Genomic DNA, 107,214 nt, shown 5'->3' on the forward strand with positions numbered 1-107,214 from the left:
TCAAGCGGAGACTCAGCCCTGGTAGGGGCCGTAGTCGTAGTCCTCCAGCGGGACGGCCTGGCCGGAGCCGCTGCCGAAGGGGGAGTAGTCGATGTCGTCGTAGCCGACAGCCGAGTACATCGCCGCCTTCGCCTCCTCGGTGGGCTCCACCCGGATGTTCCGGTAGCGGGACAGGCCCGTGCCGGCCGGGATCAGCTTGCCGATGATCACGTTCTCCTTGAGGCCGATCAGGGAGTCCGACTTGGCGTTGATCGCCGCGTCGGTCAGCACCCGGGTCGTCTCCTGGAAGGAGGCCGCCGACAGCCACGACTCGGTGGCCAGCGACGCCTTGGTGATGCCCATGAGCTGCGGACGGCCGGAGGCCGGGTGGCCGCCCTCCGCCACGACGCGCCGGTTCTCGGACTCGAACTTCGAGCGCTCGACCAGCTCGCCCGGCAGCAGCTCCGCGTCGCCGGACTCGATGATCGTCACCCGGCGCAGCATCTGCCGGACGATGATCTCGATGTGCTTGTCGTGGATGGCCACACCCTGTGAGTTGTAGACCTTCTGGACCTCGCCCACCAGGTAGACCTGCACGGCCCGCTGCCCGAGGATGCGCAGCACGTCGTGCGGGTTGGCCGCGCCGACCGTCAGCGGCTGGCCGACGGTGACGTGGTCGCCCTCGCCCACCAGGAGCCTGGCGCGCTTGGAGACCGCGTAGGAGGTCTCGTCCGAGCCGTCGTCCGGAGTGACGATGACCTTCTTGGTCTTCTCGGTCTCCTCGATCCGCGCCCGGCCGGCCGACTCGGAGATCGGCGCGACGCCCTTCGGGGTGCGGGCCTCGAACAGCTCGACCACACGCGGCAGACCCTGCGTGATGTCCTCACCCGCGACACCGCCGGTGTGGAACGTCCGCATGGTCAGCTGGGTGCCGGGCTCACCGATCGACTGGGCGGCGATGATGCCGACCGCCTCGCCGATGTCCACCAGCTTGCCGGTCGCCAGCGAACGCCCGTAGCACATGGCGCAGGTGCCGACGGCGGACTCGCAGGTGAGGACCGAACGGGTCTTGACCGTCCCCACGCCGTGCCGGACCAGCTCGTCGATGAGCACGTCGCCCAGGTCGGTACCGGCCGGGGCCAGCACCTTGCCCTCGGCGACGATGTCCTCGGCGAGGCAGCGGGCGTACACGCTGGACTCGACGTTCTCCGCCTTGCGCAGCACGCCGTCCGCGCCCTTGGCGGCGATCTCCAGCTTGAGGCCGCGGTCGGTGCCGCAGTCCTCCTCACGGATGATCACGTCCTGCGAGACGTCCACCAGACGCCGGGTGAGGTACCCGGAGTCGGCGGTCCGCAGGGCGGTGTCGGCCAGACCCTTGCGGGCGCCGTGCGTGGAGATGAAGTACTCCAGCACGGACAGACCCTCGCGGAACGACGCCTTGATCGGCCGCGGGATCGTCTCGTTCTTCGCGTTGGACACCAGGCCGCGCATACCCGCGATCTGACGCATCTGCATCATGTTTCCACGGGCACCCGAGTCGACCATCATGAAGATCGGGTTGGTCTTCGGGAAGTTGTCGCTCATGGTCTCGGCGACCTCGGTGGTCGCCTTCGTCCAGATCGCGATGAGCTCCTGGGTCCGCTCGTCCTTGGTGATCAGACCGCGCTCGTACTGCTTCTGGACCTTCTCGTCCTGCGCCTCGTAGTTGGCGAGGATGTCCTTCTTCGCGTCGGGGACGACGATGTCGGACACGGCGACGGTGACGCCGGACCTGGTGGCCCAGTAGTAACCGGCGGCCTTGAGGTTGTCCAGGGCGGCGGCGACGACGACCTTGGGGTAGCGCTCCGCCAGGTCGTTGACGATGCCGGAGAGCTGCTTCTTGCCCACGGACTGGTCGACGAACGGGTAGTCCTCGGGCAGCAGCTCGTTGAACAGCGCCCGGCCGAGCGTCGTGCGCAGGCGGAAGCTGTCGCCCGGCTGCCACTCGGGCTCGCCCTCGACCGGCTCCGGCGGAGTCCAGCCGCGGGGCGGCACCGAGCCGACGGGGAAGCGGATGTCGATCTTCGCCTGGAGCGACAGCTCACCGGCGTCGAACGCCATGATGCCCTCGGCGCTCGACGCGAACGACCGGCCCTCGCCCCTGACCTCGCGCTCCTCCTCGTCGGTGGTGAGGAAGAACAGGCCGAGCACCATGTCCTGGGTGGGCATGGTGACCGGGCGGCCGTCCGCCGGCTTCAGGATGTTGTTCGAGGACAGCATCAGGATGCGGGCCTCGGCCTGGGCCTCCGCGGAAAGCGGCAGGTGAACGGCCATCTGGTCGCCGTCGAAGTCCGCGTTGAACGCGGTGCACACCAGCGGGTGGATCTGGATGGCCTTGCCCTCGACGAGCTGCGGCTCGAACGCCTGGATGCCGAGCCGGTGCAGCGTGGGCGCGCGGTTCAGCAGGACCGGGTGCTCGGCGATGACCTCTTCGAGGACGTCGTACACCACGGTGCGCTGGCGCTCGACCATGCGCTTGGCCGACTTGATGTTCTGCGCGTGATTCAGGTCGACCAGGCGCTTCATCACGAACGGCTTGAACAGCTCGAGCGCCATCGCCTTCGGCAGACCGCACTGGTGGAGCTTCAGCTGCGGGCCGACGACGATCACGGAACGGGCCGAGTAGTCGACGCGCTTGCCCAGCAGGTTCTGCCGGAAGCGGCCCTGCTTGCCCTTGAGCATGTCGGACAGCGACTTCAGCGGCCGGTTGCCGGGCCCGGTCACCGGGCGGCCCCGGCGGCCGTTGTCGAACAGCGCGTCCACGGCCTCCTGGAGCATGCGCTTCTCGTTGTTCACGATGATCTCGGGCGCGCCGAGGTCGAGAAGCCGCTTCAGGCGGTTGTTGCGGTTGATGACGCGGCGGTACAGGTCGTTCAGGTCGGAGGTCGCGAAGCGGCCACCGTCCAGCTGCACCATCGGGCGCAGGTCCGGCGGGATCACCGGGACGCAGTCGAGCACCATGCCCTTGGGGCTGTTGGACGTCTGGAGGAACGCGGAGACGACCTTCAGCCGCTTCAGGGCGCGGGTCTTCTTCTGGCCCTTGCCGGTGCGGATGATCTCCCGCAGCCGCTCGGCCTCTTCGTTCAGGTCGAAGGTCTCCAGGCGCTTCTGCAGCGCCGCGGCCCCCATCGACCCGTCGAAGTACGTGCCGAAGCGGTCGCGCAGCTCGCGGTAGAGCAGCTCGTCGCCCTCCAGGTCCTGGACCTTGAGGTTCTTGAAGCGGTTCCACACCTCGTCCAGGCGGTCCAGCTCGCGCTGGGCCCGGTCGCGGAGCTGCTTCATCTCCCGCTCGGCGCCCTCGCGCACCTTGCGGCGCGCGTCGGCCTTGGCGCCCTCGGCCTCCAGCTCGGCCAGGTCGGACTCCTGCTTCTTGGCCCTGGCCTCCAGGTCCGCGTCGCGGCGCTGCTCGATCTGCTGGCGCTCGACGGAGATGTGCGCCTCCAGCGAGGGCAGGTCGCGCGTGCGGCGCTCCTCGTCCACGAACGTGATCATGTACGCGGCGAAGTAAATGACCTTTTCCAGGTCCTTCGGGGCCAGGTCGAGCAGGTAGCCCAGGCGTGAGGGCACGCCCTTGAAGTACCAGATGTGGGTCACGGGCGCGGCCAGCTCGATGTGGCCCATCCGCTCGCGGCGCACCTTGGCGCGGGTCACCTCGACACCGCAGCGCTCACAGATGATGCCCTTGAAGCGGACGCGCTTGTACTTGCCGCAGTAGCACTCCCAGTCCCGGGTCGGACCGAAGATCTTCTCGCAGAAGAGTCCGTCCTTCTCGGGCTTGAGGGTGCGGTAGTTGATGGTCTCCGGCTTCTTGACCTCGCCGTGTGACCACTGACGGATGTCGTCAGCGGTGGCCAGGCCGATCCGCAGTTCGTCGAAGAAGTTGACGTCGAGCACTCTCGTCAATCCCTCTCAGGGTCGTGAGTCAATGGTCTGTCGGGGTCCGGGTGGGGAGGCCCGGCGGGACGCGCGTCCCGCCGGGCCCGGCCCGTCAGACCTCTTCGACGCTGCTCGGCTCGCGCCGGGACAGGTCGATGCCGAGCTCCTCCGCGGCGCGGAAGACGTCCTCGTCGGTGTCACGCATCTCGATGGACATGCCGTCGGACGACAGCACCTCCACGTTGAGGCAGAGCGATTGCATCTCCTTGATGAGCACCTTGAAGGACTCCGGAATACCGGGCTCCGGGATGTTTTCGCCCTTGACGATCGCCTCGTAGACCTTCACCCGGCCGGTGACGTCGTCGGACTTGATCGTCAGCAGCTCCTGGAGGGCGTAGGCGGCGCCGTACGCCTCCAGCGCCCACACCTCCATCTCGCCGAAACGCTGACCGCCGAACTGCGCCTTACCACCGAGCGGCTGCTGAGTGATCATCGAGTACGGGCCGGTCGAACGGGCGTGCAGCTTGTCGTCGACCAGGTGGTGGAGCTTGAGGATGTACATGTACCCGATGGAGATCGGGTCGGGGAACGGCTCACCGGACCGGCCGTCGAACAGCCGGGCCTTGCCGGAGGACTGCACGAGCCGGTCGCCGTCGCGGTTGGGGATGGTGGACTCGAAGAGGCCGGCCATCTCGTCCTCGCGGGCGCCGTCGAAGACGGGGGTGGCGACATTGGTGCCGGGGGCGACCTCGTCGGCGCCGATGGACGCCAGCCGCTCCTTCCACTCCGCGTCGACGCCCTCGACGTGCCAGCCCTGGGAGGCCAGCCAGCCGAGGTGGATCTCCAGCACCTGCCCCGGGTTCATCCGGGAGGGGACGCCCAGGGGGTTGAGGATGATGTCGACCGGGGTGCCGTCCTCCATGAACGGCATGTCCTCGACCGGCAGGATCTTCGAGATCACGCCCTTGTTGCCGTGCCGGCCTGCGAGCTTGTCGCCGTCGGTGATCTTGCGCTTCTGGGCCACGTACACGCGGACCAGCTGGTTGACGCCGGGGGGCAGCTCGTCGCCCTCCTCGCGGTCGAAGACGCGCACGCCGATGACCTTGCCGGTCTCGCCGTGCGGCACCTTCAGCGAGGTGTCGCGGACCTCGCGCGCCTTCTCGCCGAAGATCGCGCGCAGCAGCCGCTCCTCCGGTGTCAGCTCGGTCTCACCCTTCGGGGTGACCTTGCCGACCAGGATGTCCCCGGCCTCGACCTCGGCGCCGATGCGGATGATGCCGCGGTCGTCGAGGTCGGCGAGGACCTCCTCCGACACGTTGGGGATGTCCCGAGTGATCTCCTCGGGCCCCAGCTTGGTGTCGCGGGCGTCGACCTCGTGCTCCTCGATGTGGATCGAGGAGAGGACGTCGTCCTGCACCAGGCGCTGGGAGAGGATGATCGCGTCCTCGTAGTTGTAGCCCTCCCAGGGCATGAACGCGACCAGCAGGTTTTTCCCGAGGGCCATCTCACCGCGCTGGGTGGAGGGGCCGTCGGCGATGACCTGCCCCGCGACCACGCGGTCGCCCTCCTCGACCATGACCTTCTGGTTGTAGGAGGTGCCCTGGTTGGAGCGGTGGAACTTGGCCAGCCGGTGGGTGACGTGCGTGCCGTCGTCGTTGGCGATGGAGATGTAGTCGGCGGAGACGTCGGTGATGGCGCCGTCCTGCTCGGCCTTGATCACGTCGCCCGCGTCGACCGCGGAACGGTACTCCATACCGGTGCCGACCAGCGGCGACTCGGCCTGGATCAGGGGCACGGCCTGCCGCATCATGTTGGAACCCATGAGGGCGCGGTTGGCGTCGTCGTGCTCCAGGAACGGGATCATGGCGGTCGCGACCGACACCATCTGGCGCGGCGAGACGTCCATGTAGTGGACCTCGGTGCCGGTCACGTAGTCGATCTCACCGCCGCGGCGGCGGACCAGCACCCGGGTCTCGGCGAAGTGGTAGTCATCGGTCAGGCGCGCGTTGGCCTGCGCGATGACGTACCGGTCCTCCTCGTCGGCGGTCAGGTAGTGCACCTCGTCCGTCACGACGCCGTCGGTGACCTTGCGGTACGGGGTCTCCACGAAGCCGAACGCGTTGACCCGGCCGAACGCCGCGAGCGAGCCGATGAGGCCGATGTTCGGCCCTTCCGGGGTCTCGATCGGACACATCCGGCCGTAGTGCGAGGGGTGCACGTCCCGGACTTCGAGGCCGGCCCGCTCACGGCTCAGACCGCCAGGGCCGAGCGCGGAGAGCCGGCGCTTGTGGGTCAGACCGGACAGCGGGTTGGTCTGGTCCATGAACTGCGACAGCTGGCTGGTGCCGAAGAACTCCTTGATGGAGGCGACGACCGGCCGGATGTTGATGAGCGTCTGCGGCGTGATCGCCTCGACGTCCTGCGTGGTCATGCGCTCGCGGACGACGCGTTCCATGCGGGCGAGGCCGGTGCGCACCTGATTCTGGATCAGCTCGCCGACGTTGCGCAGGCGGCGGTTGCCGAAGTGGTCGATGTCGTCGGTCTCGACGACGATCGTCCGCCCGCCCTCGACGGCGCTCTCGGTCTCGCCGGCGTGCAGCCTGACCAGGTACTTGATCGTGGCGACGATGTCCTCGACGGTCAGCACGCCCGCGTCGAGCGGCTCGTCCCCGCCGAGCTTCTTGTTGATCTTGTAGCGGCCGACCTTGGCCAGGTCGTAGCGCTTGGAGTTGAAGTACAGGTTCTCCAGCAGGGTCTGCGCGGCCTCACGGGTCGGCGGCTCGCCCGGGCGGAGCTTGCGGTAGATGTCGAGCAGCGCGTCGTCCTGCCCCTGGGTGTGGTCCTTCTCCAGGGTGGCGCGCATGGACTCGTAGTCGCCGAACTCCTCCAGGATCTGCTCGGAGGACCAGCCCAGCGCCTTCAGCAGCACGGTGACCGACTGCTTGCGCTTGCGGTCGATGCGCACACCGACCATGTCGCGCTTGTCGATCTCCATTTCCAGCCAGGCGCCCCGGGACGGGATGATCTTGGCGGAGAACAGGTCCTTGTCGGAGGTCTTGTCGATGCTGCTGTCGAAGTAGACGCCCGGCGAGCGGACCAGCTGCGAGACCACGACACGCTCGGTGCCGTTGATCACGAAGGTGCCCTTGTTGGTCATCAGGGGGAAGTCGCCCATGAAGACCGTCTGGGACTTGATCTCACCGGTCTCGTTGTTGGTGAACTCCGCGGTGACGAAGAGCGGGGCGGCGTACGTGAAGTCGCGCTCCTTGCACTCGTCGATCGAGTTCTTGGGGGGCTCGAAGCGGTGATCGCGGAAGGTCAGCGACATGGAGCCGGAGAAGTCCTCGATCGGGGAGATCTCCTCGAAGATCTCCTCCAGACCCGACTTCCTCGGGACGTCCTGTCCACTCTCCAACGCGGCCTCGACGCGGGCTTTCCAGGCGTCATTACCGAGGAGCCAGTCGAAGCTCTCGGTCTGCAGCGCAAGGAGATTCGGAACCTCCAGCGGCTCCTTGATCTTCGCAAAAGAGACACGCAGCGGTGCAGTGCTGGTGCCGTTATTCGTACTGACGGTCGAGGCGTTGCGCGAGGCGGCCAAGAGGGGGTCCTTCCGAGGGCTCGGACTCTCTGCGCGCGTACCGGCCCTCCTGGTGACGGGCAGGGAGCAGCCAGGCAGCGCAAAGGGTCAGTGTAGCCACAAGACCCACTGATGTCCAATGTGCGGACCACCCCCGCGTACCCGCGGGGACAGCGCTTCGTCACGCAACGAGGAGCCACCCTCGGTGTTCTTCACGTACTGCCCATCCAACGCCCTCCGGACCTGCTCCCGACCGCCTCGAATGCCGGGTGCGGACCCGTCTGCCGCATCACTTCCCGCCCCGCCGTGGGTTCATGCCTCGAATCGTGGATCGATCTGGCGGCGCGAGAAGGAGAATCGCGCGCCCGGTGCGGTTCGTCAAGGCCCCTGCTCCCTCGCCGCCCGCCCGGAGCGGGCCGGTGGGCAACCGATGATCACCATACCCCGCCCCGTGACGGAGGCAAGGAGACAGCCGCCACAACGCCCGGGGGCGACCACCCGACTGGGTGATCGCCCCTGGTAGGAGTCATACGCGACCGCTTGGGGTCACTTGACCTCGACGCCGGCGCCGGCCGCCTCGAGGGACTCGCGCGCCTTGTCGGCGGCCTCCTTGTTGACCTTCTCGAGAACCGCCTTCGGCGTGTTGTCGACCAGCTCCTTGGCCTCCTTCAGGCCGAGGGAGGTCAGCTCACGCACGACCTTGATCACCTGGATCTTCTTCTCGCCGGCACCGGTCAGGACGACGTCGAACTCGTCCTTCTCCGGCTCGGCCTCGGCGGCGGCGGCACCCGCGCCACCCGCGGCGGCGGCGATGGCGACCGGGGCGGCGGCCTCGACGTCGAACTTCTCCTCGAACTTCTTCAGGAAGTCCGACAGCTCGATGAGGGTCATTTCAGCGAACTGCTCGAGCAGCTCGTCCTGGCTCAGCTTCGCCATGATGGCGTCCTTCCACTTCAGTCGGCTGGTGCCGGTTGGGTATGTCGGGCGGGCGATTGCCTACTCGGCCGGAGCCGGCTCGCCGGCACCGCCCTGCTCCACCTTGCTGCGCAGCGCGTCCGCGGTGCGGGCGAACTTCACCAGCGGCGCCTGGAAGGTCGCCGCGGCCTTCGCCATGGACGCCTTCATGCCGCCGGCCAGCTTGGCGAGCAGTACCTCGCGGGACTCGAGGTCCGCAAGCTTGTTGATCTCGTCGGCGCTGAGCGCCTTGCCGTCAAGGACACCGCCCTTGATGACGAGCGCGGGGTTGTCCTTCGCGAAGTCGCGCAGACCCTTCGCCGCCTCGACCGGGTCACCGGTCACGAAGGCGACGGCCGTCGAGCCCTTGAAGAACTCGTCGAGCCCGGTAACCCCGGCCTCGTTGGCCGCGATCTTGGTCAGCGTGTTCTTCGCCACGCGGTACTGGGCGCTCCCACCGAGCGAGCGGCGCAGCTCCTTCAGCTGCGCCACGGTGAGACCGGTGTACGCGGTGACGACTGCCGCGTGGGAGTTCTCGAACTTCTCCTTGATCTCCGCGACAGCCTCGCCCTTGTCGTGACTCGCCATAACCTCGGCCCTCCTTCCGGGTCAATCGGGACCGCACGGAAGGGGCCGGACATAACGAAACGCCCCGGCGCAGGCGCTCAGGGCGGACGAATACGTCACTCACTGATCACCTGCGCGGGCCGTCCGCATCAGCGGAACCTTCGGCCTCCCCGGGCTCCTCACAGAGCCCGAGGCGACAACCAGCGGTCTTTGGCTACCGGGCGAGATTACGCGAGCGACGCCGGGTCAGGCAAATCAGCCCAGGTCCATACCCGCCTGCAATTCGTCGAGCAGCTCCATGAAGTCGACGGTGGCGTCCGCGGGCGGCGTCTCGACGGTCACGTCGGTGCCGAAGTCGCTGTACTGCACCTCGTACTCCACCGGCCCGGCCCCGGTGTCGTAGGACTGATGGATCTGCACCGGCAGGTCGTCCTCGCCGACCCAGACGTCCAGGTGGTAGCTGTCGATGCCCTGCTCCCCCATGGCGTCGACCAGCTGCCTGCGCTCCTCCTCGGTGAGGAAGTCGGCGCCGCCGTTACTCTCCAGGGCGTCCTCGGTGGAGATCCTCCCCCGGTAGTGGCTCACCTCGGCCCCGTCCAAGGTCTCCTCGCCGACCAGCTCGATCTCCGGCGATTCCAGGAGCAGCGCGAGCTGCTGGGCAGGGTCCTGGTTGGCCGAGTCGAGGCCGAACGACATGGTGTCGGCGATCGCCTCGTCCCCGGTCTCCTCGGCCAGGGCCATCAGGTCCATCGCCATCCAGGACCGGCCGTCGAACTCGGCCGCGAACTCCTCGCCCAGCTCTATGTACATCACGTCGTCGGCCCACACCACGGGCATCTCCTCGGGGGCGCCCGGCTCCGCCGCCAGCGCCGATCCGCTGACCGTGAGGTCCATGGCCAGCTCGGACTCCCAGGTCATGGCGCCCGTCATCGCGACGTCCCCGCCCATGGCCTCCGGGGAGCGCATCTCCGCCGTGAACTCGGCCGAGGTCACCTCGCGGGTGGTCTCGGCCGCCGCGGCGACCGCGTCGAACGCGGCTTCCCCGGAATCATCGCCGCGGCCGTCCGCCGGTTCCCCGGAACCGGAGCTGCCGCATGCGGCCGTGCCGGCGAGCAGCGCGGCAGCCGCCACACCCAGCGCAACCTTGCCTGTGGAAGGCATGTTCCCTCCATGTTCTCCGTGAGGTACCGACGTTTTCTTCCTACCAGCGTCACGCTAACTCAGGCCCCGGGCAACAAAAATGCCCGTCCCCGCTCTGTGACGAAACGGGGACGGGCCTGAACCACAGGTCAGACGGCTGCTTCCTCCGCCAGGAGGTCGCGGGTGCGGTTGGTGTCCACCGGCACGCCAGGACCCATCGTGGTGGTGATGACCGCCTTCTTGAGGTAACGCCCCTTGGCCGCGGACGGCTTGAGCCGGAGGATCTCCTCGAGCGCGGCGGCGTAGTTCTCCACGAGCTGCCCCTCGGCGAACGACACCTTGCCGATCACGAAGTGCAGGTTCGCGTGCTTGTCCACGCGGAACTCGATCTTGCCGCCCTTGATGTCGGTGACGGCCTTGGCGACATCCGGGGTGACGGTGCCGGTCTTGGGGTTCGGCATGAGACCGCGCGGGCCGAGGACCCGGCCCAGGCGGCCGACCTTGCCCATGAGGTCGGGCGTGGCCACGACGGCGTCGAAGTCGAGACGGCCGCCGGCCACCTCCTCGATCAGCTCGTCGGAGCCGACGATGTCGGCCCCCGCGGCCTCCGCGGCCTCCGCACGCTCACCGGTGGCGAAGACCAGGACCCGGGCGGTCTTGCCGGTGCCGTGCGGCAGGTTGACGGTGCCGCGGACCATCTGGTCCGCCTTGCGCGGGTCGACGCCCAGGCGCATGGCGACCTCGACGGTCGCGTCGAACTTGGCGGTTGAGGTGTCCTTGGCGAGCCGGACGGCCTCGAGCGGCGCGTAGACGCGAGTCCTGTCGAACTTGGCGTCCGCGCCGCGGAGGTTCTTGCTGCGCTTCACTGCTGCTCCTGCAAGCTGTCTGTTGTTGACGGGGAGTCGTGGTACGGGCCAGCGCGTGGCCCTGCCACGGGGACGGGACGGCGGGGGCTCAGCCCTCGACGGTCACGCCCATGGAACGCGCGGTGCCGGCGATGATCTTCTCGGCGGCGTCCAGGTCGTTGGCGTTGAGGTCGGGCATCTTGGTGGTGGCGATCTCCCGGACCTGGTCACGCGTGATCTTCGCGACCTTGGTCTTGTGGGGCTCGCCCGAGCCCTTCTCCACGCCCGCGGCCTTGAGGATCATCTTCGCGGCCGGCGGGGTCTTGGTAATGAAGGTGAAGGAACGGTCCTCGTAGACCGTGATCTCCACCGGGATGACCCAGCCCCGCTGCGACTCGGTCGCGGCGTTGTAGGCCTTGCAGAACTCCATGATGTTGACACCGTGCTGACCCAGCGCCGGACCCACGGGCGGCGCCGGGTTGGCCGCACCGGCCTGGATCTGGAGCTTGATCAGCCCTGTGACTTTCTTCCTCGGCGGCATGCGCTCGCCCTCCGGGTCTTGAGGTTTGTCGGGTGCCCTCGCGGACCGGACTTCCCCACGGCCGCACGGAGGCATACCGCACCACGGTAGCCGCTGGCGGCACCCGGCCCAAATCGGCGCCGGGCCCGGACGGCATCCGGTGGCCCCGGTTCCGGAAGCGACGGCGGCTCCACACCTGTCGACGGGACGTCCGCACGAGGCGACGACACCTTCACAAAAATGTGGCCCGGGCACCTCCAATTTCCCACAGCGTAAAGATGCGGACGCCCGCCAATCTCCTTTTGGGCACCCGCAAGTACATGCCTTGACAGCAGCCGACGCCTTTTGCCTATGCTCCGTCCGTGAGCGACAGCGGGAATGTTTCCGTGCTGCTAAATGCCACATTTCCTGTCCGGCCGCATGGCCATATGACGGACACCGCGGTCCGCACCCTGCCCACGAAAAATTCAGAGCAAGCTGAAAACAGGCACGTGAAGTTCACCGACATACACGACCTCGACGTCCGCCCCGGGTGGCTCACCGTGTGGCGGCCGACCCCGAGAACGCCGGGTGCGACCGCGCCCTGGAGCCCCGACACCCGACCGCCGTCCTACGTCCAGGAGGCCCACCTCGCCGGCGCGCTCGCCTCCCGCTCAGGCGCGGGCGGCTCCCCGGCCTGGCTCGCCGCCGTCTTCGAACTCCCGGGCAGACTCGATCCGGTGGCCCTGGAAGCGGCCCTGCTCGGCTGGATCGACCGGCACGAGTCGCTGCGCAGCCGCCTCACCCCCCTCCTGCCGGACGGGCCCGAGGAGCCCGACGGGCCGGAGGAGCCGAGCGAGGCGCCCGGGGCCGGAAAAGCCGCGAAAGCGGAGAAGGAGCCAGAAAAAGCGAAGGAGTGCGCTCCTCCCGTCAGACGGGCCACGCTCCGCGCAGGCGCGGTGTCCTTCGCACGGAACGTCGTCGGCCATTTCCTCGACGGCAATGAGCTGACCCACCGAATAGAGCGACTGTTCGATACGGAAACCGATCCGCTCGCCTGGCCCTCCTACGTCTTCGCCACGGTCGGGCACGCCGATTCCACCACGCTGTATCTCGGCTTCGACCACTCGAATGTGGACGGCTATTCCATACTGTTGGTCGCGCACGAAATACACGAGCTGTACGCCGCCGCGCGCGGCGGGGTCCCGGCACGGCTCGACGAGGCCGGCAGCTATCTGGACTTCGCCGCCCTCGAACGCCGGGCCGCCGCCTCGGTCGACATCCAGCACGCCACCGTGGCCAGGTGGCGCGAGTACCTCACCGAGTGCGGCGGGCAACTCCCCGCCTTCCCCTCGCCCGTGGGCCCGGCCGACGAGGCCGAGGCCCGCCGCGTCGACGCGGGCGGCGCGCAGCGGGGCGGGTGCGGCCGGCTGCTCGACGCAGCCGGGACCCGCGCCTTCGACGCCGCCTGCCGCGCGGGCGGGGGCCACGTCCCCGCGGGGGTGCTCGCCGTTCTCGCCCTCGCGGGCCGCACGGCCGCGGGCCTTGCGGACTTCCGGGTGCTCACCCCGTTCCACACCCGCAACCGGCCGCAGTGGACGCAGTCCGTCGGCTGGTACGTCGGCCTGGCGCCGATCGGCTTCCCCCTGGCGGAGTCCGACGCCTTCCCCGAGGCACTGACCCGGGCGGCAGGCGCCCTGCGGCACGCGCGGCCCGCGGCGGAGGTCCCGTTCGCCCGCGTGACCGAGCTGCTCGGCGTCTCGGTACAGCCGCGCTTCGTCGTCTCCTACGTCGACATGCGGCAGGTGCCGGGCGCCCGCCAGTGGCCCGAGTGGAAGGCCGCGGCGGTGCGCAGCCGCCGCAACCACGCGCACGAGGTCTACCTGTGGATCAACCGCACGTTCGACGGCCTGTACGTGAGCTTCCGCTACCCCGACACCGCGCGCGGCCGGAGCGCCGTTCCCGCCTACATCGACTGCGCCGCCCGACAGATGCACGAGGTTGCCGCCACCGGCAGCCGGGAAGAGGTCCTGACCCCATGCTGATGACGCCGATCACCGAGTACTCCCCCGCGCCGGGCGAGCTCACGGAGTTCCTGATACCCGAGGGGGCACTGCGCGCCGCTGCCGCCGCCCCCGAACATCCCGCGCCGCCGTCCTACGTGCAGGAGAACCACCTGTGGCGCCAGCTGGCGAACCGCGCCGCGGGCCGGGAGCAGTCGCCCTGGCTCGGCGTGGTCTTCGACCTCCCCGGCCGGCTGGACACCCGGGCCATGGCGGCGGCCCTGGCCACGTGGGTGCGGCGCCATCCGACGCTGCTGACCTGGTTCTCCGCCGACCCGGCCACCCGGACGATCCGGCGGCACGCCGTCCCCCCCGAGGTGCTGGCCGTCGAACCGGTGTCGCGGGGCCACCACACCTCGTCCGCGCTGCGGGAATGGATGCAGGAACGATTCGACAGCGCGACGGACCCGCTGGCCTGGCCGCCGTTCGTGGCCGGGGCCGTGCTGGGCGAAGGGCCCGAGGCCCGGTCCACCGTCCACCTGGCCATCGACCACTGCCACACCGACGGCTACTCCGTGCTGCTGGTCTTCCAGGAGCTGCGTGCCCTGTACGAGGCGGAGCTGAGCGGCACCCCCGCCAAGCTGCCGGAAACCGGCAGCTACGTCGACTACTGCACGCTTGACCGCGAACGCGCCGCCCTGCTCGACACGGACGCCCCCGAAGTCGCCCGCTGGCGCTCCTTCTTCCTCGCCGGGCCGCCCCGCACGTTCCCGCTGGAGCTGGGCATCGAGCCGGGCCGCACCTACCCGAGCGTGCCGGTCGAGATGGACCTGTTCGACGCGACCGAGGCCGAGGCGTTCGCGCAGGCGTGCAAGGAGCACGGGGCCGGTTTCATCGGGGGCCTGCACGCGGCGATCGGGCTCGCCGGCCACGAGCTGGGCGGGCGCGCCTCCTACCGCGGGCTGACGGTCGTCCACACCAGGAACGAGCGGCGCTGGCTGCGCTCCCAGGGCTGGTTCATCAACCTGGCACCCGTCGAGTTCCCCGTCGCGGAGGACGGCGAGTCCGCCGCCAGCTTCTCGCAGGTCGTGGGCCATGCCCAGGCGGCCTTCGGCGAGGCGCAGGGCCTCGCCGGGGTCTCGCCGGTGCGCGTCGTCGAGCTCACCCCCGGCCTGACCGTGCAGGCCGACGACTCCGCCGTGCTGCCCATGGTGTCCTACATGGACTTCCGGCACATCCCCGGCTCGAAGGACTGGGCGGAGGCGGACTGCAACGCCCTGGTCGGCCCCAACAGAAGCGCCGACGTGTCGCTGTGGATCAACCGCCTCTGGGACCGGGTGTACCTCAAGACCCACTACCCGGACACCCCGATCGCCCGCACCACGGTGCCCCGCTTCCTCACACACCTGCGGGCCACGCTGCGCGAGATCGCCCGCACCGGCGACTACCGGTCCGGCGGGCCGCCGGCCGGAACGGCCTGAGCCTGCGCGTCACCACGATCCCCCGCTGCCTCCCCCGACGGCCCGGCCGGGCCGTCGGGCGTCAGCCGTCCGCCACGACCCCGGCCGGGGCGGGAGCGTGACGCGGGGCCTCCGCCGGGCCCGCCCCCCGGCGACCGGAACGGCCACCCGGGCCCGTGGGCGCCTTCGCGGACGCGATGAGCCGGGCCCTGGCCTGACGAGCGGCCCGCTCACCCGGCGGTGCCGCTCCGGGGACGGTCCTCGTCGAGCACGAACATGATGTGCTCGTGCTCGCCGTACGCAACCGTCCCGGTGCGCCGGAAGCCGTGCTTCTCCAGCAGCCGCACCGAGCCGGTGTTCCCCGCGGAGGGATCGGCGTACAGCGGGCGGGCCTGCTCCCGCTCCAGGAAGAGCGTCAGGGCCCGCGTGCCTATGCCACGGCCCCAGTACGGCCGCCCGAGCCAGTAGCCGATGAACCGCCGGCCCTCGTCCCACCACGCCACCAGATTGCCCGCCAACTCACCGTCGACGGTGACGGCCTGCACGAAGACGGTGGGGTCCCCCAAAACCCTCGCCTTCCAGTGGGCCATGAAGGCCCCCCGCTCCCTGGGCGGAAAATTGGCCCGCCGCGCGGCCTCCTGGTCCTGCTCCTGCGCGAAGAAGACCTCCAGATCGGCCGGCTCCACGTCCCTCAAACACACGTCGTCACTCACGCTTACGGAGTCTGCCACCCCCCACTGACAACCGCGGCTCCGCCAGCCCACAGCACGCCGAAGGGGCCCACGCCCGGCAGGAAACCTGCTGGTCGGGGGCCCCTTCGGCGTGCTTCCGCGCCTAGTTCTTCTGGATCTGGTCGAAGCTCAGCTCGACCGGTGTCTCGCGGCCGAAGATCTCCACCAGGCCCTTGACCTTCTTGGAGTCCGGGTTGATCTCATTGATCGTGGCCTGGAGCGTGGCGAACGGGCCGTCGGTGACCGTGACCGAGTCGCCCACCTCGAAGTCCAGGACCTGGACCTCGACCTTGCGCCCGCCCGAGGGGGCGCCGCCCTCGGCCGCGGCCTGGTCGGCCGCCTTCTGCTCGGCCTCGGGGGCCAGCATCTTCACGATCTCGTCCAGCGTCAGCGGGTACGGGTCGTAGGCATTGCCCACGAAGCCGGTGACGCCCGGGGTGTTGCGCACGACGCCCCAGGACTCGTTCGTCAGGTCCATGCGCACGAGCACGTAACTGGGCAGCTTGTTCTGCTTGATGGTGCGCCGGTCGCCGTTCTTGATCTGGACGACCTCTTCCTGCGGCACCTCGACCTGGAAGATGTAGTCCTCGACGTTGAGCGAGACGGAGCGCTGCTCCAGGTTGGTCTTCACACGGTTCTCGTAGCCCGCGTAGGTGTGCACGACATACCACTCGCCCGGCAGGACCCGAAGCTCCTCGCGGAGCTGGGCGACGGGGTCGACCGGCTCCGGCTGCTCCGGCTGCTCCTGCTGCTCCGGCTCCTCCGTAACGGACTCCGCAGCGGCCTCGGCCTCGGCCTCTTCGGCCTCGGGACGGTCGACGGCGGTGGCCGTCCCGTCGGTGTCGCGCGCGGTGTCCTCGCCCTCGGCGTCGGGCGCGGCGTCGTACGGATTCGGGTCAGACACGGTAGCTGCTTCTTCCTGGCTTTCGGACGAGGGTGGTGAGATCAGCCGAAGACATACTCGACGACGCGGCTGAAACCCCAGTCAAGCATGCTCAGGATGCAGATGACGACGACCACAAAAACGATCACCGCCGTGGTGTAGGTCGTGAGCTGGCGGCGCGAAGGCCACACGACCTTGCGCAGCTCCGCGATCACCTGCCGGTAGAAGAGGGCGAGGCGGCCCAGGGGCCCCCTCTTGGCGCGCCGGCCACGGCGGCCGGTGCCCTCGCCCCGGGGCTCTCGGGGCTCTGGCGTCTCCACGGAGTCCGTGATCCCAGCCACTCGTCCTCACCTGATCCCGGTCATGGTCATAAGCCGCCCGGCCACCCGGACGGCTGTCATTTTGTGTAGCAGGGCCGGAGGGACTTGAACCCCCAACCGCTGGTTTTGGAGACCAGTGCTCTACCAATTGAGCTACGACCCTTTGCCGCGTGGTGCCCGACAACGTACCGCATCAAGCACCATCGGTGAGGAGTGTACGTGCTGAAACGCCAGTCGTCGAACGGTTGGTGGCCAGGAAGGGGCCGCGGGGGGTGGGACGAGTGGGGCGGGAGGGGACAAGCGGCGCGGCGGCCCGGCGGCAACCCGCGTGCCGCGTCCGGGTGCCGTCTGCGACGATGCCCCTATGACTGCCGCATCATCCTCCCCCGTCGGCCGCCGGGTCTCGGCCCGGATCGGCGCCATTTCCGAGTCCGCGACGTTGGCGGTCGACGCCAAGGCCAAGGCGCTGAAGGCCGCCGGACGACCGGTGATCGGCTTCGGCGCGGGCGAGCCCGACTTCCCCACTCCCGAGTACATCGTCGAGGCGGCCGTCGCGGCCTGCCGCACCCCGCGCTTCCACCGCTACACCCCGCCCGGCGGCCTGCCGGAGCTGAAGGAGGCGCTGGCGGCCAAGACGCTGCGCGACTCCGGGTACGCGGCGGACCCGGCGCAGATCCTGGTGACCAACGGCGGGAAGCAGGCGATCTACGAGGCGTTCGCCGCGCTCCTCGACCCGGGCGACGAGGTCATCGTGCCCGCTCCGTACTGGACCACTTACCCGGAGTCGATCCGGCTGGCCGGCGGCGTTCCCGTCGAGGTGGTCACGGACGAGACGACCGGCTACCGCGCCTCCGTGGCCCAGTTGGAGGCCGCCAGGACCGAGCGCACGAAGGTGCTCCTCTTCGTCTCGCCGTCCAACCCGACGGGCGCGGTGTACTCGCGGGAGCAGACGGAGGAGATCGGCCGGTGGGCCGCGGAGCACGGTCTGTGGGTGCTGACCGACGAGATCTACGAGCACCTGGTCTACGGCGGGGCGAGCGCGACGTCGCTGCCGGTGGCGGTGCCGGAGCTGGCCGACCGGTGCGTGGTCGTGAACGGCGTCGCGAAGACGTACGCGATGACCGGCTGGCGGGTGGGCTGGCTGATCGGCCCCAAGGACGTGATCAAGGCGGCGACCAACCTCCAGTCGCACGCCACTTCCAACGTGAGCAACGTGGCGCAGGCCGCGGCGCTCGCCGCGGTTTCGGGGGACCTGACGGCCGTGGAGCGGATGCGCGAGGCGTTCGACCGGCGGCGTCGCACGATCGTGCGCATGCTGAACGACATCGAGGGCGTCGAGTGCCCGGAGCCGGAGGGCGCGTTCTACGCCTACCCGTCGGTGAAGGGTCTGCTGGGCAAGGAGATCCGCGGCCGGCGGCCGGCCAACAGCCTGGAGCTGGCCGGGGTGCTGCTGGAGGAGGCCGAGGTCGCGGTCGTGCCGGGCGAGGCGTTCGGCACGCCGGGCTACCTGCGGCTGTCCTACGCGCTGGGGGACGACGACCTGGTGGAGGGCGTCTCGCGGCTACAGAAGCTGCTGGGCGAGGCGGCGGACTGACCGGGGCGCGGGGGCCGGCCCGGCGGCCGGCCCCCGCGCCGGTTGTTCGGGCGGGCGCACGTCCGGGGTACACGACTACCGGCCGCGCGCCGGTTTGCGGCAAGATCTTGGAATGGATCGTGTTGCCCCTGTCCGTGACGTCCGCGCGCTGCCGAAAGCCCATCTCCACCTGCACTTCACCGGCTCGATGCGGCCGTCGACGCTGCTCGAACTCGCGGACCGGCACGGCGTCCGCCTGCCGGAGGCGCTGAGCAGCGGGCTCCCGCCGCAGCTGCGGGCGACGGACGAGCGCGGATGGTTCCGCTTCCAGCGGCTGTACGACATCGCCCGCTCCTGCCTGCGCACGCCTGAGGACATTCAGCGGCTGGTGCGCGAGGCCGCCGAGGAGGATGTGCGGGACGGCTCGCGCTGGTTGGAGATCCAGGTGGACCCGACCTCCTACGCGCCGCGGCTCGGCGGGCTGACGCCCGCGCTCGAAATCATCCTGGACGCCGTGGAGACGACCTCGCGCGAGACCGGCCTCGGCATGCGGCTGCTGGTCGCGGCGAGCCGGATCAGGCACCCGCTCGATGCCAGGACGCTGGCCCGCCTCGCCGTCCGGCACCGGGACCGCGGCATCGTGGGCTTCGGCCTGTCCAATGACGAACGCCGCGGATTCGCGCGGGACTTCGACCGGGCGTTCGCGATCGCCCGGGAGGGCGGGCTGCTGGCGGTGCCGCACGGCGGGGAGTTGTCGGGTCCTTCGAGCGTGCGGGACTGCCTGGACGATCTGCGGGCGGCCAGGATCGGCCACGGCGTGCGGGCCGCCGAGGACCCGCGGCTGCTGGCGCAGCTGGCCGAGGCGCAGGTGACGTGCGAGGTGTGCCCGGCGTCGAACGTGGCGCTCGGCGTCTACGACTCGTTCGCGGATGTGCCGCTGCGCACGCTGTGGTCGGCCGGGGTGCCGATGGCGCTCGGCGCGGACGACCCGCTGCTGTTCGGCTCGCGGCTGGCGGCGCAGTACGAGATCGCCCGCGAGCACCACGGGTTCACCGACGCGGAGCTGGCCGGGCTCGCGCGCCAGTCGGTGCTGGCCTCGGCGGCGCCGCGGGACGTGCGGGAGAAGATCCTGGCGGACATCGACGCGTGGCTGGCGCTGTGACCGCGGACAGTCCCGCTAGAGAGTGACGTTCACGGTGACCGGCTCGTTGACGAGAGTCACGCCGAACGCCTCGCGCACGCCGTCGCGCACCTCGCGGGCCAGGGCCAGCAGATCGGCGGTGCGGGCGTGGCCGCGGTTGGTGAGGGCCAGGGTGTGCTTGCCGGAGATGCGCGCCGGCCCGCTGCCGTAGCCCTTGGTGAATCCGGCGCGGTCGATGAGCCAGGCGGCGGAGGTCTTGGTGCGGCCCTCGCCCGCGGGGTAGGAGGGCGGCACGATCCCGGGGCCGAGCCGGCGGGCGACGGCGGCCAGGAAGGCGGCGAACTCGGCGTCGTCGAGCACGGGGTTGGTGAAGAACGATCCGGCGGACCAGGTGTCGTGGTCCTCCGGGTCGAGGACCATGCCCTTGCCGGTGCGCAGCTTCAGAACGGCGTCGCGGGCGGCTGCGACGGGGACGCGGCCGCCCGGCTCGGCGCCGAGCAGCCGGGCGACCTCGGCGTATCCGAGGGGGGCGGAGAGGCCGGCGGCGTCCTGGAGGCGGAAGCGGACGCGCAGTACGACGAAGCGGCCGGGGTCGGCCTTGAACCGGCTGTGCCGGTAGGCGAAACCGCACTCCCCGGCCGGGATGGTGCGGACGGTGCGGTCGGCGCGGTCCCAGGCGACGACCTCGGTGAGGACCGAGGAGACCTCCTGGCCGTAGGCGCCGACGTTCTGGATGGGGGTGGCGCCCGCGGAGCCGGGGATACCGGCCAGGCACTCGATGCCGGCGAGCCCGGCGTCGACGGTGCGGGTGACGGCGTCCGACCAGGTCTCGCCCGCGGCCAGTTCGAGCAGGGGGCCGTCCAGGCGGAAGCCGGTGGTGGCGATGCGCAGCGCGGTGCCGGGGAACCCGTCGTCGGCAACGACCAGATTGCTGCCGCCGCCGACGATCAGCAGCGGGGTGCCCGCGTCGTCCGCCTCGCGGACGGCCGCGATCACCTCTTCGTCGGTGGCCGCGGTGACCAGCCGCTCCGCGGGGCCGCCGAGCCGCAGCGTGGTCAACGGGGCGAGCGGGGCCTTCTCGATCACGTGCACCTCGCCAGGATAGGCCGGGGCGCGGCCGGGGCACGAACGTTCCCGGGCGGGCGCGGGTGGCGTCCGCCCGGGAACGTTCCGCGTGGCGTCCGGCTCACCGCCCGGCCGGCACCGCCTCGGGCGCGCGGTCCTGCGGCGCGGCGGGCGGCGCGGCCGGAGCGGCGGGCCTGGCTCGGGTGGGGACGAACAGCACGGCGGCGGTCGCGGCGAGCAGGGCGGCGACGCCCACCCACAGCGCGGGGACGAGCCCGTCGGTGAACGCCTGCGGGGAGGCGTAGCCGCCCCTGGCGGCGAAGACGGAGGCGAGCAGGGCGATACCGAGGGCGCCGCCGACCTCGCGCAGCGCGTTGTTGACGCCGGAGGCGATGCCCTGTTCGGTGGGCGGCACCGCGCCCATGACCATGGCACCGGTCGGCGCGAAGAACATGGCCATGCCGATACCGCACAGGATGAACGCGGGGATCTGGCTGGTGTAGTTGACGCCGGGATCGGCGAGGAGCGCGAGCCAGGCGATGCCCGCGGCCATGAGCGCGAGTCCTGAGGCGACGATGGAACGGCCGCCTATGCGGTCGGTCAGGGCGCCCGCGATCGGCGCGACGAGCATGGGCATGGCGGTCCAGGGCAGCATCCGCAGGCCCGCGTCCAGCGGCGAGTAGCCCTGGATGAGCTGGAAGAACTGGGTGAGCAGGAAGATCGACCCGAACATGCCCGCGTACATCAGCAGGCTCGCCGCGTTGACGGCGGCGAACGTGCGGGAGCGGAAGAAGCGCATGGGCAGCATGGGGTGGTCCGTGTGCATTTCCCACCGGACGAACGCGATGAGCAGCAGGCCGCCGAGGACGAATCCGGCGAGGACCGGGCCCGAGGTCCAGCCGTGCTCGTGGCCGCGGACGATCGACAGGACGACGCCGAAGAGACCGGCGCTGGCGAGCACGGTGCCGACGAGATCGAGGCGGTCGTTGGCCCCGCGGCTCTCGGCGAGGCGGTAGCGGACCAGCGGCAGCAGCGCGAGGCCGATCGGTACGTTCAGCCAGAAGATCCATTGCCAGGAGATGTGTTCGGTGATGGCGCCGCCGACGAGCGGGCCGCTGGCGACGGCGAGGCCGTTGACGGCGCCCCAGATGCCGAACGCGGTGCCGCGCCGTTCCGGCGGGACGGCGGCGGAGATCAGGGTGAGGCTGAGCGGCAGCAGGATGGCGGCGCCCGCGCCCTGGGCGGCCCGGGCGGCGATCAGCGCGCCGGTGCTGCCGGCCACGGCGGCGGCGGCCGAGGCGAGGGTGAACAGCAGCACGCCCCAGGCGAAGACGCGGCGGCGGCCGAAGCGGTCGCCGAGTGCGGCGCCGAGGAGCAGCAGGCAGGCGAACGGCAGGGTGTAGCCGTTGACGATCCATTCCAGGTCGGCGAGGCCGCCGCCGAGATCGTCGCGGATGACGGGCAGTGCGGTGGTGACGACGAGGTTGTCCAGGGCCGCCATGAAGGTGGCGAGGCTGGTGACGAGCAGCGTCCAGACGACGGGCCCGCGCCCGGCCGTGGTGGACGGTGATGCGGTGTCCTGCATGGCCCCTCCCGAGTAGATAGTGATTGATCAATAACTTTTAGGGTCACACGGATGCCCCGAAGAGCACGGAGAACGGACGCGGCGGCGCTCAGCCGCCCTCGGCGGAGACGCCGCCCTTGGCGTGGAGGTCGTCCTTGGCGAAGATGTCGCAGGCCGCCCAGACCCGGTGCCCCGAGGGGAATCCCATGGCCAGCAGGACGTTGATGAGCATGCCGGTACCGATGAACTCCCCGGCGTCATCGTCGTCCGCGCCCAGGAGCAGGCGCACGGAATCCCACAGGTCGACCCAGGCCGCGCGGATGCGCTCGCCGAACTCGGCGTCCCCCTCGGCCTCCGCGTTCTCCACGGCGACGTACATCTGGAGCTGGAAGAGCAGCTTGTCGCGGTCGGCGATCAGCTCCGTGTAGGCGGTGCTCATCGCGTGCCGCGCGGCCGCGGGGTCGAGGCCCTCGGCCACCCGCTCGAAGGTCCGGCGGATCTCGTCGGTGCCACGGCGGGCCGCGGTCAGGAAGATCTCCCGCTTGTCGGGGAACAGCCGGAAGAGATACGGCTGCGACACCCCGACCCGGCGGGCGATAGCGGCCGTCGAGGTGCCCGCGTACCCGCCGCGGGCGAACTCGGTGATGGCCGCACGAATGACGCTCTCGCGCCGCTCGTCGGCGGACATCCGGCTGCTTTCCCTGGCCACGCGTAAAAGTTAGTGGTCAATCACTAACAACGTCAAGCCCCGGTCTCAGGCCAGCCGGACCACGGCGCGCGCCATGCCCAGAACCTTCTGCCCGGCGCTGCGCGCCGTGAGGTCGACGCGGACCGTGCGGGCCTCGTCGTCGAGTCTGGCGGCCACCTTGCCGGTGACCTCGATCAGCGCGCCGGTGTCGTCGTCCGGCACGACGACCGGCTTGGTGAACCTGACCCCGTACTCCACCACCGCGGCCGGGTCCCCCGCCCAGTCGGTCACCACCCGGACCGCCTCGGCCATCGTGAACATGCCGTGCGCGATGACGTCCGGCAGGCCGACCTCCCTGGCGAACCGCTCGTTCCAGTGGATCGGGTTGAAGTCGCCCGAGGCGCCCGCGTACCGCACCAGCGTCGCGCGGGTGACCGGGAAGGAGGCGGCGGGCAGCTCGGTGCCCACCTCGACGTCCGCATAGGCGATTCCCGCGGTCACCGTGCGTCCCCCTCGCTGCCCGTGGCGGGCTCCTGCTTGCGTGCGACCAGCTTGGTGAACGCCGTCACCACGTGCTCGCCCTTCTCGTCGTGCACGTCGCCGCGCACGTCGACGATCTCGTTCCCCGCCATCGACCGCACCGACTCGATGGTGGAGGTCACCGCCAGACGGTCACCGGCGTGCACCGGCCGCGTGTAGGCGAAACGCTGGTCGCCGTGCACCACCCGGCTGTAGTCGAGGCCGAGGCCGGGATCACGGATGACCTGCTCGGCCGCCCGGTAGGTGATCGCGAAGACGAACGTGGGCGGCGCGATCACGTCCGGGTGGCCGAGCCGCCGGGCCGCCGCCGGGTCGGTGTACGCGGGATTGGCGTCGCCGATCGCCTCGGCGAACTCGCGGATCTTCTCCCGCCCCACCTCGTAGGGCTCGGTCGGCGGGTAGCTCCGCCCGGCGAACGACTGGTCGAGTGCCATCGTCAGACTTCCTCGGGTACGGCGGTGGGAGGGCCGGCACGACGCGAGAAGGCCGCCCCCGGCACGGGAGCGGCCTCACTCGGCAATCAGGATGGTCCCTCGCGGTCAGCGGGTCTCGCGGTGTGCGGTGTGCGCATTGCAGCGCGGGCAGTGCTTCTTCATCTCCAGGCGGTCCGGGTCGTTCCGCCGGTTCTTCCTGGTGATGTAGTTCCGCTCCTTGCACTCCACGCAGGCCAGCGTGATCTTCGGGCGGACGTCGGTGGCAGCCACGTGAGTGCTCCTTGACGGATGGACGGGTCAAACATGGTCGAACACAGAGAGAGTAGCCGATCGGAGGACCGACCCCGCAATCGGCTACTGTGCGTAGCGGCGACCGGACTTGAACCGGTGACACAACGATTATGAGCCGTTTGCTCTACCGACTGAGCTACGCCGCCATGAGATGCGCGCCCCCCTGTCACAGCAGGGGACCACACACCTCAGAGCCCCAAAACGGAATCGAACCGTTGACCTTCTCCTTACCATGGAGACGCTCTGCCGACTGAGCTATTGGGGCGAGCGCTCAAGAGATTACACGCTCAGGCCCGCAAGGCGAAATCCGAATAGGCAGGGACAACCGGCCAGGGCGCCCCGAGCGGGGCCACGGCGGTACGACTATTCCACCCTTCCCCTCCCCCGCCCCACCCGCCCCTTACGCTCGCTTCCGATGCCAGAGCGCCTCGTACTCAGCGGACCGCGGCTCGCGGACGGGCGGACCGTCGACGTCCGGCTCCGCCATGGCCGCATCGAGGCCGTCGGCACCCCCGGCAGCCTTTCCGCCGCCGCCTCCGACTCCGCCCCCGGGGCCGCGGCCGGCGGCCACGTCGACCTGTCCGGCCACCTGCTGCTCCCCGCGCCCGCCGAACCGCACGCCCACCACGACACCGCACTCACCGGCGATGCCACCGCCCCGCCCGAGCAGGACCTGCACCCGCTGCGCCGCCGCATCACCGAGGCCGCGCTGATCCAGCTCGGGCACGGCGCGACGGCGCAGCGCACGCACGTCCGCGTCGACGGCGCGGGCGGCCTGACGGCGCTCGACGCGGCGCTCGGCACGCGCCGGGCGCTGCGCGGCCTGGTGGACCTCACCACCGTGGCCGTGCCCCAGGTGCTCACCGGGCGTGCGGGGGCTGACAACCGCGCGCGGTTGCGCGAGGCCGCCGAGATGGGCGCGCACGCCCTGGGCGGCTGCCCCGACCTCGACCCCGACCCGGCCGGCCATCTCGACACGGTGCTCGGTCTCGCGGACACCTTCGGGCGCCCGGTGGACCTGCACACCGAGGGCGAGGACCCGGCGCGTCTCGCGCGGCTGGCCTCCGCGGCCGCGGCCTGCCGGTCCGCCGTGGCCATCGGCCCCTGCACGGGCCTGTCCCGCCTGCCCGGCCCGCTCGCAGCGCGGGCCGCCGAGCGGCTGGCCGCCGCGGGGGTCGCCGTCATCTGCGTCCCGCAGGGCGCCTGTGCCCATACCGCGCGCCCCGCCGGGGCGGCGGCGACGCCGGTGGCGCTGCTCGCCGCGGCCGGGGTGCCCGTCGCGGCGGGCGGCGGGGCGCTGCGGGACACGGCCAACCCGGTGGGCCGCGGCGATCCGCTGGAGGCCGCGTTCCTGCTGGCCGCGCGCCGCGAGTGCGGTGCGGACGACGCCTACGGCGCGGTCAGCCGCCGGGCCAGGGCGGCGCTCGGGCTGCCCGAGGTGCGCGTCGAGGCCGGGTTCCCCGCCGAACTGCTCGCGGTGCGCGGGGATTCGGTGGCCGGTGTGCTGTCGCAGGGGTACACGCGGCTGGTGATCCACCGCGGCCGGATCGTGGCACGCACCAGCGCGGTGCGCGAGTTCTGCGGGGCGCCGGCCGGCGGGCTCGAACTGCCGCGCCAGGCAACGGGCTGACGCCGCGGCGGCCGACGGCGCGTCACCGGCGCGCCGGGCCGCGCGCGTTCTTGTCATGTAATGCGCATCTCCGGGACACTGCCGAGGATATGGGACGTACGATGTCCCACCCCCACCGAAAGGCGTGCCGACGATGGCCCCACCGCCATGCCAGCAACGGACCCGACGACGGCGCAGCATCCGGGGCCGAACGTGGCGCCACCGCGCGGCCGGTGCCGCCGCGGCCTGTGCGCTGTTCCTGCTCGTGCCCCTGCTCCCGCACGGCGCCGCCGCCGCGGACGAGCCCGCCGCGGCGGCCGGACCGCCGCAGGGGGCCGCCGCGTTCGAGGAGGAGGTGATCTTCCGGGCCGACCTGGAGGAGGGCTACGCCTGCTTCCGCATCCCCGCCGTGGTCAGCACCACGGAGGGCACGCTGCTCGCCTTCGCCGAGGGCCGCAGGGACAACTGCGACGACGCCGGCGACATCGACGTCGTGCTCAAGCGCTCCTTCGACAACGGCCGTTCCTGGGAGCCGCTCCGGCTCGTCGCCGAGGGCGGTGGCGACACCCACGGCAACCCGGCGCCCGTCGTCGACGCCACGACCGGCCGCATCCTCCTCGTCACCACCCGCAACCCGGGCCAGGGCGGCGGCAACTGCCCGGCACCGTGCGAACGCATCCCCCACCTCCAGTACAGCGACGACGACGGCGCCACCTGGTCCGAGCCGCGGGACATCCGTGAGCAGCTGCGCCCCGACGACTGGAACTCCTGGTACGCGACGGGGCCGCTGCACGGCATTCAACTGGCTTCAGGTACGCATCGCGGGCGGCTGGTGGTCTCGGTCAACGCGGAGACCTACGCGGGCGGCCGCGTCACCCACAACCACGGGGCCCTCGCCTACAGCGACGACGGCGGCGAGAACTGGCAGCTGGGCGCCGTGGACACCTGGCCGATCGCGGCGGACGGCACGTTCCGCCAGAAGCCGTCCGAGATGGCCGTGGCGGAACTGCCCGGCGGCAGGGTGTACGTCAACAGCCGCGAGCAGGACGGCACGGACCTCGGCCACCGCAACTACGCGGTCAGCCACGACGGCGGCGAGAGCTTCGCCGCGCCGTTCGTGACCCAGCCCGACCTCTACACACCGCAGGTGCAGGGGTCGCTGCTGCGCCTCGGTGACGACCGGCTGCTGCTGGCCGCGCCCGCCGATCCCGACCGGCGGCGCACCATGATGATCCGCTCATCCTGGGACGGCGGCGTCACGTTCGACGCCGCCGACCGCGGCGCCGTGGTGACCACCGACTGGTCCGGCTACTCCGACATGGTCCTGATCCCGGGCGGCACCGGCACGGTGGGCCTGATGTACGAGGCGGGGCCCGTGGACGCGCGCGACGAGATCAGGTTCGCCCGCTTCACCGAGGACTGGCTCGGCCCGCGCGCCGGTCCCGGCCCCTCGACGCCCGATCTGGCCCCGGGCGCCGGGCCCGCGGCGGTGACCGGCTCGGTGGGCACGGCGGCGGGCAGGTTCGGGGCGGGCGCGGCGTTCGACGGCGGGGGCGACGGGGTGCGGCTGCCGTTCCGCGATGAACTTCCGCTCGGCGCGGGCGACTTCACCGTCAGCCTGTGGTTCCGGTACTCCGTCGGGACGGGCGAGCACCCGTTCCTGTGGATGGGCGGTGTCGGAGGCCGGGCCCCGCAGGTGTGGGTACGCGGGGAGCCGGGGAACGGCCGGGTCCGGGCCCTGATGACCGCGGTCGAGGGCGGTGCCGCGCCGGCCAGCGCGGAGGTGGTGACGGACGGCGCGTTCAACGACGGGGAGTGGCACCATCTGGCGCTGACGCGCGCGGGCGGGCGGCTGTCCCTGTCCGTCGACGGCGGCGCCGCGGTGTCCGTGCCCGAGGCGCCCGGCACCGTGAGCCGGACCTCGACGTTCGGCGTGCACCTCGGGCAGCGCCCCGACGACCGGCTGCGGCTGGTCGGTGCGCTGGACGAGGTGCGGGTGTACGACCGGGCGCTGACCGCCGCGGAACTGGCCGCGCTCCGGGAGTCGAACGCGGAGCCCGGGGGCGGGAACGCCGTCACCCGGCTCCCCCTCGACGAGATCGGCGCGGGCGGCTCCTGAGCCCCTCGCCCCGGCCCCGCCGCACACGTCCGCGGTGGGGCGGGGGCGTACGGTCGGGGCATGCGTACTGTCATTGCAGGAGGACACGGCAAGATCGCCCGCCGGCTCGAACGGCTCCTCGCGGGCCGCGGGGACCAGGTGGCCGGGCTGATCAGAAATCCGGCGCAGGCCGGGGCGTTGCTCGCCGCGGGGGCCGAGCCGGTCGTGTGCGATCTGGAGTCGGCGAGTGCCGAGGAGGTCGGCCGGCACCTCGCGGGCGCGGACGCGGCCGTCTTCGCGGCGGGCGCGGGCCCGGGCAGCGGGGCCGCCCGCAAGGAGACGGTCGACCGGGCCGCGGCCGCGCTGTTCGCGGACGCGGCCCAGCGGGTCGGGGTGCGCCGCTTCCTCGTCGTCTCCTCGATCGGCGCGGACGAGGAGCCGCCGCCCGGCACCGACCCGGTGTTCGCGGCCTACCTGCGGGCCAAGGCCGCGGCGGACGCCGACATCAGGGCCCGCACGGGCCTGTTCTGGACGATCCTGCGGCCGGGGAGCCTCACCGACGATCCGGGGACCGGTCTGGTGCACCTGGCCGAACGGACGCCGCGCGGGCAGATCAGCCGGGACGACGTGGCTGCCGTGCTGGCCGCGCTGCTCGACCGGCCGGGCACGGCCGGGCTGACGCTGGACCTGATCGGCGGGGACACCCCGGTGGGCACGGCGGTCGACCGCGTCGCGGCCTGACGCCGGTGCGCCACCGCGGGGGCAAGGCCGCTCGTATGAGTTGCTGGTGCCCCATCAGCCGAGGTTTGCCCCGTCGCACTTCCCAGCCCTCTTTCGGGGCTGGGAGGTGCCCCCGCGCAACCCGGTAATCCCCCGGCCGGGCATCGGCGGACGGGACGCTCGGCGCCGGGCCGCGTGCCGGCTCACGTCGTCTCCTCCCTGTGCCGAGTCCTCGGCGTCCGGGGAATCGGCGGAGCCGGAGGAATCCGAGGCGTCCGCCGCCGTGCCGCCCGGAGAGTCGTCGCACGGGTCGGATGCGCAGACCGGTACCGCGCCCGATGCTCCTGGGCTCCCAGAAGGGCACCGGACCACCGGCCGTTCCGAACCGACCAGCTGCCGACCGTCGCCGAGGAGTCCGGCTCGTACACGCCGAACCCGGCCCGTTCGGCGGGCTGCCGCCCGAGCAGCCCGCGCGACCGGACACGCGGGACGCCTCGCACGCTCGCATGCTTCGGTCCGCTCTCTCCTTCGGCGGGCCGGCGACGCTGGCACCGCCGGCCCGTCTCCCCCGACGAGTGCACCCATCGGTTTGCGGCCGACGGAGATGCCCCGTTACCCGGCAAGAATGGCGGCGACGCTTTCGTCTCGCTTTCATGGCGCGCGGCACCCGTGGTCAGCCAGGTGTATGGGGCCGCACTGTGGGTGAACGGCGGACGGTGAGTCCGTGCCGAGCCGTCGTTCCAGGTGCCCACGCGGCAGCTGACAGCCCGGAGCCGACGCACAGCATTGCGCGTGGTGGGCGTTCGCAGTACCTTCCCGGCGGCATTGTCGGCCCGGGGAGGAACCATGCGTCCGTCACACTTTCGTTCGCTCCGCTCGCCGTTACGCGTGGTGGGAGCTTGCCTGGCCGTGCTGCTGCTGCCGTGGGCGCCCGCCGCCGCGGCCGAACCCCGTCCGGCCGCGGCCGAGCCGGTGATGAACGGGGCGGTATTCAACGACCCGGCTGCGGGCCCCGCGTCCGGCACACCGACCGCGGCCCAGCGGGCCGTCTTCGATCAGCTGATCGGCCTGATCCGGGCGACTCCGGCCAACGAGCGGATCGAGTTCGCCATGTTCGAGTTCACCGACGGGGCGAGCGGCGTCCCGCAGCAGGTGGTGGACAGCCTGCTCGCCGCGCACGACCGAGGCGTCGACGTACGGATCATCCTGGACAGCACGGACAAGAACGACCCGGTGCACGAGCGACTGGACAGCGCCCTCGGGCACGGCGACTCCGCCGGTTCCTGGGTCGTGCAGTGCGGCACCGACCGCGGCTGCATCGGGCGGAACTACTCGCATGAGAAATTCGCTCTCTTCTCCCGGGTGGTCCTCGCCAACGGTGCGACCCACCAGGACGTCGTCTTCCAGAGCTCGTCCAACCTGACGGACTGGTACCTCTTCAACTCCTACAACGAAGCCTTCACACTGAGCGACGCCACCGTCTACGACGGCTACCGAAGGCACTTCGCCGATCTGAACGCCGGCCGGAAGCGGGACGTTGCCCCCGACTACTTCTGGACCACCCCGACCGGCTCGACGTACCGGGCGCACTTCTACCCGCGTGCCCAGGGCACGGGCGACCCGATGGTGAACGTCCTGCGGAACGTCGAGTGCTCCTACCAGGACGAGGCGGGCGTCGCCCGGCAGACCGACATCCGGCTGGTCGTCTCCGCCTTCACCCAGCACCGCAGGGCCATCGCCGAGGAGCTGATCCGGCTGCGCGGCGAGAACTGCTGGATCGATGTCGTCTACGCGACGAACGGCATCGAACCCACCGTGATGAGCACGCTGGACAACACCGCGGCCAACGGCAAAACGCTCCAGCTCACCCCGTGCACCCACGACGTGGCCGCCGGACACCAGGTGCGTCCGCACGCGAAGGTGATGATGACCGACGGCCACTACGACGACGACATCGTCCCGCGGGTCTACACCGGCAGCGCCAACTTCACGCACCTGGAAAACTCCGACGACTCGCAACTGCGCATCATGGGACGAGAGGTTCACGACGCCTATCTGTCCTGGTTCTACGATCTGCGAGCCGCCTGCCGCGCCTGAGCGCCGGGGAGCGGCACCCCGCGTGCGGGGACGGAACGGCCCCGGCCGCGCCGTACCCGGCGCGGGCGCGAGAAGTACCCGGCCGCCCGCGTGTGTCCCGCTCGTCGACGTTTCTCCGCCCGGGCGAGCGGCCCCCGGCGGAACAGCGCCCCTTCTTGTCGGGGCCCGTTCATCGCCGTATGGTCCTTGCGGGAGGTCGGACGTCCCACCTCCGGTCGGCGTCCCCGAGCGAAGGAGCCCATGAAGCGATGCATTCCTCGACTCCTGCCCTGCGCGTGCTGTTCCTGACGACGACGGCGGCTCTCGGCGTCCTCGCCACCGCCGCCGGCGCCCTCGCCGATCCTGGTCCTGGCGCGGGCGCGGACGCCGGCCCGGCCGGCGCCCCGGCCGCCGGGTGCACCTCGTCCGTGCCGTACGCCTCGGGCGAGGGCGGCTACGACACCTACCGCATCCCGGCCGTGGTCACCACGGCCGAGGGTGCCCTCCTCGCCTTCGCCGAAGGCCGGGTGGGCGGCGCGGGCGACACCGGCAACATCGACGTGGTGGTGCGCCGTTCGACCGACGGCGGCTGCACCTGGGGGCCGCTGTCCGTGGTCGCGGCGGGCGGCGGCGACACCCGGGGGAACCCGGCGCCGGTCGTCGATCCGGCCACCGGCCGGGTGGTCCTGGTCACCTGCTTCAACGGCGGGCAGGCGACCGAGGCGGAGATCATGCGGGGCGAGGTCGGCCCCGAGGAGAGCCGCCGCGTCTTCGTGCAGACCAGCGACGACGACGGCCGCACGTTCGGCGAGCCGCGCGAGATCACCGACACGGCCAAGCTGCCGCACTGGCGCTGGTACGCGACGGGCCCCGGGCACGCGATCGCGCTCACGCACGGCGCGCACGCGGGCCGCCTCCTCGTCCCCGCCAACCACTCGGCCGCGCCGCCCGAGGGCTCGGCGGACACCGGGCAGGAGGCGAAGTACTACGGGGCGCACGCGCTGTTCAGCGACGACGGCGGACAGACGTGGGGGCTCGGGTACGTGGACGACTCCTACGAGGGCGCCCTCAACGCCAATGAGTCACTGGCCGCCGAACTGCCGGACGGACGCGTGTACTTCACCTCCCGCGACCAGAACGGGACGGCCGCGGGCAACCGGCTGGACTCGTATTCGGGCGACGGCGGCGCGACGCTGGAGCGGCCCTGGGCCGTGCAGCCCACGCTGAACGACGTGCCGGTGGTCCAGGCCACCGTGCTCCAGGTGGACGGCGGGGCCGACGCCCCGCTGCTGTTCGCCGGTCCTTCCAACCCGTCGGCCCGCGAGGCGCTCGCCGTGTGGCGCAGCGACGACGCGGGCGGCTCGTTCCGCCGCGTGACGACCCTGTCGGAGCTGCCCGCCGCGTACTCCGACCTGGTGCAGGTCGACCGGGACACGGTGGGGGTGCTGTACGAGACGGGTGCGGACGGGCCGTACGAGACGATCGAGTTCCGCCGCCTGACCGGCCTGACCGGCCGCTGACGCGCCACCTGACCCCAGGCCCTGCCCCCCGGCCGCCCACCGGCGGCCGGGGGCAGGTGCCTTCAGAGCAGCCCGGCGGCGGCCAGGTACTTGGCGACCCGTTCGATTTCGCCGTCCGACAGCGGGATCTGCGGCTCCGCGGTCGTGGCGTGGTCGATGACGCCGCGCAGCCGCAGGGCCGCCTTGAACGCGCCGATGCCGGAGGAGCCGCGGCCCATCCGGTCGGCCGAGCCCACGTCGACCATGGCGAACAGGTTGCACAGGCGTTCCTGCTCCGTCCTGGCGCGGTCCCAGTCGCCCGCCGCGCAGAGCCGGTAGAGCCGGACGTAGCCGTGCGGGTCGACGTTGCCGAGGCCGGGGACGACGCCGTCGGCGCCCATCAGCAGGGCGGTGTCGACGAGGAGTTCCGACCCGGTGAGGACCGAGAAGCCGGGGATGGCCGCGGTGATCACCTCGCGCAGCGCGGCCTGGTCGCCGCTGGAGTCCTTCAGCCCGGTGAGCACGCCGTCGGCGGCGAGCGAGAGGACGACGTCCGGGTCGAGCTTGGTCTGCACGGCGACCGGCAGATCGTAGGCGACGACCGGCGCCCCGGTGTGCTCCGCGAGCAGCCGGAAGTGCCGGTCGATCTCGGCCGGGTGGGTACGCGTGTAGAACGGCACGGTGGCGACGACCGCGTCGGCGCCGGCCGCGAGCGCGGTGCGCGCGTGCGCGAGGACGCGCGGCGTGGTGGTGTCGATGGCCCCGGCGAGCACGGGCAGAGAGCCGTCGAGGTGGGCGGTCACGGTCTCGACGACCGTGCGCCGCCTGGTGTCGGTCAGGAACGCGACCTCCGAGGTGGAGCCGAGCAGGAACAGGGCGTCGACCCCGGCCCCGGCCAGGTGGTCGACGAGCTTGAGCAGCGAGTGGGTGTCCACCTCGCCCTCGGGGGTCAGGGGGGTGCAGACGGGCGGGATGACGCCGGTGAGGCGTGCGGGCATGCTCATGAACGCTCCCCGGCGCTCGTGGCCTGGACGACGAGGTCGTGGGTGGACTCGGACTCCCCGACGGGGTGATGACAGCGGAATCGGTGCATGCCGGGAGTTTCCCGGCCACTTGCGGCGAAGTCCGGCATCGACGCGGCGCACACCTCGTCGGCCTTCCAGCACCGGGTGCGGAACGGGCAGCCGCTCGGCGGGCTGACCGCCGAGGGAACGGGACCCGCCAGCGGTATCGGGTCGATGGGGTCGAGCAGGCCGGGCGTCGCGGAGAAGAGGGCGCGGGTGTAGGGGTGCCTGGCGCGGGTGGTGATGTCCCCCGCGGGCGCCTCCTCGACGATCCGGCCGAGGTACATGGTGACGACGCGGTCGCTCATCCGGCGCACGGTCTGGATGTCGTGGGAGACGAAGACCAGCGCGAGGCCGAGCCGTTCCTTGAGGTCGAGGAGCAGGTTGAGGATCTGGGCGCGCACGGAGACGTCCAGGGCGCTGGTGGGCTCGTCGGCGATGACCAGATCGGGTTCGAGGGCCAGCGCACGGGCGATGGCGACGCGCTGCCGCTGGCCGCCGGACAGCTGTCCGGGCAGGGCGCCGGCCAGCTGCGCGGGCAGCCCGACCAGGGCCATCAGCTCCCGCACGCGTTCCTCCCTGGCGGCCGGCGTGCCCCGGCGGTGCACGTCGAGGGGGTCGCGCAGCACGCGGCGCACGGACAGGCGGCGGTTGAGTGCCGTCGACGGGTCCTGGAAGATCATCCCGATGCCGGTGCCGATGGTCTCGCGGCGCTCGGCGGGCCGCATGGCCCACAGGTCACGGCCGCGGAAGGCGACGGTGCCGCGGGTGGGGCGTTCCACGCCGACCAGGACCCGGGCGAGCGTGGACTTGCCGCAGCCGGACTCGCCGACCACGCCGAGGGTTTCGCCGGGCGCGACGGTCAGGTCGGCGCCGGTGAGCGCGTACACCCGGTCCGGGCGGAACAGGCCGCCGGTGCGGGCCGAGTAGACCATGTGCGCGTCCGTGACGGTCATGAGGGTCACCGTGCGGCCTCGCTCTCCGTGCTTCCGGTGGGTCCTTGGCTGTCCGGCCCGTCTGCCGCGCCCGCCCCGTCTGCCGCGCCCGCCGCATCCCCGGTGGCCGGGTGGTGGCAGGAGACGAGGTGCTGCCGTCCTGGCGCCGGAACGCGGGGCACGGCGGTGGCGCAGACCTCGCCGGCCAGCGGGCAGCGATCGGCGAACCGGCAGCCGGGCGGGAAGTCCGCGGGGGACGGGACGACGCCGCGGATCTGTGTCATGCGCTCGGCCGCGGACTCGAGCGAGAGCACCGAGCCGAGCAGCCCGCGCGTGTAGTGGTGCGCGGGCGCCCCGACCAGGTCGGCGGTGATGCCCGACTCGACGAGCTGGCCGCCGTACATGACGACGATGCGGTCGGTGACGTCCGCGACGAGCGCGAGGTCGTGCGAGACGAGGATCAGCGCGAAGCCCAGCTCCGCCCGCAGCCGCAGCAGGAGTTCGATGATCTGTGCCTGAACGGTCACGTCCAGGGCGGTCGTCGGCTCGTCGGCCACGATCAGCCGGGGGTCGCGCGAGAGCGCCATCGCGATCAGCACGCGCTGCCGCTGACCGCCGGAGATCTCGTGCGGGTAGCTGCGCAGGGTGCGCTCGGGGTCGAGTCCGACCAGGCGCAGCAGCTCGGCCGGGCTGCGCCGGCCGCCGCGGCGGACGAGCTGCTTCAGCTGGCTGCGGATGGTCATGGCCGGGTTGAGGGAGGACAGGGCGTCCTGGTAGACCATCGCCATCTCGTGGCCGAGCAGCGGCCGCCGCGCGCGGGCGGGCAGGCCCAGCAGCTCGCGGCCTTGGAACGTGACGCTGCCGGAGACGCGGGCGCCGCGCGGCTGGAGGCCCATGAGGGTGAGTGCGGTCAGCGACTTGCCGCAGCCGGACTCGCCGACGAGGCCCAGGACTTCGCCGGGGCGGATGTCGAAGCCGATGCCGTCCACGACGTCCGTGCCGCCGTGCTGCCCGTCGAAGCCGATGGCCAGGTCGCGGACGGACAGCACCGGTTCGCCCTCGGCCGGCGGCCTGGCCCTGGCGCGCAGTCTGCGGCCCGCCTCCGTGAGCCCGGGCAGCGGCAGCACGCCCCCGCCGCCGGCCGCCGCGTTCTCGGCGGCCTCGGCCTCGGCCGCGGGCCGTTCCGCCGCGGGCCGTTCCGCCGCCGCCTGCGGCGGGACGGCCGGGCCGGCGCCGGGCGTCAGTTCCGGCTCGGCGCCCGGCGCGGCGTCCGCGGCCCGCGCGGGGGTGCGGCGCGGGCCGCGGGCGCGGGGCGCGGCCCAGGCGTCGGAAACGCCCTCGGACAGGACGTTGAGCGCCAGGACGGTCAGCAGCATCAGCAGGCCGGGGAAGACCGTGGCCCACCAGCCGCCCAGGAGCACCATGTTCTTGCCGTCGGCGATGACGCTGCCCCACGACGGCTCCGGCGGCCGGACGCCCGCGCCGATGAACGACAGCGACGCCTCGAAGACGATCGCGTCGGCGACCATCACCGTGCAGAACACCAGGATGGGCGCGGCGCAGTTGACGGCGACGTGCCGGATCAGGATGTGCGGGGTGCGGGCGCCGATGACGCGTTCCGCGGTGACGTAGTCCTCGCCGTACTGGTCCATCACGTTCGCGCGGACCACGCGCGCGATGGGCGGGGTGTAGAGGAAGGCGATGGCGCAGATCAGCACGGGAATCCCGCCGCCGAACACGGAGATCAGCACGGCGGCGAGCGCCACGCCGGGGAAAGCCATGACGATGTCGAGGGTGCGCATCAGCGTCTCGTCGACGGCCTTGCGCGAGGTCGCGGCCACCGCGCCGAGCAGCGCGCCGGCCGCGAGCGCGAGCAGCGTCGCCCCGAGCCCGATGGCCAGCGACCAGCGGGCGCCGTGCATCAGGCGGCTGAGGATGTCACGGCCGAGGCTGTCCTGCCCCATCCAGTGCTCGCCCGAGGGCCCTTCGGCCGTACCGGCCTGGGCATACGGGTCGTGCGGTGCGATCAGCGGCGCGAACAGCGCGGCCAGGACGACGACGGCGAGGACCGCGAGCGCGGCCCTGGACAGCACGGGCAGGCGGGTGAACCACTTCACGCTGCGCTCCTCAGCCGCGGGTTGACCAGGAGATAGAGGATGTCGATGACGAGGTTGATGACGACGAAGCCGGCCGCCGTGGTGAGGACGACGCCCTGGACGACGGCGGGATCGCCGTTGCGCACGGCGTCGATCATGAGCTTCCCCATGCCGGGCAGGCCGAAGATCGTTTCGATGACAACCGCGCCCCCGAGCAGGTAGCCGACGCGCAGCCCGAGCACGGTGAGCGGGTTGACGAGCGCGTTGCGCAGCACGTTCCTGCCGACCACCACGACCGGCGGCAGGCCGCTGCCGACCGCGGTGCGCACGTAGTCCCGGTCGAGTTCCTCGACGACGGCGGTGCGCACGATGCGCGTCAGCTGGGCCGCGACCGGCAGCGAGAGCGCGAGGGCGGGCAGGGTCATCGTCTCCAGCCAGCCGGTGAACGAGTCGTTCGGGTTGATGTAGCCCCCGGTGGGGAACCAGCCCAGCTCGACCGCCCCGTACTGGATCATCAGCAGCGCAAGCCAGAAGCTGGGGGCGGCGACGCCGGTGAGGGAGACGACGCGGATGATCTGGTCGGGCAGCCGGTCGCGGTAGATGGCCGCGGTCACCCCGAGGATCAGCGACAGGACGACGCCGACGCCGAGTCCGAGGAACGTCAGCTGCATGGTGAGCGGCAGCGCCGTGCTCACCTGGTCGATGACGGGGGCGCGGGTGAGCACGCTGATGCCCATGTCGCCGGTGAGCAGGTCACCGACGAAGTCGGCGTAGCGGACGGCCAGCGGGTCGAGCAGGCCGTTCTCCTCGCGGAACTGGTGGAGTTGCTCCGCCGTCGGGTTGGCCCCCTGGTAGTAGGCGGACGCCGGGTCCATGTCGGCGAACCGCATGACGATGAAGACGAACAGCACGATGCCGAGCATCAGCGGAACGAGGAGGAGGACGCGCCGCAGCAGCATCCTGGCGATGATCATCACGACGACGCTGCCCTTGCCTGGAGCACGTTGACGCCCGGGTAGGCCAGCGCGCGCACCCCGACGACGCGGTCCGGGTCCCAGGCCGTGAGCAGCTCGTTGTGCACGACGGGGTAGAGGACGGCCTGTTCGGCGATGACGTCGAGGTACTGGTGGGTCAGCGCCAGCTTGCGCTGCGGGTCCGGCTCGCGGCTGGCGCGGTCCATCAGCTCGAACAGGGCCTGCGCGTCCTCGCTGTCCTGCCAGCGCGCGTAGGACATCCACAGGCCGTCGGCCGTGTAGTTGTAGCGCATGATCAGGTCGGCGTCGAGGCCGAACTGGTTCGGGTTGGAGACGGCTGCGACGACCTGGTAGTCCTGGTTCTGGTCCATCTTGGTGAACAGGGCGGAGGTCTCCTGCGGCTCCAGGGTGGTCGAGACGCCGATGGCGTCCCAGGACGCCTTGATGGTGGGCAGACAGTCCACGAACCAACTGACGTTGACCGACATCAGGTTGACGTCGAGCCCGGAGACCCCGGCCTCCGCCAGCAGCGCGCGAGCGCGTTCCGGGTCGTAGGCGTAGACGGTGGCTGCGGGGGCGTGCGACGGGTTGTCCTCGTTGAGGAACGAGGTGGGCGCCCGGCCGTACCCCTTCAGTCCGACCTCGATCAGCTGCTCGGTGTCGATCGCGTAGAGCAGGGCCTGGCGCACGCGGACGTCGTCGAACGGCGGATTGGCCGTGTTGAACATCAGGAACGCGTGGTTCATGCCGGCGCCGCCCTGTACTTCCAGACCGTCGCCGCGCAGCTGCTCGACGTTGGCGTACGGGATGTTCTCCGCGATCTGGGCGTCGGCGCTGTCCCCGGAGACCATCGCGACGCGGGGGGCGGCATCGACGATCGTCAGCCAGTTCATGCGCCGGAACATGGGCGGGCGGGGGCCGTTGTAGCCGTCGTACGCCTCGAAGGTCGAATTGGACTTGGGCTGGTGGGAGGTCAGCGTGTACGGCCCGGAGCCGACGGCGAGCCCGCCGGTGGCCTCGTCCCAGGCGCCCTCGCGGCCGAAGACGTGCCGCGGCATGATCTTGGCGATGCCGAGCCGGGCGGCGGCGTCGGGGAAGGGGTAGTGGAAGTCCAGCTCGACGGACAGGTCGCCGGTCTTGCGCACCTCGCGCAGCCAGGTGACGAAGAACGATCGGGCCAGCGGGCGCACTTCGGGGTCGAGTATCCGGTCGAAGGTGAAGACGACGTCGTCCGCGGTCACCGGCTCGCCGTCGTGCCAGGTCGCGCCCCCGCGGAGGGTGAACTCCCAGGTGGTGGCGTTCCGGTCGGCGGGCAGCGCCAGGGCGAGCGACGGATAGGGCTCGCGGGTGACGGGGTCGGTGTCCAGCAGGCCCTCGTAGATGTGCTGGATCGCGGCCATCGAGAACGCGGACGCGGTCTGCGTCGGGTCCCAGCTCTGGTCGTTCCCGTACCCGATGACCACGGTCAGGTCGCCAAGTCCTGTGCCGCCGCCACCGCCGCCGCCCGTCCCGATCGTGGAGGGCGGCCCTGTGCAGGCGCCGAGGCTCGCGGTGACGGCTCCCGCCGCGCCGAGTGCGCCGGACAGCTTGAGGAAGGCCCTGCGGTCGAACCTGTTGTTCACGGCGCCTCCAGCGCGTAAAGAGAGGAGGTCCTACGTTCTACGTCCTAGGTGAACGTAGGAGCGCGCCGCAAGAGAGGTCAAGACCTGTGCGAACACTGGACGCCGACCGGACATCCCATGTCCTATCTCCGGTGGCAGAATGTGAACTCAAGGTCAAGAGTCGGTGGTCATGTTCGAACGTGAGACCGCACCGGGGAGAAAGAGGCAGCCATGGCAGCCCGCCGCATGATGTCCGAGGAGGTGCAGGGCCAGATCAAGAAGCTGATCCTGAGCCGCCGCCTGGCGCCGGGAGACCCCCTGCCCACGGAGAGCGAGATGATGAGCCTGTTCGGCGTCAGCCGGAACTCCGTCAGGGAAGCGCTCAAAGCCCTCCAGGCGGTCAGCATCGTCGACATCAGGCACGGATTCGGCACGTACGTCGGCTCGCTCAGCCTGGACTCGTTCGTCGAGGGCATGGTCTTCCGCGCCGCGGTGCGCCACCGCAGGGGCGAGGCCAGCCTGGACGAACTGCTGGAAGTCCGCGAGGCGCTGGAGGCCGGCCTGATCGGCAGCGTCGCGGGCAAACTCCCGCCGGACGACCTGGCCGCGCTGCGGGACCTGGTCCGCACGATGGAACGGGAGGCCGCCGCCGGCCGCGTCACCGCGGCCACCGACCGGGCGTTCCACCTGGCCCTCTACCGCTCCCTCGGCAACCACCTGCTGAGCGAGGTGCTCGACGCGTTCTGGGCCGCCTTCCACCGGGTACGGGAGGAGCTGAAGGAGGACGCCCAGGACCCCCGCGTCATCTGCTCCCGCCACCAGGACATCGTCGCGGCCCTGGAATCCACCGACGGCCCCCGCGCCACGGCCGCGATGCACCACCACTTCGCGGGCATCCGCCAGGTCCTGTCGGACAGCGCGCGCACCTCCGCGCCGGACGCCACCTGAGCGGCACCTCGCGGGCGGCGCCGGCAGCTCGACGTCTGCCCGGCGTGCCCGGCGCACCGGCTCGTGCCGGGGCGCCGCCGACAGCGGACGCGTCGCCGACGGGCCGGTGGCCGCCGCGGCGGCAGGCCCGCATGGCAGCATCGTCCGCATGCCAGGATTCATGACGCCCGACCAGCTCGCCGCCCGCACGGCACGGGCTCTCGACGCGGCCGTCGCCGCGGGCCGCGCTCTCGGACTCGCGGTGACCGACGCGGCCGTGCTCCACGACGTGTTCTCCGTCGTGGTGCATCTCGCTCCGTCGCCCGTGGTGGTCCGGGTGCCCGCCGTCCTGCCGTCGTCCGCCGGCCCCGACGCGCAGGCGGCGCAGCAGCAGACGGAACTCGACCTGGTGAGCCGGCTCGCGGAACAGGGCGTTCCGGTGGTCCCGCCGAGTCCGCTCGTCCCGGCGGGAGCCGGTGCGGCGCGACGGTTTCTCGATGACGTGTCGGCAGTTCGTCGAGGAGGACCGGAGTGCCGAGCCCGACTACGTGCACAACTCCGGGCTGGTGGCCGGCCTGCACGCCGCGCTGCGCACGTACCCGGGTGAGCTGCCGTTCCTGTCGGCGGACGAGCCGCGGTTCACCACGGAGAGCCTTGTCGCGCTCCGCGCGCCTCCCGACCTCATCGAGCCGGCCGATCTCGACCGGGCGCAACGGGAGTGGGAGATCCTCGAACCGGTGGTCCGCTTCGCGCGCGGCGTTCGAGGCGGCGTTCCCCGGCGTCGGTCTCCAGCCGATCCACGGAGACGCCCCGGCGGTCAATGTGCTCGCCACGGCGAACGGCGAGTTGTACTCCGACTTCGAGCTGGTCGCGCTCGGACCCGTCGAGTGGGACCTGGCGGGCCTGTGGCCCGAGTGCGAGGCCGCGTACGACTCCGCCGCGCGGCGCCACGGCCTGCGCGGGCTGGACGAGCGCGCCCTGCGCTTCGTCAACGCCGTGGGCATGTCCAGAACGGTGGCCTGCCTCGCGCTCGCGCCGCAGTTGCCGATGCTCGTGGAGGCGGTGAAACCGTCGATCGAACGCTGGCGGACCATGCCGTTCGCCGGCGGCCTGGGCCTGGACGCGGGCGGGGCCCTGGGGGGCACGTCCTAAGGAGGCGGCAGGAAGCCATCGGTGACGAAGGAGGAGATGTAGCGGGCGAACAGCGCGTCGTCGATCGGGGGGCAGGTCACCTCGCTCCCCCGCAAGGCGCGGCGGGTCGATGCGGAGTCGAAGACGAGGGAGGGGGGCGGGGGTTCCTCGTCGGGCCGTGCGCCTCGCGCGGGCAGGAGGCCGAGCAGCGGGAAGGCCGCGTTCCCCGGCTGCTGTTCCAGGTGGCGGTGCCACTGTTCCAGCGGGACTTCGTCGATGCGGTGACCGAGGGTCCGCAGCCGGCTCACGATCTCGGTGAACGGCAGCCGGCGTTCACTGGACAGGTGGAAGATGCCGCCGGTGTTCGACGGGTCGGCGGCGAGCGCGCCGATGGCGGCGCTGACGTAGTCCACGGGGACGAGGTCGAAGTCCCCGGCGTAGTCGCGGGGCGCGAGACCGGCCTGGAGGCAGCCCTTGACCAGCAGCCAGAGGAAGTCGGAGGTCTGGCAGACCCCGGTGCCGGTGTGACCGCTGATCCGGGTCGGCCGGTACACCGTCACGCGGAGGCCCCGTTTGCCGGCCTCGGCCACGAGCGCTTCGGCCACCCACTTGGTCCTGGCGTAGCCGTGCCGCAGCAGCGCGCCGTCGCCGAGCGGATGGTCGGGGAGGACGCGTCCGGCGGGGTGGCGGCCGTGGGCGGGGAAGACCCCGACGGTGGAGACGTGGTGGACCGGCACCGCGCGGTGGGCGGCGGCCAGTCTGAGTATCTCCGCGGTGCCGTCGACGTTGGCCGCCTTCAACCGGTCGTACGGATACGTCAGGTTGACCTCGGCACCGGTGTGGAACACCGCGTCGACGTGGCGCGCCAACCGGTCGAACGCCCGCTGCCCGAGGCCGAGCCGCCCGCGGGCCAGATCGCCCGGCACGGCCTCGATCCGGCCCGCGTGGGCGGGGTTCCACAGGTGGTAACGCATGAGGGTGTGCCGCAGCCGCTGGAACGCGGCCGCCGGGTCGGGCGCGCGAACGAGGCAGTGCACCGTCGCGGGCGTGCGCTCCAGGAGGTCGTGGAGCAGGAACGCGCCCAGGAATCCGGTGGCCCCGGTCAGCAGGACGTGGTCGGGCGGACGGGGCGCGGCGGCCGGTCCTGGCGCGGGCACGATGCCGGGATCGAGCGTGGTCTCCTCGCCGAGGTCGTGCGCCTCGGGAGCCCGGCCGCGTTCGCCGAGCGTGCGGGCCAGCGCGGAAAGCGTCTGCGCCGCGAGGATGTCGGAGGGGTGGGCGGGCAGCCCCAGCTCCGCACGGACCCGGACGGCGAGCCGCACGGCGAGCAGGGAATCGCCGCCGTAGGAGAAGAACGTCCGGTCCGGCTCGACCGCTTCGACGTGCAGGACCTCCGCCCAGAGCGCGGCCAGCTCCCGTTCGAGCGTCCCGGCGGGGAGGCGCCCGCCGACGGGCGCGGGCCGCGGCGTCCGTGCGGTCGGCGCGTAACGCCGGTGAACGGCCGCCCGGTCCGTCTTGCCGCTGTGGGTCCGCGGGAAGCCGGGGACCCGGGTGGCGACGGACGGCACCAGGTAGGCGGGCAGCTTCCCGGCCAGCGCCTGACGCACCTGCCCCGGCGCGGGCCTGTCGGGCTCCGCCGCGGTGTAGTAGGCCACGAGCCGCCGTTCCGTGGCGTGGCCGCCCTCGGCCACGACGACGGCGTCGGTGATCCCGGGGACCGTCTTCAACGCGGCCTCGACCTCGCCCGGTTCGACACGGTAGCCGCGGACCTTGGTCTGGTCGTCGCCGCGGCCAAGGAACCTGAGGCTGCCGTCCGGCAGGAACGCCCCCAGGTCACCGGTGCGGTAGAGCAGTCCGCCGGCCGGCCCGAACGGATCGGTGACGAAACGCCGGTCGTTCGCGTCGCCGCCGGACCGGTAGCCCACGGCCACGCTGTCGCCCGCGACGCAGATCTCGCCGACCGCACCGACCGGCCGCGGGCGCAGCCGCCCGTCCAGGACGTACACCCGGCTGCCGGGAACGGGCCGCCCGATCGGTGGCCGGTCAGGCCAGGAAACGGGCGGGCCGGTGAGCCGGTGCCTGGTGACCACGTGGGTCTCCGACGGACCGTACTGGTTTTCCAGCCGCGCCAGGGGACAGGTGGTGAACAGCTCCCTGATGGCCGGCGTGACGTGCAGCTCCTCCCCCGCGGTGATCACCTCGCGCAGGCTCGCCGGGCGGCGCCCGGCGCTCACCGCGTATTCGGCGATCACCTGGAGGGCCACGTAGGGCAGGAAGAGCCGGTCGACCGCGTGGTGCTCGACGAGGTCGAGCAGCCGGTGCGGGTCGCTCCGCGCGTGGTCGTCCACGAGGACGAGGGTGCCGCCGACGGCCCAGGTGCAGAACATCTCCTGGAAGGCGACGTCGAACCCGAGCGGCGCGAACTGCGCGGTGCGCGGGCCCGCTTCCGCGGACGACTCGCCGCACTGCCAGTCGACGAGCGCCGCGAGCGACCGGTGGGGCATGACCACGCCCTTCGGCCGCCCGGTCGACCCCGAGGTGTACACGAGGTAGGCGGGATCGTCCCGGCCCACCGCCGGCAGCGGCGGACGCGGCGCGCCGCCGGGAGCGGGCGCGGGCACGTCCTCGACGAGGATCGTCTCCACCCCGGGCAGGCCGCCGCCGGCCCGCCGGGTCAGCACGGCGGCCGGTTCGCTGTCGCGGAGGAGGAAGGAGAGGCGGTCCGCCGGGAGGGCGGGGTCCAGCGGGACGCATGCCCCGCCGGCGTACAGCACGCCGAGTACGGCCACCAGGGCGTCGACCGACCGGTCGAGCATGATTCCGATGCGCTGCCGGGCGAGCCCGCGCGCGGTGAGCGCCCCGGCCAGGGCCGCGGCGGAGGCGGCCAGTTCCCCATAGGTCATCCGGTGCTCGCCGTGGACGACGGCGAGGGCGTCCGGCCGCAACCTGGCGGCTCTGTCGACGCGTTCGTGGGCGGCCGGCGGCACGTCGCCCGCCGCGGCGGCCGGACCACGGCTCAGCGTCTCCACGACGAACGTCCGCTCGTCCTCGGACATGACCCGCAAATCGTCCAGACACCGGTCCTCGTCGGACGTGGCGTCGGTCAGCAGGGCGACGAAGCGTTCGCCGATGCGCCGCGCGGTCGCGGGGTCGAAAATCTCGGTCGCGTACTCCAGCAGCCCCAGATACCCGCCGTCCCGCGGCACAAGATTGAGGAACACGTCGAACTTGGCGGTGCCGCCGTGGCAGTACAGCCGCTCGGCGGTTGCGCCGGGCAGGTCAAGTCCTGGCGCGTCGGCATCGTCGACGGTCACCACGACCTGGAAGAGCGGGAACCGGTCCTGGGTCCGTTCCGGGACCAGCTCGCGCACCAGCCTGCTGTGCGGTACGCGGGTGTGTGCCATGGCGCCCCGCACCGCGCTCCGCGTATCGGCCACCAGCTCCCGGAACGTCTGCCCCCGGCGGGTGCGCTGACGCAGGGGCATCACATCGGACAGGCAGGCGATCAGCGGTTCCAGTTCCAGCGTGTCGCGCCGGGTGACGGGCGTGCCCAGCACGACGTCCTCCTGGCCGCCGAGCCTGACGAGCAACGCGGTCAGCGCCGCGGTGAGCAGCACGAATGGCGTCGTGCGCAGCTCGCGGCAGCTCCGCCGCAGCGCGGCACCCAGCTCCGGGCCGATCACGAACTCGTGCTGTCCGCCGCCGTGTTCCGGCGCCGCCGGCCGCGGACGGTCCAGCGGGAAGGCCGACTCCTCCGGAGCCCCCGCGAGCGTCCGCCGCCAGTACGCCATGGCGGCGTCCGCGGCCTCGTCCGCAGCGCCGTCCGCTGCCTCGTCCGCCGTCGCACGCTGGGCCCTGGCGTACGAGCCGAACGACATGGGCAGGTCGGGCAGCGCGGGCTCACGGCTGTCGAGGGCCATCCGGTACAGCCGGCTGAACTCCTGGTCGAACAGCCGCAGGGACCATCCGTCGATGGCCGCATGGTGCACCCCCACCGCGAGAACGGCGTCCCGCGGGGCGACGCGCAGCAGCGTGGCCCTCAGCAGGGGCGGCCGGTCCAGGGGCAGCGGACCCGAGACGGCGGCGTGCAGCGCCGCGGCCAGGCCGTCCTCTGGGACGGACCGGACGGCAAGCGGCACCTGGGCCGGCGGCGCCACGACCTGGACCGCCCGGCCGCCTTCCATGACGAGCGCGGTGCGCAGCGGTTCGTGGCGGGCGACGAGGGCGGTCAGCGCCGTCTCGACGGCCGCGGCGTCGAGGTCGCCCCGGATGCGGTGGACCCAGGACTCGCGGTAGAGACTCGGCCCCGACGTGAGCTGGTCGTTGAGCCAGATCGACTCCTGCTCGAAGGACATGGGAAAGGTGGCGGCGGGACGCTCGGTCACAGGTCGCCCTCCGGGTGGTCGGGACGTCTCAGCGAGTCGGTGAGGGCAGCGCGGTCCAGCTTCCCGCTGGCGGTGAGCGGGAGGCGTTCCCGGCTGTGCACGCGTTCGGGCACCAGGTGACGCGGCAGCGCCGCGGCGAGCGTGCGGCGCAGCGTCCTCGCGTCCAGGCGGTCCGCGCCGTCGGCGTCCTTCTCCTGGGTGTAGAAGAGGGCGAGCCCTTCGTGGCTCTCGTCCTCCCCTGGCACCGGGACCACCGCGCACTCGCGCACCCCGGACACGTCGCGCGCGGCGGCCTCCACCTCTTCCGGCTCCACACGGTGCCCTCTGATCTTCACCTGCCGGTCGCCGCGCCCCAGGAAGTGCAGGACGCCGTCGCCGTCCAGGAAGCCCTGATCGCCCGTGCGGTACACGCGCGTCGGGACGCCGTCGAGGGGCAGCACCGGGAACCGCTCGGCGGTGAGCCGGGGATCGCCGAGGTAGCCCAGGGCGAGTCCCTCGCCCGAGACGCAGATCTCGCCGGCGGTGCCGGGGGCGGCCGCCTCCCGGCCGTCCGTCAGGAGGTGAACGCGCCGTCCCGGCACCGGAACCCCGATCGGGATGCCGGTGGTTGTCGCGCAGTCCGCCGACCGCACCCGGCGGGCGGTGGCGAAGACGCAGGTCTCCACGGGCCCGTAGCCGTTGGTCAGCGCGGTGGTGGGATGGCGTTCGAGGAACGCCCTGGCCCTGGGCACCGACAGCCGTTCCGCGCCGGTGAGCACCTGGCGGAGCCCCTGGAAGCAACCGGGGTCCTCGTCGAGGAAGAGGTGGAACAGCGAGGCCGTGAGCCAGACCGTGTCCACCCCGTGCTCGTCGGCGAGGCCGCGCAGAGTGCCGGGCATCAGGTACGCGCCGTCCGGGAGCACGCAGGTCCCGCCGTTCAGCAGCGGCCCCCAGGTCTCCAGCGTGAATCCGTCCCACGTCGGTGGCGCGGCCTGGATCATCGTCGGGCCGGACGCGAAGGGGGCGAAGCCGCCGCCGAACAGACTGGTGGTGGCCCGGTGGCCGGACACCACGGCCTTCGGCCGGCCGGTGGTTCCGGAGGTGAAGAAGACGGTGGCGGGGCTCGATCCGTCCACCGGCCGTCCCGGCCGCCGGGTGGCCCGCTCGGCCAGGCGCCCGAACTCCCCCTCCGGCGGCGGCGACCACACCGCGCCCGCCCAGTCGCCCAGTGCCCCCGGCGCGTCCGCCGCTCCCGGCGCCACGGCCACCCGGGGTCGCAGCAGCCCGAGCAGGGCCCGGAGCCGCGGGAGGGGCCATCCGGGGTCCAGAACCGCGTAGGCCGCGCCGGTCTTGAGCACGCCCAGGAGGACCGCCACGAGAGCGGGCGAACGGGGCATGACCACCGGCACGAAACCGCCGGGCCCCGCCCCCCGTTCCTCCAGGGCCGTGGCGCAGGCCCCGGCCGCGGCGTCCAGCTCGGCGTAGGTGACGCGTACGCTGCCGCGGACGAGCGCGACGGCGTCGGGCGTTCGCGCGGCGTGGTACTCGACGGCCGTGTGGATGAGCGGGGAACCGGCCGGGCCGGTGCTCACCTGTCCGTCCTGGCCGCGGAGACGAGCGCGATGAAATCCGCGAGGTCGTCGCAGCCGAGCAGATCCTCGGGACCGACCTCGACTCCCGCTTCCCGGCCGACGCGCAGACATATCCGTATGGCGTCGAGCGACGTGCCGCCGATGTCGTAGAAGCTGTCCGTCGGACGGAGCGGCCCGCGGCCTGTCACCTCGTCCACGATCGACAGCACCAGTGCGTCGGTGTGCTGCGGATCGTCGCCTGACAGGTGCGATGCTGGCATCGTCGTTCCCTTCTGGGCTCTTCGAGCATGAGCGGTGCGCCGTCGTCTGCCGGCTGATGGTGAATGATGCCCGGCTGTGTTCGACGCGGCTTGATCAGCACGGGCCACGGGCTCGGCCAACGATACCGATGGGGCCGACGGCGGGTCAGGAGCCGGAAGAGATACAGGAGTCGACAGGGGTTCAGGAGCCGGCGGTGGTTCAGGAGTCGGCGGGCCGACCGGTGGCGGCGTCGATCCATTCGGTGCCGCCGATCATGTAACCCCACTCGGTCTGGCCGCTGATGGCACTGGTGCGGAACGGCTCCCCGTCGTCGTCGACGCGGAGCGTGCCGGCGCGGTCGCCGCTGGACCAGTCGAGTTCGAGGTACCAGCTGACGTCCTTGGCGTCGGCGCGCGCGTCGACGTAGAAGACCAGAGGTTCCTTCTCGTCGACCCACAGCGGGAGGTCGTCCTGACCGGCCACCGCCGTCGGCCGCGGTGCGGTGGCGTCCAGGTCGACGTCGAACGCCGTGGTCCGCACCGGGCCGCCGCCGCATCCGGAATAGCCGCCGTAGAGGTGCCAGGGCAGCGGCTCACCACTGGCCGTGACGCGCACGCGCAGCTCGCGCAGGACGACCGTCTCCGTCTCCGTGCCCTGAATGGTGAGTTCCACGAGCTGCTCCCCGGCCGGGACGGCGCCCAGGGCGCGTACCCAGCCGGGGGCGTCCGTCTCGAACGGGGGCGGCGGCACCTGGGACGGCGGTCGGTCCACGAGGTAACGGCCCGCGCACTCCTCGAGCGAGTACGGGCGGGTGACCACGGCCAGCGGCGCCGGCTCGGTGGCCTGTTCCGAAGCGCCGGTCGCGGCGTCGTCGCCGTCCTCGCCGTCACCGCCGGTGAGGAGTCCGGCGAGCAGGGCGATCGCCAGGGCGGCGGCGAGGGCGCCCGCCGCGGCCAGCGCGAACCGCGGCCCGGACCGGCGGGGGGCGGGCGCCGACGACGGCTCGGGCTCGCCCGGGGGCTCCTCCGGGGCCGGTCTCGGGCCTTTCCGGTCCCGCTGCCGGGCCGTGTCGGCGGCGATCCACCGCCGGTGCAGCTCTGCGTGTTCCTCGGGCGTGGCCCGGCACAGCCGGGCGAACCGTTCCACGGTCGCGAACTCGGGCGGCAGCGCCTCTCCCCGGCAGTAGCGGTGCAGCGTGGACGCACTCATGTGCAGTCGCTTCGCCAGCACGCCGTAGCTCAGCCCCGAACGGTTCTTCAACTCGATGAGCAGCGCGGCAAGGTCCGCCGTCTCCGCACCCGCCACCGCCGTCCCCCGTTCCTCGCGTCCCGTCCCGGCATTCGAAGCCGGGATCATCCTGGCAGGTCACCCGGGGTGGAACTGTCCCACCCCCCCGAAACCGCGGCGCCCGGTGGCAGGTGGGACGAAGGGCGTCACATGCTGCGGTCGTCCGGGCCACCGGGTCCGGCGGATTCACCGATCCGACGAGAACGACGAGAACGACGAGAGAGCAGCAAAACGATGACCACCAACGCACCGCACCGCCGTCCCCGTCTCCTTGCCGCCGTCGCCGCGCTCGGCGCGACGCTCGCGCTGACGCTCACCGCCTGCCAGGACGAGGAGGCGGACGCCTCCGGCGGGTCCGCGTCCCAGTCGCCCGGCACGGAGTCGCCCCAGGAGGCGGGCGGCGAAGAAACGGCCGAGGAGCCCGGGGACGTGGCGGAGGCCACCGGCCCGCCGGCGACCGGCGGCGGAACGCCCGAGGACGGCGCCGGGGAGCGGGAGCAGGAGGCCACCGCCTGCACGCTCGACACGACCGAGCTGGCCGCCGCCCCGGTCGAACGGCCGATCAACCACATGCTGCTCACGGCGACCAACACCGGCGACGAAACCTGCTTCGCCTACCATGCCCCCTTCCTGCGCCTGGGCGACGACGCCCAGGCCGCCGTCCCGCGCAACGAGGACAGCAAGCCGCAGTCCGTCATCACGCTGGCCCCCGGCCAGACCGCCTACGCCTCGGTCCTCACCTCCTCCGCCGCCATGGATGCGGCGGGCGGCTACACCGCGACCAGTCTCGGCGTGCAGTTCGCCGACGCCGGGGACGCTGCCATCGAGGGGATGGCGGACGTTCCGCTGCCCGGCGGCGAGGTCTACGTCGACGACTCGGCGCAGGTCTCGTACTGGCAATCGTCCCTGAACGACGCGCTCACCTGGTGACATCCCGCGCGCCGGCCTCGCCCCGGGTGGCGGCCCAGCTGGCCAGCAGGGCGAGCTTGCCTGCGGAGTCCGTTCCCGGCGGGACGCTGTAGGTCACGATCTGGCGCCCGGCCTCTCCAGGCATCTCGAACACGTCGAACGCGACCTCGATCAGGCCGACCTCGGGGTGGCAGAACGACTTCACGCCGGTGCGGTGCTCGTGGACGTCGTGGCCGGCCCAGTCCTCGCGGAACTGAGGGCTGCGCGCGGAAAGCTCGCCGATGAGGGCGGTGAGCCGGGTGTTGAGCGGGTCGCGGCCGGCTTCCAGTCGCATGATCGCCGCCGTGGTGCGGCGCGCCAGGGCCCAGTCGACGTAGTAGTCCCGGGCGCGGGGGTCGAGGAAGATGAACCTGGCGATGTTCGGCGTTCCCTCGGTGTCGAAGTGCGGCGCGTACAGGGCCCGGCCCATGAGGTTGGCCGCGATGAGGTCCTGGTCGGCGTTGTGGACGAGCGCCGGCACGGTCATGTGGTCCAGGACCCGCTGCACCGAGGTGCGCACCGACTGGGCGGCCGGTTGCCTGGTGCGTGCCGGCGCCGTGGCCGGGGCGGTGCGAGCCAGATCGAACAGGTACTCGCGCTCGACATCGTTCAGCCGCAGTGCCCGGGCGATCGCGTTGAGCACACTTTCCGACGCCCCGCGGACATTGCCGCGCTCCAGCCTGGTGTAGTAGTCGAGGCTGACGCCGGCGAGCATGGCGACCTCCTCGCGACGCAGGCCGGGCACGCGCCGCTCCCCGCCGAAGTCGGGAATGCCCGCCTGCTCGGGGGTGACGTTCGCGCGGCGGGAGATCAGGAACTCCCGTACCTCGTCCTTCGTGCTCATGTCTGCAACGGTAGAGCCGTCACAGGGTGCGGTGGGGGGCCCTCCCGGTACCCCCCACCCCCCTGGCCGGTGACGCCGGGGCCGATCGCGCTCCGGCTCGGGGCGCCGCTTATGCGGGAAGCGTGGAGATGTCGATGACGAACCGGTAGCGGACGTCGGAGGCGAGCACGCGTTCCCATGCCGCATTGATCTGGTCGGCACGGATGACCTCGACCTCGGGGGCGATGCGGTGCTCGGCGCAGAAGTCGAGCATCTCCTGGGTCTCGGCGATGCCACCGATCTTCGATCCCGCGAAGGAGCGGCGGTTGTCGAAGAGCGTGAACAGCGTCACCGGAACCGGCTCCGGCGGCGCCCCGACACTCACGATCGTGCCGTGCAGGGCCAGCAGGCCCAGGTAGGCGTCCAGGTCGATCGGGGCACTGACCGTGTTCACGATCAGGTCGAACGTGTTCGCCAATTCCGTGAACGTCGCCGGGTCGCTGGTGGCGTAGTAGTGGTCCGCGCCCAGGCGCAGGCCGTCATCGCGCTTGCGCAGGCTCTGGGACAACACGGTGACCTCGGCGCCCAGGGCGTGGGCGATCTTGACGGCCATGTGGCCGAGACCGCCCAGGCCGACGACGGCGACCTTCTTGCCGGGCCCGGCGTTCCAGTGCCGCAGCGGCGAATAGGTGGTGATGCCCGCGCACAGCAGCGGGGCGGCGTTCTCGAACGGGATCGCCTCGGGGACGCGGAGCACGAAGTGCTCGTCGACGACTATGTGTGTCGAATAACCACCCTGGGTGACGCGGCCGTCCCGGTCGACGCCGTTGTAGGTGTCGGTGAACCCGTTGCGGCAGTACTGCTCGTGACCGGCCGCGCAGTTCGCGCACTCACGGCAGGAGTCGACCATGCAGCCCACGCCCACCCGGTCCCCGACCTTGTGCCTGGTGACCTCCTGGCCGACCTGGGCGACGATTCCGGCGATCTCGTGCCCCACCGTGAGCGGGTACTGCACCTGCCCCCAGTCGCCGCGGACCGTGTGGATGTCGGAATGACATATACCGGCCCAGGCGATCTCGATGAGCACGTCCTTCGGGCCCACCTCACGCCGCTCGATCGTCCCGGGGCCCAGCGGGTCCGTCGCGGAGGTCGCGGCAAAGGCGCGTACGGCAGTCATCAGAATCCTTCACTCAGCCAATCGTGTAATCGGGTGATCGCTGACCGAGCGGCGCACACCGGCGCGAGCTCGCAGCGAGAGAAACGGGGCAGCTCCGGCCCCGGGTCTCCCAGCGAACCACGCCGACGCACCCGGGTGGGAGGCACTCGCAGACCCTCCCGCCCGCGCGGGGCAGGTCGGTACCGTGCGGCGCGGCCCGGAGGGCGGGATGCCGATGAGTTCGCGGGTGGCCCGGAGTCGGAGAGGGGTGAGAGCACCGACTTCAAGAGGCAGGATCAATCATGGGCAAGCTGCTGTATTCGGTCGCCATGTCGCTGGACGGCTTCATCGCGGGGCCCGGCGGAGACATGTCATGGCTGACAGAACACCTCGCGCCGAATCCGGTGGTCGACGAGTTGATCAGCGAGGTGGGCGCCTTGCTCGTCGGGAACCGCACCTTCCGGGGCAGTGATCCGTACGAGGGCATGGAAGGGGAGGGCGAGGCGTTCGGTGGCGGCTGGAGCGGGCCGCAGTTCGTCCTCACCCACAACCCGCCCGCGACCCCGGTGCCGGGCGTCACCTTCGTGACCGGCTTCGACGAGGCCGTCGCGCGGGCCAGGGAGGCCGCCCGCGACAAGTACGTCAACGTGCTCGGGGCCGACATCGCCCGGCAGTGCGTCGAAGCGGACGTGCTCGACGAGATTCTGGTTTCCGTCGCGCCGGTCATGCTCGGCGACGGAGTCCGGCTTTTCGACCGCCCGGGCGGCGCCCCCGTTCCGCTCGAACGCCTCTCCCTGAGCGAAATGCCGCACCCGACGACCATCTGGCTGCGCGTCGCCCGCTGAGCACGGTCGGCGACGGCACTGACATGATCGATGACATGAGAGTTCTTGTGATCGGGGCAACCGGAACGGTCGGCAGTGCTGTCGCAGGCGCGTTGGAGGCATCTCATCAGGTCGTGAAAGCTTCGCGTAAAGGCCCGGTGAAAGCGGATCTGGCAGACCCTTCCTCCCTGGATGCGCTCTTCACCCAGGTGCGGGACCTGGACGCGGTGGTGTGCTGCGCCGCCAGCGGCCCGCTGGTGGACTTGGCTTCCGCGACGGATGACGAGATCGCCGCGGGAATGCGGGGCAAGCTCCTGGGACAGGTCGCCCTTGCCCGGCGAGCCGTGCGCCACCTCCGGGACGGCGGCTCCGTCACGCTGACCGGAGGCACCTTCTCCGCTCCGTTGGCCGGCGGGTCGCTGGGGGCCCTCATCAACGCCGGCCTGGAGGGCTTCGTCCGCAACGCGGCCGGTGAAGTGCCGCGGAAACTGCGTATCAATCTCATCAGCCCTGGGTGGATCAAGGAAACCCTGGAAAGCATGGGCATGGACTCCGCCGAAGGTACTCCCGTCGCCGAGGTGGCCCGCGCGTACGTGGAGGCCGTGGAGGGCACCGCGCACGGCCGGACCATACGTCCGTAGCCGCGGTCGAGGCGGGAAGGCGAGGGGCCGCGACGGCCGGGGGCGCTCCGGTGGCGGGACTGCGGCGGGTGCGGTAGCCATGGGAGGGGGCGTTCGCGAATGTGGTGAGGCGAGGAGCCGCGGCATGACCGATGTGTCCAGCAAGGGACCGGAGCCGAGTGACGAGCGGAAGGTGCTGACCAACCGGCAGGGCCACCCGGTCTACGACAATCAGAACCAGCGCACGGTGGGGGCCCGGGGCCCGGCGACGCTGGAGAATTATCAATTCCTGGAAAAGATCAGCCACTTCGACCGGGAGCGCGTGCCCGAGCGGGTGGTCCACGCACGCGGCGTCACCGCCTACGGCTACTTCGAGTCCTACGGCGCCTGGGGCGAGGAGCCCATCGCTCGGCACACGCGGGCGAAGCTGTTCCAGGAACGGGGCAAGCGCACCGACGTCGCCGTCCGGTTCTCGACCGTCATCGGGGGCCGCGATTCCGCGGAGACGGCCAGGGACCCGCGGGGATTCGCGGTCAAGTTCTACACCGAGGAGGGCAACTGGGACCTCGTCGGAAACAATCTCGGTGTCTTCTTCATCCGCGACGCCATCAAGTTCCCCGACGTCATCCATGCGCTCAAGCCCGATCCCGTATCGCACGAGCAGAAGCCGGCCCGCATCTTCGACTTCATGTCGCAGACACCGGAAAGCATGCACATGCTGGTCAATCTGTTCAGTCCGCGCGGCATTCCCGCCGACTACCGCCATATGCAGGGCTTCGGTGTCAACACCTACAAGTGGGTCAACGAGCAGGGCGAGACGAAACTCGTCAAGTACCACTGGATGCCCAAGCAGGGCGTGCGGTCCATGACCGAGGCGGACGCGGCGGCCATTCAGGCAAACGAGCTGGGGCACGCGACGAAAGACCTGTACGAGGCGATTCGCCGCGGCGACCACCCCGAGTGGGAGCTTCTCGTCCAGATGATGGACGACCACGAGCACCCGGAGCTGCACTTCGATCCGCTGGACGACACCAAGACGTGGCCGGAGCAGGAGTTCCCGCCCAGGCCGGTGGGCCGCATGGTGCTCGACCGGACGGTGGACAACTACTTCGCCGAGAACGAGCAGATCGCCTTCGGCACCGGTGTCCTGGTCGACGGCCTGGATTTCTCCGACGACAAAATGCTCGTGGGCCGCACCTTCTCCTACAGCGACACTCAGCGCTACCGCGTCGGCGCCAACTACCTGCAATTGCCCGTGAACGCCGCGAAGGGTGCCGCGGTGCGCACCAACCAGCGCGACGGCCAGATGGCGACCGGTGTAGACGATTCCGGGGCGAATCCGGAGGTCAACTACGAGCCGTCCATCACCGGAGGGCTCCGCGAGGCCGAGTACCGCACGACCGACGACCAGGGCCCGGAGATCCGCGGCCGCGTCACGCGCAAGCGCATCCCCCGGACGAACGATTACCAGCAGGCCGGCCAGCGCTACCTGCTGATGGAGCAGTGGGAGCAGGACGACCTGGTGCACAACATGGTGACGCTGCTCGCCCAGTGCGACCGGCCGGTCCAGGAGCGGATGGTGTGGCACTTCCTGCTGGTGGAGAACGAGTTGGGGCTGCGTGTCGGCGAAGGGCTCGGTATCCCCGCGGACGCGGTTCGTCAGCTGCCGCCGCTGGCCTCGCAGACCCTCACGGAGGAGGACGAGCAGCGTCTGGCGCGGCTCGGGGACAACCCGCCGCGCGACGTGGCCGGACTCACGATGACGCACTGCGTTCCCGACGAACGGCACGTGGTCAGGCGCTGAGCCGTACGGCGACGGCGGGACCTGGCCCGCGGGGGCGGGGGTCAGGTCCCGCCGTCGAGGTGGACGTGCTCGATGCCTTCGTCGAGGAAAACGGTCAGGTCCCGGGCTTCGGCGCGGACGGCCTCCCGTTCCGGGGCGGTGAGGCGGCGGAGTGGGCTGATGTGGAGTTGGCCGTTGCGCACGGCCCAGGTAGCGGCGACGCGTCCGTCGACAAGGACCACGCGGTGGCCCGCGACGGACAGCCCGAGATGAGGGGCGTCGATGATGCGGCTGCGGTCGTGGTAGCCGAGGATGGCATTGTCGAAGGCCGGCAGGAACCGGACGGGGGCCGGGGTGTCGGGGTGGGGGCGGGGTGCGTCGGGGAGATCGAGTAGTTCGCGGCCGCGTTCGTCGCGGAAGACGACGAGTTCTTCCCGGGCGGCTCTGACAGCGGCGGGCAGGCCGGCGAGGCCGCACCAGGCGCGCAGGTCCGCGCCGGCGGCGGGCCCGTGGGCGGCGAGGTAGCGGCGTAGCAGCTGCTGCCCGACGGGATCGCTGTCCTCGGCGGGCAGGGGGGCGACGTCCCGTCCCAGCCAGGTGGCCAACGGCAGGTTGCGGACGCCGGCGGTCCGGTGCCACAGGCCGCGGGGCGGGAGCTGGACCATGGGGATGAGGGCTGCGACGAGCAGCTCGCCCAGGGCGCGGCGCGGTGGGCCGGGCCAGCGGCCTTCGATGGCCTGGACGAGCTCGCGCATGGTGCGGGGCCGCTGGTCGGCCAGGACCGCGCGGCCCGCGGCGGCGAGCTCGGCCACGTCGATACCGGCCAGTTCACGGCGGTAGGTGCCCAGCACGCGCTGGCGCAGCATGGTGTCGTGGCGGGCCCGCCAGGCGAGCGCGTCGTCGGCGGTGACGAGGTGGACGGTGCGGCGCATCAGATGCGTGCGCACCACCGTGCGGCCGGTCAGCGCGTCGTCCAGCTGCCCGGGCTCGAAGCCGGCCAGGCGGGACCACAGCCCGATGAACGGTTCCTGTGGTTCCTGCGCCTGCAAACCGCACAGGTGGGCCACCGCCTCGGGTACGGATGTGCCGCTGCGCTCGAGCAGGTGCTGGCGGGCGAGGGTGGCGCGGTTGAGAGCTCGGCTGTCAAGGACGGTCACGGCGCTCCCGGGCCACGGCCGGCTCGTGGGCCTGGCGTCGTCGCGGGTCGGTGCGGTTGACGGAAGGGGTGGGCAGCAGACGTCCGGCGGACCGCCGTCGGTGCCGGACGGGACGTTCGCGTCGGTTTCCGGCTGCTTCGGCGAGGACGAGCAGCCGCTCGACCGCATCGGGCTTGCGCCCGCCGGTGAGGCGCCGCGAGACCGACTGGACTTCGACGCTTTCCGAGGCCGGCAGGTCGGAGGAGCCGGTCGCGCGGACGTTCCCGGCACGCACGAGGCCGGTGGGCGCGGAGCGGGCCCCGGCGACGTCGGCATGCGGGTCGGTGCGATGGAGCTGGTAGCGGTCGAGGCAGTCGGTCAATATCCGCATCCGCGAGCCCTCGCCGGTCGGTCCGTTGTACTCGGCCGCCGGCACGTCCTCGCCGCGGTGTCCTCCGAGGGCCTTCCCGACGCTCTCCTCGGTCTCGCCGTAGCCGTGGACGTCGGCGGTGTCGACGAAGTCGCTGCCCGGGCAGCAGGCGCTGACTTCGATGCCGGTCCCTCCCGGCTTCCGCATCCGCACGGTGACCCGCTTCCTTTCCCTGCTCCACATGCTCGGTGCCTGCGCCGTCCGGGCCACCGCGGCCGCCCGGACGGCGCAGGCATGTCAGGTTCGGCCGGATCAGCCGTTGTACGGGGCGGCGACGTCCAGGACCCAGGTGACGCCGAACCGGTCGGTGAGCATGCCGTACAGCGGCGCCCACTGCGAAGGCTCCAGCGGATGCACGACGGTCGAGCCCTCGGCGAGCCTGCCCCACAGGGCGCTGATCTCCTCGGCGTCGTCACCGCGCACGGAGACGAAGAACGGGTTCTCGCCCTGGTGCCAAGGCAGTTGCGAGGGCACGTCGTAGGCCATGACGTGGAAGCCGTTGTCGCCGGCCACCTCGCCCCACGTCACCCAGTCCGCCTCGCTCTCGTGTCGCACGGCACCCGAGTCCTTGTAGGTGACCACGACAGTACGTCCGCCGAAGACGGACTGGTAGAAGTCCAGCGCCTCACGTGCGGTGCCCCGGAAGTTCAGGTGAGTGGTGGTCGTGACGGACATGACCTGCTCCTTGCCTCGATGTGACTGACGCATGCGCCACGGGTGGCGCCGCCCCGAACGGCTCGTGAGCCACCATGGCGCAGGTAGCGGACAGGTAGTGTCCTCTACTGCGGGGAGAATGGATTCCATGCACAAAACGTCCTCCCGGCTGCTCGCGCTGCTCTCGCTGCTTCAGACGCACCGTGACTGGTCCGGCGAGGACCTCGCCGAGCGGCTCGCCATCACCTCGCGCACCGTGCGCCGTGACATCGACCGCCTGCGCGAGCTCGGCTACCTGATCACGACCGTCAAGGGACCGGCCGGCGGCTACCGCCTGGCGGCCGGCGCTCACCTGCCACCCATGCTGTTCGACGACGACCAGGCCGTCGCCCTGGCGGTCGCGCTCCAGACCGCAGCCACCGGCACCACCGCAGCCTCCGGCACAGCCGGCACAGCCGTCGCCGAAGACGCCATCCGCGCCCTGGTCACCCTCCGCCAGGTCATGCCGCCCCGCCTGCGCCACCGCATAGACCTGCTGCGTCTCACCACCGTCGCCGTCCAACCGCCCGCGGCCGGCGCCGATCCCCAGGTCGACGCCCAGCTCCTGACGGACCTCGGTCGCGTCATCCACGCCCGCGAGGAACTGCGCTTCGACTACGCGCCCGGCCCGGCCACCGCGCCCGACAGCCTCCGCCGCGTACAACCCCACTCCCTGGTCACCTGGCGCGGTCGCTGGTACCTCGTGGCCTGGGACCTCGACCGCGAGGACTGGCGCACCTTCCGCGCCGACCGCATCAGGCCCCGCACACCCACCGGCCCCCGCTTCGCCCCGCGCGAACTCCCCGGCGGCAACGTCTCCGCCTTCGTCATCAGCCGATTCCGCGGCAACGACGGCACCACCACCGACTGGCCCTGCCAGGGCGAAGTCGTCCTCCACCTGCCGGCCGCCGACGTCGCGCCCTTCGCCCAGGACGGAATCGTCGAGGAACGCGGCCCCCACCACTGCCGGCTCACCCTCGGCTCCTGGTCATGGACCGGACTTGCCGCCGCCATCGGCCGCTTCGACACCGAGGTCGAAGTCATCGGCCCGCCCCAACTGGCCACCGCCTTCGCCGACCTCGCCGCCCGCTACGCCCGCGCCGCACGCGCCCCACACGCCCCACGCGTCACGGGAGGGGCTGTCGAGTGAACACGCGGCGCATGAGGTGACCCCGGCGACGGCTCCCCGCATCCGAGCCCGGGACGGGCGTCCGACGAGGCATTTTGTCCCAAGGCATTGAAATCGATTCCACCCCTGTGCATCCTTCCCTCCTAGAACTCGCAGCCAGATGAGTGAAATCGATTTTTCGCGACCTCGTCCTTCCCTTGTGCACGTCCTTCTAGGAGTTCGCCCATGGAGATGCGTCCCGCGTCCGGAACGAACCCCCACGACCACCGCGCCGTCGCCGAGACCTGGCCGGTCGTCCGCCGCTACCGCGGCCGGGACCTGGCCCACATCGCCATGCCGGTCGGTGGCGTCGGCACCGGTTGCATCAGCCTGGGCGGACGTGGACAGCTCCGCGACTGGGAACTGTTCAACCGCCCCGCCAAGGGCTTCACGCCCGACACCTTCTTCGCGCTGCACGTCTCCGACGCCGCACCCGGCACCCCCGGCACCACCCGGGTGCTGGAGGCGGCCCTGCTGGCGGAGGAGTACGCCGGTGGGCACGGCAGCCGATCCGCCCTGCACGGGCTGCCACGCTTCCGGCACGGTGAGTTCGCCGCCGCCTACCCCTTCGGGCAGGTCCGCCTGACCGACCCGGAGCTGCCCGTGGAGGCGGTGGTGTCCGCGTACAACCCGCTGATCCCCGGGGACGCGGACGCCAGCGGCCTGCCGCTGCTCGTCTACCGCGTCCGGGTGCGCAACACCGGTGGCGCGCCGCTTGAGGTGAGCCTCTGCGGCAGCCTCCAGCACGTCGCCGGCCGCCGCCCCACCGGCGAAGTGCCGGCGGGCAATCGGTTCGAACTGTCCCGCGACGGCGACGTCACCATGCTCGCCGGCGGTTGCGGGGAGGCGGTGGCCGAGGATGACGAGGCGCGGGGCAGCCTCGCCCTGGCCGCCGTCGGCACCCCGGTCACCAGCCACCGGCGCACCTGGGCGGATCGTTCCTGGGGCGACTCGCTGCTCGAGTTCTGGGACGACTTCGCCGACGACGGCCAACTCGACGAGCCCGCCGCTCCGGACGAGGGCGCCCGGGTGCCGACCGGTTCGCTGGTCGTGGGCGCGTCGCTGCCGCCGGGCGGCGAGGCGGAGTTCACCTTCCTGATCGCCTGGCACTTCCCCAACCGGCGGGCCTGGACCCATCGTCCCGCCCCCGCCCCGGTCCACGGGCACGGCGGTCCTGTGGTCGGCAACCACTACGCCCGGCGGTTCGCCGACGCCGCCGAGGTGGTGCGTCAGGCCGTCCCGGAGCTGGCCGCCTACGAACGCCGCACCCGCGCCTACGTGGAGACCGTCACCGGCTCCGATCTGCCGGTGTCCGTGCAGGACGCGGTGCTGTCGAACGCCGCCGTGCTGAAGTCGCCGACGTGCTTCCGGATCGCCGACGGGACGTTCCTGGCCTGGGAGGGCACCAACGAGAACCACGGAAGCTGCCATGGCAGTTGCACCCACGTGTGGAACTACCAGTACGCGTTGGAACAGCTCTTCCCCGACCTGGCGTGGACGATGCGGGAGGTCGAGTTCGTCCACTCGCTGGACGAGCGCGGCATGATGAGCTTCCGCGCCGGACTGCCCCTGGCCACCGAGGGCACCGGCTGGCGGACGGCGGCTGCCGACGGACAGATGGGCGCGCTCGTCCGGCTGTACCGCACCTGGCAGCTCACCGGCCGGGACGACCTGCTGGCCCGGCACTGGCCGGCCGCGCGCCGGGCGCTGGAGTTCGCCTGGATTCCGCTCGGCTGGGACGCCGACCGCGACGGCCTCATGGAAGGCTGCCAGCACAGCACCTCGGACGTGGAGTACTACGGGCCCAGCGGCGTCAACCAGTCCTGGTACCTGGCGGCGCTCGCCGCCTGCGCGCGGATGGCCGAGGCGGTGGGTGACACCGACTTCGCCGCCACCTGCGTGCGGGTCCTGCACAGCGGGGCCGCGAAGACCGACGCCGAACTGTTCAACGGCGAGTTCTACGAACACCGGGTGCTGCCCGCCGGCTCCGCCGACCGCATCGCCGAGGGACTGCGCATCCGCTACGCCGACGGTGACAACCCGGACGTCGGCTCCGACGACCTGATGGACCCCGACCTCCAGATCGGCCCCGGCTGCATGGCCGACCAGCTCGCCGGCCACGCCCTGGCTCTCTCCTGCGGTCTTGACGACCGGCTGGATCGCGCCCACACCGCGACCGCCCTGGACAGCATCGTCCGGCACAACCACCGCGCGGGGTTCCACGGCCACTTCAACCACCTGCGCACCTACGCCCTCGGCGATGAACACGGGCTGCTCAACTGCACCTATCCGCACGGCGGTCGTCCGGAACGCCCCTTCCCGTACTGCAACGAGGTGTGGACCGGCGTGGAGTACACCGCGGCCGTCGCGCTCGCCGCACACGGTGAGCGGGAACGCGCCGAGCACGTGGTGGCCGACGTTCGCGCCCGCTACTCCGGGCGCACCCGCAACCCCTTCGACGAGGTCGAGTGCGGGCACCACTACGTCCGTTCCATGGCCTCCTTCGGTCTGGCCCACGCCTGGTCCCGCACGGTGGTCGACGCGACCGCCCGGACCATCGAACTCGACCCGCTGCCGGGCCGCTGGCCGGTGATCGCCGGGACGCGGCTCGGCGTCGTCGAGGTGACCGCGCAGGCGGACGGACCGGCCGCGCGCCTCGTCGGCGCCGACGGGCCCGAGCCGTTCACCGTGGTGCTGCGCCCAGGGCCGGCCAGGAGAGGCTGATCATGAGAGGAAGCGACCTCATGGACCCGCACGGGCCCGCTCACCTTCCGCGGCGCCGGGTGCTGCGCGCCACGGCCGCGGCCGCCGGCTCCCTCCCGCTGGTATCCGCCCTCACCTCCTGCATCAATCTGGGAGTCGAGGGCTCGCCGCACGGACCGCTGGACGTGCTCTACCTGGGCGACGCCACCCAGCAGCAGTCGTTCGACCAGCTCTTCGACGCCTTCCGGGAGGCGCATCCGGACATCGAGTTGGAGGCCCGCGGCATCGCGGCCCCGAACTGGGGCACGTTCGCCAACACGGTCGCCACCCAGATCGCCGGGGGAAAGGTGCCCGACGTGGTCCAGGTGGCGACCGAGGGCCAGCGCCTCTTCGCCTCCAAGGGCCTGATGGAACCGCTGGACGACTACATCGCCAACGACCGCGCGCTGGTCGACGCGTACTTCGCGGATGTCGATCCGCAGTTGCGGACCTGGACCGAAACCTACAGCTCGACCGACGGGAAGACGTACTACATACCCGGCGGCTACAACACCGCGGTGCTCTACTGCAACACCGAGGTCTTCGAAGCGGCCGGGGTGGACCTTCCGACCCGGGAGTGGACCTGGGAGGAGTTCCGCCGGGCGGGTGTCCTGATCAAGGAGCGGACCGGGGCCTTCCTGATCCCGCTCGGCTTCGGCTTCCCGTTCATCGACATCATGCCCTGGCTGCTCACCAATGGGGCGAGCACCCTCAACAGCACCTGGGACGAGGGCACTTTCGACAGCGAGGGAGCCGTGGAGGCCGCGGCTTTCGTCAAGGGGCTCATCGACGACGGTCTCTCACCGCAGCCGGGCGGAACGTTCGACGCGGTGGGGCAGCTCCGCAACAACGCGCTGGCCACCCTCGGCGGCGGCCGGTGGCCCACCCTCGACGTGCGCCGCCTCGACATGCTCGACCGGGTGCGGATCGTGAGCTGGCCGGTCAACGCCGGCCACGGTTCCCCGGTCGGCTGGGACGGCTGGCCCATCCTGAAAGCCTCCCGGAAGAAGGAGAAGGCCTGGACTTTCCTCACCTGGCTGATGTCGGAGGAGGCGTCCGTCTTCTACGCGAGGAACGGCGGCTCGACGGTCCCCGCCCGCAACTCGGTCGCCACCGGCGCCCCGTTCCTCGACCAGGCGCCGCCGGGCACCGAGGCCCTGCCCGAGGCCATCACCTACGGCACCCCCATCCCCTCCCCCGAACGCGGCAGCGAGGTGCAGGACGCCATCAACCAGGGCTGGCAGGCCGCCATCACCGGGACGAAACCCGTGCGCGAGGCCCTTGAATCGGCCAACGAAAGGCTGGGAGGGCTGCTGTGACTGCTGTGACCACACCCGCGACGGAACGCGCCGCCCCCCGCCCCGCCACACCCGCCGGCCGGTCCCGCGGCCAGCGGGCCGGGTACCTGTTCGTCACCCCGGCGGTGCTGCTCTTCCTCGTCTTCGTCGCCGGCCCGTTCGCGGCGGCCGTGGTCCTGAGCTTCTACTCCTGGGACCTGCTCACCCCGGCCGAGTTCAACGGGTTCGGGAACTTCACCGAGATGGTCGGCGACCCGCTGCTCTACCAGGCCCTGGCGAACACCTTCCTGTTCGCCCTCGCCTCCGTGGTGACCCACGTGGTCGGCGGCCTCCTGCTGGCGCTCGCGGTGAACCGGACCATGAGCCGCGTGCTCTCGTACTTCGTGCGCACCGCGCTGTTCTTCCCGTTCGTGATCTCCTGGGCCGCGGTCGCACTGCTGTGGAAGTACGTGCTCGACCCGACCTTCGGCGTCGTCACGCACTACGCCGGGGAGGTCGGGCTTTCCACCCCGGACTGGTTCACCGACCCGGACTGGGCACTGCCGGCGATCATCGGCATCGACCTCTGGCACACCATCGGGTTCACCTTCATCATCATGCTCGCCGGCCTCCAGACGGTCCCCTCGCAGTTGATCGAGGCGGCGCGCTGTGACGGGGCGAGCCGGCGGCAGATCCTGTGGTACGTGACGCTCCCCGCGATGTCACCGACGATCTTCTTCGCCGTCGTGATCACCTTTATCGGGGCGTTCCAGATCTTCGACCCGGTGCAGATCATCACCCCGCAGGGCGGACCGGACAACTCCACCCTCACGGTCGTGATGTACCTGTACCAGAAGGGCTTCCAGACGTTCCAGGCCGGCTACGCCTCGGCGGTCTCGCTCCTGGTGTTCGCCGTGATGCTGGTGGTCACGCTGGTGCAGTTCTGGGGAGCCAGGAAGTGGGTGCACCACCAGTGAGAGCAACCATGAAACCGAACGCGGGCACGGCCGGAAGAAGAAGAACCGGAAGGCTCCTCGTCGACCTGGCACTCTGGGCGGTCGGCCTGGTGATGGTGGCCCCGCTGATCTGGCTCGTGGTACAGAGCCTGACCGCCGAGGAGGCGGCGTTCACGCTGCCGCCGGGCTGGGTGCCCGACCCGTTCACCCTCGACAACTTCCAGGAGATCCCGGGGCTCATCCCGTTCGGGCGGATGGCGCTCAACAGCCTCCAGGTCGCGGTCATTTCAACGGTGGGATCGCTGCTGGTCAGCGTGCTGGCGGCGTACGCGTTCTCGCGGCTGAGCTTCCGCGGCCGAGACGGGATCTTCATGATCATGCTGAGCGCACTGATGGTGCCGACCCAGATGACGGTGATCCCGGTCTTCGTGCTGATGCGCAACCTCGGGCTCGTCGACACCCTGGCGGCGCTCTGGCTGCCGGCGCTGATCAACGTCTTCTCGATCTTCTTCCTGCGGCAGTACTTCAACACCATCCCGCGGGAGTTGGACGAGGCGGCCCGCATCGACGGCGCCGGCCACCTGTGGATACTCTTCCGGATGATCGTGCCGCTGTCAGGACCGGCCCTGGCGGCGATGACGATCCTCACCTTCGAACTGTCCTGGAACAACTACTTCGGACCGCTGATCTTCCTCAGCACCCCGGAGAACATGACGCTGCCGATCGGCCTGGTGACGCTCCAGAGCGGGCAGAGCGGCTCCTCCGTGGTCGTCTTCGCCGCGATCACCGCGGTGGTGGTGCCGGTGCTGGTGGTCTTCCTCTGCTTCCAGCGCAGCTTTGTCGCCAGCATCGCCTCGGCCGGGCTGAGGGGTTGAGCCGATGGCCGGGAGCGGCGCGCCGACAGCGGACGAGATGCTGCTGCGCACCCTGCGGAACGTCTGGCCCGCCCTGCCCGCCCTGCTGTTCGGCAGCGTGGCGGTGTGCCTCGCCAGTGCGCTGACGGTGCTGCTGGCGCCCGGCATCACCCCCGTCTCGACGTTGCTGGCAGGGCTGTTGGTCGCCCCCTGCGCGGCGGCGCTCGCGGAGGTGGGCAACGCGCTGGCGGCCGGGCGGGAGGCTACCGTCACCGGGTGGTGGCGCGGGCTGCGCCGGCTGTGGCGCTTCGGCACCGCGCAGGGCCTGGTGGTCGCGGTGCCCGTGGCCGCCTTCCTGGCCGCGCTCGCGGTATGGCGGAACGGCGGCGGGGCATGGGTGCTGCCGTCGCTGGCGGTGAGCGGGGCGGTCGGCGTCCTCGCGCTGCCGGCCCTGGCGGCGGTGCTGCCGCTCGGCGCGGCGCGCGGCGACCTGCGCGGCAGGCGGCTGTGGACGTGCGGCCTGTACCTGGTGGCGCGGTGGCCGCACCGGTTCCTGGCCGGCCCGGCGCTCGCGGTGCTGGGCGTGTGGGCGGCGGTGCACTGGACCGCGTCGGTCCTGCTGCTGGTCCCGGGCCCGGCGGCCGTCGTCGCGGCGGCGGCGGTGTGGACGACGCTGCCGGACCCCCGGCGACCGACGACAGCCCCGTGACCTGCCCGCCCGGACATGGTGGCGGCGTTCTCCGGCTGCGGTCCGCCCGGCACACCGATCGGCCGGCTTCCCCGCACGCCGCGGAGGCGTCGCACCCTCAGCCGCGTCCGGCCGACCGTCCCGCTCAGTCCCGGTAACGCGCTCCCTGGTCCGCTAGCGGCTGGCGAGCCAGCCGGGGTGGCTGTCCAGCAGCGCGAGGAGACCGGCTGCCACCCGCAGGTCCCACGACTCGTCCGCCGGGACCCGCAGTTCGTACAGGGCCGGTCCGTCCGCGTAGTCAAGAACGGTGCGGGAGCCGATACGCCAGCGGATGCGGCGCGGGGTCAGGGAGGTGTCGTGAGCATGGCCAGCACCCACAGCAGAAGGACGCCCCCCGTGGGAGTCAGCGCGCAGATCCACCACGGAATCCACAGCCGCACGGGGCCCTTCCTGCCGACCGCTTCACCGGCCTGGGCAGGGGTGGTGACGGCCCATCGGGTGCGTCGGAACAATCCTGCTGGGGTGCGGGTAATCAGGGCGAGACGGCCGCCGGCCGCGTCGAGCACCTCGTAGGTGGCGCCGCGCCCGCGGACGGCAGTCAGTGTGACCACATGGGCCAGCACCTCGCTCCGCTTCGCGTCCCGCCACAGCGTGAAGGCCCGTGCTCCCTGCCGCTGTGCCTGCCGGGCCTGTTCTGCTGACATGCCGGACGGCATAAGCGCATCAGGATAGGCGAACGTCTCGGCATCCCGCCGCTGCTCGGGAGTCGGGCCCACGGCCGTTCGTATCCGGCGGGCCGGCAATCCCGGCGTATTTGAGGCGCCGGAGTCATGTAACCACATGATCGTCTACACCTGCACACAGTAGTGGTTCCAGTAGAGGATATGCGGCTGTTGTGGCGACGATCGGTAGATGCGACCGGAGCGTGACCATGTGCACTTACCGCACGCCAAGACGATCCGGCATCGGCCCGGCCAGACCACCACACCTCCGGACGGGTCTGCTTCTGGCGACCCCGCCGCTGGGGAGGGAACTTCGAGGCCGACGACTCGGGCGGATCGGCCGCCGGGCGCCGGTGAGGACGATGCGGGCACGCCGAGCTGGGGCACACCAGTGCATCGGACAGCGCGGACAGGCTTCTCCGGACTTCGGGGCCGCCCTGTCCACAGAGAGCGAGAGCCGCTCCGCCTGCCGCCTCGGCTTGTCGTTCGTCCAGTGCGGCGCGGTTTCGTACCGGCTTTGGTGGGCCGGGCGGTTGTATGCCTCACCGGTCGCGAGGACTCTGCCCACGTCAAGGCGGGCGGCCGGACGACGGTTTCTTGAGCCCGGCAGCCGGACGGGCCCGGGACGGGACGGTTTCGGTGCACGGGCCGGAGAGCCGGTCCTCGTGCGCAGGTTACGGAACCCCCGCCGGACGCGGGCGGGGGTGAGCCTGTTCGGCTTGGCCGGCTTCTCCCAGGGGCGCCGGAGGTCGGTGGCCCGAGCTGCGAAACCGGGGATTGGTCCACCCAAGTGTCTGCTCGAACAGGCGAGATGTGTGCTCCCAAGTCGAAGCGACGGAGGAAGGACTGCCAGCAGCGGTCCACATCGGCCGGGCTGGCGCCGGTGCCCGACCACCACAGCCGGACCGGCTTGTTCACCCCGCCACTGGGCAGTTGCTCCACGACCAGGCGGATGACGGCGCCCCCGATGATGGGCAGCGGTCCGTCGTGGCCGATCCAAGCGGCCCGCCGGCTCAGCCTCGGGTGCAGCCGGTCCCATGCCTGAGAGCCACCAGACGGCGACAAGCTCACAGCCACACCCGGAACCCCTGGGCCCGCCGATCCTACGATTGACCAGCTCAGACCCACGCTTGGGAGGCAGGACAAGCTCAAGGCGTGTTACTGATCCCGGGCCCTGAGCAGCGCCGGCCCTGATACTGGCGTTGTGTCCCGGAGTGCCGCCTTGCGGATCTCTAACCGAGCTGGGCGCGTCGGCAGGTTCCGGTGAATACGCGGCCGAGTTGGTCGTCCAGCGCGGCGAGGATCGCCGGTTTCGGTGTGCCGTCGGGGTCGATGTGCGTGTGCAGGGCGAGTCCTTCGGCGAACGCAACGATTCGCAGGGCCTGGTCAGCTGCGTCGCCCCCCTGAGTGACCTCGCCGCATATCGTGCCGTTGTTGATGGCTTGGGCGACGCGTGAGCGGATGCCCACGAGGGTCTCTCTCTGGACGGTGGCAAGGCGGGCGTTGTGCGCGGCCTGGTCTGCAAAGGCGCGACGGACCAGGAATTCGGCGCGGCGGGCGTCGTCGAGCGGTATGAGCTCGGTCAGCGCCTGCCGCAGCATCTCGGCGATGGTGCGGCCCTCGGTCTCGCCTCGGTTCACCAGCTCATCCACTCGTGTAGTAAAACGCCCGTTGACACGGGTGAACGTGGCCAGCAGCATCTCGTCCTTTGCCGTGAAGTAGTGCTGCACCAGGCCGACGGACATGCCCGCTTCTGCGGCGGTCCGCGCGACGGTCACGGAGGTGAGGCCGTGTCGCACGATCAGGCGTTGGACGGCGTCGGTGATCTGCCCATGGCGGGCGTCATGGTCTGCAACTCTCGGCACGTGAGGACGGTATCGCGTGCTATAACAGTACGGCCATATTGCTACCGGAGAGGGCCCCTGCGATGCTCCGACGACGCTCGACCCTGGGGAGCGCTCTTGCTCTCCTGCTGCCACCCAGTATGGCCACCGCGGGCCAGGCCAGTGACGGACAGCCGCCTGGCAGCCGCCGCGACCCGGCCCTGCAGGCCCTGGTCGACCAGGTGGTGGCCGACCCGAACCCCAACCCAGGCGCCTTACTGCGAGTCCGCCGTGGCTCGGACGACCGCTTCGGCGCGGCCGGCGTCGCCGACCGATCCGCCGGCACGCCGATGGCACCGGACCTGAAGTTCCGCACGGGGAGCGTCACTAAAACCTTCACCGCAACGGTCCTCCTGCAACTCGTCGCCGAGCACCGGTTGCGACTCGACGACACCGTGCAGAGCCTGCTGCCCGACCAAGTCCGTACCGACAACGCACTGTCCGGTGCGCCCATCACTGTCCGTCAGTTGCTCAACCACACGAGCGGGCTGTACGACTACATCGACGGGCTGCTTCCCCACTTCCGCAGCCTCGACCAGTACTGGCCCCGCGACCAGCTGCTCAGCATCGGTCTTGCCCAACCCCGGTACTTCCCGGCTCCCGGCACCCGATTCCGGTACTCCAACACCAACTACCTGCTGCTCGACTTGATCGTCGAACGGATCACCGACCGCGACCTGCGCACCAACCTCGAACGCCGCGTCTTCGCGCCCCTCGGGCTGCGCGACACCTCGTACCCGCTGGCGCAGACCGCCATCGACGGAGCCCATGTACACGGCTACGCGGACGTTTCGCTCCTGCTGCCGAACGCGCCGGACCCAACCCGGTTCGACGTCACCGCGTTCAGTCCATCCGAGGCTGGTGCATCGGGAGCCCTCGTCACGACCGCGGCCGACATCGCACGCTTCTACCGGGCCCTGCTGCAAGAACGTCTCCTGCCCCCGGACCTGCTTCGCCGGATGCTCACCGACACGGTCCCCACAACCGGCAGCGCCCCGCCCGCTGTCGCCTACGGCCTGGGTGTCTACGTCTACGCCACCGGCTGCGGCCGTGCGTACGGCCACGGTGGCACTGCACTCGGGTACCTGACCTTCGCCCTGAACAGCCGCGACGGGCACGACCAACTCGTCGCACACACCAACTGGAGCTCGTTCGCTGACAGCGGGATCGACGAGGACTTCTGGGTTGCCTTCCAGCGGGGTTACTGCGGAAGGCCTGAGTAGATCAGGCTGCCTTCGGCATCGCGATCCTGGAGGGCATGCGCGAGCTGCGCGTCCGCATCGGCGACGTGGAGGAGGAGGGCTCAGCTGGTCGGCGCGGGCTTTCTTGTCCAGCCGGGGTGGCGCCTTTCCGGGCCAGGCGCCTGGTCATGAGGGTGATGGCTGCCCAGGTGATCAAGGTCTCGGAGTGCTGGACGAGCCGTTCGCAGTCCCTGGCATGGCGACGTGCGTGCATCATCCAGTCGAGCGATCTCTGACGACCCAGCGCCGCAGCGCGGACTCCACTTACGCCGGGAAGCCCGTGGACGGCCTCGGGGTCTTGCCAGAGCCAGCTCGGACGCGGCGGTGGAGCTGGTCGCGCAGGGCGCCGACGACGCCGGTGGCGGCCCACCGCGGATCATCGCCACGCGGGCCTTCCCCCGGCGCACCATCCGCCAGTGCCTGGCCCGACACACCGCCGAGCAGAACACGGCCCCCGGCCGAGCCCTCGACTTCAACCGGCCGCCGCACTCCGGACACCGCCGCCCATGCGGACGACTACTCCGCTTGGCCACCCCTCCACGCCAGGACAGCGACTCCTCCGAGGGGAGGGGCCGAAAACAGGTTTTCAGTACTGTGACTTCGCATGAACGACACCGACGCCGAGATCGACACCGAGATCACCGCAGACCTGGTCCGCGACCTGCTGCGGGAGCAGCATCCAGACCTCGCGGGGCTGGCCATCCGCGAGGTGGCGGGCGGCTGGGGCAACCAAATGTGGCGCCTCGGGGACGAGTTGGCCGTGCGCATGCAGCGCATGGACCCCACCCCCGAGCTACAGCTCAAGGAGCGGCGGTGGCTCCCCGTGCTGGCCCCGCGCCTGCCGCTCCCGGTGCCGACCCCGGTGCGGTTCGGCGAACCGTCCGAGCGCTTCCCCAAACACTGGACCGTGATGACGTGGGTTCCCGGCGAGCCGCTGGACCACGGCTCGATCAGCCGCGGCCCCCACGCGGCCGATACCCTGGCGGGCTTCCTCCGGGCGCTCCACGTGGAGGCGCCCGCCGAGGCGCCGATCGCTGCGGACCGCCGCGGTGCCCATCCCAGGGACTGCACGGACGGCTTCGAAAATTTCTTCCAGGCCGTTGCCCCCGACGACATCGCTGCCGACGTCCGGGCCGTCTGGGACGACGCCGTTGCGGCCCGCGCGTGGGAGGGCCCGCCGGTGTGGGTGCACGGCGACCTCCATCCGGCGAACGTCGTCGTCTCGGACGGAACGCTCTCGGGCATCGTCGACTTCGGTGACATGTTCGCCGGCGATCCGGCCTGGGACCTCGCCGCCGCATGGGTGCTGCTGCCCGCGGGCACGGCCTCCCGGTTCTTCGACATGTACGCGCGTGCGGACGAGGCGGCGATCCGGCGCGCCCGCGGGCTGGCCGCGATGAAGAGCCTCTTCCTGATGCTCATGGGGCAGAACGGAGACCGGGGCCTGCCCGGCGGCAAGCCGACCTGGGGGCCCGCGGGCCGGGCGGCACTCGATCGCGTTCTGAAGCGCGTTTGAAGCACGCTTCTTTCCACTGGTTCTCGATCTTGGCCGAGGGCCACGGGCAGCGTACGGCCGTGCCTATTGGCATCCCCACCACGCGTGGTGATCGATGCACTCACGAAGGTGGCTCGGCGCCGGCCAGACTGACCTGGAGACCTTCGGCCTCGCCGAGCCGGCCTGCCGTCCCGGCTTCGGCGATGCGGGCGATCAGGTCGTCGCGGATCTCGGCAAGCCGCGCCCGTCGGCCCGGGTCAGGTCGGAGGAGCGGGCATCTGACACAAGCGCAGGTGCCGATGGCGGCGCCCGGACGTTCACTTCCGCCTTCTCGTCGGCCTCACCGATGCGCACCGGTCCTCGGCTGACCGGGCGGTCCGCCCGACTTGCCCCTGACACCGACGTCAGGTTTTAGCGTAGGGGGCGTCGGCGCTCGCCGAACCTTCACCCACTGACCTCACGAACGGCCGGTTCAGGCCGCGTGGAAAGGCAGAACGTCATGCGCGCAGTCCGATACCACCAGTACGGCGGTGTGGAGACCCTCGTGGTCGAGCAGGCGCCGGACCCGCATCCCGGGCCCGGCGAGATCCGCGTCCGCGTCGCGGCGGCCGGCGTCAATCCCGTGGACTGGAAGGTGCGTTCCGGTGCGGTGCGCGAGGTGCTCCCCGTTGACCTGCCCGCGATCCCCGGGCGCGATGCCGTCGGCGTGATCGACGAGACCGGCGCGGGCGTGCAGGGGGTGAGCATCGGCGACCGCGTCTTCGGGCTGGGCGGCGTCACCGGCGCGACAGCGGAACTGGCCGTGCTCTCGGCCTGGGCCCACGCGCCCACCACGTGGACCGACGAGGAGGCCGCCGGCGCCGCCCTGGCATCCGTGACCGCGCTGGGCGGGCTGAAGGCGCTCGGTCCCCTGCATGGGCGCACCCTGCTCGTCGAGGGCGCCGCCGGAGGCGTGGGCAGTGCCGCGGTCGAGATCGCGGTGGCGCGGGGCGCGACCGTGATCGGGACGGCCGGCGAGCGCAACCACGCGTTCCTCACCTCCCTCGGAGCCGTGCCCACCACCTACGGCACCGGCCTCGCGGAACGCCTGGCCACCCTGGCCCCGAACGGTGTCGACATCGTGCTCGACACCGCGGCCTCCGGCTCCCTGCCCGACCTCATCGCGATCGCGGGCGACCCTGCTCGCGTGTCGACCATCGCCGACTTCACCAATGCGAAGCGCCTGGGCGTGCATCTGGCCAACGCGGAGAACGACTCCACGCTCCTCGCCGAAGCGGGCGAACTCGGCCGGAAAGGCCGCTACACACCGCGCATCGAACGGACCTACCCCATCGAACGGATCGCGGAAGCGCACACCTACGCCGAACGCGGACACACGCAGGGAAAGATCGTGGTCCGCATCTGAGCCCGTCCCACCGCTCAGCACTTCCCGCGGCTCCGGCCGCGGGAAAAGTTCAGCGAAGACGGAGCCGGGCCGGGCCGGGCGGCCGGTGCGGTGGACGTCCCCCGTTCGAGGATGCGGCCGCGGTCCGGCCCGATGACGCGGTCGGCGCGGCGGGTACCGGCCGGCCGGTGCGTCACCAGCACGGTCATCCGGCCCGCTGCCAATTGCCGCATGGCGGCGAAGAGGACCGCTTCGGCGCGGGCGTCGAGAGCGACGGTGGACTTCGTCCATGACGAGCAGTGGGGCGTCGCGGTGGAAGGCCCGTGCGAGGGCGATGCGCTGCCACCGGCCGCCGGAGATGTCCTGTCCGCCCCACCACGAACGGGCCGGGGAGGTGTCGAGTCCGGCGGGGCGGGCGCCGAGGACGAGGTGCACGCGGCGGCCGGTCAGCGCGCAGCCAGTCACGGCCCCGGCAGGCCGGCCTGCCCGGCCACCACCGGGGCCGGACGGCCGGGACGGCGGCGTGCAGTGCGGCTGCGGCCCGGCCGGGCCGCAGCGGCAACAGTCGGATGGCGGTGACGGCCGCCGACAGCCACCGCTGTGTCCCGGGCCCGGCGGCCGTCGTCGCGGCGGCGGCGGCGGTGCGGATGATGCTGCCGGACACCCAGCGGCCGAAACGACACCCCCGTGACCGCACAGCGCCGAACCGCAGCAACCTGTCCGCCCGGAGCGCCGTGCGCCTGCGGGCCCAGCCCTGCGACCCGAAACGCCGGACCCGGTTGCGCAGACGTGGAACCACATGGCCTCCGGAGCGCCGGCGAAGAAGGCCCCTCGGGGGTGGCGGAACGAGCGCGCTACGACCTGCGCAGTTTCTGATGGCGGACCACGCCCCAGGGGCGGCGCAGCAACGCGAGGTCGGTGAAGGGGTCGCCGTCGACGAGGAGCAGGTCGGCCGGGGAGCCGGGATACACGCGCCCGGCGGCCGGTCTTCCGAGGGCGTCCGCCGCCGTGGAGGTCGCCGCCCGGAGCGCCTGGAGCGTGGAGAGACCGTAGTCCCTGAGCGTGGTGATCTCGTCGACCAGGCTGGGGTGGGCCATGCCCGGGGCGCCGGCGTCGGTTCCGGCGATGACCGGGACGCCCGCCTCGATCGCCCGGGTGACGCTGCGCCGGTGCGCCTCGACCACGTCGCGGGCCTTGCGCACCGCGTAGTCCGGGGCCTGCCCGTCCGCGATCCGCCGGTACACCTCGGCGGTGGGGCACAGAACGGTTCCCCGCCGCACCATGTCCTCGATGACGTCGTCGGCGAGGAAGACGCCGTGCTCGATGGTGTCGATCCCGGCCCTGACGGCGTTGCGTACGCCCTCCTCACCGAGCGCATGGGCGGCCACGCGCCGTCCGCGGCGGTGCGCTTCGTGCGCGAGCGCGGCAAGTTCCTCGTAGGTCAGCTCGCTCGCCCCGACCTCTTCGCCGTGGGTCTGGCCGTAGACGCCGCCGGTGGCCGCGGTCTTGATCACTCCGGCGCCCTTGGCGACCTGTCCGCGGACGCCGCGGACCACCTCGTCGGGCCCGTCGCAGGGGATGCCCCAGAAGGGGTCGTGGCCCCCGGTCATGATCACGGTCTGTCCCGCGGCAACGATCGTGGGCCCGTCGAGGTGTCCCCGGTCCACCGCCCTGGCCAGGGTGACGGCGATGTCCCAGTTGCCGCCGAGATCGCGGACGGTGGTGATCCCCGCGGGCAGGTAGGCGCGGGCGTGTTCGGCGGCGCGTACGGTGGTGAGCTGTTCGCCGTCCTGGTCGACGTGCGTGGCGGGGTCGGGGCTGCCGTCCCACACCAGGTGGACGTGGCAGTCGATGAGGCCCGGAAGCACGGTGCACCCGGCGAGGTCGACCTCCAGGTCCTCGGGGCCGGGGCGGGCCGCGCGGGGGCCGGTCACCTCCCGGACGACGCCGTCCTCGCAGACGACATCCGCGGGGCGTGGCTCCGTGGCCAGGCCGTCCCAGACACGTCCGTCGCGGAGTATCAGCGCGGGCGCCATGTCAGGGCCGTCCCGCGACGACGGTTCCGCCCTGGATCACGGCACGCAGGTGCCGTTCGGGCTCCGCGAGGATCTCGGTGTCGGTGGTCGGGTCGCCGTCGACGAGCAGGATGTCGGCGACCGCACCGGGAGAGAGGGTGCCGAGCTCGCCCTCGCGGCCGAGCAGCGCGGCGGCGGTCACCGTGGCCGCGCGCAGTACCTCGTTCGCGGGCTGCACCCGGCCGCGTATACGGAACTCCTCGCTCTGGTGAACGTGCATGCTGCCGAGCAGGTCGGTGCCGAAGGCGATCCGGACGCCTCCCCGGTGGGCCAGGTGCAGGGCGTGCAGGCCGGCTTCGAGGACGTCCTCCACCTTGGCCTGGCTGGCCGGGGGCAGGCCCGCGGCGGCTCCCTCCCGGTGCAGGTACTCGTAGGTCACCAGCGTCGGTACGAGGAACGCCTGGTGCTCGACGAAGAGCCGCACGCTGGAGTCGTCGATGAGGTTGCCGTGCTCGATGCAGCGCACCCCGAGTCCCAGGCCCCGGTTCACCGCGCGGGCGGTGTACGCGTGTCCCGTCACGTAGCGATTGGCGTTGCGTGCCTCCTCCACGGCCGCCAGGACCTCCTCGTCGGAGAACTGCAACGAGTCCACCCGGTCGGTGGGCGAGGCGACTCCGCCGGAGAGCATCAGCTTGATGTGGTGGGCGCCGGTGCGCAGTTGGTGCCGTGCACCGCGGCGCACCTCGGCGACGCCGTCGCAGACCACGCCGATGCTGGGACAGCAGGCGTGGTCGTCCAACACGTGCCGGCCGGCGCCGCGCAAGTCGGCGTGGCCTCCGGTCGGCGACAGCGCCTTGCCGCCGAAGACCACCCGGGGGCCGGGCCAGAGCCCTTCGGCCACGGCCGCGGCCACGCCGTAATCGGCACCACCGACGTCGCGCACGGTGGTGAAGCCGCGGTGCAGCATGCCCCGCAGGATTCTGCTGGTGTGGGCGGCCACGTAGGATGGCGACTGCTCGGCGACGTCTCCGAGATCGGCGCTGGCGGCGCTGACGTGCACATGCGCGTCGACGAGACCGGGTACGAGATGGCGGCCGGTGGCGTTGATCTCCTCGGCCGACTCCGGCGCCCGTAGTGTGGCCCCCACTTCCTGGATACGGCCGTCGTGCACGAGCACGTCGGCGGTCCGCGCTTCGCCGGTAGCAGCGTCACATACCACGCCGCCACGGAGGATGAGAGTGTTCGAGGTCATGAGCTCCCTTCCCGTAGCAGAGCCAGGCTCCTGGCACGCCATATGGTGTCAACAAGACACCGTATATGCAACAATCATTGCGTCCAGATGGGCATGAACACCGGCATGAACACCGGCATGAACACCGGCACGAACTCCGACGGGACAGGGGCCGGGACGGCCCACGAGCAGACGCTGCCGGACTGGGTCAGGTCCAGGCTGGGCCGTCGGCGCCCGGCCGCCGGCGCACGTCGGGTGCTGTCGGCGATCGCCGCCCAGCCGCAGCAGATGTCCTACGCCAGCACCTCCTCGGTGGCGGCCGCGGCCGGAGTCAACGTCGCGACCGTGGTGCGCACGGCCCAGCAGCTGGGCTTCAGCGGCTGGCCGGCCCTGCGGGCGGAGATCCGCTCCCGTTACCTGTCGGGTCTTTCCGCCTCCGAGGTGCTCAGCGAGCACCACGAGGACGCCGGCCAGGGGCCCGCGTGGGCCACCCTCCGCCGTGACCTCCACAACCTCAAGGACCTGGCCAGCCTGCTGGACGAAGCGCAGGTGGAACGGGTGGCCCGGACCATCCACGGGGCGGGCACGACACTCGTTCTGGCCTCCGGCAGCTTCGCCGCCCCCGGCCTTCAGCTCTCGCACCTGGCGCAGACCATCGGCCACGACGTGCGGCTGCACCGGGTGGGCGGCACCGCCCTGTTCAACGCGGTCTCGCTGCTGGGGCCGCAGGACTGCCTCGTGGTCTTCCAGGTGTGGCGCACCCCGCGCGAGATCCTGCACGCCATGCAGGTGGCTGCCGCGGCCGGCACGCCGATCGTGCTGGTCAGCGACCAGGCCAGGGAGGAGGTCAGGGAGCTGGCCGCCGAGCTGGTGCCGATGCCCAGCGAGGGGGCCAGCATGTTCCCTTCGCTCGTGGCCGCGACCACGATCGTGCAGGCGGTCGTCGCCGCGCTCGTGGCGTGCGATCCGGCCGCCGCCGCGGAGTGGAGCGACGGGGTCGAGCGGCTCTGGTCGCGCTTCGGTCTCTTCCCCGACCCCGAGAATCTGCAATGACTATTGCGATTCGGTGGCCGAAACCTGTCTTATAGGGAACACCCGCACCGTCGGGTGATCCGCCGGCCTACCGGGTGGCCTGCCGGGTCCCACGCGCCCGCACGGCCGACCGTCGATTCCCGGAGGCGTCCATGCAGACGACTCATGTCCTCACACTCGTGCTGTACCTGCTGCTCATGGTGGGCATCGGTATCTGGTTCAGCCGCTCCAAAAAGGTCGCGACCAGCGACGACTACCTTTTCGCCGGCCGCAGCCTGCCCCGCCCCGTGATGATCGGCACACTGCTGGTCACCTGGGTCGGGTCGGGAACGATCATCGGCGGTGGCAGCTTCGCCTACAGCTACGGTCCGCTTGCCTCGATCTTCTTCCTCGCGGGCACGCCGGTGGGCATCGTGGTCCTGTACTTCCTGGCGCGGCGCATCCGCCGGCAGACGACCCATACCGTCCCCGAGCTGCTGGAGCGCCGCTACGGCGTGACCGTCCGCATGATCGCGGCCGTCATCACCGTGCTGGCCTACACCGGCATCACCGCCTACCAGTTCACCGGCGGTGGCCAGATCGTCAGCCTGATCACGACGCTCTCGCCGGAGCAGGGCTCCATCGTGGTGGCGGTGCTCGTCGGCTTCCTCGCGGTGGGAGGCGGCCTGAAGTCCGTCGCCTGGAGCGACTTCATCTCGGCCCTGATCATCGTGGGATGTCTCCTCGTCGCGCTGCCCATGGTGCTGCAGGTGGAACTCGGCGGTCTCGGCCAGTACTGGCAGGACCTCCCCGACGACCGGTCCTCGCTCAGCGGCGGTCTCACGCCGCTGCAGCTGCTGGGATACTTCCTGCCGCTGTTCCTGCTCCTCCTGGCGGACCAGAACATCTACCAACGGCTCGGTGCCACGCGCAACGAGTCCGAGGCGCGCAAGTCGACCGGTGGCTTCTTCCTCTCCAGCTTCCTGGTCACGGTGCCCGTGGCGCTGCTGGGCTCGGCCGCGTTCCTGCTCATGCCCGACATCGCGCCGGATTCGGCGGTCCTGGCACTGGGCAGCGAGGGCTACCTGCCTGCCGTGTTCGGCGGTCTGCTGCTGGCCGGAGCGCTGGCCTTCATCATCACCACCGGCTCCTCGTTCCTGCTCTCCGGAGCGGGCAACCTGACCTATGACGTCACAGAGCGGCTGTTCGGCGTGCAGCTGAGCGACCGGAAGCGACTGGCGGTCCACCGGCTGTCCGTGCTGGGAATCGTCACCGTGGCCTACGTTCTGGGCCGGTTCTTCCCGGCGGTGCTGGAGCTGCAGATGTACTCCTACACCGTCTATGGCGTCGCCATCGCCCCGCCGGTCCTGGCGATCTTCCTGTGGAAGCGGGCCAGCAAATGGGGCGCGATGAGCGCCATGGTGCTGAGCACCGTCGTGACCGTCATCTGGGAACAGCTGGACCAGCCCTACGACCTGAACGCGGTGCTGATTTCCCTGCCGGTGTCGCTGATCACGCTGGTCCTCGTCAGCCTCGCGGTGCCCGACCGCGGGACACGCCCCGACGACGCGGCCACCCACGCCGCCCCCGCACCGACCAAGGAGTGACATGTCCCTGGACCTGACCGCCTTCCGCGTACTCAGCTTCGACTGCTACGGCACGCTCATCGACTGGGAAGAGGGCATCAGCGCCGTGCTGGCGGCCTGGGCCCGCGGGCAGGGTCTCGGCCAAGGCCCGGAGACGCTGCTGGAGACATACGCGGACCACGAGGCGGCGGTGATGCGCGAGCACCCGACGTGGCGCTACCCCGAGGTGCTGGCGGAAGCGTTCACCCGGACCGGCTCGTCACTGGGTACCGAGGTCGGCCGTGAGTGGGCCGAGCGCCTGGGCGGCTCGGTCCCCGACTGGCCCGCCTTCCCGGACTCCGCGGACGCGTTGGCACGGCTGCGTCGCCACTACGACCTGGTGATCGTGAGCAACGTGCACCGCGACGGGTTCGCGGGCAGCAACGCGCACCTGCGCGGCGACTTCACCCGGATCATCACCGCGGAGGACGTCGGTGCCTACAAGCCGGCGGACCCGCACTTCGAGGAGCTGGACGCGGTACTCGAAGGCCTCGGTCACGGACGCGGGCAAGTGCTGCACGTGGCACAGAGCCTCTTCCACGACCACGTGCCGGCCCGCCGCCGCGGACTTGCCTCGGTGTGGATCAACCGGCGCCACGACCGGCCCGGCTGGGGTGCCACTCCGCCACCGGCGGAGGAGTGGCACTACGACGCCGAGTTCCCCTCCATGGCCGCGTTCGCCGACGAGGCGGACCGCCAGCACGCCTGACCGCCCGCCCGGTTCCGCGGCGGCCCCCGCCCTCGCCGCGGAACCGCAACGGCAGAACGAACGGCGTTGCGGATTCCGCTGCTCGGGCAGCCATCCGCCAGGCACCAGGCGATGCCGGGCCCGCACCGGCTCGCCGGCACGGTGGGCACGCCGGGCGCCATGGACCTCGGTGCCGGGCAGGTGCCGCGCAGCAGAACGTGGCCGGGGTGGTGCTCCAGAGCCCAGGACGCACCCGCCGATCAGGCCGGATGACCCTCCTGGTGCCCGCGGGCGCTGGGCCTGCGGGCCGGGTGGACAAGCACGACGAAGCTCCTGGTCGAGCGAGTGATCTTGGCCGTGAACTCATCTACCAGGAGCTTCACCTCTGTCCGCACACCGCCCCATGCCAACACCAGCCTCCACCAGCCAGGTTGGAAAAGGCTCAGAGGCTGGCCCCCTGAACACGACGCCCGGTAAGACCACCACACACCCGGAAGGGTTGCAATGCAACTAGGACCTGTCCGGGCGATCATGTGACTGTCTGATGCTCGGCTCGTAGCCGGGGAAGGCGCACGTGTGCATGGTGGCCGAACCGGAGGCGGTGAGGGCGGGGGCACGTGGCGCTGGATCATCGTCCATGGACACTCGCGGAGCCCGCGCGGGCGGTAGCCGACGTGACGCTTCGGGTACCCCGCGTACGTACGAGTCACCGGCCCGACGACACCATCACGTGTTCCCGGTCGATCGGCCGACGGCCCGGCCGCCGCTCTGGGTGCGCCGACGCCCGCCCGGCTGCATAGGGTGTCTCCCGTGCCTGGCGAGACTGACCTGCGACGGCTTCTGATCGAGATGCGGCCGGAGATGAATCCGGGGCGCTATGTGTTCACCACCGTGGCCGGTGGCATCCCGCCCGGGGTGACCCCGGTCGTCACGGTGGCCGAACGCGAGGGCCTCACCCTGGTGCTGCGGCAGGAGGACGCCGAGGCGGCGGGGCTGGCGTACGACTACGTGGCCGGGTGGCTGGTCCTGCGGGTGTATTCCGCCCTCGACGCGGTGGGTCTGACCGCCGCCGTCGCCCATGAACTCGCGCGAGCCGGGATCAGTTGCAATGTGGTGGCCGGATTCCACCACGACCATCTCTTCGTGCCGTACGAGGTGGCGGACCGTGCCATGGACCTGCTCGAAGGGCTCTCCCGCAGATCGGCGGCCGAAGTCGCGTAGTAGCCTCAGCGGTTTGTCAGGGAGGGGCTTTCGAGGTGCTCGCGACGAGGGTGCCGGGCCCCTGCCGGGCGCTCCGGGCCCCTACGTTCCCCTCCCGCCGTCGGGAGAGGATGAAGGAATGGCGGACAGCGTGCGCACCTCGGAGACCATCGAGGTGGTGGGGGCACGGACCAACAACCTCCGTGATGTCACCGTGAGCATCCCCAAGGGCCGGGTGGTGGCCTTCACCGGTGTCAGCGGCAGCGGTAAGACTTCCTTGGCGATCGACACCCTGCACAGCGAGGCCCAACTCCGTTACTTGGAAGGTCTTTCGCCGTTCGTCCGGCAGTACATCACCCAGCGCAACCGCCCCAAGGTGGACCGGATCCTCGGCCTCGGCGCCACCCTCGCCGTCGACCAGCGCCGGCTCAACCGCAACCCTCGCTCCACCGTTGCCACCATCACCGGCATCGACGGCCACCTCGGACTGCTCTACTCCCGGCTGCCCGGCATCGGCCCCGACGCGATTCCCGGCGACGGCCATCTCAGTACCGCCCACTTCGACCGGCACACCCCGGAGGGAAGCTGCTCCGACTGCCACGGCGTCGGCGGACGCTGGCAGGCACGGGAAGAACTCATCATCACGCACCCGGAGTTGCCCCTCTTCGACGGAGCCTCCCCCTGGTACGCGAAGTGGCGCTCCGGCGAACACGCCTTCATTCCCGCACTGGCCGAGAAACGCGGCGTGGACCTCGCACAGCCCTGGCAGTCGCTGCCCGAGGGCTTCCGGCACAACGTGCTGTACGGCACGGGTGACGAGAAGATCGAGGCGACCGTCGACATACCGAACAAGAACGAGACGTCCTCTTGGACGTACACCTCCAGCGAGCCGCTGCGCGGAGCGCTCGCCGAGGTGGAGAGGGTCTTCGCGAACGCGGCGACACCCAGCGCCAAGGAGCGCTATCTGCCGTACATGCGCAAGATGCCCTGCACCACCTGCGGCGGCACCGGCTACGACGCGGTCGCCCGGTCGGTACGGCTCGGCGGGCTCGCCTACCCCGAAGTGCTGGAGGCCGACGTCCGCGAGGTACGCGCCTGGGGCGGCCGGGTCACCTCCGGCCTCGGCACCGGACAGCGCGCGGTCGGCGAACCTCTTCTCCAGGACCTCGCCCGCAGACTCCGGGTGCTGGACCGCCTCGGCCTCGCCCATCTCCAACTGTCGCGCGGCGCGGCCACCCTGTCCGGCGGCGAACTCCAGCGCACCCGGCTCGCCGCCCAGCTCAGCACCGAACTCAGCGACATCATCTTCGTCCTCGACGAACCGGGCACCGGCCTCCACCCCGCGGACAAGGCCCATCTGCTGGACATCGCCCTGGAACTGCGCGCCGCCGGGAACACCGTGCTGCTGGTCGAGCACGATCCGGAACTGATCGCCCGCGCCGACTGGGTGATCGACATGGGACCGGGCGCCGGACGGCTGGGCGGCGACGTGCTCGTCTCGGGCAACCCTGCGGACGTTGCCGGGCACCCCCGCTCGCTCACCGGCCACTACCTCGCCGGGAAGGGACCGAGGTTGCGCCGTACCCGCCGGCCAGTCGGGGAGGAAACCCACTGGGTGGAGCTGCACGGGCTGTCCGCCCACAACGTGACAGCGGACCTGGTCCGCTTCCCCGTGGGCCGGCTGACCTGTCTGACCGGGGTCAGCGGCAGCGGCAAGAGCAGTCTGCTCGGCGCGCTCGGTGCCGGGACGGAGGCTGCTCTGGCAGGAACGGCGGCCGACACCGTCCGCCGGGTCACCGGGAACGAGCGTTTCAGTTGGGTCGCCGTGGTCGACCAGGAGCCGATCGGCCGGACACCCCGGTCCAACCCCGCCACGTACAGCAAGGCGTTCGACATCGTCCGCAAGCTGTTCGCGGAGACCGACGCGGCACGCAAGCGCGGCATCAAGTCCTCCTGGTTCTCCTTCAACACGGCTAACGGCGGACGCTGCGAGACCTGCACCGGGTACGGCCGCAAGCTGGTCAACATGCACTTCCTGCCGGACGTGTGGGTGGTCTGCGACGTCTGCGAGGGCCGCCGCTACACGCCGGAGGCCCGGGAGATTACCTACGAGGGGCTGACCATCGACGGGGTGCTGGAGCTGACCGTCGCCGAGGCCGTCGAACGTCTCACCGGACAGCGGCAGTTGGCTGAGGCGCTGGAGGCCATGGACCGAGTCGGCCTCGGCTATCTGCAACTCGGCCAGAACGCCACGGAACTCTCCGGCGGCGAGGCACAGCGCCTGAAGCTGGCGTCGGCGATCCAACGCGGATCGGCGGGCCGCAAGACCGGACTGGTCGTGCTCGACGAACCCGTCTCCGGTCTGCACCCCTCCGATATCCAGCGCATGGTGGACGCCTTCGACCTGCTGCTGGACTCGGGCAACACCGTGGTCGTCGCCGAGCACGACATCCCTGTCGCGGCCTCTGCGGACTGGGTGATCGACCTGGGACCGGGCGCTGGCCCGGACGGCGGTGCGGTCGTGGCGGCGGGCACCCCGGACCAGGTCGCCGAAGCCGACACCCCGACCGCCGACTTCTTCCGCCGGTACATGGCGGGCCTGCCGCTGCTGGGCGGGGTCGGCGACCACTGAGGCACCGGTGGCGCCCCGCGTCCGGCCGTTGCGTGCACGGTCAGGCGCGGGGCGACGCCAGTTCCACGACGGTGATGTCAGAGTCGGCGCCCAGCCGGACCGGCGGCCCCGGAAGCCGGTGCCCCGGGTCACGTGGAGCAGGGTGTCCTCGTGCCAGCTCAGCCCGGCGACGAACGGGTTGGCCAGGGCAGTGAGATGGGTGAAGGGCCAGAGCTGGCCGCCGCGGGTGTGGCCGGACAACTGGAGATCCACCCCGTACCGGGCACTGCTGGCGTCACCCCGGGCTGCCGCGGCCGCGGCGTCGTGGCCGACCGCGCAGGCCCGGGGAAAACTCGGAGAACTCATCCAGCACGCCGCCACCGGCTCCCCGCAGGTCCTGCGCCGCCACGCCGCGCCCCGACACGGCGGTCAGGCGGATTCATCCTGTTCGAAGGGCGGGATGTCGTCTGGGGCCATGTCTGGGGCGTAGGCGGCGGATGCGCACGGGGTGTCGGCGGCCGCGGTCGAAAGTGGTGTCGGCGTCGAACTCGGCGAACTGGTCGGGGGTGACACAGGTGAAGACGAGCGAGTCGAGGCTGCCCCAGTGGGTGGTGATCCTCATCCCGGCCCAGGGATGGCCAACGCTGGACGGTGTCAGGAGGCGGGCGAGGTCCTCGCGCACCGTCGGCAGGAGGGGAGTGCTGCGGGCGGTCAGCCGGAGGATGCCGGTGGTGTCGTAGCGGCCCAACAGGAGCGTGTCGGGCCGCTCCAGCGGGCTGGTCACCGCACCGATCACGGCCTCGGCGGTGTGTTTCGCGCGGACCTTCAGCCAGCCGCGACGGCCGGGCTGGTAGGTCTGCGCCAGACCCTTGGCGACGACTCCCTCCACCCCCACGGCGGTCCAGGAGCTCATCCACTCCTGAGCCTGTGCGCGGTCGGTACTGGCTGGGGTCAGCGACCACGGGGCCTAGGGGCTACCCAGGAGCTCGGTGTCGCCGCGCTGCAGGAGGTCGAAAGCCACCAGATGCGCAGGCTGCTCGGCGGCCAGCCGTCTAGGAGCTGTCTGGGCGATCATGTGACTTTCTGATGCTCGGCTCGTTGATGTGGGGATGGAGCGGGGCGATCTCACGGATGCGGAGTGGGAACGGCTTAAGCCGTTTCTGCCGGTGAGTAACGGGCGTTGTGGCCGGTGGCGGGATCACCGGCAGGTGATCGACGGGGTCTTGCACCGGGTGCGGACCGGGGTGCAGTGGCGGGACCTTCCCGAGCGGTTCGGCCCGTGGAAGACGGTCTACGAACGCCATCGGCTGTGGTCGGCCGAAGACACCTGGGAGCGTTCGCTGGGGGAGGTCCAGGCCGCGGCCGATGCCGCGGGGGAGGTCGACTGGGACGTCGCGGTCGACTCCACCGTTGTGCGGGCCCATCAGCACGCGGCCGGAGCCCGTGCCGATCCGCCGCCGGTCCTGGCGTCAAAAGGGGCCGACGGCGCCGAACATCAGCCCGAGACGTCGTGGGAGAGCCTCGTCGCCCGCCTGGTGGAGGTGGTCCAGGAGGCGAGGGCCTGGGCCGCTCGCGGGGCGGGCTCACCAGCAAGCTCCACTTGAGCGCCGACGGCCACTGCCGCCCGCTGTCCCTCATCGTCACTGGTGGACAGCGGGCGGACTGCACGCAGTTCCAGGCGGTGCTGGAGAAGATCCGCGTGCCGCGAACCGGGCCGGGCAGGCCTCGAAAGAAGCCCGACAGCCTCGCGGCGGATAAGGCATACAGCAACAGTCCGTGCCGCACCTATCTGCGACGCCGGGGTATCCGGCACACCATCCCGGAAAAGACCGACAGCCAGGCTGCCCGCCTGCGCAAGGGCTCACGAGGCGGACGGCCACCCGGCTTCGACGAAGAGCGGTACAAGAAACGGAACACCGTTGAGCGTGCGATCAACAAGCTCAAGCAGTCCCGAGCCGTGGCTACCCGGTATGACAAGCGCGGCTACGTCTACCTCGGCACCGCCACCGCAGCGGCCCTGGTCATTTGGCTCCGCACATGATCGCCCGGACAACTCCTCACCGCGGAGCGCCGCGGCAGTGAGGTCTCCTGGACCGACGTGCGGCCTCGGACGGATGTCCACGAGCATGCGGAACGGGGCACCGCGTGCAGCCCCCTACGAGCCGGCTGCTCTCCGAGCGGACTGCCGCCGCGACGACACGCACCATGCACCGTTCATCCCGGGCCGTGCTCTGCTCTCCTTCCGACGCCCCACCTGCACCGGGCGTGACATCGCTGAGTCCGTGACCCGCTCAGCGCCTCCTCTGCCCCACACACGCTGGCCAGCAAGCGAGATCACGCGGGACGAACCGGAATATAAGGGTCCGATTCGCCGAGCAGGCACCGCAGAAAGAAGCTCGGCCCCTGCCTGCGTTTCCGCAGGTCAGAGTCCGTTTGTCGAGAGTGGCGGCGCCAGGATTCGAACGTGGGAAGGCTGAGCCGGGCGATTTACAGTCTGCCCAACACAAGCCCCCGACCAAGCATTTCTCACATCTTGGCGCCCGCCACCCCACAAATGCCCCACGGGCCCGCCCTCGCTCGCCTCGGCTCGCAGTCGGCGGCGCCCTACACCAAGCCGACTTATGGACTACCCTTGGTACATGTCGATGAAGCGCACGAACGTCTACGCCGACCCGGAGGACCTGGCCATCATCAAGGAGGCGGCCAGGCGCCGGGGCATCAGCGAGGCCGAGATCATCCGCCAGGGCATCCACCTCGCCGCCATGGCCAACCGCGTCTGGGACGAGCCGCTGTTCTCGCGCACCTTCGAAGGACCGGGCCGCACACCATCGAAGACAGAGGTCCGCGACACGGTCGCCGACGCCGTCCACCGCGAGACGAACACCGGAAACGCCGCGTGATCATCGTCGTCGCCGACACCTCCGGCCTGCTCGCCGCCCTCGACGCGGCCCATCCGGAACACGGCGCGGCCAACGAGGCGATCACCGCCGCGGGCCTCCTGGTCATGTCCCCGCTCCTGCTCGCCGAGCTCGACCACGTCGCCACACGCGAACTCGGCCGCGAAGCCGCACTAAGCTCGATCGACGACATTCGACACTGGATGCACCGCGGCCGCATCGTCGCCCCGGAGATCACCGACGACCACCTCGCCACCGCTCAGTCGCTGCGCCGCCGCTACCGTGCCCTCGATCTGGACCTCGCCGACGCCGTGAACGTGGCACTGGCCGCCGAGTACGACACCGACGCGATCCTCACCCTCGACCGACGTGACTTCCGCGCCGTACGCCCCCTCGGCCGGCACAAAGCCTTCCGCGTCCTACCCGACGACCTTCCCCTCTGACACAAGCCCCTCGGGCCCGGGCACCGCCCGTCACAGGCGCCTGGGCAGCCACACACCCACTTCACGCACCTGGCCTGGCGCGACGACAAGCAGAACGCGAGAAGCAGCGTGGACTCGCGCCGCTCGTGAGGGCGTAAGCACCAGGCCCGGATCGCCACGTCTTCGACCAGCTACATCCCATACTCCTGGTCGAGTTGAACGCGGCCGGGGCAAAACGACTGGGCGCGTGCCTGCAAAGAAGGAGGTTCCCCGGTCGGGCGTCTACGAATGGCGAAGCCGCCCTCATCACCGCCCTCATCACCGCCCCCATCAGCCCAGGCAGGTTCGCGACGCCCTGATCGCTGCGGCTGCGGCTGCGGCCCAGCTGCCCGGGATCCCCTCAGCTATGGCCCCGTCATCCGTTGACGTTGCCGTCAAGCACCTTGCGAGGGACTGTCAGGTCTGGAGGAGTCACGAGCCACGTCGATTTCGTTACGGAGCTCCTCCAACTCCTCTGCATTTGGCACGAAGGGCGCGGAGCAGGTCTTCAGCACCTCAAGCTTCTGGCTGCTCCCCCATTCGTCCCACGCCTCCAAGGACGAGGCATACCGAACGATCACCCCCCTTTCGTATTCTCTAGTGGACCACCGTTGCCAGGACTCCCAGCGCGTCACTCGACGCGAATCCCCAGTTCGCTCACTTTCCACAATGATCGAATCTACGATTCGACGATGCGCCGCCGCAAGCCTGGGACTACCGAAATACGGCTCTGGCGGCTCCTCATCGTCGAACTTCAAGCGCACCAACGCTGAAGCCAGAGTCTCCAACTCCTCAAGAGTCAATTCCACCTGCACAAACGTCTCCCGAGCCGCCCCGTAAATGATCTATCGCGTGGTGAATGACCTGCTCATTCTCCTGCTACCCGGCGATGGCGCGATTATGGAAGTGGGCGATGCCGACCATGGCATAGTGGACGCCGTCGCCTTTTAGGGGGCACGCCTTGAATCGGCATGCCGCCATCGATGGATCTCTCAGCGCAGTGGCTGCGGAGGCGAAAAGCAGACGCATGTGCGAGACGCACTCCCGTCAGAGACCCAAATAAAGCATCGGATCCACTAGGGTAAACCCGGGAAACACTACGATCCTGAGCTCACACTTGAATCCGGGGACATCGACTTCCACAACGACTCCACGCTCTCCGTCTCGCGAGTACAGCAGAATCCGATTTACCTGCTCACGATAAAATTCGATATCGCGTCTGCCGGCCGATTCCCTCGTCAGACGTACAGACCTGGCGCCGACATCGAAGCTCAGCGTCACGAACTCGCCAGCGTGACCCACCGGAATCTCGACTCGCCACACGTCGGGATCTTGTTCCGCAGGTTCAGGAACGGAGCCAAGCACTTCAATGAAATCCGAATCCGTCGGAATTTCCATGGCGTCACTTGCCATAGCCTCTACCTCCCACAGGGATCATCGTAGTGAGGCGAACTCCACTATCCGTTACCTCAAAGTTGGCGCGAATCAACAGAGCCCATGTGGCTCATAAAGAACCGGAGGAAGCCGCCGCACCGACTCCAACAGCTTTCCGCCCGGGACCCACCCTTGTTCTCCGCGCTCGACTGCATCTCAAGCAGCACGCTGAACTGATTCGACTTACACGGTAGCCAGGGGCAGTGGAATGAAGCATGGCCATCAGAGAGCCCCCCATCTTGCACCGAAGGCACCCATGGACCCACGAAAATCCTCGTGAGACCACGGGCCTACCGCTGCGTTTGCGCCAAAGGGCATCACGAAGAGCCCCGGTCATCCGTAGGCACATGGCCCGCTGTCACCATACCGAAGAACGAACACTCCACCACAACTCGGACCGCAGGAAAATACACCCAAAATTCCGAGCAGGATTCCACAATACCCGGCAGGCAAGAAAGGGAGGCTTCAAGCCCTATCTTCACGCTCGGAATCGCCAGGCTCCCCCAAAAGAAAATAAGACTATCAGCATTCGGGGCAAACCGCCGAAAGGCGGCGCCTAGTTCGATGGAATGCAGATCGGTCGAATCGAGCACCACGCTATCAGCCACCGAACCCCACTCGATAGTGCCGTCGGAGTTGCGCGCGTAGCGACTCAGACTTTGGCGTTCGTAGCGGAGGTGCTGGTTCAGATCCAACAACTCTACCCCGGGCCGCCCAACCCACACCACCCGCCGATTACTTTGCCGACCTTCACGAACCACTCGCACCATGGACCTCGGCAGGAGATCCGGTCGGGTTCCATATACACCGTCGAGCGTCACGAAATACCGTCCAGCATTCTCGCAAAATCTTCTTCTGTCCCACTCCAGGGAACGGCCCACTTGCGCGCAGAATCCCCCCTTCCGATTTCCACGTTGATATGGGGCCCCTTCACTGGATCATAATCCATCCTGAACCTCTTAAATTCACCATTCACCCGAGTAGTGAACCCCACAACCCTACCGTAGGTCGTCGACGAAGATTCGAGACGGCCAATGTACGGCTGTCGAGTCGCCGGATCGATCTCACCTAGCAACTCGAGCGCCTCGTTTCGAGCCTGCTCGAAAGTATCAAACCTCTCCAGAACAACTTCCTTGCACCCTCCGGAATTGTGCACGAGTACCGGTGTGGTGCCTCCGAGCACGTAATACGTGTGGAGGCCTTCGATGGTCAGGTTGTGGACGGTTGTGCTTGTGGTCCAGTGGTCTGTGGTGGTGACGCGTGCCTGGGTGCCGGTGTCGGTGTGGAGGTGGGTGCCTGGGTGGAGGTCTGCGGCGTTGAGCCATTGGCCGTGGCCGGGGGTCCAGTAGGGGTGTTCTGCGGTGGAGGTGAGGGAGTGGGTGTTGCCTTGGGTGTCGGTGATGGTGAGGGTGACGAGGTCCTTGTCGCCGCTGTTGGTGAGTTCGGCCGTGACGGTGCGGGGGCCGGTCTCGCCGGTTGCGGGGTCGGTGGCGAGGATTTCTTCGCCGATTTCCAGGTCTTCGACGGCCTTGGTGGTGCCGTCGGCCATCAGGACATGGGTCTCCGGCAGGAAGCTGTTGGAGCCGGCGCAGCGGCTTCCTCTGCGGACGGCGTTGCCGACAAGGCCCTGGACCTCGTCGAAGACCCTCAGTGCCTTGCCCCAGGGGAGATCGGTTGCCGCCCAGACGCAGTCTTCCCCGCTTCTTTCCCCCACGCAGCCCTCCCAGGCTTCCGGGTCCGGGAAGATCAAGGAAGTGAAGAATCCGAGGACGCGGTCGGGTATGGAGCCCTCGCGTCGTTCCATTTCCGCTTGCCAGCGGGTTTCGGAATCACCCGGGTAGCCGCAGGGGACTTCGACGGTGCACTGGTCGCGGGCGTCGGCGGGCCAGGAGATCCGGGATATTGTGCTGCTGCCGCCGCCCCGGTTGCTGCTCCGGCGGTAGTTGCCGACCGCTTTCTGGGCGGTGTTGGAGACGTTGCTGACCGTTTCCCTGATCTTGTCGAGCAGGCCGCCGAAGAAGAGGCCGGTGGGGTCGGAATAGGTGACCGGGTTGTTGTTGGCGTAGGTGTAGCCGTGGATCTGCTGCGGGTCGGTCAGATCCATCACGGGGTCGAGGGAGATGAAACGGCCCAGGCCGGGATCGTATTCGCGGGCGCCGAGGTGGGTGAGGCCGGTCGCGGTGTCGGTCGTTCCGCCGACGAAGCCGCGCGTGCCGGCCCAGGTGTCCGGGGTGTCGCCGCGCAGGTTGCCGAAGGGCAGGGTGCGGCGCTGGGTGAGTTCGAGGGTGTCGGTGGCGATGGCGAGTTGGCCGGTGCCGTGGTGGTCGGCCATGGTGATGCTGACGGACTCGTCATCGGCGATGACGGCGGTGTGGCCGCCTCCGAGGTCGAAGTAGCGGGTGGCCGTCGGGATCGCGGACCCGGTCGGGAGGGTGACCTCGGTGTGGTCGCCCAGGTAGAGCGTGGTTCCGGTCGGGGTGCGGCCGATCAGCCGGTTGCCGTCTGCGTCGTAGAGGTACTCGGTGACCTCCCCGTTCGCCTCCTCGACACGGGCGAGGCGTCCCTCCGCGTCCCAGGTGAGTTCCTGGGTGTCGCCGCCGGTCTGGCGGGCGATCGTGTTGCCGCCGGCGTCGTAGGCGTACTCCTCCAGCGAACGGACGCCCGGGGCTTCCTCGATCACGGAGGTGAGGGTGTGCGGCTGGGGCGTTCCGGGCTCGGGGTAGGCGTAGGTGCGTTCGGTGTCCTGCTCGTGCAGCGTTTCCGTCAGCCGGTTGCCGACCTCGTCGTAGGTGTAGGAGTGCCAGTAGGGTGCCGGGCCGCCCATGGAGTCGGCGGTGGGGGTGTCCGCGCAGTCGGTGGCGGACTGTGCCCACGCTTCGGTCATGCGGCGCAGGTAGTCGTAACGGAAGCACTGAACGGCCCACTTCGTGGCGGCCGCCGGAAGTTGTCCAGTTCCGCCCGCACGCCCTGGGTTGCTGGTGAATCATGCTCCACATGGATCGTGGAACCGATGTGGAGCAGAAGATCGAGGCGTTCGACCGGCCGCCATGGAAAGAGTCCGTTGCCATGGCCGAACGTGACCGGCAACGAGTGCTCACCGATTTCCCGCGCCGGGCTTGGCGCGACCTCCCGTTGGAGCGTTACGCCCTGGGCCTGGACCAGGCTGACCGCGCCAACCGGCCGTTCTGCTGGCTGCTGGAGTACGGAACGGAAGCCATCGGCAGCATCCGGGGCGGAAGCGCGGCCAAGCACATCATCTACCGCCACCACAGCGGGGAATGGCGGCTTCCGAAGCCGCTGCGTGCGGCCAGCCCGCAGGAGGCGTGGGCCAGGGTCCGGGGCGAGTTCGTCGAAGCCTTCGACGCCGTTGAGGCAGGTGATTTCCGGCGCCTCGACGACCTCGACACGCTGACCTACGGGCAGGCACTCGTCACCAAGACGCTGGCGACCTACTTCCCCGAGCACTTCCTGCCGATTTTTTCCGCCGGACACGTCCGGCACTTCACCGAGGTGCTCGGGGGCGGGCCCTACAAGACCTACGGCGGCGTCCGTACCTGGCAGGCCAACCGGCAGCTGTTCGACTTGGTCCGGGAACGTCCGATGTGGGCCGATTGGCATCCGCACGAGGTGATGCGTTTCCTCTACCAGAACTTCAACCCCCGTCCGCAACAGCGCGCCGTCTGGAAGATCGCCCCGGGGGAACGCGGCCGGTTGTGGGAGGAGTGCCGCGCTCAGCGGTTCATCTGTGTCGGGTGGGACGAGGTCGGTGACCTTGGCCAATATGAGAGCGACGCGGAACTCAAGACAGCGCTGGACGTGCAGTGGCCGGGATCGAAGGGCGGAAATCTGCGGCTTGCCCGGCAGCTACTGGCCTTCCGGGACCTGGATGACGGCGACGTGATCGTCGCCAACCGAGGCAAGTCCGAGGTGCTTGCGCTCGGCACGGTGAACGGCGGCTACGCCTACGACGAGATCCGCGCCGAGTACCGGCACACGGTCCGGGTCGACTGGGACGAGAGCTACGCCCAGACTTTCGCCGCCCCGGAGAACGCGTGGCAGCAGACTTTCGCAAAGGTACCGGAAAAGCTGCTGCGCCGAATCCAGGCGGGGCGCACTCCGGCGCCGTCCGCCGTCGCCACCGGCGAGCCCGTCGTCGTCCAGCAGCTCCCGACCCACGTGCAGCAGGCCATCCAACTGCTGGACCGCAAAGGGCAGATCATCCTGCACGGCCCGCCCGGCACCGGGAAGACCCGGCTGGCACTCAGCATCGCCCTCGCGCTGACCGGCCGGGCCGCGGCGATCGAGGCGCCGGCGGCGGAGCGCGCGGCAGCCGTGGCCGCTCTCCTGAACGCTCCGGCCGCCGCCCTCGGCGTGCCACCGGTCACCTTGGTGACCTTTCATCCCTCATACGGTTACGAGGACTTCGTCGAAGGCTTCAAACCCGCCCCGGCGGCAAAAGATCCCGGGCTGAACCTTCTGCTGCAGGACGGCATCTTCCCCCGGATTTGCGAAGCCGCCGCCCAGGAGCCCGGCCGCACCTTCCTGCTCCTCATCGATGAAATCAATCGCGGTGACCTGGCCCGCATCTTCGGTGAGCTGATCACCATCCTGGAAATCGACAAACGCGGAATGCCGGTCCGGCTGCCGATCAGCGGGAAGCAGCTCGCCGCGCCGCCCAACGTTCGCTTGATCGCCACCATGAACACCGCCGATCGCAGCATCGGCCATCTCGACGCGGCGATCCGTCGCCGTTTCGGGTTCATCGACGTCCCGCCCGATCTCGACGCGGTGGACGGCTCGGTCGGGCCGCTCGACCTGGCCACGTTCCTTTCGGTACTGAACGCGAGGCTGGTCGCCGAATTCGGCCCCGATCACCGAATCGGCCACGCCTGTCTGCTGAAAGACGACCAGCCCCTGGGTACGGAAGAAGAAATCGCCACGGTCTTCTACCACGAGATCGTGCCCCAGATCGAGGACTACGCGGCCGGTCGGGCGGAGCCGCTGCGCACCGTTCTCGGCAGCCTGGCGAGTCTCGAATCGGGCCAGGTGGCCCGTATGAGTCCGGCCGATCTCACCCGCACACTGGCCAACGAGTTCACCGCCTCCGACGAGGTCCTCGATGGCTGACCACACACGTCATGGCGGACAGCCGCGCCGGGAGCAGATCGTCGTTCCGGAGCACAAGTCCGTGCACGTCAACCGGAGCCAGGTCACCGCGGCCGACGTTGAACGGCTGCGGCGCCTGCGCGGTAAAGGCCGCCTCGGCCTGCGGGAAACCCCCTCGGGCTGGACACTGTCGGCCCGCGCCATCGTCGGCGTTCTCGTACTCGACCGGCTGCGTCTCGTCCTGGGCCCCAAGGTCGACATTCCCGGGGAACAACTCATCACTTGGCTCTGCTACGCCCAAGGCACCCCCGTCCCACACGAGCCGACGCTGCGACGGTGGCTGATCGGCGACTCCGGTTACGCCGGTATCGCGCTGGCCGCCCTGCTGGCCGAATGCCGGAAGCTACTGCACGAAGGACTGCGGCTGGACTACGCACCGGTGACGCGGGTGGAGCCGGTGCTGCGCGGCAGGCTCGACGTCCGGGCGCAGGTGACCCGGGGCCACGGGGCCGTGGACCGGCTGCATGTGCGAACGTTCGAGCGCGGGCACGACATCTGGGAGAACCAGATCTGTGCCGCAGCGCTGTCACGGGCCATCACCCACGCCACCGATCGCGCCCTGGCCGGGGAACTGGCCAAGATCGCGCGCCGCTTCCCGGCGCCGCCGACGGCGGGCGAGGCATCCGGCATGCTCCTCCGCGCCCGGTACAACCGGCTGAACCAGCGCTACCGCCCCGCACACAACTGGGCCCGGCTGATCCTGAACGGCGGCGGCGTCACCGACCTGCTCACCGAACGAGGGCTGCGTGCCGACAGCATGCTCCTCAACATGAACGTCCTGTGGGAACGCGTGGTCAGGCAGATGGCCCGCGACATCGCCGCCGAATTCGGCGGCGAATGCCAAGGCAGGACCGATGACCCGGGCATCACCACCTCGGGTGACATCGGCAAACCCGGCGAGCCGTTCGTGCCCGACGTACTGGTGCGCCTGCCGGGCGATCCGCCGCGCTTTCTGCCCGTCGATGCCAAATACAAGGCCTATGCTGGCGAGCGGGTGGACGCCACCGACCGGCACCAACTGCTCACTTACATCGCCGGCTACGCCGCACCCGACACGCCCCTCGCCGCGGTCGTCCACCCTGCTCCCGACGGCGGGACCGACCGCACGCTCACCGTGACCGGACCGCGGGGCAACCGCCTCGGGCGCATCGAACTGCTGGGACTGGACACTCGGCTGCCACCCCACCAGGCCGCCACACCGCTCCGCGCCCTCATCTCCGGCGTCGCCACCGGCACCATTCCGTGACGGGCACGACTCTCGCGGCGATCAGCCGTTACCCGCTGCCCAACGGCTCACCGGGTCACGTGGGAAACTCGCCCAGCCAACTGCGCACCAGCAGATGCTTGGGCAGATACTCGGACTCCACCTCGATGGGAAACCCGCCGTCGTACGCCAGGCAGGCGACGGCCAACGGCCCCCAAGCCACAAGGGAATCGACGCCACGTGCGCGCTCCTCGTCGGCGGTCCAGTATTCTTTGTGGAGCTGGAGCGCCGTCAACAGATCACGGTTGAACCCCTCCGGGTCACGGCGCACGAAACGGTGGAAGAGACCGATCGGCTGATAGAGAATCTTGTCCATAAGCTCCTGGCCGGCGATACGCGCCACGTCGGGATGCGACATCTCAATCGCCGTGGTCAGCTTCTCCGCAAGCCCTGGCCGACGGAGCCAATAGGTTTGCAGCGCATCCACCCAGTGGTAGACGTACTCGTCGTATTCCGCTTCCGTGGCCCGCAGCACGTCCAGCGGAACGCTGCACAGCTGCGTCATCCGCTCCTGCTCACGACACACGATCGCCAACCAGAACGCCGTCAGCCAGTTACCGGCATCCGAGTAGTACTGCGGCCCCGTGGCAGGCACGGTCCGCACCGCGTGCCCGATTCGGCACTGGACACTTCCCTCGGCCTGAGTTGCCGAAGCGAATAGGGCGGAGCCGACCTGCATGGCCGTCACGACCGCTTCCCACGTCTCGAGAAGCTCCGCATTCGGGTCGGTCGCACAGCGCGCTTCCGCATAGAGTCGCGACTTGCTGAGCGCCCTATTAAACATACGTGGTGAGCCCTCCAGCCGACGGATGGTCTCTGCAGTCCCCCGGCCGAGCACCTCCACGTAACTCTTGTCATCGATCTTGTCGTTCACATGCCGTGACACTTGCGCAGCCAACTAGAACTCTCCATCAGCCGATATCGAACTGCCTCATCTCGTAGCCCCCGTACAGGCTACCGTTCGGCTTCCCCTGGACGAGTACGTACTCGACTCTCCCCTGCGCAAGGGCCAGGTCGAGGTCATTCGCGAGAGCTGCTTCACTCCCGCCCCGCCGGTCCATTCTATCCAGGATGTCCTCGAAGTAGGCTCGTGTCCCCTGAGCAGCGCGCTGTCCGCCGGGCAGTGTCCGAGCGCCAAGCCGCGTGTCCGTACTGCTCTTCGCCTCCACGACGACATACCCGCCATCCGCCCGGCGATATATCTGGTCGAACTGGGCCGTACCATTGGCGGGTGCCCCGCTGACCTCCACTCTCGTGGCGCCCGGATAATTCTCGGGTATCGCGTGGAGCGCTGCCGCGCTTTCTCCGAAATCCTCGCTTCTGCCAGTCATTTCGCGGTGCGCTGGGGTGTGAGCCGCTTCCGCTTCTCTCAGCAGTGCCCGGTTTTCCGGCGACGGGTCGGCGGCATAGGCTGCCTCCGCGTCTGCGAGACGATGCTCCGCGGCCTGGTCTGCGGTGATCGCGTTCTGGCGCCGGGAAGCCGCTTCATCAAGTTGTGCGACGATTTCGGGATCGGCGACTATTCGATTGCCGGTGACGCCGTCGCCGATGAAGCTGGGTGGGACCGGCGGGGGGACGTCCGAGCGGGCGATCCACTGGCCCGGGTTGTTCGGGTCGCGCGACAGGATCGGGAGCATGTGGCCGTTCTCGTCCGCGGCCGCGGTGCTCCTGCGGTGGCCGTCCGACCGGTAGTACTCGTCGAACCATGACGGGTCGGTGTTGGCCCGTTCGACCTGCTGACGGACCGTGGTCGCGTCCGGTTCCGCAAAGCCGTCGTTCCCGTCCCGGCCACCACCGCCTCCGCCCGTTCCCGAGTCGCCGCCCCGCTGCCCGGGGATGTGGCCGCCGCCACCGGCTCCGCCCGGGGTGGGCTGGTCGAGGTGCGCGGCCACACCTCCCGGTCCGTTGTGGGCGCCCACGGCTGCGAGTTCGGGGGAGTCGGTGCGGGCGGGGAGTTCGCCGGGGGCTTCGTCGGCGTGTTGGAGGACTGTGCCGTCGGGGCGGGTGAGGGTGCCGTCGGGGTAGACGATGTTGCCGGTGGCCGGGTCGATCACGCCGCCCGCGCCGAGGCCGGGTGTGTCGGAGCGCGGGATGGCGACGGTGCCGTCGGAGACGTCCAGTGCGCTGATGCCCGGTGGGAGGTCCGCGGCGGTGAAGTCGGCCGGGAGCCGGGAGCCGTCGGGGAGGCGGTAAGCGCCGTCGGGCAGCGGCGTGGCCGGGATCGTGGTGGCGTTCGCGAGGCCGCTGGTGAGGCCGCTGAGGCGGGGCAGCGAGCCGACCGCCGCGCTGATGCCGTTGATCAGCGGGGTCGTCGGGTCGAGGTAGCGGCCCGCCGTGCCGGCGATGCGCGCGGCGCGGGCGGCGGCGCCCGCGGTGTTGGCGGCCGTTCCGGCGCCTGCCGTGCCCACCAGGGTGAGCAGGTTGAACGTGGTCGCCCCGGCGGCCCTGGCGGGGTCCTCGCTCCAGGTGTCCCAGGCCACCAGGCCCGTGGTCATCTCGATGCGGGCCTTGACGCTGTCGTTGATCCAGTCGGAGACGGGGTTGTCCGGCAGGAGTTGGTTGGCGGCCAGCAACGGCAGGCCGCTCGGGCTGCTGACGAGGACGCCGGTGGCGAGTTTTCCGAGCCCCTGCCAGGCCGCGCCGAAGCCGTCGCTCCACGGGTTGACGAGCGTGCTGATGCCGGTGAGGGTGCCCAAGATGCCGTCGACGACGATGCCGTCCCATACGAAGCTCTTGGCGTGATGCCAGAGCTCCCAGGCGTGGTGTTTCTCCTCGACGGCCCGCCCCCACGGGGTTTCGCCGACCTGTTCAATGTCCGCCACGCTCAGGCCGTACGTGCCCGCGTCGCCGTTGCCGTCGTCGGTGACCCAGGTCGTGCCGTCGACGAGCAGCGTGATGTTGTTGGCCGCCCGGCGTTCGACTTCCCAGAACTGGGCGACGGTGACGGACACTTCCCGCAGCAGCTCGTTGTTGCGGGCGGTCTTGTCCCCGTCGTGGCGCCAGTCGTCGCCGTCGCCGATCTCGTCGACGAACGCCTCGGCCTCCCCGCGCAGCCGGTCCAGCCGGTCGATCAGGGGCCGGGCCTCCTCCGCGAATATCTCCAGAACGAGGGCGACCATCTCCAGCTTGTCGGCGAACGCGCAGGCCCGCTGGCGAACGGGCGTCGTGGTGGCCAGCAGATCCGCCGCCTCCGGGGCCTGGTAGGGACCGGACAGGCCCTGGAACTGTTCGTCCACCGCCTGCCCGATGCCGCGTATCCCCTCCGCGTCCGACCGCAGGGCGGTGTACTTCTCGGCCAGGGTGTCCAGGTGCCCGGTGAAGACGGGGATGCCCGAGGGGTCGATGCGCTCCGGCTCACCGGACATTGCTGCCACCGCCCGCGTCCGGGTCCGGGTCCGGGTCCGGGTCCGGATCGATCACCGGCTCGGCCAGGGCGGCGCGCAACGTGTCGTTCGCCATGTCGACATCGCCCTGCAGGTAATGCATCGCGGCGGTGTGGGCCCCGTTGACCGAGGCGCCGGTGCGTGCCGCGACGTAGAGGACGTCCTCCTGCGTTCCGGCGGCGAACTCCCCCAGCGCGGCCGCCACCAGACCGCCGCTGGGGCGGGCGCCTTCCCCGGTCCACAGGGTGCCGGCGTAGGTGCCTGCACCCTGGAGGTGCAACTGGTAGAGCCGGCCCCAGCGTTCGAGACCGCCGATCGTTTCGCCGACCTGGCCGAGCACGCGGTCGACGCCCTGCGGTTCGATGTCCCAGTCGGGCACGGTACTGTCCCTCCCCCTCCTCAGGCCCCACCCGGGGAGATGCTCAGCCGATGGCTTCGACCGCGGCGCGGGCGCGGGCGAGCGTGGTCTGCGCCGTGGAGTCGTTGTTCTCCAGCGTCGTCCGCAGCAGGGTGATGATGGCCCGCACCTCGTCGGCGGCCTGGGTCCAGCGCAGCTCCGCGGCCTGGTAGGTGTCGGAGACGCCGTCGGCCTGGAAGTCGGCCATCGCCTGCCGCACCTGCGCGCTGCGGGCCTCGATCACCGTCTCCAACTGCTCGATGACACCGCGGAGGTTGCCCTGGGCCTCCGCGGAGGCGTCCGTGTCGTAACTGCGCCGGTCGAGACCGTCGTTCATGTCCGTGCCCCCCGCCCGTCAGGCGCGGCCCTGGAAGCGGGCCGCGTCGAAGTTTGCCGAACTCATGCCCTGGTGCGCGTTCGCCTGCGTCTCCTGATCGCCCTCGCCGAAGGCGCGGTCCATGCCGGACTGCCCGCCGAGAATCGCGGACAGGGCGCCGTTCAGCGAGTGGGAGATCTCCTCGGAACGCAGCTTGAACGCGTCGAACGCCACGCGCCCCTGGCCGCGGAAGCGGCCTTCGAGCGGCTCGGCCGCCGCGACCAGCCGCTGGATCAGCACGCCCAGATCGGTACTCGAGCCCTGCGACTGCTGGGTGAGCGTCGACAGCGTCTGCGACCCCATGTCGAACTTCTGCCCCACGGCGTCCCTCCCCGATTCGTCCGTGTGTGCCCCAAGTCTGTGCGTCCCTCCCCTCGTTCGTCAATCGGCACCGGCCGCGCAGGACCGATGGGACGAGTGGCTGTCAGTGTGACTGTCAGTGGGGCGCGCTATCGTTTTCGTCAGTGGCCCAGGGGTGGTGGGCGGTCCGGCGGGTGACCTCCGGGCCGGGGCCGGGGCCGGCAGCACAGCGTTCCGAGGGACGTTCCGAGGGGAGGGGTGGCCCGTGCCGCGTGACTACGACAGCCAGTTGCTGGAGTCCGTCGCCGTTCGGCGCAGGCGGCTGCGTGACGCGCTGTCCTTCGGCGGGGAGCGGACCCGCCGGAGCCTGGACGAGCACACGGGGAAGGTGCTGGGCGGAGCGGCGCTGGCCGCCGTTGTCTGCGCGGGCTGCGTGGGTTGGTCCTTCATATCGGAACGGATGGATGATCGGGACGACCGCGGTCTGCACGCCCCGGCCGCCGCCGCGGTGACGGATGCCGTGCCGCCGTTCGGGACGTGGCCGCGGTGAGCACGGCCGCCCGCGGCACAGGGCTGCTGCACCGCGTGACGCTCGTCGGCGAGCGCCGCAGGATCGACATGGTGCTGCCCTCCGATGCACCGGTCGGGGAGCTGCTGCCCGACCTGCTGGGGCTGTTGGGGGAAGAGGCGGGCGGTGTGCCGCTGCTGCGCCGCCTCATGACGTCCGACGGCGCGGTGCTGACGCAGGACGAGACGCTCGCCTCGGCCGGGATCGTGGACGGGGCGGTGCTGCGGCTGGTCCGCGAGCAGGAGACACCGGCCGCGCCCGTCGTGCACGACGTCACCGACGAGGTCGCCGAGGACTTGGACCGGCGCGACTGGCGCTGGGGGGAGTCCAGTCGGCTGTGGACCGCGGGCGGCGGGGCGGTGCTGCTGGGTGTCGTGACGGCGGTGCTGGCGTGGGTGTGGCTGGGGGCGGACGCGGTCGGCGGCTGGCTCGTCGGCGCGGCGTCGGGCTGCGCGGCACTCGGTGGCCTGGCCGCGAGGCTGGGCAGCCGGCCGCTGGGGGCGGCGCTCATCGTGCTGGGCGGGGCGCTGGGCGGCCCCGGCGCCTGGGCATTGTCCGGTTCAGGGTCGGGGGCGGGCTCGGACGGCGCCGCGAAGCTCGCCGCGCTGGGCCTGGTCGCCGTGGTGACGCTGATGCTGCTCGGGGTGTTCACGGCGGTGGGCCGCGGCGGTCTGATAGCCGCGGCGGCCGTGGCGTTGCTCGTCGGCGGCTGGGAGGCCGGGATCGCGCTGGTGCCCGAGGGCGAGGGGTACCGGGTCGGTGTGGTGATGGGTGTGGTCTCGGCCCTCGGCCTCGGCCTGCTTCCCCGGCTGGCGCTGACGGCCTCGGGACTGACGGCGCTGGACGACCGGCGTTCGGGCGGCGCGTCGGTGAGCAGGCAGCAGGTGGACACGGCGCTGGCCGCGACCCACCGGGGCCTGACGCTGGCCACCGTGGTGACCGCGGCCTCCGCTGCCGCCGCCGGATGGCTCGCGGTCGACGACGGGGCAGGGGGCTCGGGCGGGGCGAACGGCTGGGCGGTGACGGTGACGGCGCTGCTGGCCGTGGTCCTGCTGTCCAGGTCGCGGGCGTTCCCGCTGTCCGTCGAGGTCGTGGCGCTGCTGCTGGCGGGCACCGCGCTGGTCGTCCGCCTGGTCGTGCTGTGGGCGGAGCGGTCGGGCGACGGGGGCGACGGAACGGTCGCCGGGCCGCTGACAGCCCTCGGCGTGCTGGCGGCGCTGCCGCTGACGCTGTTCGTCGTCCGGCCGCCCGATCATGTGCGGGCCCGGTTGCGGCGCTTGGCGAATCTGGTCGAGTCGGTCGGTGTGCTGGCGCTGATACCGGTCGCCGTCGGCGCGTTCGGCGTTTACGGGCGGCTGCTGGACACGTTCTGACGTCTCGCCGACACAAGGGCACGGCAAGAGGGAACGGAGAGGAGCTCATGTCCGCGGAGACCCCGGGCGGCTGGCAGCGCGATGCCTTCCGCGACATGGGTGGTGCGACGGCACCCCCCGAGCCCGCGCCGCAGCAGCCGCCGCAGCAGCCTCCACAGCCGCCGCAGCCACGGCCGTCGCCACCTCGGGCACGGCCACCACACCGCCAGGAGCAGCCCGCGCCGGTCTCCGCCCCGGTGGTCAGGCCCGACGTGGGGAAGGTCCCCGCACGGCGCGGGGACCCGTTCACCCGCCGGGCCGGGCGCGCCCTTCGGCAGCTGCTGATGTCCTCGGCCTCCCGGGACACCGCAGAGGCCACGGCAGCCGCGCGGGCGATCCAGCAGCCCATCACCACCGGGCGGCAGATCGCGGTGACGAGCATCCGCGGCGGCGCCGGCAAGACGACGGTCGCCGCGCTGCTCGCCCTGGCCTTCGCGCACTACCGCACCGACTCGGTCCTGGCCGTCGAGGCCGATCCGGCACTCGGCACGCTGCCGCACCGGCTCGGCGCGGACCAGGTGCGCTGGTCGGCCGCGGACCTGGCCCGCATCGTCGACCCCTCGATGAACATCACCGAAGTCACCGGCTATCTCCTGCCGTTCACCGGCGCCTCCGGAGGCCCGGGAGGCGGCTGGCTGCTGCCGGGCAGCCAGGGCGCCATCGGCGCAGAGCTGGACATCGACACCTACCGCATCGTGATGACCTCGCTGCGCCGCTACTTCGGCACCACCGTCGTCGACTGCGAGACGCTGCCCGCCGAGGTCGCGCGCACCGCGCTGACCACGACGCAGGCCCGCGTACTGGTTGCCCCGGCCACTCCCGAGGGCGCGGCGGCGACCCGTTCGGTGCTGGACTGGATGGCCGGCCTGCACCGCAGCATGCTGGCGACGACCGTGGTGGCGCTGACCCGTTCCTCCCCCGGCATGGACCTGAACGACCGCAAGGCCGCGGCCTACCTGGAGGCGGGCGGCGCCATGGTCGTGCCGCTGCCCTACGACCGTTCTCTGGCGGCCGGCGGGGAGATACGCGGCGCGCTGCTGGCCGAGGCCACCCGCGCGGCGGCGGCCCGCCTGGCCGCCGAGACGATGAACCGCGCCATGTCCCGCGGGCGCGGCGGCGGGGCGCCGGTATGAGCACACGGCAGATCCACCGCCCGGCCCGGACCACCCGCCCCCTGCCCGAGCCGGCGCGGCGCCGTATCGAGCCCCCGCCGAACCTCCCGGAGGGGCACACGAATTCGGCGCTCACCTCGCTGCTCCCGATGGCGGGCGTGATGAGTTCCGTGGTGATGATGACGATGCTGCGCAGCAGCCAGTTCGCCGTCATCGGTGCCCTCGTGCTGGTGGTCGCCCTCCTCGGTGGCGTCGGGCTGCTGTTCTCCCAGCGCGGCCGGGCGCTGCGCACCCGCCGCACCCAGCGCGAACGGTATCTGGAGTATCTGGAGGAGCTGCGGGACGAGTTGAGCGCCGAGGACCGCGCGCGCCGCGCGGCGGCGCGGGTGCTGGACCCGGCGCCCGAGGCGCTGTACGACCTGGTGAACGCCCCGGCGCGGCTGTGGGAACGGCGGCGCACCGACCGCGACTTCCTCCGGCCGCGGCTGGCCACCGGCCGCGTGCCCGTGCGCGTGCTGGCCCTGGAGCAGCGCGGCGGCGATGTGCTCACCCCGCCCGACCGCTTCATGCTGAACGAGGCCGCGGGCATTCAGGAACGGTTCGGCGCCGCCCCCGAGATGCCGTTGACGGTGCCCCTTGACCGCATGGGCGACATCAGCATCGTCGGGGAGCGCGCGGACGTGGTGCGGGTGGCGCGCACCCTGCTGACCTGCGCCGCGGTGGGCCACGCGCCGGACGACGTCACGTTCGCACTGGCCGCGGGGCCCGAGGCCGTCGCCGCGGACTGGGACTGGGCGAAATGGCTGCCGCACACGCTCGATCCGCGGGAGTGGGACGGGCCGGTCAGCGCCCGCCGCATCGCCCCCGACCTGCCCGCGCTCGGCCGGCTCCTCGCGCCGGACCTGCGGCGCCGTTCCTCCTACGCCGTCGAGGTCCGCCGCGGCCTCGCCGGCCGGGACGCCCTGGACCTGGCCGGCCGGCTCCTGGTGGTCAGCGACGGCTACGGCCGGCCCGCGGGTGAGCTGCCACGCCCGGACGAGACGGTGCCGCTCGGTGACCTGGGCGTAACCGTGATGCACCTGGTCGCCGAGCGCGTCCAGGAGCCGGGGCAGGTGGCGCTGCGGATCACCGTCGGGCCCGCCGGACGCGTCGGGCCCGCCGGACGCGTCGGACGCGTCGGACCCGTCGGACCCGCCGGGCCCGCCGGACCCGTCGAGACCACCGACGGCGACGCGTCGGGCGAACGGGTCGTCACCGTGGAGGACCTGCGGGGCGAGCAGCCGGTGACGGTCAGCGGCACCCTGGACGAGGTGACGGCCGCGGGCGCCGCCGGGATCGCCCGGATGCTGGCGCCGCTGCGGCTCTCCCCCGAGTCCGCCGCCGTCGGCACCCCGCTGTCCGGGCCCGTGGACTTCGCCGAGCAGCTCGGCGTCACCGACCCGGACGCGCTGCCGCTGGCGCGGCTGTGGGCTCCGCGCCGCGGCGACCAGGCGTTCCTGCGCGTGCCGATCGGCCTCGGCGACGACCACGAGCCGGTGCTGCTCGACCTCAAGGAGCCCGCCGAGCTGGGCATGGGCCCGCACGGCCTGTGCGTCGGGGCGACCGGCTCCGGCAAGAGCGAGCTGCTGCGCACGCTGGTCCTGGCCCTGGCCGCCACCCACCCGCCCGAGGACCTCGCGCTTGTCCTCGTGGACTACAAGGGGGGCGCCACGTTCGCGCCGTTCGCCCAACTGCCGCACGTCGCCGGAGTGATCACAAACCTGGAGAACCGGGCCGACCTCGTCGAGCGGGTGCACGCCAGCCTCGCGGGCGAGGTCACCCGCCGCCAGCAGGTCCTCAAGGACGCGGGCAACGTGCCGGACATCGCCACCTACGCCGCCGCCCGCGAACGGCAGCCGCGGCTGCCGCCGCTGCCCCACCTGTTCATCGTCATCGACGAGTTCGGCGAACTGCTCACGGCCAAGCCCGACTTCGTCGACCTTCTGCTGTCCATCGGGCGCATCGGACGCTCCATCGGCGTGCACCTGCTGCTGTCAAGCCAGCGCATCGAGAGCGGCAAGCTGAAGGGCCTGGACACCTACCTGTCCTACCGGCTGGGCCTGCGCACGTTCTCCGCCGAGGAGTCCCGGACCGTGCTGGACACCGCCGACGCGTTCCACCTGCCGCCGATCCCCGGCTTCGGCTACCTGAAGGTCGACACCAGCGCCTACCAGCGGTTCAAGGCCGGTTACGTCTCCGGCCCCCACAGCGGTCCGGCCACGCGCGAGACCGAGCCCGACGAGGGCCCGGCCGTCCTCCCCTACCCCGCCTACAACGAGCTGGCGGCCCCGGAGCAGCCGCCCCAGGACGCCGCGGAAACCCCCGCGCCCGCCCGCCGGACCGTCGGCCCGACGCTGCTGTCCACCATGGTCGGGCAGCTCGCCGCCGCCGCATCCCCCGTGACGAGGATCTGGCTGCCGCCCCTGCCCGAGGCCCTCGCCCTCGACGCCGTCGCCGGGCCGATGCGCACCGGACGGCGCGGCATGCAGTTCACCCACCGGACCGCCGCCCCCGCCGCAGGCGCCCTCGCCGCCGACGCCCCCGCCCTGGCCAAAGGCCGCGACGGCGGCGGCGCGATGCGCGTTCCGCTCGGGCTGCTGGACGATCCCTCCCGCCAGTGGCAGGGCCAGTGGACGCTCGACCTCACCGCGGCAGGCGGCCACGCCGCCGTCATCGGCGGCCCGCAGTCCGGCAAAACGACCCTGCTGCGCACCCTGATGCTGTCCCTGGCCTGCACCCACACCCCGCACGAAGTCGGCATCTACGCCCTGGACCTCGCCGGCGGCGGCCTGCGAACGATGGCCGGCCTGCCGCACGTCGGCGGCGTCGCCGGCCGTTCCGACCGCGAACGCGCCGCGCGCACCGTCGACCAGCTCCGCGCCGCGCTCACCGCGCGCGAGACCGCGTTCCGCGACCACGGCGTCGACTCCGTCGACCACCTGCGCAGGCTGCGGACCGCAGGCGGTCTCACCGAGCTGGGCCCCACCGACCTCGTCCTGGTCATCGACGGCTTCGGCGAACTGCGCGAGACGTTCGCCGAGTTGGACGACGGCGTCGCCGACCTGCTCAAACGCGGCAGCGGATACGGCATCCACGTGGTCGCCGGCATGCTCCGCTGGAACGACGTCCGCATCGGCGCACAATCCGCGTTCGGCACGCGCGTCGAGCTGCGCCTCAACGACCCCGTCGACAGCGGCATCGACCGCCGCCTCGCCCAGACCCTCGGCGCCGACGAGCCCGGCCGCGCCCTGACCGGCGCCAAGCTGTTCGCCCACACCGCGCTGCCCCGCCTGGACTCCCGCACCGCCCTGGACGACCTCGGCACCGCCTGCGAACGTGCCGTCCGCGCGGTTGCCGCCGCCTGGAGCGGCCCCGCCGCGCCGCCGGTCCGGGTCCTGCCGACCCGGCTGCCCGCCGCACAACTCCCCGGCCGCGCCGCCGAGCCGCGCCACGTGCCCATCGGCCTGGACCAAAGCGAGCTGAAGCCCGTATCGCTCGACCTCTTCGACACCGACCAGCACCTTCTCGTCCTGGGGGACAGCGAAAGCGGCAAGACGAACGTGCTGAAACTCGTCGTCCAGGGCCTCATCGAACGGTACGACGACGAGGAGCTGGTCTTCGCCGTCATGGACCCCCGGCGCGGCCTGCACGACGCGGTTCCCGAGCCCTACCGCGGCGGCTACGCGCACAACCCCAAACTCGCGGCCGGTCTCTCGGCCGGCATCGCCCGCGTCCTGGACGAACGCCTGCCGCAGGACGCCGTGCCGCCCGAAACGTTCGCCGCCGGGCCGCGCATCGTCGTGCTCGTCGACGACTACGACGTCCTCGTCACCGCCAGGCAGCAGCCGCTGGAGCCGTTCCTGCCCCACCTCCCCGCCGCCCGGGACCTCGGCCTGCACTTCGTCGTCACCCGCCGCGTCGCCGGCGCCTCCCGCGCGCTGTACGAGCCGTTCCTGACCACGCTGCGCGACACCGGCGCCTCCGGCCTCGTCCTGGCCGGCGACCGCGCCGAAGGCCCGCTCTTCCCCGGCGTGTATGCCGCGGCCCGACCGGCCGGACGCGGAACGTTCGTCCGCCGCGGCCGGGGCCACCGCCTCGTCCAGACCGCGCTCGCGGCGGAAGGCGACGACTCGTGACGACGGACGTCATCGCCCTCACCGACCGGATGCCCGACCCGTGGAGCGTGGTCGCCGGCCTGTCCGCCGCCGGCCCCGACGCCACGTTCACCGCGCGCGCCGAGGGCGCGGTGATCCAGCTCGCCGACCCGCTGGGCCGGCCCCTGGTCTCGGTCGAGGCACCGATACTGGTGCACACGCCGGGCGAAGTCCGCCGCCTCCTCGGGCCCGAGATCCGCGTCGAAGGACCCGTGTGGTGGACCGAGATCCACGCCGCGACCGGTGCGGACGGCGCCCACGCCCTGGCCGGCACGATCGCCACCCGCCTGACCAGCCTGCTCGGCGGCCAGGTGTGGCCACCAGGCTTTATCGCGCCGAACGGGGGCGCGGCCCCGGTGACCGGCCTCACGGCCGTCCCCACCCCCGAGAACGCCCCCCTCGCCGTCGACATACTCACCGACAAGACCGCCGCCGTCATCCAGGACCGGCCCGTCATCGCGCTCACCTCCTGGCTCGCCGAGGCACTGCGCCACGCCCGCACCACCCGACGCGGCCTCCACCTCGTCACCCCCGCCCACACCCGCCTCACCCTCCCCACCCGCACCGCCCTCCGCGGCACGCCGAACCGCTGGGTGATCCGCGACGGCGACGCCGCCTACTACGACGGTCTGTCGGGCGCCGAACTGCACTGGCATGACGGCACGTTCACCCCGACCGGCAGCGAACGGCCCGCACCCGCCTTCGCCCACGCCACCGCCCGCGCGGAAGCCGACCACGGACAGCAGCTCCTGCTCACCTTCGTCACCCGCGCCCCCGCCGCACACGACCTGGTCCTCGGCGGGGCCCTGGAAACCACCTGGCAGCAGCTGACCGGCGCCGCGCCCGTCGGCTGGGGCACCTCGGAACCCGCCGGACTCTCCTGGTCCCGCACCGACCTCACCACCCTGGCCCGCCGACGCGCCCCCCGGCCGACCACGCTGATCACCGTCGGCCACCCGGAGCACCCCGCCATCGCCACGATCCGCGTCAGCCGCACCACCGGCGGCGTCGAGGAGCACATCACCCTCGCCCTCGGCTACCCGCCGAACGTTCGGCCGCCCCTGGACATCCTCCCCGACCTCGCCGAGGAACTCGTCACCCGCCACGGCCTGGTCTCCCTCCTCGCCCAACACCGTCGCGCCCGCCTCGACCTGACCGTCCCACCCTGGCTCGAAGGCCCACCGGCACCCCTGGCATTCGTCCTCGGCCCCGAAGAAGCCCACCCCACCGGCCTCCCCCAAGCCACCCAACTCGGCCCCGCCACCCGACCCGGCTGGTACTACCCCCTCACCGAAACCGGCTGGCCCGGCCTGGAACACCTCACCCGAACGCTCCGTAACCAGTCCTCTCCCCACGACACATAGCCATCCGACAGCGCCGTCTCCCTGTCTCGCGCAACGACCCGGCCGAACACTGCGGAATACAAGCCTGGACGCGCACCGGCGAACGAGGCGCCGCGGGCCGATGCCGCCTCAGGCAGACGACCACGAGGATCTACGGTCTACCCAACAAAATCCCCTTACCAGGCGCTTACGCCTCCTGGCGCCGCTACTCCATAGATTCCTTACAGGCTCGCGGCGACCACCGGGCAGCGAGTCTCCCTTGGGCCACACCGCTCCAGGCGGAGGAAGATGCTGATTACGCGACGCCCAACTCGCCGTCGAAGGAAGACGCCCCGCGCCCACATCAGGGGCGCGCCGCCCGGCCGACTCATTCCTTGCGTCTACCTTGGAAGACCCAGCGACTTTGGCAGCACAGCACCACGGGACGACCAGGCTTCCCCGGCAGCTAAAAGTCGTATGCCCGAGTTTCGTGAAGTAAGCAAAGTCAGCCCCCCATCCAGCTGAACCGCAGGTCACGCCTCTGCTCCCCGCACCCACGGGGTTGTTCCCTGTCGGGGACGCTGCCGCCTGCCTGGCGGCCCCTGCTGACCAGCGGTGCCCGCGCCCCGGGCACCGACCTCCCCCGTACCCGCCTGGACGCAACCGCCCAACACCTCGGCGGCGCCTCAACGTTCCGGAGACCCCGCCTACCGCCTCCCCAGAGTCGGCCGCGACCTCGACACACACCTCCGCCACGCCTTCCAACGCCCGGCACCCTGCACCCTGCACCCTGCAAGCCGCCACAGCTTCCGCCGGAACTGTAAGACGAGCGGCTCCGTCCATAATCGGTGGTCGTACTTCGCGTTGATCGGTACAGGAGAACGCGGCGGCGACTTCTCTGAACTGCCGGCCGCTGTCAGGTATCTTCGGGATCCAGCTCGAACGTGAAATAGATGCTCAGCATGTAGGGCTCGTCCTCGTCGTGCATGAAATCCCATGAAACATCTACCAGGAAGACTTGGTGTTCTCCCACCCACTCATGGGCTTTCCTGAATGCTTCCGCGGCAGTTGTAGCGGGGAACAGCTTCCTGGCCATGGGATGCACCTGAGTCTCGGCGTCCGTATCGTCGAAGCCCTCAGGAACGTCCAGGCAGAGGTCGGGATCGAGTTCCATGGACAGCACCCTTACCAATCGGTTACCTGTTCGAGTCGACAGAGGCTGGCCCCCTGAACACGACGCCCGGTAAGACCACCACACACCCGGAAGGGTTGCTTCTGGCGACCACGCGACGAGGCGCTGCAGCCGGTGCCGCGGCCGCGGTGATCCAAACAACACGGCCTCC

The 107,214-nt window shown here is 71.0% G+C and carries 84 protein-coding genes, 3 tRNA genes and 4 pseudogenes; 40 read left to right on the top strand and 51 right to left on the bottom strand.

All coding sequences use genetic code 11. The features are described 5' to 3' along the window. Positions 1 to 12 precede the first annotated feature (12 nt). From STBA_RS13960 to rplK, 7 genes are all read right to left on the bottom strand, one after another. The gene (locus STBA_RS13960; protein WP_077059565.1) at positions 13 to 3,912 is read right to left on the bottom strand and encodes a DNA-directed RNA polymerase subunit beta'; all 3,900 of its coding nucleotides are present in this window, start codon (positions 3,910 to 3,912) and stop codon (positions 13 to 15) included. A gap of 94 nt (positions 3,913 to 4,006) precedes the next feature. Beyond that, positions 4,007 to 7,492, bottom strand: coding sequence for a DNA-directed RNA polymerase subunit beta (rpoB, locus tag STBA_RS13965; RefSeq protein ID WP_077059566.1), 3,486 nt, complete (start codon positions 7,490 to 7,492; stop codon positions 4,007 to 4,009). Between the two features lie 525 nt (positions 7,493 to 8,017). Further along, positions 8,018 to 8,407: a 50S ribosomal protein L7/L12 gene (gene rplL / locus STBA_RS13970; RefSeq protein WP_077059567.1), complete on the bottom strand. Its 390-nt coding sequence runs from the start codon at positions 8,405 to 8,407 to the stop codon at positions 8,018 to 8,020. 60 nt (positions 8,408 to 8,467) lie between these two features. Further along, positions 8,468 to 9,013, bottom strand: a complete 546-nt coding sequence (gene rplJ, locus STBA_RS13975; RefSeq protein WP_077059568.1) for a 50S ribosomal protein L10 — start codon at positions 9,011 to 9,013, stop codon at positions 8,468 to 8,470. Positions 9,014 to 9,247: 234 nt separating this feature from the next. Continuing rightward, the gene (locus STBA_RS13980) at positions 9,248 to 10,153 is read right to left on the bottom strand and encodes a hypothetical protein (RefSeq protein ID WP_077059569.1); all 906 of its coding nucleotides are present in this window, start codon (positions 10,151 to 10,153) and stop codon (positions 9,248 to 9,250) included. A gap of 128 nt (positions 10,154 to 10,281) precedes the next feature. After that, positions 10,282 to 10,998, bottom strand: coding sequence for a 50S ribosomal protein L1 (gene rplA, locus STBA_RS13985; protein ID WP_077059570.1), 717 nt, complete (start codon positions 10,996 to 10,998; stop codon positions 10,282 to 10,284). 88 nt (positions 10,999 to 11,086) lie between these two features. After that, positions 11,087 to 11,518 (bottom strand): 50S ribosomal protein L11, encoded by a 432-nt coding sequence (gene rplK / locus STBA_RS13990; protein ID WP_077059571.1) that lies wholly within the window; start codon positions 11,516 to 11,518, stop codon positions 11,087 to 11,089. A 470-nt stretch (positions 11,519 to 11,988) separates the two neighbouring features. On the opposite strand from rplK, the gene STBA_RS13995 reads away from it, so the two are divergent. Both STBA_RS13995 and STBA_RS14000 read left to right on the top strand, forming a co-directional pair. After that, positions 11,989 to 13,521 (top strand): condensation domain-containing protein, encoded by a 1,533-nt coding sequence (locus STBA_RS13995; protein WP_077059572.1) that lies wholly within the window; start codon positions 11,989 to 11,991, stop codon positions 13,519 to 13,521. Then, positions 13,515 to 14,960: a condensation domain-containing protein gene (locus tag STBA_RS14000; protein ID WP_077059573.1), complete on the top strand. Its 1,446-nt coding sequence runs from the start codon at positions 13,515 to 13,517 to the stop codon at positions 14,958 to 14,960. The genes STBA_RS13995 and STBA_RS14000 overlap by 7 nt, the downstream gene beginning before the upstream one ends. 209 nt (positions 14,961 to 15,169) lie before the next feature. Here STBA_RS14000 and STBA_RS14005 read toward each other — a convergent pair whose 3' ends face one another. From STBA_RS14005 to STBA_RS14020, 4 genes are all read right to left on the bottom strand, one after another. After that, positions 15,170 to 15,652: a GNAT family N-acetyltransferase gene (locus tag STBA_RS14005; protein ID WP_171987704.1), complete on the bottom strand. Its 483-nt coding sequence runs from the start codon at positions 15,650 to 15,652 to the stop codon at positions 15,170 to 15,172. 121 nt (positions 15,653 to 15,773) lie between these two features. Then, entirely contained in the window at positions 15,774 to 16,574 is an 801-nt protein-coding gene (gene nusG / locus STBA_RS14010; protein ID WP_077059574.1) for a transcription termination/antitermination protein NusG, read from the bottom strand. Positions 16,575 to 16,615: 41 nt separating this feature from the next. After that, positions 16,616 to 16,885 (bottom strand): preprotein translocase subunit SecE, encoded by a 270-nt coding sequence (gene secE, locus STBA_RS14015; protein WP_077063313.1) that lies wholly within the window; start codon positions 16,883 to 16,885, stop codon positions 16,616 to 16,618. Positions 16,886 to 16,963: 78 nt separating this feature from the next. Next, positions 16,964 to 17,036, bottom strand: a tRNA-Trp gene (locus STBA_RS14020). 201 nt (positions 17,037 to 17,237) lie between these two features. Here STBA_RS14020 and STBA_RS14025 point away from each other — a divergent pair. Both STBA_RS14025 and STBA_RS14030 read left to right on the top strand, forming a co-directional pair. Next, positions 17,238 to 18,467: a pyridoxal phosphate-dependent aminotransferase gene (locus tag STBA_RS14025; RefSeq protein ID WP_077059575.1), complete on the top strand. Its 1,230-nt coding sequence runs from the start codon at positions 17,238 to 17,240 to the stop codon at positions 18,465 to 18,467. A 112-nt stretch (positions 18,468 to 18,579) separates the two neighbouring features. Continuing rightward, the gene (locus STBA_RS14030; RefSeq protein ID WP_079251911.1) at positions 18,580 to 19,608 is read left to right on the top strand and encodes an adenosine deaminase; all 1,029 of its coding nucleotides are present in this window, start codon (positions 18,580 to 18,582) and stop codon (positions 19,606 to 19,608) included. Between the two features lie 15 nt (positions 19,609 to 19,623). Here the strand turns inward: STBA_RS14030 and STBA_RS14035 are convergent, their stop codons facing one another. From STBA_RS14035 to STBA_RS14070, 8 genes are all read right to left on the bottom strand, one after another. Further along, complete coding sequence (locus tag STBA_RS14035; protein WP_077059577.1) at positions 19,624 to 20,679, bottom strand: UDP-N-acetylmuramate dehydrogenase; 1,056 nt, start codon at positions 20,677 to 20,679, stop codon at positions 19,624 to 19,626. Positions 20,680 to 20,773: 94 nt separating this feature from the next. Beyond that, positions 20,774 to 22,237 carry a DHA2 family efflux MFS transporter permease subunit gene (locus STBA_RS14040; RefSeq protein ID WP_077059578.1) on the bottom strand — a complete coding sequence of 488 codons (1,464 nt, stop codon included), beginning with the start codon at positions 22,235 to 22,237 and terminating at the stop codon, positions 20,774 to 20,776. A gap of 88 nt (positions 22,238 to 22,325) precedes the next feature. Continuing rightward, positions 22,326 to 22,904 carry a TetR/AcrR family transcriptional regulator gene (locus STBA_RS14045; protein ID WP_077059579.1) on the bottom strand — a complete coding sequence of 193 codons (579 nt, stop codon included), beginning with the start codon at positions 22,902 to 22,904 and terminating at the stop codon, positions 22,326 to 22,328. A 66-nt stretch (positions 22,905 to 22,970) separates the two neighbouring features. After that, on the bottom strand, positions 22,971 to 23,405 hold the full coding sequence (locus tag STBA_RS14050; protein WP_077059580.1) for a MaoC family dehydratase: 435 nt from the start codon (positions 23,403 to 23,405) through the stop codon (positions 22,971 to 22,973). Continuing rightward, a complete protein-coding gene (locus STBA_RS14055) occupies positions 23,402 to 23,878 on the bottom strand; it encodes a MaoC family dehydratase N-terminal domain-containing protein (RefSeq protein ID WP_077059581.1) in 477 nt (158 codons plus the stop codon). Before STBA_RS14055 ends, STBA_RS14050 begins: the two co-directional genes overlap by 4 nt. A gap of 105 nt (positions 23,879 to 23,983) precedes the next feature. Beyond that, positions 23,984 to 24,148 (bottom strand): 50S ribosomal protein L33, encoded by a 165-nt coding sequence (gene rpmG, locus STBA_RS14060; protein WP_077059582.1) that lies wholly within the window; start codon positions 24,146 to 24,148, stop codon positions 23,984 to 23,986. Positions 24,149 to 24,242: 94 nt separating this feature from the next. Next, positions 24,243 to 24,315: transfer RNA gene (locus tag STBA_RS14065), tRNA-Met, on the bottom strand. 46 nt (positions 24,316 to 24,361) lie between these two features. Beyond that, positions 24,362 to 24,434: transfer RNA gene (locus tag STBA_RS14070), tRNA-Thr, on the bottom strand. Positions 24,435 to 24,584: 150 nt separating this feature from the next. Between STBA_RS14070 and STBA_RS14075 the strand changes: the two genes are divergently transcribed. The 5 genes from STBA_RS14075 (at position 24,585) to STBA_RS14095 (ending at position 32,192) form a co-directional block, all read left to right on the top strand. Next, entirely contained in the window at positions 24,585 to 25,799 is a 1,215-nt protein-coding gene (locus tag STBA_RS14075) for a hydrolase (RefSeq protein WP_077059583.1), read from the top strand. Positions 25,800 to 26,049: 250 nt separating this feature from the next. Continuing rightward, on the top strand, positions 26,050 to 27,897 hold the full coding sequence (locus STBA_RS14080; protein ID WP_366510923.1) for a sialidase family protein: 1,848 nt from the start codon (positions 26,050 to 26,052) through the stop codon (positions 27,895 to 27,897). Positions 27,898 to 27,957: 60 nt separating this feature from the next. Continuing rightward, positions 27,958 to 28,617 (top strand): NAD(P)H-binding protein, encoded by a 660-nt coding sequence (locus tag STBA_RS14085; protein WP_077059584.1) that lies wholly within the window; start codon positions 27,958 to 27,960, stop codon positions 28,615 to 28,617. Positions 28,618 to 29,487: 870 nt separating this feature from the next. Further along, a complete protein-coding gene (locus tag STBA_RS14090) occupies positions 29,488 to 30,693 on the top strand; it encodes a phospholipase D-like domain-containing protein (RefSeq protein WP_216355926.1) in 1,206 nt (401 codons plus the stop codon). A 248-nt stretch (positions 30,694 to 30,941) separates the two neighbouring features. Continuing rightward, positions 30,942 to 32,192, top strand: a complete 1,251-nt coding sequence (locus STBA_RS14095; RefSeq protein ID WP_077059585.1) for a sialidase family protein — start codon at positions 30,942 to 30,944, stop codon at positions 32,190 to 32,192. Positions 32,193 to 32,254: 62 nt separating this feature from the next. Here STBA_RS14095 and STBA_RS14100 read toward each other — a convergent pair whose 3' ends face one another. Genes STBA_RS14100 through STBA_RS14120 form a run of 5 tightly spaced genes read right to left on the bottom strand, consistent with a single transcriptional unit; the run spans position 32,255 to position 38,862 of the window. Further along, complete coding sequence (locus STBA_RS14100) at positions 32,255 to 33,175, bottom strand: dihydrodipicolinate synthase family protein (RefSeq protein ID WP_077059586.1); 921 nt, start codon at positions 33,173 to 33,175, stop codon at positions 32,255 to 32,257. Further along, positions 33,172 to 34,191: an ABC transporter ATP-binding protein gene (locus tag STBA_RS14105; RefSeq protein ID WP_077063316.1), complete on the bottom strand. Its 1,020-nt coding sequence runs from the start codon at positions 34,189 to 34,191 to the stop codon at positions 33,172 to 33,174. Before STBA_RS14105 ends, STBA_RS14100 begins: the two co-directional genes overlap by 4 nt. A 5-nt stretch (positions 34,192 to 34,196) precedes the next feature. After that, a complete protein-coding gene (locus STBA_RS14110) occupies positions 34,197 to 36,287 on the bottom strand; it encodes a dipeptide/oligopeptide/nickel ABC transporter permease/ATP-binding protein (protein WP_079251914.1) in 2,091 nt (696 codons plus the stop codon). Then, positions 36,284 to 37,243 carry an ABC transporter permease gene (locus STBA_RS14115; RefSeq protein WP_077059587.1) on the bottom strand — a complete coding sequence of 320 codons (960 nt, stop codon included), beginning with the start codon at positions 37,241 to 37,243 and terminating at the stop codon, positions 36,284 to 36,286. The genes STBA_RS14110 and STBA_RS14115 overlap by 4 nt, the downstream gene beginning before the upstream one ends. Continuing rightward, positions 37,240 to 38,862 (bottom strand): ABC transporter substrate-binding protein, encoded by a 1,623-nt coding sequence (locus STBA_RS14120; RefSeq protein ID WP_077059588.1) that lies wholly within the window; start codon positions 38,860 to 38,862, stop codon positions 37,240 to 37,242. The genes STBA_RS14115 and STBA_RS14120 overlap by 4 nt, the downstream gene beginning before the upstream one ends. A 228-nt stretch (positions 38,863 to 39,090) precedes the next feature. On the opposite strand from STBA_RS14120, the gene STBA_RS14125 reads away from it, so the two are divergent. From STBA_RS14125 to STBA_RS38795, 3 genes are all read left to right on the top strand, one after another. Then, positions 39,091 to 39,789: a FadR/GntR family transcriptional regulator gene (locus STBA_RS14125; RefSeq protein ID WP_079252401.1), complete on the top strand. Its 699-nt coding sequence runs from the start codon at positions 39,091 to 39,093 to the stop codon at positions 39,787 to 39,789. A gap of 148 nt (positions 39,790 to 39,937) precedes the next feature. Continuing rightward, positions 39,938 to 40,375: a hypothetical protein gene (locus tag STBA_RS37140; protein ID WP_143659478.1), complete on the top strand. Its 438-nt coding sequence runs from the start codon at positions 39,938 to 39,940 to the stop codon at positions 40,373 to 40,375. Positions 40,376 to 40,590: 215 nt separating this feature from the next. Continuing rightward, the gene (locus STBA_RS38795) at positions 40,591 to 40,920 is read left to right on the top strand and encodes a hypothetical protein (RefSeq protein WP_253194724.1); all 330 of its coding nucleotides are present in this window, start codon (positions 40,591 to 40,593) and stop codon (positions 40,918 to 40,920) included. Here STBA_RS38795 and STBA_RS14135 read toward each other — a convergent pair. From STBA_RS14135 to STBA_RS14150, 4 genes are all read right to left on the bottom strand, one after another. Then, positions 40,917 to 45,284: a non-ribosomal peptide synthetase gene (locus STBA_RS14135; protein WP_077059591.1), complete on the bottom strand. Its 4,368-nt coding sequence runs from the start codon at positions 45,282 to 45,284 to the stop codon at positions 40,917 to 40,919. The genes STBA_RS38795 and STBA_RS14135 overlap by 4 nt on opposite strands. Beyond that, complete coding sequence (locus STBA_RS14140; protein WP_077059592.1) at positions 45,281 to 46,855, bottom strand: amino acid adenylation domain-containing protein; 1,575 nt, start codon at positions 46,853 to 46,855, stop codon at positions 45,281 to 45,283. Before STBA_RS14140 ends, STBA_RS14135 begins: the two co-directional genes overlap by 4 nt. Next, positions 46,852 to 47,115 (bottom strand): acyl carrier protein, encoded by a 264-nt coding sequence (locus STBA_RS14145; protein ID WP_077059593.1) that lies wholly within the window; start codon positions 47,113 to 47,115, stop codon positions 46,852 to 46,854. Before STBA_RS14145 ends, STBA_RS14140 begins: the two co-directional genes overlap by 4 nt. A gap of 199 nt (positions 47,116 to 47,314) precedes the next feature. Next, entirely contained in the window at positions 47,315 to 48,451 is a 1,137-nt protein-coding gene (locus STBA_RS14150; protein WP_077059594.1) for a helix-turn-helix transcriptional regulator, read from the bottom strand. A 165-nt stretch (positions 48,452 to 48,616) separates the two neighbouring features. On the opposite strand from STBA_RS14150, the gene STBA_RS14155 reads away from it, so the two are divergent. After that, positions 48,617 to 49,312, top strand: a complete 696-nt coding sequence (locus tag STBA_RS14155) for a DUF4232 domain-containing protein (protein ID WP_077059595.1) — start codon at positions 48,617 to 48,619, stop codon at positions 49,310 to 49,312. Here STBA_RS14155 and STBA_RS14160 read toward each other — a convergent pair. Both STBA_RS14160 and STBA_RS14165 read right to left on the bottom strand, forming a co-directional pair. Further along, positions 49,302 to 50,174, bottom strand: coding sequence for a helix-turn-helix transcriptional regulator (locus tag STBA_RS14160; protein WP_077059596.1), 873 nt, complete (start codon positions 50,172 to 50,174; stop codon positions 49,302 to 49,304). The two genes, STBA_RS14155 and STBA_RS14160, sit on opposite strands and share 11 nt — an antisense overlap. A gap of 109 nt (positions 50,175 to 50,283) precedes the next feature. Continuing rightward, positions 50,284 to 51,330: an NAD(P)-dependent alcohol dehydrogenase gene (locus STBA_RS14165; protein WP_077059597.1), complete on the bottom strand. Its 1,047-nt coding sequence runs from the start codon at positions 51,328 to 51,330 to the stop codon at positions 50,284 to 50,286. A gap of 281 nt (positions 51,331 to 51,611) precedes the next feature. Between STBA_RS14165 and STBA_RS14170 the strand changes: the two genes are divergently transcribed. The 3 genes from STBA_RS14170 to STBA_RS14180 all read left to right on the top strand — a co-directional run bounded on the left by STBA_RS14170 (position 51,612) and on the right by STBA_RS14180 (position 54,557). Beyond that, positions 51,612 to 52,154, top strand: a complete 543-nt coding sequence (locus STBA_RS14170) for a dihydrofolate reductase family protein (RefSeq protein ID WP_077059598.1) — start codon at positions 51,612 to 51,614, stop codon at positions 52,152 to 52,154. 35 nt (positions 52,155 to 52,189) lie between these two features. Then, positions 52,190 to 52,774, top strand: a complete 585-nt coding sequence (locus STBA_RS14175; protein WP_077063317.1) for a short chain dehydrogenase — start codon at positions 52,190 to 52,192, stop codon at positions 52,772 to 52,774. 124 nt (positions 52,775 to 52,898) lie between these two features. Then, positions 52,899 to 54,557 (top strand): catalase, encoded by a 1,659-nt coding sequence (locus STBA_RS14180; protein ID WP_077059599.1) that lies wholly within the window; start codon positions 52,899 to 52,901, stop codon positions 54,555 to 54,557. A 41-nt stretch (positions 54,558 to 54,598) separates the two neighbouring features. Here STBA_RS14180 and STBA_RS14185 read toward each other — a convergent pair whose 3' ends face one another. From STBA_RS14185 to STBA_RS14195, 3 genes are all read right to left on the bottom strand, one after another. Continuing rightward, a complete protein-coding gene (locus tag STBA_RS14185; RefSeq protein WP_077059600.1) occupies positions 54,599 to 55,693 on the bottom strand; it encodes a winged helix DNA-binding domain-containing protein in 1,095 nt (364 codons plus the stop codon). Next, entirely contained in the window at positions 55,680 to 56,285 is a 606-nt protein-coding gene (locus STBA_RS14190; RefSeq protein ID WP_143659479.1) for an aldo/keto reductase, read from the bottom strand. The genes STBA_RS14185 and STBA_RS14190 overlap by 14 nt, the downstream gene beginning before the upstream one ends. A 69-nt stretch (positions 56,286 to 56,354) precedes the next feature. After that, the gene (locus STBA_RS14195; RefSeq protein ID WP_077059602.1) at positions 56,355 to 56,777 is read right to left on the bottom strand and encodes a VOC family protein; all 423 of its coding nucleotides are present in this window, start codon (positions 56,775 to 56,777) and stop codon (positions 56,355 to 56,357) included. A gap of 127 nt (positions 56,778 to 56,904) precedes the next feature. Between STBA_RS14195 and STBA_RS14200 the strand changes: the two genes are divergently transcribed. The 6 genes from STBA_RS14200 to STBA_RS14225 all read left to right on the top strand — a co-directional run bounded on the left by STBA_RS14200 (position 56,905) and on the right by STBA_RS14225 (position 64,501). Next, entirely contained in the window at positions 56,905 to 57,945 is a 1,041-nt protein-coding gene (locus STBA_RS14200; RefSeq protein ID WP_107485049.1) for a WYL domain-containing protein, read from the top strand. Between the two features lie 204 nt (positions 57,946 to 58,149). Further along, on the top strand, positions 58,150 to 60,687 hold the full coding sequence (locus STBA_RS14205; RefSeq protein WP_253194726.1) for a GH116 family glycosyl-hydrolase: 2,538 nt from the start codon (positions 58,150 to 58,152) through the stop codon (positions 60,685 to 60,687). 2 nt (positions 60,688 to 60,689) lie between these two features. After that, positions 60,690 to 62,024: a sugar ABC transporter substrate-binding protein gene (locus tag STBA_RS14210; protein WP_253194728.1), complete on the top strand. Its 1,335-nt coding sequence runs from the start codon at positions 60,690 to 60,692 to the stop codon at positions 62,022 to 62,024. Next, positions 62,021 to 62,959, top strand: coding sequence for a sugar ABC transporter permease (locus STBA_RS14215; RefSeq protein ID WP_077059605.1), 939 nt, complete (start codon positions 62,021 to 62,023; stop codon positions 62,957 to 62,959). The genes STBA_RS14210 and STBA_RS14215 overlap by 4 nt, the downstream gene beginning before the upstream one ends. Positions 62,960 to 62,967: 8 nt before the next feature. Then, entirely contained in the window at positions 62,968 to 63,813 is an 846-nt protein-coding gene (locus STBA_RS14220) for a carbohydrate ABC transporter permease (protein ID WP_077059606.1), read from the top strand. A 4-nt stretch (positions 63,814 to 63,817) separates the two neighbouring features. Then, positions 63,818 to 64,501, top strand: coding sequence for a hypothetical protein (locus STBA_RS14225; protein ID WP_077059607.1), 684 nt, complete (start codon positions 63,818 to 63,820; stop codon positions 64,499 to 64,501). 153 nt (positions 64,502 to 64,654) lie between these two features. Here the strand turns inward: STBA_RS14225 and STBA_RS14230 are convergent, their stop codons facing one another. The 4 genes and pseudogenes from STBA_RS14230 to STBA_RS14245 all read right to left on the bottom strand — a co-directional run bounded on the left by STBA_RS14230 (position 64,655) and on the right by STBA_RS14245 (position 67,067). Then, positions 64,655 to 64,858 carry a hypothetical protein gene (locus STBA_RS14230; RefSeq protein WP_077059608.1) on the bottom strand — a complete coding sequence of 68 codons (204 nt, stop codon included), beginning with the start codon at positions 64,856 to 64,858 and terminating at the stop codon, positions 64,655 to 64,657. Then, positions 64,825 to 65,184 (bottom strand): hypothetical protein, encoded by a 360-nt coding sequence (locus STBA_RS14235; RefSeq protein ID WP_143659480.1) that lies wholly within the window; start codon positions 65,182 to 65,184, stop codon positions 64,825 to 64,827. Before STBA_RS14235 ends, STBA_RS14230 begins: the two co-directional genes overlap by 34 nt. A 577-nt stretch (positions 65,185 to 65,761) precedes the next feature. Beyond that, positions 65,762 to 66,249, bottom strand: a pseudogene (locus STBA_RS38800) (transposase); the annotation flags it as partial. 185 nt (positions 66,250 to 66,434) lie between these two features. Beyond that, positions 66,435 to 67,067 carry a TetR/AcrR family transcriptional regulator gene (locus STBA_RS14245; protein ID WP_077059610.1) on the bottom strand — a complete coding sequence of 211 codons (633 nt, stop codon included), beginning with the start codon at positions 67,065 to 67,067 and terminating at the stop codon, positions 66,435 to 66,437. A gap of 119 nt (positions 67,068 to 67,186) precedes the next feature. On the opposite strand from STBA_RS14245, the gene STBA_RS14250 reads away from it, so the two are divergent. Then, complete coding sequence (locus STBA_RS14250) at positions 67,187 to 68,308, top strand: serine hydrolase domain-containing protein (RefSeq protein ID WP_077059611.1); 1,122 nt, start codon at positions 67,187 to 67,189, stop codon at positions 68,306 to 68,308. Positions 68,309 to 68,423: 115 nt separating this feature from the next. Here STBA_RS14250 and STBA_RS36500 read toward each other — a convergent pair. Continuing rightward, positions 68,424 to 68,575 (bottom strand): annotated as a pseudogene (locus STBA_RS36500) (IS5/IS1182 family transposase); the annotation flags it as partial. Positions 68,576 to 68,930: 355 nt separating this feature from the next. On the opposite strand from STBA_RS36500, the gene STBA_RS14260 reads away from it, so the two are divergent. Together STBA_RS14260 and STBA_RS14270 are read left to right on the top strand one after the other, a co-directional pair. Next, positions 68,931 to 69,842 carry an aminoglycoside phosphotransferase family protein gene (locus STBA_RS14260; RefSeq protein ID WP_077059612.1) on the top strand — a complete coding sequence of 304 codons (912 nt, stop codon included), beginning with the start codon at positions 68,931 to 68,933 and terminating at the stop codon, positions 69,840 to 69,842. Positions 69,843 to 70,320: 478 nt separating this feature from the next. Beyond that, positions 70,321 to 71,226 carry an NADP-dependent oxidoreductase gene (locus STBA_RS14270; protein ID WP_077059614.1) on the top strand — a complete coding sequence of 302 codons (906 nt, stop codon included), beginning with the start codon at positions 70,321 to 70,323 and terminating at the stop codon, positions 71,224 to 71,226. An 833-nt stretch (positions 71,227 to 72,059) separates the two neighbouring features. Here STBA_RS14270 and STBA_RS14275 read toward each other — a convergent pair. Together STBA_RS14275 and STBA_RS14280 are read right to left on the bottom strand one after the other, a co-directional pair. Further along, a complete protein-coding gene (locus tag STBA_RS14275) occupies positions 72,060 to 73,241 on the bottom strand; it encodes an amidohydrolase family protein (protein ID WP_077059615.1) in 1,182 nt (393 codons plus the stop codon). A 1-nt stretch (position 73,242) separates the two neighbouring features. Beyond that, positions 73,243 to 74,472 carry an amidohydrolase family protein gene (locus STBA_RS14280; protein WP_077059616.1) on the bottom strand — a complete coding sequence of 410 codons (1,230 nt, stop codon included), beginning with the start codon at positions 74,470 to 74,472 and terminating at the stop codon, positions 73,243 to 73,245. Positions 74,473 to 74,577: 105 nt separating this feature from the next. On the opposite strand from STBA_RS14280, the gene STBA_RS14285 reads away from it, so the two are divergent. From STBA_RS14285 to STBA_RS14305, 5 genes are all read left to right on the top strand, one after another. Next, positions 74,578 to 75,504, top strand: coding sequence for a MurR/RpiR family transcriptional regulator (locus tag STBA_RS14285; RefSeq protein WP_171987705.1), 927 nt, complete (start codon positions 74,578 to 74,580; stop codon positions 75,502 to 75,504). Between the two features lie 131 nt (positions 75,505 to 75,635). Next, complete coding sequence (locus STBA_RS14290; RefSeq protein ID WP_077059617.1) at positions 75,636 to 77,069, top strand: sodium:solute symporter family protein; 1,434 nt, start codon at positions 75,636 to 75,638, stop codon at positions 77,067 to 77,069. A gap of 1 nt (position 77,070) precedes the next feature. Continuing rightward, on the top strand, positions 77,071 to 77,796 hold the full coding sequence (locus tag STBA_RS14295) for an HAD-IA family hydrolase (protein ID WP_216355927.1): 726 nt from the start codon (positions 77,071 to 77,073) through the stop codon (positions 77,794 to 77,796). Between the two features lie 789 nt (positions 77,797 to 78,585). Next, entirely contained in the window at positions 78,586 to 78,996 is a 411-nt protein-coding gene (locus STBA_RS14300) for an ACT domain-containing protein (protein ID WP_077059618.1), read from the top strand. Positions 78,997 to 79,114: 118 nt separating this feature from the next. Next, positions 79,115 to 81,607, top strand: a complete 2,493-nt coding sequence (locus STBA_RS14305) for an excinuclease ABC subunit UvrA (protein WP_077059619.1) — start codon at positions 79,115 to 79,117, stop codon at positions 81,605 to 81,607. A gap of 40 nt (positions 81,608 to 81,647) precedes the next feature. Here the strand turns inward: STBA_RS14305 and STBA_RS38805 are convergent. Next, positions 81,648 to 81,865: pseudogene (locus STBA_RS38805) on the bottom strand (metallophosphoesterase); the annotation flags it as partial. Between the two features lie 160 nt (positions 81,866 to 82,025). Further along, positions 82,026 to 82,499, bottom strand: a complete 474-nt coding sequence (locus tag STBA_RS14315) for a hypothetical protein (protein ID WP_077059620.1) — start codon at positions 82,497 to 82,499, stop codon at positions 82,026 to 82,028. A gap of 196 nt (positions 82,500 to 82,695) precedes the next feature. On the opposite strand from STBA_RS14315, the pseudogene STBA_RS35710 reads away from it, so the two are divergent. From STBA_RS35710 to STBA_RS14335, 3 genes and pseudogenes are all read left to right on the top strand, one after another. Then, a pseudogene (locus STBA_RS35710) lies at positions 82,696 to 83,627 on the top strand (IS5 family transposase). A 598-nt stretch (positions 83,628 to 84,225) separates the two neighbouring features. After that, positions 84,226 to 84,486, top strand: coding sequence for a CopG family transcriptional regulator (locus STBA_RS14330; protein ID WP_077059623.1), 261 nt, complete (start codon positions 84,226 to 84,228; stop codon positions 84,484 to 84,486). Further along, positions 84,483 to 84,926 carry a PIN domain-containing protein gene (locus STBA_RS14335; RefSeq protein WP_077059624.1) on the top strand — a complete coding sequence of 148 codons (444 nt, stop codon included), beginning with the start codon at positions 84,483 to 84,485 and terminating at the stop codon, positions 84,924 to 84,926. The genes STBA_RS14330 and STBA_RS14335 overlap by 4 nt, the downstream gene beginning before the upstream one ends. 1,065 nt (positions 84,927 to 85,991) lie before the next feature. On the opposite strand, the gene STBA_RS37145 is transcribed toward STBA_RS14335, so the two are convergent. The 3 genes from STBA_RS37145 to STBA_RS39475 form a co-directional block, all read right to left on the bottom strand. Next, positions 85,992 to 86,357 carry a hypothetical protein gene (locus STBA_RS37145; RefSeq protein ID WP_143659481.1) on the bottom strand — a complete coding sequence of 122 codons (366 nt, stop codon included), beginning with the start codon at positions 86,355 to 86,357 and terminating at the stop codon, positions 85,992 to 85,994. 338 nt (positions 86,358 to 86,695) lie between these two features. Beyond that, on the bottom strand, positions 86,696 to 87,073 hold the full coding sequence (locus tag STBA_RS37150; RefSeq protein WP_143659482.1) for a hypothetical protein: 378 nt from the start codon (positions 87,071 to 87,073) through the stop codon (positions 86,696 to 86,698). Positions 87,074 to 87,195: 122 nt separating this feature from the next. After that, positions 87,196 to 89,202: a polymorphic toxin-type HINT domain-containing protein gene (locus tag STBA_RS39475; RefSeq protein ID WP_366510797.1), complete on the bottom strand. Its 2,007-nt coding sequence runs from the start codon at positions 89,200 to 89,202 to the stop codon at positions 87,196 to 87,198. A 170-nt stretch (positions 89,203 to 89,372) separates the two neighbouring features. On the opposite strand from STBA_RS39475, the gene STBA_RS14345 reads away from it, so the two are divergent. Continuing rightward, positions 89,373 to 91,505 (top strand): AAA family ATPase, encoded by a 2,133-nt coding sequence (locus tag STBA_RS14345; RefSeq protein WP_077059626.1) that lies wholly within the window; start codon positions 89,373 to 89,375, stop codon positions 91,503 to 91,505. Then, positions 91,498 to 92,790, top strand: a complete 1,293-nt coding sequence (locus STBA_RS14350) for a hypothetical protein (protein ID WP_077059627.1) — start codon at positions 91,498 to 91,500, stop codon at positions 92,788 to 92,790. Before STBA_RS14345 ends, STBA_RS14350 begins: the two co-directional genes overlap by 8 nt. Before the next feature lie 55 nt (positions 92,791 to 92,845). Here STBA_RS14350 and STBA_RS14355 read toward each other — a convergent pair whose 3' ends face one another. Genes STBA_RS14355 through STBA_RS14375 form a run of 5 tightly spaced genes read right to left on the bottom strand, consistent with a single transcriptional unit; the run spans position 92,846 to position 97,267 of the window. Then, positions 92,846 to 93,682 carry an immunity 49 family protein gene (locus tag STBA_RS14355; RefSeq protein ID WP_253194732.1) on the bottom strand — a complete coding sequence of 279 codons (837 nt, stop codon included), beginning with the start codon at positions 93,680 to 93,682 and terminating at the stop codon, positions 92,846 to 92,848. A 37-nt stretch (positions 93,683 to 93,719) separates the two neighbouring features. Next, entirely contained in the window at positions 93,720 to 96,173 is a 2,454-nt protein-coding gene (locus STBA_RS14360) for a hypothetical protein (protein ID WP_077059629.1), read from the bottom strand. Further along, positions 96,163 to 96,570 carry a DUF6507 family protein gene (locus tag STBA_RS14365; protein WP_079251918.1) on the bottom strand — a complete coding sequence of 136 codons (408 nt, stop codon included), beginning with the start codon at positions 96,568 to 96,570 and terminating at the stop codon, positions 96,163 to 96,165. The genes STBA_RS14360 and STBA_RS14365 overlap by 11 nt, the downstream gene beginning before the upstream one ends. 43 nt (positions 96,571 to 96,613) lie before the next feature. Beyond that, positions 96,614 to 96,925, bottom strand: a complete 312-nt coding sequence (locus tag STBA_RS14370; RefSeq protein ID WP_077059630.1) for a pore-forming ESAT-6 family protein — start codon at positions 96,923 to 96,925, stop codon at positions 96,614 to 96,616. An 18-nt stretch (positions 96,926 to 96,943) separates the two neighbouring features. After that, positions 96,944 to 97,267, bottom strand: coding sequence for a hypothetical protein (locus tag STBA_RS14375; RefSeq protein WP_077063321.1), 324 nt, complete (start codon positions 97,265 to 97,267; stop codon positions 96,944 to 96,946). A gap of 262 nt (positions 97,268 to 97,529) precedes the next feature. Here STBA_RS14375 and STBA_RS14380 point away from each other — a divergent pair, with 262 nt between their 5' ends. The 5 genes from STBA_RS14380 to STBA_RS14400 are packed head-to-tail and all read left to right on the top strand — an operon-like array spanning position 97,530 to position 105,913. Further along, complete coding sequence (locus tag STBA_RS14380) at positions 97,530 to 97,814, top strand: hypothetical protein (RefSeq protein ID WP_077059631.1); 285 nt, start codon at positions 97,530 to 97,532, stop codon at positions 97,812 to 97,814. Beyond that, the gene (eccD, locus tag STBA_RS14385) at positions 97,811 to 99,205 is read left to right on the top strand and encodes a type VII secretion integral membrane protein EccD (RefSeq protein WP_077063322.1); all 1,395 of its coding nucleotides are present in this window, start codon (positions 97,811 to 97,813) and stop codon (positions 99,203 to 99,205) included. The genes STBA_RS14380 and eccD overlap by 4 nt, the downstream gene beginning before the upstream one ends. Positions 99,206 to 99,252: 47 nt before the next feature. Continuing rightward, on the top strand, positions 99,253 to 100,377 hold the full coding sequence (locus tag STBA_RS14390; RefSeq protein ID WP_171987706.1) for a hypothetical protein: 1,125 nt from the start codon (positions 99,253 to 99,255) through the stop codon (positions 100,375 to 100,377). Then, a complete protein-coding gene (eccCa, locus tag STBA_RS14395) occupies positions 100,374 to 104,531 on the top strand; it encodes a type VII secretion protein EccCa (RefSeq protein WP_077059632.1) in 4,158 nt (1,385 codons plus the stop codon). Before STBA_RS14390 ends, eccCa begins: the two co-directional genes overlap by 4 nt. After that, positions 104,528 to 105,913, top strand: coding sequence for a DUF6177 family protein (locus tag STBA_RS14400; protein ID WP_077059633.1), 1,386 nt, complete (start codon positions 104,528 to 104,530; stop codon positions 105,911 to 105,913). The genes eccCa and STBA_RS14400 overlap by 4 nt, the downstream gene beginning before the upstream one ends. Before the next feature lie 874 nt (positions 105,914 to 106,787). On the opposite strand, the gene STBA_RS14405 is transcribed toward STBA_RS14400, so the two are convergent. Beyond that, the gene (locus STBA_RS14405; RefSeq protein ID WP_077063324.1) at positions 106,788 to 107,045 is read right to left on the bottom strand and encodes a hypothetical protein; all 258 of its coding nucleotides are present in this window, start codon (positions 107,043 to 107,045) and stop codon (positions 106,788 to 106,790) included. Positions 107,046 to 107,214: the final 169 nt, after the last annotated feature.

This window comes from Streptomyces sp. MP131-18, from assembly GCF_001984575.1.
In the GTDB taxonomy this organism is placed as follows: Bacteria; Actinomycetota; Actinomycetes; order Streptomycetales; family Streptomycetaceae; genus Streptomyces; species Streptomyces johnsoniae.

What these genes read in the sequence shown, in the direction of transcription:
- rplL (WP_077059567.1), bottom strand. Translation starts at nt 8,407, where the DNA reads ATGGCGAAGCTGAGCCAGGACGAGCTGCTCGAGCAGTTCGCTGAAATG.
- rplJ (WP_077059568.1), bottom strand. Translation starts at nt 9,013, where the DNA reads ATGGCGAGTCACGACAAGGGCGAGGCTGTCGCGGAGATCAAGGAGAAG.
- STBA_RS13980 (WP_077059569.1), bottom strand. Translation starts at nt 10,153, where the DNA reads ATGCCTTCCACAGGCAAGGTTGCGCTGGGTGTGGCGGCTGCCGCGCTG.
- rplK (WP_077059571.1), bottom strand. Translation starts at nt 11,518, where the DNA reads ATGCCGCCGAGGAAGAAAGTCACAGGGCTGATCAAGCTCCAGATCCAG.
- STBA_RS14000 (WP_077059573.1), top strand. Translation starts at nt 13,515, where the DNA reads ATGCTGATGACGCCGATCACCGAGTACTCCCCCGCGCCGGGCGAGCTC.
- STBA_RS14025 (WP_077059575.1), top strand. Translation starts at nt 17,238, where the DNA reads ATGACTGCCGCATCATCCTCCCCCGTCGGCCGCCGGGTCTCGGCCCGG.
- STBA_RS14030 (WP_079251911.1), top strand. Translation starts at nt 18,580, where the DNA reads ATGGATCGTGTTGCCCCTGTCCGTGACGTCCGCGCGCTGCCGAAAGCC.
- STBA_RS14040 (WP_077059578.1), bottom strand. Translation starts at nt 22,237, where the DNA reads ATGCAGGACACCGCATCACCGTCCACCACGGCCGGGCGCGGGCCCGTC.
- STBA_RS14045 (WP_077059579.1), bottom strand. Translation starts at nt 22,904, where the DNA reads ATGTCCGCCGACGAGCGGCGCGAGAGCGTCATTCGTGCGGCCATCACC.
- STBA_RS14055 (WP_077059581.1), bottom strand. Translation starts at nt 23,878, where the DNA reads ATGGCACTCGACCAGTCGTTCGCCGGGCGGAGCTACCCGCCGACCGAG.
- STBA_RS14075 (WP_077059583.1), top strand. Translation starts at nt 24,585, where the DNA reads ATGCCAGAGCGCCTCGTACTCAGCGGACCGCGGCTCGCGGACGGGCGG.
- STBA_RS14085 (WP_077059584.1), top strand. Translation starts at nt 27,958, where the DNA reads ATGCGTACTGTCATTGCAGGAGGACACGGCAAGATCGCCCGCCGGCTC.
- STBA_RS14095 (WP_077059585.1), top strand. Translation starts at nt 30,942, where the DNA reads ATGCATTCCTCGACTCCTGCCCTGCGCGTGCTGTTCCTGACGACGACG.
- STBA_RS14100 (WP_077059586.1), bottom strand. Translation starts at nt 33,175, where the DNA reads ATGAGCATGCCCGCACGCCTCACCGGCGTCATCCCGCCCGTCTGCACC.
- STBA_RS14105 (WP_077063316.1), bottom strand. Translation starts at nt 34,191, where the DNA reads ATGACCGTCACGGACGCGCACATGGTCTACTCGGCCCGCACCGGCGGC.
- STBA_RS14125 (WP_079252401.1), top strand. Translation starts at nt 39,091, where the DNA reads ATGTCCGAGGAGGTGCAGGGCCAGATCAAGAAGCTGATCCTGAGCCGC.
- STBA_RS37140 (WP_143659478.1), top strand. Translation starts at nt 39,938, where the DNA reads ATGCCAGGATTCATGACGCCCGACCAGCTCGCCGCCCGCACGGCACGG.
- STBA_RS14145 (WP_077059593.1), bottom strand. Translation starts at nt 47,115, where the DNA reads ATGCCAGCATCGCACCTGTCAGGCGACGATCCGCAGCACACCGACGCA.
- STBA_RS14150 (WP_077059594.1), bottom strand. Translation starts at nt 48,451, where the DNA reads ATGATCCCGGCTTCGAATGCCGGGACGGGACGCGAGGAACGGGGGACG.
- STBA_RS14155 (WP_077059595.1), top strand. Translation starts at nt 48,617, where the DNA reads ATGACCACCAACGCACCGCACCGCCGTCCCCGTCTCCTTGCCGCCGTC.
- STBA_RS14160 (WP_077059596.1), bottom strand. Translation starts at nt 50,174, where the DNA reads ATGAGCACGAAGGACGAGGTACGGGAGTTCCTGATCTCCCGCCGCGCG.
- STBA_RS14165 (WP_077059597.1), bottom strand. Translation starts at nt 51,330, where the DNA reads ATGACTGCCGTACGCGCCTTTGCCGCGACCTCCGCGACGGACCCGCTG.
- STBA_RS14170 (WP_077059598.1), top strand. Translation starts at nt 51,612, where the DNA reads ATGGGCAAGCTGCTGTATTCGGTCGCCATGTCGCTGGACGGCTTCATC.
- STBA_RS14175 (WP_077063317.1), top strand. Translation starts at nt 52,190, where the DNA reads ATGAGAGTTCTTGTGATCGGGGCAACCGGAACGGTCGGCAGTGCTGTC.
- STBA_RS14180 (WP_077059599.1), top strand. Translation starts at nt 52,899, where the DNA reads ATGACCGATGTGTCCAGCAAGGGACCGGAGCCGAGTGACGAGCGGAAG.
- STBA_RS14190 (WP_143659479.1), bottom strand. Translation starts at nt 56,285, where the DNA reads ATGTGGAGCAGGGAAAGGAAGCGGGTCACCGTGCGGATGCGGAAGCCG.
- STBA_RS14195 (WP_077059602.1), bottom strand. Translation starts at nt 56,777, where the DNA reads ATGTCCGTCACGACCACCACTCACCTGAACTTCCGGGGCACCGCACGT.
- STBA_RS14200 (WP_107485049.1), top strand. Translation starts at nt 56,905, where the DNA reads ATGCACAAAACGTCCTCCCGGCTGCTCGCGCTGCTCTCGCTGCTTCAG.
- STBA_RS14205 (WP_253194726.1), top strand. Translation starts at nt 58,150, where the DNA reads ATGGAGATGCGTCCCGCGTCCGGAACGAACCCCCACGACCACCGCGCC.
- STBA_RS14210 (WP_253194728.1), top strand. Translation starts at nt 60,690, where the DNA reads ATGAGAGGAAGCGACCTCATGGACCCGCACGGGCCCGCTCACCTTCCG.
- STBA_RS14220 (WP_077059606.1), top strand. Translation starts at nt 62,968, where the DNA reads ATGAAACCGAACGCGGGCACGGCCGGAAGAAGAAGAACCGGAAGGCTC.
- STBA_RS14225 (WP_077059607.1), top strand. Translation starts at nt 63,818, where the DNA reads ATGGCCGGGAGCGGCGCGCCGACAGCGGACGAGATGCTGCTGCGCACC.
- STBA_RS14235 (WP_143659480.1), bottom strand. Translation starts at nt 65,184, where the DNA reads ATGTCAGCAGAACAGGCCCGGCAGGCACAGCGGCAGGGAGCACGGGCC.
- STBA_RS14250 (WP_077059611.1), top strand. Translation starts at nt 67,187, where the DNA reads ATGGCCACCGCGGGCCAGGCCAGTGACGGACAGCCGCCTGGCAGCCGC.
- STBA_RS14260 (WP_077059612.1), top strand. Translation starts at nt 68,931, where the DNA reads ATGAACGACACCGACGCCGAGATCGACACCGAGATCACCGCAGACCTG.
- STBA_RS14270 (WP_077059614.1), top strand. Translation starts at nt 70,321, where the DNA reads ATGCGCGCAGTCCGATACCACCAGTACGGCGGTGTGGAGACCCTCGTG.
- STBA_RS14275 (WP_077059615.1), bottom strand. Translation starts at nt 73,241, where the DNA reads ATGGCGCCCGCGCTGATACTCCGCGACGGACGTGTCTGGGACGGCCTG.
- STBA_RS14280 (WP_077059616.1), bottom strand. Translation starts at nt 74,472, where the DNA reads ATGACCTCGAACACTCTCATCCTCCGTGGCGGCGTGGTATGTGACGCT.
- STBA_RS14285 (WP_171987705.1), top strand. Translation starts at nt 74,578, where the DNA reads ATGAACACCGGCATGAACACCGGCACGAACTCCGACGGGACAGGGGCC.
- STBA_RS14290 (WP_077059617.1), top strand. Translation starts at nt 75,636, where the DNA reads ATGCAGACGACTCATGTCCTCACACTCGTGCTGTACCTGCTGCTCATG.
- STBA_RS14295 (WP_216355927.1), top strand. Translation starts at nt 77,071, where the DNA reads ATGTCCCTGGACCTGACCGCCTTCCGCGTACTCAGCTTCGACTGCTAC.
- STBA_RS14305 (WP_077059619.1), top strand. Translation starts at nt 79,115, where the DNA reads ATGGCGGACAGCGTGCGCACCTCGGAGACCATCGAGGTGGTGGGGGCA.
- STBA_RS14315 (WP_077059620.1), bottom strand. Translation starts at nt 82,499, where the DNA reads ATGAGCTCCTGGACCGCCGTGGGGGTGGAGGGAGTCGTCGCCAAGGGT.
- STBA_RS14330 (WP_077059623.1), top strand. Translation starts at nt 84,226, where the DNA reads ATGTCGATGAAGCGCACGAACGTCTACGCCGACCCGGAGGACCTGGCC.
- STBA_RS37145 (WP_143659481.1), bottom strand. Translation starts at nt 86,357, where the DNA reads ATGGCAAGTGACGCCATGGAAATTCCGACGGATTCGGATTTCATTGAA.
- STBA_RS39475 (WP_366510797.1), bottom strand. Translation starts at nt 89,202, where the DNA reads ATGGGCGGCCCGGCACCCTACTGGCACTCCTACACCTACGACGAGGTC.
- STBA_RS14345 (WP_077059626.1), top strand. Translation starts at nt 89,373, where the DNA reads ATGGATCGTGGAACCGATGTGGAGCAGAAGATCGAGGCGTTCGACCGG.
- STBA_RS14350 (WP_077059627.1), top strand. Translation starts at nt 91,498, where the DNA reads ATGGCTGACCACACACGTCATGGCGGACAGCCGCGCCGGGAGCAGATC.
- STBA_RS14360 (WP_077059629.1), bottom strand. Translation starts at nt 96,173, where the DNA reads ATGTCCGGTGAGCCGGAGCGCATCGACCCCTCGGGCATCCCCGTCTTC.
- STBA_RS14370 (WP_077059630.1), bottom strand. Translation starts at nt 96,925, where the DNA reads ATGAACGACGGTCTCGACCGGCGCAGTTACGACACGGACGCCTCCGCG.
- STBA_RS14375 (WP_077063321.1), bottom strand. Translation starts at nt 97,267, where the DNA reads ATGGGGTCGCAGACGCTGTCGACGCTCACCCAGCAGTCGCAGGGCTCG.
- STBA_RS14390 (WP_171987706.1), top strand. Translation starts at nt 99,253, where the DNA reads ATGTCCGCGGAGACCCCGGGCGGCTGGCAGCGCGATGCCTTCCGCGAC.
- eccCa (WP_077059632.1), top strand. Translation starts at nt 100,374, where the DNA reads ATGAGCACACGGCAGATCCACCGCCCGGCCCGGACCACCCGCCCCCTG.
- STBA_RS14405 (WP_077063324.1), bottom strand. Translation starts at nt 107,045, where the DNA reads ATGGAACTCGATCCCGACCTCTGCCTGGACGTTCCTGAGGGCTTCGAC.